Origin of the sequence: Rhodopseudomonas pentothenatexigens (genome assembly GCF_900218015.1) — a bacterium.
GTDB classification, from domain to species: domain Bacteria; phylum Pseudomonadota; class Alphaproteobacteria; order Rhizobiales; family Xanthobacteraceae; genus Rhodopseudomonas; species Rhodopseudomonas pentothenatexigens.
The window spans coordinates 1-112,637 of record NZ_UFQQ01000012.1; the positions used below are offsets into that span (position 1 = coordinate 1).

General features: G+C 66.3%; 106 protein-coding genes and 1 pseudogene (1 of these 107 running past the window's edge). 55 read left to right on the forward strand and 52 right to left on the reverse strand.

The genetic code is table 11. The features are described 5' to 3' along the window. Positions 1-355 precede the first annotated feature (355 nt). Positions 356-1,219 carry a bestrophin family protein gene (locus tag DWA33_RS12715; RefSeq protein ID WP_244601288.1) on the forward strand — a complete coding sequence of 288 codons (864 nt, stop codon included), beginning with the start codon at positions 356-358 and terminating at the stop codon, positions 1,217-1,219. Positions 1,220-1,458: 239 nt separating this feature from the next. Here DWA33_RS12715 and ppx read toward each other — a convergent pair whose 3' ends face one another. The 4 genes from ppx to DWA33_RS12740 all read right to left on the reverse strand — a co-directional run bounded on the left by ppx (position 1,459) and on the right by DWA33_RS12740 (position 6,586). Then, positions 1,459-2,964 carry an exopolyphosphatase gene (ppx, locus tag DWA33_RS12725; protein WP_114358466.1) on the reverse strand — a complete coding sequence of 502 codons (1,506 nt, stop codon included), beginning with the start codon at positions 2,962-2,964 and terminating at the stop codon, positions 1,459-1,461. A 12-nt stretch (positions 2,965-2,976) separates the two neighbouring features. Further along, entirely contained in the window at positions 2,977-5,187 is a 2,211-nt protein-coding gene (locus DWA33_RS12730) for an RNA degradosome polyphosphate kinase (RefSeq protein WP_114358467.1), read from the reverse strand. 132 nt (positions 5,188-5,319) lie between these two features. After that, entirely contained in the window at positions 5,320-5,997 is a 678-nt protein-coding gene (locus DWA33_RS12735) for a P-loop NTPase family protein (RefSeq protein ID WP_114358605.1), read from the reverse strand. A gap of 43 nt (positions 5,998-6,040) precedes the next feature. Beyond that, positions 6,041-6,586, reverse strand: coding sequence for a CDP-alcohol phosphatidyltransferase family protein (locus DWA33_RS12740; RefSeq protein WP_114358468.1), 546 nt, complete (start codon positions 6,584-6,586; stop codon positions 6,041-6,043). Between the two features lie 264 nt (positions 6,587-6,850). On the opposite strand from DWA33_RS12740, the gene purM reads away from it, so the two are divergent. Next, positions 6,851-7,924, forward strand: coding sequence for a phosphoribosylformylglycinamidine cyclo-ligase (purM, locus tag DWA33_RS12745; RefSeq protein WP_114358469.1), 1,074 nt, complete (start codon positions 6,851-6,853; stop codon positions 7,922-7,924). 4 nt (positions 7,925-7,928) lie between these two features. Further along, a complete protein-coding gene (gene purN / locus DWA33_RS12750; protein ID WP_114358606.1) occupies positions 7,929-8,582 on the forward strand; it encodes a phosphoribosylglycinamide formyltransferase in 654 nt (217 codons plus the stop codon). A 60-nt stretch (positions 8,583-8,642) separates the two neighbouring features. On the opposite strand, the gene DWA33_RS12755 is transcribed toward purN, so the two are convergent. Beyond that, complete coding sequence (locus DWA33_RS12755; RefSeq protein WP_013502093.1) at positions 8,643-8,846, reverse strand: cold-shock protein; 204 nt, start codon at positions 8,844-8,846, stop codon at positions 8,643-8,645. A gap of 536 nt (positions 8,847-9,382) precedes the next feature. Here DWA33_RS12755 and DWA33_RS12760 point away from each other — a divergent pair. Beyond that, entirely contained in the window at positions 9,383-10,108 is a 726-nt protein-coding gene (locus DWA33_RS12760; protein WP_244601289.1) for a Crp/Fnr family transcriptional regulator, read from the forward strand. A gap of 81 nt (positions 10,109-10,189) precedes the next feature. Here DWA33_RS12760 and DWA33_RS12765 read toward each other — a convergent pair whose 3' ends face one another. Together DWA33_RS12765 and ndk are read right to left on the reverse strand one after the other, a co-directional pair. Beyond that, positions 10,190-11,014 (reverse strand): YjbE family putative metal transport protein, encoded by an 825-nt coding sequence (locus tag DWA33_RS12765; protein ID WP_114358471.1) that lies wholly within the window; start codon positions 11,012-11,014, stop codon positions 10,190-10,192. Positions 11,015-11,087: 73 nt separating this feature from the next. After that, the gene (gene ndk, locus DWA33_RS12770) at positions 11,088-11,510 is read right to left on the reverse strand and encodes a nucleoside-diphosphate kinase (RefSeq protein WP_114358472.1); all 423 of its coding nucleotides are present in this window, start codon (positions 11,508-11,510) and stop codon (positions 11,088-11,090) included. A gap of 144 nt (positions 11,511-11,654) precedes the next feature. Here ndk and DWA33_RS12775 point away from each other — a divergent pair, with 144 nt between their 5' ends. Continuing rightward, positions 11,655-13,532 carry an ABC-F family ATP-binding cassette domain-containing protein gene (locus DWA33_RS12775; RefSeq protein ID WP_114358473.1) on the forward strand — a complete coding sequence of 626 codons (1,878 nt, stop codon included), beginning with the start codon at positions 11,655-11,657 and terminating at the stop codon, positions 13,530-13,532. Positions 13,533-14,032: 500 nt separating this feature from the next. Here the strand turns inward: DWA33_RS12775 and DWA33_RS12785 are convergent, their stop codons facing one another. The 3 genes from DWA33_RS12785 to DWA33_RS12795 form a co-directional block, all read right to left on the reverse strand. Continuing rightward, positions 14,033-14,569: a hypothetical protein gene (locus DWA33_RS12785; protein WP_114358474.1), complete on the reverse strand. Its 537-nt coding sequence runs from the start codon at positions 14,567-14,569 to the stop codon at positions 14,033-14,035. Between the two features lie 115 nt (positions 14,570-14,684). Continuing rightward, positions 14,685-15,137 (reverse strand): DNA polymerase III subunit chi, encoded by a 453-nt coding sequence (locus tag DWA33_RS12790; protein ID WP_114358475.1) that lies wholly within the window; start codon positions 15,135-15,137, stop codon positions 14,685-14,687. Positions 15,138-15,147: 10 nt separating this feature from the next. Continuing rightward, positions 15,148-16,650 carry a leucyl aminopeptidase gene (locus DWA33_RS12795; RefSeq protein ID WP_114358476.1) on the reverse strand — a complete coding sequence of 501 codons (1,503 nt, stop codon included), beginning with the start codon at positions 16,648-16,650 and terminating at the stop codon, positions 15,148-15,150. A gap of 414 nt (positions 16,651-17,064) precedes the next feature. Between DWA33_RS12795 and lptF the strand changes: the two genes are divergently transcribed. The 8 genes from lptF (at position 17,065) to DWA33_RS12835 (ending at position 27,155) form a co-directional block, all read left to right on the forward strand. Further along, positions 17,065-18,231 (forward strand): LPS export ABC transporter permease LptF, encoded by a 1,167-nt coding sequence (gene lptF / locus DWA33_RS12800; RefSeq protein WP_114358477.1) that lies wholly within the window; start codon positions 17,065-17,067, stop codon positions 18,229-18,231. A 13-nt stretch (positions 18,232-18,244) separates the two neighbouring features. Next, positions 18,245-19,330, forward strand: coding sequence for an LPS export ABC transporter permease LptG (gene lptG, locus DWA33_RS12805; protein WP_114358607.1), 1,086 nt, complete (start codon positions 18,245-18,247; stop codon positions 19,328-19,330). Beyond that, on the forward strand, positions 19,330-21,840 hold the full coding sequence (locus DWA33_RS12810; protein ID WP_114358478.1) for an LPS-assembly protein LptD: 2,511 nt from the start codon (positions 19,330-19,332) through the stop codon (positions 21,838-21,840). Before lptG ends, DWA33_RS12810 begins: the two co-directional genes overlap by 1 nt. A 76-nt stretch (positions 21,841-21,916) precedes the next feature. Further along, positions 21,917-22,837, forward strand: a complete 921-nt coding sequence (locus tag DWA33_RS12815; protein WP_114358479.1) for a SurA N-terminal domain-containing protein — start codon at positions 21,917-21,919, stop codon at positions 22,835-22,837. 58 nt (positions 22,838-22,895) lie between these two features. Continuing rightward, positions 22,896-23,909 (forward strand): 4-hydroxythreonine-4-phosphate dehydrogenase PdxA, encoded by a 1,014-nt coding sequence (gene pdxA, locus DWA33_RS12820; protein WP_114358608.1) that lies wholly within the window; start codon positions 22,896-22,898, stop codon positions 23,907-23,909. Then, positions 23,906-24,787: a 16S rRNA (adenine(1518)-N(6)/adenine(1519)-N(6))-dimethyltransferase RsmA gene (gene rsmA / locus DWA33_RS12825; protein ID WP_114358480.1), complete on the forward strand. Its 882-nt coding sequence runs from the start codon at positions 23,906-23,908 to the stop codon at positions 24,785-24,787. The genes pdxA and rsmA overlap by 4 nt, the downstream gene beginning before the upstream one ends. Next, complete coding sequence (locus DWA33_RS12830) at positions 24,784-25,842, forward strand: alcohol dehydrogenase (RefSeq protein WP_114358481.1); 1,059 nt, start codon at positions 24,784-24,786, stop codon at positions 25,840-25,842. The genes rsmA and DWA33_RS12830 overlap by 4 nt, the downstream gene beginning before the upstream one ends. Positions 25,843-26,009: 167 nt before the next feature. Further along, positions 26,010-27,155: a hypothetical protein gene (locus DWA33_RS12835; protein WP_114358482.1), complete on the forward strand. Its 1,146-nt coding sequence runs from the start codon at positions 26,010-26,012 to the stop codon at positions 27,153-27,155. A 3-nt stretch (positions 27,156-27,158) separates the two neighbouring features. Here DWA33_RS12835 and gmk read toward each other — a convergent pair whose 3' ends face one another. The 7 genes from gmk to fabD all read right to left on the reverse strand — a co-directional run bounded on the left by gmk (position 27,159) and on the right by fabD (position 33,869). Next, positions 27,159-27,821, reverse strand: coding sequence for a guanylate kinase (gmk, locus tag DWA33_RS12840; protein ID WP_114358483.1), 663 nt, complete (start codon positions 27,819-27,821; stop codon positions 27,159-27,161). 2 nt (positions 27,822-27,823) lie between these two features. Then, on the reverse strand, positions 27,824-28,711 hold the full coding sequence (locus DWA33_RS12845) for a YicC/YloC family endoribonuclease (protein ID WP_114358484.1): 888 nt from the start codon (positions 28,709-28,711) through the stop codon (positions 27,824-27,826). Positions 28,712-28,802: 91 nt separating this feature from the next. After that, complete coding sequence (gene mltG, locus DWA33_RS12850; RefSeq protein ID WP_114358485.1) at positions 28,803-30,044, reverse strand: endolytic transglycosylase MltG; 1,242 nt, start codon at positions 30,042-30,044, stop codon at positions 28,803-28,805. 202 nt (positions 30,045-30,246) lie between these two features. Further along, entirely contained in the window at positions 30,247-31,512 is a 1,266-nt protein-coding gene (gene fabF / locus DWA33_RS12855; protein WP_114358609.1) for a beta-ketoacyl-ACP synthase II, read from the reverse strand. A 96-nt stretch (positions 31,513-31,608) separates the two neighbouring features. Then, complete coding sequence (locus DWA33_RS12860) at positions 31,609-31,848, reverse strand: acyl carrier protein (RefSeq protein ID WP_002716125.1); 240 nt, start codon at positions 31,846-31,848, stop codon at positions 31,609-31,611. Positions 31,849-32,152: 304 nt separating this feature from the next. Further along, positions 32,153-32,890: a 3-oxoacyl-[acyl-carrier-protein] reductase gene (fabG, locus tag DWA33_RS12865; RefSeq protein WP_114358486.1), complete on the reverse strand. Its 738-nt coding sequence runs from the start codon at positions 32,888-32,890 to the stop codon at positions 32,153-32,155. Between the two features lie 19 nt (positions 32,891-32,909). Continuing rightward, positions 32,910-33,869, reverse strand: coding sequence for an ACP S-malonyltransferase (gene fabD, locus DWA33_RS12870; RefSeq protein ID WP_114358487.1), 960 nt, complete (start codon positions 33,867-33,869; stop codon positions 32,910-32,912). Positions 33,870-34,142: 273 nt separating this feature from the next. On the opposite strand from fabD, the gene DWA33_RS12875 reads away from it, so the two are divergent. The 6 genes from DWA33_RS12875 (at position 34,143) to DWA33_RS12900 (ending at position 38,973) form a co-directional block, all read left to right on the forward strand. Beyond that, positions 34,143-35,456: a GGDEF domain-containing protein gene (locus tag DWA33_RS12875; RefSeq protein ID WP_114358488.1), complete on the forward strand. Its 1,314-nt coding sequence runs from the start codon at positions 34,143-34,145 to the stop codon at positions 35,454-35,456. 200 nt (positions 35,457-35,656) lie between these two features. Beyond that, positions 35,657-36,133, forward strand: coding sequence for a 30S ribosomal protein S6 (gene rpsF / locus DWA33_RS12880; RefSeq protein WP_114358489.1), 477 nt, complete (start codon positions 35,657-35,659; stop codon positions 36,131-36,133). A 5-nt stretch (positions 36,134-36,138) separates the two neighbouring features. Beyond that, positions 36,139-36,378 carry a 30S ribosomal protein S18 gene (gene rpsR / locus DWA33_RS12885; RefSeq protein WP_011158623.1) on the forward strand — a complete coding sequence of 80 codons (240 nt, stop codon included), beginning with the start codon at positions 36,139-36,141 and terminating at the stop codon, positions 36,376-36,378. A gap of 125 nt (positions 36,379-36,503) precedes the next feature. Then, positions 36,504-37,454, forward strand: coding sequence for a hypothetical protein (locus DWA33_RS12890; RefSeq protein ID WP_114358490.1), 951 nt, complete (start codon positions 36,504-36,506; stop codon positions 37,452-37,454). A gap of 35 nt (positions 37,455-37,489) precedes the next feature. Then, positions 37,490-38,077: a 50S ribosomal protein L9 gene (rplI, locus tag DWA33_RS12895; RefSeq protein ID WP_114358491.1), complete on the forward strand. Its 588-nt coding sequence runs from the start codon at positions 37,490-37,492 to the stop codon at positions 38,075-38,077. A 389-nt stretch (positions 38,078-38,466) separates the two neighbouring features. After that, a complete protein-coding gene (locus DWA33_RS12900) occupies positions 38,467-38,973 on the forward strand; it encodes a DUF4760 domain-containing protein (RefSeq protein ID WP_147270244.1) in 507 nt (168 codons plus the stop codon). Positions 38,974-39,097: 124 nt separating this feature from the next. On the opposite strand, the pseudogene DWA33_RS12905 reads toward DWA33_RS12900, so the two are convergent. Both DWA33_RS12905 and DWA33_RS12910 read right to left on the reverse strand, forming a co-directional pair. Beyond that, a pseudogene (locus tag DWA33_RS12905) lies at positions 39,098-39,446 on the reverse strand (PaaI family thioesterase); the annotation flags it as partial. Between the two features lie 124 nt (positions 39,447-39,570). Then, positions 39,571-40,515, reverse strand: a complete 945-nt coding sequence (locus DWA33_RS12910; protein WP_114358493.1) for a cytochrome c family protein — start codon at positions 40,513-40,515, stop codon at positions 39,571-39,573. A gap of 269 nt (positions 40,516-40,784) precedes the next feature. On the opposite strand from DWA33_RS12910, the gene DWA33_RS12915 reads away from it, so the two are divergent. Continuing rightward, the gene (locus DWA33_RS12915; protein ID WP_114358494.1) at positions 40,785-42,035 is read left to right on the forward strand and encodes a cyclopropane fatty acid synthase; all 1,251 of its coding nucleotides are present in this window, start codon (positions 40,785-40,787) and stop codon (positions 42,033-42,035) included. Positions 42,036-42,058: 23 nt separating this feature from the next. Here the strand turns inward: DWA33_RS12915 and DWA33_RS12920 are convergent, their stop codons facing one another. Next, the gene (locus DWA33_RS12920) at positions 42,059-42,256 is read right to left on the reverse strand and encodes a hypothetical protein (RefSeq protein ID WP_114358495.1); all 198 of its coding nucleotides are present in this window, start codon (positions 42,254-42,256) and stop codon (positions 42,059-42,061) included. Positions 42,257-42,651: 395 nt separating this feature from the next. Between DWA33_RS12920 and DWA33_RS12925 the strand changes: the two genes are divergently transcribed. Together DWA33_RS12925 and alr are read left to right on the forward strand one after the other, a co-directional pair. Beyond that, positions 42,652-44,148, forward strand: a complete 1,497-nt coding sequence (locus tag DWA33_RS12925) for a replicative DNA helicase (RefSeq protein WP_114358496.1) — start codon at positions 42,652-42,654, stop codon at positions 44,146-44,148. A 67-nt stretch (positions 44,149-44,215) separates the two neighbouring features. Continuing rightward, entirely contained in the window at positions 44,216-45,460 is a 1,245-nt protein-coding gene (alr, locus tag DWA33_RS12930) for an alanine racemase (protein WP_114358497.1), read from the forward strand. Between the two features lie 63 nt (positions 45,461-45,523). Here alr and DWA33_RS12935 read toward each other — a convergent pair whose 3' ends face one another. Both DWA33_RS12935 and DWA33_RS12940 read right to left on the reverse strand, forming a co-directional pair. Further along, entirely contained in the window at positions 45,524-45,781 is a 258-nt protein-coding gene (locus DWA33_RS12935; protein WP_114358498.1) for a hypothetical protein, read from the reverse strand. Beyond that, a complete protein-coding gene (locus DWA33_RS12940; RefSeq protein ID WP_114358499.1) occupies positions 45,778-47,412 on the reverse strand; it encodes a hypothetical protein in 1,635 nt (544 codons plus the stop codon). The genes DWA33_RS12935 and DWA33_RS12940 overlap by 4 nt, the downstream gene beginning before the upstream one ends. A gap of 224 nt (positions 47,413-47,636) precedes the next feature. Here DWA33_RS12940 and radA point away from each other — a divergent pair, with 224 nt between their 5' ends. From radA to DWA33_RS12965, 5 genes are all read left to right on the forward strand, one after another. Continuing rightward, positions 47,637-49,094 (forward strand): DNA repair protein RadA, encoded by a 1,458-nt coding sequence (gene radA / locus DWA33_RS12945; protein ID WP_114358500.1) that lies wholly within the window; start codon positions 47,637-47,639, stop codon positions 49,092-49,094. A 213-nt stretch (positions 49,095-49,307) separates the two neighbouring features. Further along, on the forward strand, positions 49,308-49,943 hold the full coding sequence (locus DWA33_RS12950; protein ID WP_114358501.1) for a CvpA family protein: 636 nt from the start codon (positions 49,308-49,310) through the stop codon (positions 49,941-49,943). A gap of 23 nt (positions 49,944-49,966) precedes the next feature. Next, the gene (gene purF / locus DWA33_RS12955) at positions 49,967-51,496 is read left to right on the forward strand and encodes an amidophosphoribosyltransferase (protein ID WP_114358502.1); all 1,530 of its coding nucleotides are present in this window, start codon (positions 49,967-49,969) and stop codon (positions 51,494-51,496) included. A gap of 149 nt (positions 51,497-51,645) precedes the next feature. Further along, on the forward strand, positions 51,646-52,389 hold the full coding sequence (locus DWA33_RS12960; RefSeq protein ID WP_114358503.1) for an SDR family NAD(P)-dependent oxidoreductase: 744 nt from the start codon (positions 51,646-51,648) through the stop codon (positions 52,387-52,389). 122 nt (positions 52,390-52,511) lie between these two features. Next, on the forward strand, positions 52,512-53,699 hold the full coding sequence (locus DWA33_RS12965) for an ABC transporter substrate-binding protein (RefSeq protein WP_244601295.1): 1,188 nt from the start codon (positions 52,512-52,514) through the stop codon (positions 53,697-53,699). Positions 53,700-53,720: 21 nt separating this feature from the next. Here the strand turns inward: DWA33_RS12965 and DWA33_RS12970 are convergent, their stop codons facing one another. The 6 genes from DWA33_RS12970 to DWA33_RS12995 all read right to left on the reverse strand — a co-directional run bounded on the left by DWA33_RS12970 (position 53,721) and on the right by DWA33_RS12995 (position 59,282). Beyond that, complete coding sequence (locus DWA33_RS12970; RefSeq protein ID WP_114358504.1) at positions 53,721-55,007, reverse strand: TCR/Tet family MFS transporter; 1,287 nt, start codon at positions 55,005-55,007, stop codon at positions 53,721-53,723. Further along, positions 55,004-56,383: a ribosome biogenesis GTPase Der gene (gene der, locus DWA33_RS12975; protein WP_114358505.1), complete on the reverse strand. Its 1,380-nt coding sequence runs from the start codon at positions 56,381-56,383 to the stop codon at positions 55,004-55,006. The genes DWA33_RS12970 and der overlap by 4 nt, the downstream gene beginning before the upstream one ends. A 71-nt stretch (positions 56,384-56,454) precedes the next feature. Then, positions 56,455-57,003 carry a hypothetical protein gene (locus DWA33_RS12980; RefSeq protein WP_114358506.1) on the reverse strand — a complete coding sequence of 183 codons (549 nt, stop codon included), beginning with the start codon at positions 57,001-57,003 and terminating at the stop codon, positions 56,455-56,457. A gap of 45 nt (positions 57,004-57,048) precedes the next feature. Further along, on the reverse strand, positions 57,049-57,705 hold the full coding sequence (locus DWA33_RS12985; RefSeq protein ID WP_114358611.1) for a tetratricopeptide repeat protein: 657 nt from the start codon (positions 57,703-57,705) through the stop codon (positions 57,049-57,051). 163 nt (positions 57,706-57,868) lie between these two features. Next, positions 57,869-58,693 carry a 3-methyl-2-oxobutanoate hydroxymethyltransferase gene (panB, locus tag DWA33_RS12990; protein ID WP_114358507.1) on the reverse strand — a complete coding sequence of 275 codons (825 nt, stop codon included), beginning with the start codon at positions 58,691-58,693 and terminating at the stop codon, positions 57,869-57,871. A 4-nt stretch (positions 58,694-58,697) separates the two neighbouring features. Further along, entirely contained in the window at positions 58,698-59,282 is a 585-nt protein-coding gene (locus DWA33_RS12995; RefSeq protein ID WP_114358612.1) for an NnrU family protein, read from the reverse strand. Positions 59,283-59,419: 137 nt separating this feature from the next. Here DWA33_RS12995 and DWA33_RS13000 point away from each other — a divergent pair, with 137 nt between their 5' ends. After that, a complete protein-coding gene (locus DWA33_RS13000) occupies positions 59,420-60,418 on the forward strand; it encodes a Bug family tripartite tricarboxylate transporter substrate binding protein (RefSeq protein ID WP_114358508.1) in 999 nt (332 codons plus the stop codon). A 46-nt stretch (positions 60,419-60,464) separates the two neighbouring features. Here DWA33_RS13000 and DWA33_RS13005 read toward each other — a convergent pair whose 3' ends face one another. The 6 genes from DWA33_RS13005 to DWA33_RS13030 form a co-directional block, all read right to left on the reverse strand. Beyond that, positions 60,465-60,731: an SEL1-like repeat protein gene (locus DWA33_RS13005; RefSeq protein WP_114358509.1), complete on the reverse strand. Its 267-nt coding sequence runs from the start codon at positions 60,729-60,731 to the stop codon at positions 60,465-60,467. A gap of 675 nt (positions 60,732-61,406) precedes the next feature. Further along, positions 61,407-61,544 carry a hypothetical protein gene (locus DWA33_RS13010; protein ID WP_012496544.1) on the reverse strand — a complete coding sequence of 46 codons (138 nt, stop codon included), beginning with the start codon at positions 61,542-61,544 and terminating at the stop codon, positions 61,407-61,409. 520 nt (positions 61,545-62,064) lie between these two features. Then, a complete protein-coding gene (gatB, locus tag DWA33_RS13015; RefSeq protein WP_114358510.1) occupies positions 62,065-63,549 on the reverse strand; it encodes an Asp-tRNA(Asn)/Glu-tRNA(Gln) amidotransferase subunit GatB in 1,485 nt (494 codons plus the stop codon). Between the two features lie 27 nt (positions 63,550-63,576). Beyond that, positions 63,577-64,023, reverse strand: a complete 447-nt coding sequence (locus DWA33_RS13020; protein WP_114358511.1) for a type II toxin-antitoxin system VapC family toxin — start codon at positions 64,021-64,023, stop codon at positions 63,577-63,579. Further along, entirely contained in the window at positions 63,992-64,405 is a 414-nt protein-coding gene (locus DWA33_RS13025) for a DUF7662 domain-containing protein (protein WP_114358512.1), read from the reverse strand. The genes DWA33_RS13020 and DWA33_RS13025 overlap by 32 nt, the downstream gene beginning before the upstream one ends. Before the next feature lie 113 nt (positions 64,406-64,518). Further along, positions 64,519-65,022 (reverse strand): isochorismatase family protein, encoded by a 504-nt coding sequence (locus DWA33_RS13030; RefSeq protein ID WP_114358513.1) that lies wholly within the window; start codon positions 65,020-65,022, stop codon positions 64,519-64,521. 100 nt (positions 65,023-65,122) lie between these two features. Between DWA33_RS13030 and DWA33_RS13035 the strand changes: the two genes are divergently transcribed. Then, the gene (locus tag DWA33_RS13035; protein WP_114358514.1) at positions 65,123-66,058 is read left to right on the forward strand and encodes a GlxA family transcriptional regulator; all 936 of its coding nucleotides are present in this window, start codon (positions 65,123-65,125) and stop codon (positions 66,056-66,058) included. A 51-nt stretch (positions 66,059-66,109) separates the two neighbouring features. Here the strand turns inward: DWA33_RS13035 and DWA33_RS13040 are convergent, their stop codons facing one another. Together DWA33_RS13040 and gatA are read right to left on the reverse strand one after the other, a co-directional pair. Next, positions 66,110-67,216, reverse strand: a complete 1,107-nt coding sequence (locus DWA33_RS13040; RefSeq protein WP_114358515.1) for a sensor histidine kinase — start codon at positions 67,214-67,216, stop codon at positions 66,110-66,112. A 75-nt stretch (positions 67,217-67,291) separates the two neighbouring features. Next, positions 67,292-68,770, reverse strand: coding sequence for an Asp-tRNA(Asn)/Glu-tRNA(Gln) amidotransferase subunit GatA (gene gatA, locus DWA33_RS13045; protein ID WP_114358516.1), 1,479 nt, complete (start codon positions 68,768-68,770; stop codon positions 67,292-67,294). 181 nt (positions 68,771-68,951) lie between these two features. Between gatA and DWA33_RS13050 the strand changes: the two genes are divergently transcribed. Beyond that, complete coding sequence (locus DWA33_RS13050) at positions 68,952-69,239, forward strand: BrnT family toxin (protein ID WP_114358517.1); 288 nt, start codon at positions 68,952-68,954, stop codon at positions 69,237-69,239. After that, the gene (locus tag DWA33_RS13055) at positions 69,232-69,471 is read left to right on the forward strand and encodes a BrnA antitoxin family protein (protein ID WP_244601291.1); all 240 of its coding nucleotides are present in this window, start codon (positions 69,232-69,234) and stop codon (positions 69,469-69,471) included. Before DWA33_RS13050 ends, DWA33_RS13055 begins: the two co-directional genes overlap by 8 nt. Positions 69,472-69,475: 4 nt before the next feature. On the opposite strand, the gene DWA33_RS13060 is transcribed toward DWA33_RS13055, so the two are convergent. From DWA33_RS13060 to DWA33_RS13070, 3 genes are all read right to left on the reverse strand, one after another. After that, positions 69,476-69,682, reverse strand: a complete 207-nt coding sequence (locus DWA33_RS13060) for a hypothetical protein (protein WP_107344971.1) — start codon at positions 69,680-69,682, stop codon at positions 69,476-69,478. Between the two features lie 11 nt (positions 69,683-69,693). After that, on the reverse strand, positions 69,694-69,981 hold the full coding sequence (gatC, locus tag DWA33_RS13065; protein ID WP_114358519.1) for an Asp-tRNA(Asn)/Glu-tRNA(Gln) amidotransferase subunit GatC: 288 nt from the start codon (positions 69,979-69,981) through the stop codon (positions 69,694-69,696). Between the two features lie 89 nt (positions 69,982-70,070). Further along, positions 70,071-71,147 carry an NAD(P)H-dependent flavin oxidoreductase gene (locus DWA33_RS13070; RefSeq protein WP_114358520.1) on the reverse strand — a complete coding sequence of 359 codons (1,077 nt, stop codon included), beginning with the start codon at positions 71,145-71,147 and terminating at the stop codon, positions 70,071-70,073. Between the two features lie 312 nt (positions 71,148-71,459). On the opposite strand from DWA33_RS13070, the gene DWA33_RS13075 reads away from it, so the two are divergent. The 3 genes from DWA33_RS13075 (at position 71,460) to DWA33_RS13085 (ending at position 73,370) form a co-directional block, all read left to right on the forward strand. Then, positions 71,460-72,395 (forward strand): cyclase family protein, encoded by a 936-nt coding sequence (locus tag DWA33_RS13075; RefSeq protein WP_114358521.1) that lies wholly within the window; start codon positions 71,460-71,462, stop codon positions 72,393-72,395. 85 nt (positions 72,396-72,480) lie between these two features. Next, complete coding sequence (gene ruvX, locus DWA33_RS13080) at positions 72,481-72,963, forward strand: Holliday junction resolvase RuvX (protein ID WP_114358522.1); 483 nt, start codon at positions 72,481-72,483, stop codon at positions 72,961-72,963. A 20-nt stretch (positions 72,964-72,983) separates the two neighbouring features. Beyond that, positions 72,984-73,370 (forward strand): YchJ family protein, encoded by a 387-nt coding sequence (locus DWA33_RS13085; protein WP_114358523.1) that lies wholly within the window; start codon positions 72,984-72,986, stop codon positions 73,368-73,370. Positions 73,371-73,491: 121 nt separating this feature from the next. Here the strand turns inward: DWA33_RS13085 and DWA33_RS13090 are convergent, their stop codons facing one another. Both DWA33_RS13090 and ipdC read right to left on the reverse strand, forming a co-directional pair. After that, positions 73,492-75,141: an acyl-CoA dehydrogenase family protein gene (locus DWA33_RS13090; protein ID WP_114358613.1), complete on the reverse strand. Its 1,650-nt coding sequence runs from the start codon at positions 75,139-75,141 to the stop codon at positions 73,492-73,494. Positions 75,142-75,219: 78 nt separating this feature from the next. Beyond that, positions 75,220-76,851: an indolepyruvate/phenylpyruvate decarboxylase gene (gene ipdC / locus DWA33_RS13095; protein WP_114358524.1), complete on the reverse strand. Its 1,632-nt coding sequence runs from the start codon at positions 76,849-76,851 to the stop codon at positions 75,220-75,222. Between the two features lie 191 nt (positions 76,852-77,042). Here ipdC and DWA33_RS13100 point away from each other — a divergent pair, with 191 nt between their 5' ends. The 8 genes from DWA33_RS13100 to DWA33_RS13140 all read left to right on the forward strand — a co-directional run bounded on the left by DWA33_RS13100 (position 77,043) and on the right by DWA33_RS13140 (position 88,377). Next, a complete protein-coding gene (locus tag DWA33_RS13100) occupies positions 77,043-77,996 on the forward strand; it encodes an aspartate carbamoyltransferase catalytic subunit (protein ID WP_114358525.1) in 954 nt (317 codons plus the stop codon). A gap of 19 nt (positions 77,997-78,015) precedes the next feature. Further along, positions 78,016-79,317 (forward strand): dihydroorotase, encoded by a 1,302-nt coding sequence (locus DWA33_RS13105; protein ID WP_114358526.1) that lies wholly within the window; start codon positions 78,016-78,018, stop codon positions 79,315-79,317. 174 nt (positions 79,318-79,491) lie between these two features. Further along, the gene (gene plsY, locus DWA33_RS13110) at positions 79,492-80,103 is read left to right on the forward strand and encodes a glycerol-3-phosphate 1-O-acyltransferase PlsY (RefSeq protein WP_167443207.1); all 612 of its coding nucleotides are present in this window, start codon (positions 79,492-79,494) and stop codon (positions 80,101-80,103) included. An 80-nt stretch (positions 80,104-80,183) separates the two neighbouring features. Continuing rightward, the gene (dprA, locus tag DWA33_RS13115; protein ID WP_114358528.1) at positions 80,184-81,320 is read left to right on the forward strand and encodes a DNA-processing protein DprA; all 1,137 of its coding nucleotides are present in this window, start codon (positions 80,184-80,186) and stop codon (positions 81,318-81,320) included. 719 nt (positions 81,321-82,039) lie between these two features. Continuing rightward, a complete protein-coding gene (gene topA / locus DWA33_RS13125) occupies positions 82,040-84,778 on the forward strand; it encodes a type I DNA topoisomerase (protein WP_114358530.1) in 2,739 nt (912 codons plus the stop codon). Between the two features lie 2 nt (positions 84,779-84,780). Further along, the gene (gene rnr, locus DWA33_RS13130; protein ID WP_114358531.1) at positions 84,781-87,126 is read left to right on the forward strand and encodes a ribonuclease R; all 2,346 of its coding nucleotides are present in this window, start codon (positions 84,781-84,783) and stop codon (positions 87,124-87,126) included. Beyond that, positions 87,126-87,554 carry a DUF983 domain-containing protein gene (locus DWA33_RS13135; protein WP_114358532.1) on the forward strand — a complete coding sequence of 143 codons (429 nt, stop codon included), beginning with the start codon at positions 87,126-87,128 and terminating at the stop codon, positions 87,552-87,554. Before rnr ends, DWA33_RS13135 begins: the two co-directional genes overlap by 1 nt. A gap of 67 nt (positions 87,555-87,621) precedes the next feature. Then, positions 87,622-88,377, forward strand: a complete 756-nt coding sequence (locus tag DWA33_RS13140) for an NUDIX hydrolase (protein ID WP_114358533.1) — start codon at positions 87,622-87,624, stop codon at positions 88,375-88,377. 34 nt (positions 88,378-88,411) lie between these two features. Here DWA33_RS13140 and DWA33_RS13145 read toward each other — a convergent pair whose 3' ends face one another. Then, entirely contained in the window at positions 88,412-89,560 is a 1,149-nt protein-coding gene (locus tag DWA33_RS13145) for an MFS transporter (RefSeq protein ID WP_167443208.1), read from the reverse strand. A 400-nt stretch (positions 89,561-89,960) separates the two neighbouring features. On the opposite strand from DWA33_RS13145, the gene rpmG reads away from it, so the two are divergent. Continuing rightward, entirely contained in the window at positions 89,961-90,128 is a 168-nt protein-coding gene (gene rpmG / locus DWA33_RS13150; protein WP_011158674.1) for a 50S ribosomal protein L33, read from the forward strand. A 232-nt stretch (positions 90,129-90,360) separates the two neighbouring features. On the opposite strand, the gene DWA33_RS13160 is transcribed toward rpmG, so the two are convergent. Beyond that, positions 90,361-91,734 (reverse strand): PleD family two-component system response regulator, encoded by a 1,374-nt coding sequence (locus tag DWA33_RS13160; protein ID WP_114358535.1) that lies wholly within the window; start codon positions 91,732-91,734, stop codon positions 90,361-90,363. Positions 91,735-91,744: 10 nt separating this feature from the next. Continuing rightward, on the reverse strand, positions 91,745-92,110 hold the full coding sequence (locus tag DWA33_RS13165) for a response regulator (RefSeq protein WP_114358536.1): 366 nt from the start codon (positions 92,108-92,110) through the stop codon (positions 91,745-91,747). 126 nt (positions 92,111-92,236) lie between these two features. On the opposite strand from DWA33_RS13165, the gene DWA33_RS13170 reads away from it, so the two are divergent. Together DWA33_RS13170 and DWA33_RS13175 are read left to right on the forward strand one after the other, a co-directional pair. Next, a complete protein-coding gene (locus DWA33_RS13170) occupies positions 92,237-92,536 on the forward strand; it encodes a DUF3572 domain-containing protein (protein ID WP_114358537.1) in 300 nt (99 codons plus the stop codon). After that, positions 92,515-93,828, forward strand: a complete 1,314-nt coding sequence (locus tag DWA33_RS13175) for a DNA polymerase IV (protein ID WP_181902411.1) — start codon at positions 92,515-92,517, stop codon at positions 93,826-93,828. The genes DWA33_RS13170 and DWA33_RS13175 overlap by 22 nt, the downstream gene beginning before the upstream one ends. 120 nt (positions 93,829-93,948) lie before the next feature. Here DWA33_RS13175 and DWA33_RS13180 read toward each other — a convergent pair whose 3' ends face one another. After that, a complete protein-coding gene (locus DWA33_RS13180; protein ID WP_114358615.1) occupies positions 93,949-94,818 on the reverse strand; it encodes a cell envelope integrity EipB family protein in 870 nt (289 codons plus the stop codon). 252 nt (positions 94,819-95,070) lie between these two features. Between DWA33_RS13180 and DWA33_RS13185 the strand changes: the two genes are divergently transcribed. From DWA33_RS13185 to DWA33_RS13205, 5 genes are all read left to right on the forward strand, one after another. Beyond that, complete coding sequence (locus tag DWA33_RS13185) at positions 95,071-95,538, forward strand: RidA family protein (RefSeq protein ID WP_114358538.1); 468 nt, start codon at positions 95,071-95,073, stop codon at positions 95,536-95,538. A gap of 15 nt (positions 95,539-95,553) precedes the next feature. Further along, on the forward strand, positions 95,554-96,306 hold the full coding sequence (locus DWA33_RS13190) for a glycerophosphodiester phosphodiesterase (protein ID WP_114358539.1): 753 nt from the start codon (positions 95,554-95,556) through the stop codon (positions 96,304-96,306). 82 nt (positions 96,307-96,388) lie between these two features. After that, positions 96,389-97,627 carry a GNAT family N-acetyltransferase gene (locus tag DWA33_RS13195; protein ID WP_114358540.1) on the forward strand — a complete coding sequence of 413 codons (1,239 nt, stop codon included), beginning with the start codon at positions 96,389-96,391 and terminating at the stop codon, positions 97,625-97,627. A gap of 50 nt (positions 97,628-97,677) precedes the next feature. After that, entirely contained in the window at positions 97,678-98,106 is a 429-nt protein-coding gene (locus DWA33_RS13200) for an HIT family protein (protein WP_114358541.1), read from the forward strand. A gap of 211 nt (positions 98,107-98,317) precedes the next feature. Further along, positions 98,318-99,400, forward strand: a complete 1,083-nt coding sequence (locus tag DWA33_RS13205) for a calcium/sodium antiporter (RefSeq protein WP_114358542.1) — start codon at positions 98,318-98,320, stop codon at positions 99,398-99,400. 48 nt (positions 99,401-99,448) lie between these two features. On the opposite strand, the gene DWA33_RS13210 is transcribed toward DWA33_RS13205, so the two are convergent. From DWA33_RS13210 to DWA33_RS13220, 3 genes are read right to left on the reverse strand one after another with little or no spacing between them, the layout of a single operon-like run. After that, positions 99,449-99,910, reverse strand: coding sequence for an SAM-dependent methyltransferase (locus tag DWA33_RS13210; RefSeq protein ID WP_114358543.1), 462 nt, complete (start codon positions 99,908-99,910; stop codon positions 99,449-99,451). Positions 99,911-99,962: 52 nt separating this feature from the next. Continuing rightward, positions 99,963-100,307: an AzlD domain-containing protein gene (locus DWA33_RS13215; RefSeq protein ID WP_114358544.1), complete on the reverse strand. Its 345-nt coding sequence runs from the start codon at positions 100,305-100,307 to the stop codon at positions 99,963-99,965. Continuing rightward, positions 100,304-101,047: an AzlC family ABC transporter permease gene (locus DWA33_RS13220; protein ID WP_114358545.1), complete on the reverse strand. Its 744-nt coding sequence runs from the start codon at positions 101,045-101,047 to the stop codon at positions 100,304-100,306. Before DWA33_RS13220 ends, DWA33_RS13215 begins: the two co-directional genes overlap by 4 nt. 153 nt (positions 101,048-101,200) lie before the next feature. Here DWA33_RS13220 and DWA33_RS13225 point away from each other — a divergent pair, with 153 nt between their 5' ends. Then, positions 101,201-101,560 (forward strand): PilZ domain-containing protein, encoded by a 360-nt coding sequence (locus tag DWA33_RS13225; protein ID WP_114358546.1) that lies wholly within the window; start codon positions 101,201-101,203, stop codon positions 101,558-101,560. 16 nt (positions 101,561-101,576) lie between these two features. Here DWA33_RS13225 and DWA33_RS13230 read toward each other — a convergent pair whose 3' ends face one another. Continuing rightward, complete coding sequence (locus DWA33_RS13230; RefSeq protein ID WP_114358547.1) at positions 101,577-102,611, reverse strand: lytic transglycosylase domain-containing protein; 1,035 nt, start codon at positions 102,609-102,611, stop codon at positions 101,577-101,579. Between the two features lie 89 nt (positions 102,612-102,700). On the opposite strand from DWA33_RS13230, the gene DWA33_RS13235 reads away from it, so the two are divergent. Then, complete coding sequence (locus DWA33_RS13235) at positions 102,701-103,645, forward strand: glycine reductase (protein WP_114358548.1); 945 nt, start codon at positions 102,701-102,703, stop codon at positions 103,643-103,645. Positions 103,646-103,684: 39 nt separating this feature from the next. Here the strand turns inward: DWA33_RS13235 and DWA33_RS13240 are convergent, their stop codons facing one another. Beyond that, complete coding sequence (locus DWA33_RS13240; RefSeq protein ID WP_114358616.1) at positions 103,685-104,722, reverse strand: carbon-nitrogen hydrolase family protein; 1,038 nt, start codon at positions 104,720-104,722, stop codon at positions 103,685-103,687. Positions 104,723-104,868: 146 nt separating this feature from the next. Here DWA33_RS13240 and DWA33_RS13245 point away from each other — a divergent pair, with 146 nt between their 5' ends. Beyond that, positions 104,869-105,819: an AraC-like ligand-binding domain-containing protein gene (locus tag DWA33_RS13245; protein WP_114358549.1), complete on the forward strand. Its 951-nt coding sequence runs from the start codon at positions 104,869-104,871 to the stop codon at positions 105,817-105,819. Between the two features lie 553 nt (positions 105,820-106,372). After that, entirely contained in the window at positions 106,373-108,154 is a 1,782-nt protein-coding gene (locus DWA33_RS13250) for a glycosyltransferase family 39 protein (protein WP_244601292.1), read from the forward strand. A 79-nt stretch (positions 108,155-108,233) separates the two neighbouring features. On the opposite strand, the gene clpA is transcribed toward DWA33_RS13250, so the two are convergent. Beyond that, a complete protein-coding gene (gene clpA, locus DWA33_RS13255) occupies positions 108,234-110,621 on the reverse strand; it encodes an ATP-dependent Clp protease ATP-binding subunit ClpA (protein WP_114358551.1) in 2,388 nt (795 codons plus the stop codon). A gap of 194 nt (positions 110,622-110,815) precedes the next feature. Next, positions 110,816-111,214: an ATP-dependent Clp protease adapter ClpS gene (gene clpS / locus DWA33_RS13260; RefSeq protein ID WP_114358552.1), complete on the reverse strand. Its 399-nt coding sequence runs from the start codon at positions 111,212-111,214 to the stop codon at positions 110,816-110,818. Positions 111,215-111,611: 397 nt separating this feature from the next. On the opposite strand from clpS, the gene DWA33_RS13265 reads away from it, so the two are divergent. Then, positions 111,612-112,637: the 5' portion of a TadE/TadG family type IV pilus assembly protein gene (locus DWA33_RS13265; protein WP_114358553.1), read on the forward strand. It continues 342 nt past the right edge of the window; 1,026 of the gene's 1,368 nt are visible here — the first part of the coding sequence; it begins with the start codon at positions 111,612-111,614; its stop codon lies beyond the right edge, outside the window.

Below are 112,637 nucleotides of genomic sequence, written 5' to 3' on the forward strand. Positions count from 1 at the left end.
TGTGAATGTTCATCCGGTCCCTCCCTGGATACTGAAGCATCGCAACCTCAGCATCCCCGGTCCGGACCGGATGGACAACCTAATGAAAGCTCACACCTAGAGCGGTTCATCGTTTGATTGAAATGATCCGACCTTTCCGAAGGCACTGAGTCCTCATCCTGAGGAGCCCGGCGAAGCCGGGCGTCTCGAAGGATGGAACAACGCATTGCCTGCGTCACATGGTTCGAGACGGCGCTACGCGCCTCCTCACCATGAGGTTGCGCGCGTGGCAGGAGGTGCGGATCAGCTCTGATTCGATGAAAAACAGAACTGCTCTAATCTGTTTCAGCTGTTCTTTCTGGTTCAGGGATCGGTGGTGCAGCGGATCTTTCCGCAGGCCCTGCTGATCGCCGCCCTGTCGGTGGCCGTAGTGTGGGCGCATCACGCCTATCCGGGCCTCGTCTCCGACTTCAACAGCGCGCCGTTCACGGTGCTCGGCATCGCGCTGTCGATCTTCATGGGTTTCCGCAACAACGCCTGTTACGACCGCTGGTGGGAAGCTCGCCGGCATTGGGGCGAACTGATCTGCCTGAGCCGCAATCTGGCGCGGCAGACGCAGATCCTGCCCTGCTCCGGCGAAGATCCAGAGCGCAGCCGGCGCAAGCTGCTGAGGTTGGCGATGGCATTCGCCCAGGCACTGGTGCTGCATCTTCGCCCCGGAAGCGACACCACCAAGGTGACGCGCCACCTCACCGCCGGAACCCGCGCGCGCTACGAGGCCAGCCGCAACGCGCCCGAAGTGATCCTCTCGGCGATGCAGACCGAACTGGCGGCGCTTCATCGCAGCGGCGAGCTGCGCGACATCCCGTTCCAGATCATCGATCGCACCGTCGGCCAGATGGCGATGGTGCAGGCCGCGTGCGAACGCATCCGTTCGACGCCGGTGCCGTTCGGCTATTCTCTGCTGTTGCACCGAACCGCTTATGTGTTCTGCTTCCTGCTGCCGTTCGGCTTCGCCAACACCCTCGGCTGGCTGACGCCGTTCGCCACGGCGCTGGCGGCCTACACCTTCTTCGGCCTCGACGCGCTCGGCTCCGAGCTGGAAGAACCGTTCGGCCAGTTGCCCAACGATCTGCCGATCGCTGCGCTGGCCGACACGATTGAAATCAATCTGCGCGAAGCGCTCGGCGAAACCGATCTGCCGCCGTTGCCGAAGCCGATCGACCACATCCTGGTGTGAGCCGTCGCAAGCCAGAGCGGTTCATCGTTTGATTGAAACGATCCGACCTTTCCGAAGGCACTGAGTCCTCATCCAGAGGAGCCCGGCGAAGCCGGGCGTCTCGAAGGATGGGGCAACGCATTCCCTGCGTCACATGGTTCGAGACGGCGCTACGCGCCTCCTCACCATGAGGTTGTGCGTGTGTCACGCGGTGCAGATCAGCTCTGATTCTATAAAAAGCAGAACTGCTCTAAGCGCCTTCAGCGCAGCACGATCGTCCCTGAGCGCCCGACCATCTTGGCGAGCTGCTTGAACCGGCTGCCGACGCGGTCGGCGACCAGATCGACCAGGCTGTGCTCGAACACCAGCATCAGCTTGCGGCCCTCGGTGCGGAAATGCGTCGCCGGGAGCACGCCCGGCCGCGCCGCGCTGATCAGATGCGCCACCCGGAACGCCGCGCCGAGCAGCCGGGCACGTTCGTCGAGCGCTTCGGTCACCAATTCGCGCGCCGACATCGGCGGCTCGTTCTGTTCACTGAAGCCGGCGTAGCGGTAGTACACCGACAGCCCCATGAAGGCGCGGTCGCGATGGGTGACGTCGCCGAAATTGGCGTTGGCGATCAGCGACAATGTCTGCTCGCCGCGATGATCGGGATGCACCCGCCAGCCGACGTCCGACATCAGGCAGGCCGCACGGCGCAGCCGGCGATCCTCGTCGGTCTCGCGCACCTTGACCACCCGGAACAGCCGATCGGTCCATTCGATCAGCTCTTCGGCGTGACGCGCCGACCGCGACAGCAGCAGGTTCAGGTTCTGCGCGGCGCACAGCAGCCCGTCCTTGGCGCGCTCGGCCGGCGGAAGTTGTTCGTACAGCAGTCCCTCGCGCACGCCGTAGGTCGAGAACACGATCGTCTTCGGCTTGGCGATGCGGATGACGTATTCGAGCACGAGCGCCGCATAAGCCAGCAGCGGCCGCCGTGCATCGGCGACGACCTCGATGTCGGCGAGCTGATTGGCGGCCGCCAGGACGCGCAGCCGCTGCGCGAACCGCAACGCCTCCGCCGCAGAGATCGAGTAACCGTGCATCACCTTGAGCGAATGGCCGCTCTGGATGATGTGGATGCGCGCGAGCGCTCGCCAGGTTCCGCCGACTGCGTAGAACGTGCGGCCGCGGGCGGTCTTCAGCGGCCCCGCCTCGGACAGTAATTGCTGAGCGATCCGCTCGGCGCGTTTCAGCGATCTCTGCGAAGCGTCCTGCAGAGCCAGACTGCCCAGCGGCAGCGTCACGCCCTTCCGCACCGCATTGCCGCGGACGTCGATCAGTTCGAGCGAGCCGCCGCCGAGATCACCGACGACGCCGTTCGGCTTGTGCACGCCGGAGATCACTCCGAGCGCCGACAGCTTGGCTTCGCGCGGTCCCGACAGGATTTCGATGGTGACGCCGCAGATCCGCTCCGCCTCGGCGATGAAATCAGGGCCGTTCTTGGCGTCGCGGCACGCGGCGGTGGCGATCGCGAACACCTTGCCGACCTTCATCACCCGGATCAGCGCGCGAAACCGCTTGAGGGCCACCAGCGCCTTTGCGACGGCGTCTTCGGTCAGGAGCCCGGTGGTCTGGACCTCGCGTCCGAGCCCGCACAGCGCCTTCTCGTTGAACACCGTGACCAGGCTGCGCGCCAGCGCCTCGTACACCACGAGGCGCACGGAATTCGAACCGATGTCGATGACGGCGACGCTGGGTTCGCGCCTGCGCGGCTGCTTGCTCAACGTCGAGGTCCCTTAGGAAGACTGCTGGGACTGCTGGCGCTCGGCGCGCCGGGTGAGCCGGCGGGGCGAGGATTGCTGGAGCGACTTGCCACGGCCGGACAGACTCGGATTGGTCATGAAGTAGTTGTGGACGTTGAAGGGCTCCTCGCCCTTGGCGGCTTTCATACGCGTCGACGATCCGTCCGGCAACAACCGCCAGCTCTGCTCGGTATCCTTCAGGTTGGCGACCATGATCTGTTCCAGCACCTGCTGATGCACGGTCGGGTTCAGCATCGGGCACAGCACTTCGACCCGGCGGTCGAGATTGCGCGGCATCATGTCGGCCGAGGAGATGTACACCGCCGCCTTGGCGCTGGGCAGGCCGTAGCCGTTGCCGAAGCAGTAGATGCGGCCGTGCTCGAGGAACCGGCCGATGATCGATTTCACCCGGATGTTATCGGACAGGCCGGGCACCCCCGGCCGCAGGCAGCAGATGCCGCGTACCACGAGTTCGACCGTCACCCCGGCGCGCGAGGCCTCGTACAGCGCATCGATGATGTCCGGATCGACCAGCGCATTCATCTTCAGCCAGATCGCCGCCGGCTTGCCGTGCTTGGCGAACGTGGTCTCGCCGCGAATGTGCTCCAGCATGGTCTTGCGCAGCGTGATCGGCGACACCGCCATCTTTTCGATGTCGCTCGGCTCGGCGTAGCCGGTGATGTAATTGAACACCCGCGCGGCGTCGCGGCCGAGGATCGGATCCGAGGTGAAGTACGACAGGTCGGTATAAATACGTGCCGTCACCGGATGGTAGTTGCCAGTGCCGGTGTGGATGTAGGTGGTCAGGCTGCCGCCCTCGCGGCGGACCACCAGCGACAGCTTGGCGTGGGTCTTGAGCTGCAGGAAGCCGTACACCACCTGCACGCCGGCGCGCTCGAGGTCGCGGGCCCAGCGGATATTGGCCTCCTCGTCGAACCGCGCTTTCAGTTCGACCAGCGCGGTGACCGACTTGCCGGCCTCGGCGGCTTCGGCCAGCGCCCGCACGATCGGCGAGTTGTTCGAGGTGCGGTACAGCGTCTGCTTGATCGCGACCACGTCGGGATCGCGCGCCGCCTGCTGCAGGAACTGGACGACGACGTCGAACGATTCATAGGGGTGATGGACGATCAGGTCCTTCTGCCGGATCGCCGCGAAGATGTCGCCACCATGGTCGCGGACCCGCTCCGGATGCCGCGGCACGTAGGGCACGAATTCGAGGTCGGGACGATCGACCCGGGTGAGCTGGGACAGCTCGTTCATCGCCAGCACGCCGTCGACCAGGAACACTTCGTCGTCGGCAGCGCCGAGCGCGCGCTGCACGAACACCCGCAGCTCTTCGGGCATCGCGGAATCAACTTCCAGCCGGATCACCGAACCGCGGCGGCGCCGCTTCAGCGCGGTCTCGAACAGCCGGACCAGATCCTCGGCCTCTTCCTCGATTTCCAGTTCGCTGTCGCGGATGATCCGGAACGAGCCCTGCCCCTTGACGTGGTAGCCCGGGAACAGCCGCCCGATGAACAGCGAGGTCGCCTGCTCCAGCGTCATCACCCGGACGGTCTGGTCGCGCCCATTCCCGGGCAGACGGATGAAACGGTCGATCCGCGCCGGCATCCGGATCAACGCATTCATCGGCCGGCCGTCGGTGACGCGAGCGAGCTGCAGGCCGATGGTGAAGCCCAAACTCGGAATGAACGGAAACGGATGCGCCGGGTCGATCGCCAGCGGGGTCAGCAGCGGGAAGATGTTATGGAGGAAATGATCCTCGATCCAGGCGCGCTCGGCCTTGGTGGCGTCCTTGCCGTCCAATAGCACGATACCATCGTCCGCCAGCACCCCGCGCAGGTCGCGCCAGATCGCCTGCTGGTCGCTGGCGAGCTTCGAAACGGCCTCGTTGATCAGCGCAAGCTGCTCCGACGGCGTCAAACCATCCGGGCTGCGCTCGGTAATACCCTCGCGGATCTGCGCCTTGATGCCCGCGACGCGGACCATGAAAAATTCGTCGAGATTGTTCGCCGAGATCGACAGAAACCGCACCCGCTCCAGCACCGGATGGTGCGCATTGACCGATTCTTCGAGCACCCGACGGTTGAAGTGCAGCCACGACAGCTCGCGATTGATGAATCGCTCGGGGCCCGCGGCGATCATCGACGCCGGTTCGGCCTCGCCCTTTTTTTCTTCAATAGCAATCACTTGCTCGGAGTCCATGAGGAATCGATCCAGTCCGGGATGGGCGCGCTGCGGCCGCAGCGCGGCAAGACAATGCGGACGCTACACGACGTTTCCATGACATTGAGAAGCGAGCCGCCGCGGCCGTCAAGCCGCCCGCCGCGGCCGCGGTCAGTCGGCGCGCAGCACTTCTGATGCGAGTGCCCTGGTCACGGGGCGCCCCAGCCGCAGCGCCATGGTGTCGAGCTTCTCCACCGCCTGGCGGGCGGCGACGAACGAACGGTCGATCCGGTTGGCCAGATAGCCGACCAGCCCGGCGTCGATGCACATCTGCCGGTCGGCGCAGAACTTGACGATCAGCGCCCGAAACAGCGCGTCGTCCGGCGGCAGCAGCGACACCACGGGCACGGCCCGCAGCCGCGAGCGCAGGTCGCGCAATTCGACCGCAAACGCCGAGGGTGCCAGCCGTCCGGTGAACAGCACATAGGCATCGTCTTCCCGGGCCAGATTGATCAGGTGAAACAGCGCCCGCTCGTCGAAGCTGCCCGGCACCAGATCCTCGACCACCAGCGCCCCGGTCGCCAGCGCCCCGGGCACGGCGGACGCGCTCAACGCCTGCGCCGCCGTCGACCGCGCCCCCGCGAGCTCGGCCCAGATCGCCGCCAGATGGCTCTTGCCGCTGCCCTCCGGCCCCACCAGCATCATGATGCGGTTGGGCCAGTCCGGCCAGCTCTCGATCAGCGACAGCGCAGCGGTATTGGCCGAGCCTTCGAGGAAATCCTCGCGCGACAGGCTTTCGGCATGCGGCAGGTCGAGGGCCAATTGTCGGGGTTCAACGCGAACTGCCACGGGGCGCTCCATGCCGGCCCGAAAACGCGGCCGGCCGACGCGGTCAACGGCCGGGCTCGATCGTGCTCATGTGCCGCATCCACTCGACGAGATAGAAGGAGACCGAAAGCAAGGTCAAGACGGTCACCGCCCCCATCAGCAACAGGTCGTAAGGCGCCGGCTCGAAGCCGAACGCGAGCGCGCCGAGCACCAGCGCCGCAAACGACACCTGCGCCACCGTGTTCAATTTCGACACCATCAGCGGCTTCATCGGGATCGGCCGGCCGAACACCCAGGAGATCAGCACCGCGCCGACGATCATGATGTCGCGCGACACAACCAGGATGACCAGCCAGCGCGGGATCGCGCCCCAGATCCCGAGCGAAACGTAGATCGAGACCAGCAGCGCCTTGTCGGCGAGCGGATCGAGCAGCGCACCGAGTTCGCTCGCCATGTTGAACCGCTTGGCCAGAAAACCGTCGACCGCATCGCTGACACCGGCCACCACGAACACCGCGAAGGCGATCGCCATTTCGTTCGACGCAATCGCCCAGACCACGACCGGCACCAGCAGGATGCGGCAGAGCGTAATGATGTTCGGAATGCTCACGCGACGTTCCCGAGTTCCGGCCCAAATCCGCCGCATAATCTCGACTTTCGTCGGTGGCGCGGGCTGGTTTTCTACATAGACCATGCTGGGTCCCCTTGCGAGCCATTGCACGCTGGCGGAATCCGACGTAACCACCCCAAAACATCGGCCGGGCGCGGACAAGCGGGACTTAGGTCTAGCGTCGACGCCCCCGGTGGATCGAGGGCGGCTTCGCCAAGGCGACGTCGCTTGGGGTGCCGCACAGCATTGATTGGAAAACCGGGCATGACCGAGCGGAAGCACGGCCTCACCTACGCCGACTCCGGCGTCGACATCGACGCCGGCAACCGGCTCGTCGATCTGCTCAAGCCGATGGTGCGCGCCACCGCGCGCGCCGGCGCCGATTCCGAGATCGGCGGCTTCGGTGGTTTGTTCGATCTGAAGGCGGCTGGGTTCAAGGATCCGGTGCTGGTGGCGGCGACCGACGGCGTCGGCACCAAGATCAAGGTCGCGATCGACGCCGGCCTGCATGCGGGGATCGGCATCGACCTGGTGGCGATGTCGGTCAACGATCTCGTCGTGCAGGGCGCCGAGCCGCTGTTCTTTCTCGATTACTTCGCCTGCGGCAAGCTCGATCCGGACGCGGCCGCCGAAATCGTCGCCGGCGTGGCGGAAGCCTGCCGCGAGTCCGGGTGCGCATTGATCGGCGGCGAGACCGCCGAAATGCCCGGCCTGTACAAGGACGGCGACTACGACCTCGCCGGCTTCGCGGTCGGCGCCGCCGAGCGCGGCACGTTGCTGCCGTCGAAGGACATCGCCGAGGGCGATGCTGTGATCGGGCTGGCGTCGTCCGGCGTGCATTCCAACGGCTTCTCGCTGGTCCGCAAGATCGTCGAGAAGTCCGGCCTGCCCTATGACGCCCAGGCGCCGTTCTCGCCGGTGATGACGCTCGGCGGTGCGCTGCTGGCCCCGACCAAGCTCTATGTGAAGTCGTGCCTGCAGGCGATCCGCGACACCGGCGCGGTCAAGGGCCTCGCCCACATCACCGGCGGCGGCTTCACCGAGAACATCCCGCGCGTGCTGCCGAAGCATCTCGGCGTCGGCATCGACCTGCCGCGGATTCCGGTACTACCAGTGTTCAAATGGCTCGCCGAGCAAGGCGGGATCGCCGAACTCGAGCTGCTGCGCACTTTCAACTGCGGCATCGGCATGGTGGTCATCGTCAAGGCCGATGCGGTCGATCAGGTCACCGAGAGCCTGACCACGAGCGGCGAAAGCGTGCACCTGCTCGGCCAGGTGATCGCCGCCAAGGGCGACCAGCGCGTCGTCTATGACGGCCACCTCGACCTCACCCGGTGAGCCGATGAAACGGCGCGTTGCAATCCTGATTTCCGGGCGCGGCTCGAACATGGCCGCACTGATCGAAGCCGCCGCCGAGGACGGATTCCCGGCCGAGATCGCGGTGGTGATCTCCAACGTCGCGACCGCCGGGGGGCTGGCGATCGCCGAGCGCAGCGGCATCGCCACCGCGGTGATCGAAAGCAGGCCGTTCGGCAAGGACCGCGCCGGCTTCGAAGCCAAGCTGCAGGGCGAACTCGATGCGCACGGGGTCGAACTGATCTGCCTCGGCGGTTTCATGCGGCTGTTCACGGCCGAATTCGCACAACGCTGGTACGGCCGGATGCTGAACATCCATCCGTCGCTGCTACCGTCGTTTCCCGGGCTCGATCCGCACGGTCAGGCGCTACGCGCCGGCGTCAAGATTTCAGGCGCCACCGTGCATTTCGTGACGCCGGACACCGATGCAGGACCGATCGTGGTGCAGGGCGCGGTTCCTGTCGCGGACGACGACACGCCCGAAACCTTGGCTGCGCGTGTACTCGCCGTCGAGCACCGGATCTATCCCGAAGCGCTACGGATGCTGGCGGCCGGCCTGCTGCGGTTCGACGGCGATCTGTGCAGGTCGGTCACCTCGGCTGCGCCCGAGCGTTCACTCATCGTCCCCGCGGCGGAGTGACAGGCTGCACAGAGTTCCCCCGGCTTGCCGACCGGGGGTCGTAGGAAAAGCCCTGCGAACTCAGGAGATCTTCAGGTTCTCCGCCGACGTCCGGCCGCGGTTCTCGACCAGATCGTACTCGATCGCCTGGTTCTCATTGAGTGTGCTCAGCCCCGCACGCTCGACCGCAGAAATATGCACGAAGACGTCCTTGTCGCCGGTGGTCGGACGAATGAAGCCGTACCCCTTTGTGGGGTTGAACCACTTGACGGTGCCCTTTTGCATCGCCTGTCTCCCGATCTAGATACAAAAAAGACGCGGCACGCTGCCCGCGTGCCACGCCACAAACGGCGAACCCAATGCGTTATCGTTTTCCCAGTCGCGAAACATGAAGCCGAAGGGCCAGATCCGATTGCGCATCAATTGCAACACGATTTTTGTGGTATAGCAAGTCTTGCGCGATCTTCCCGACAGCTCGCCGCGTAGTACGTAGCTGCGCCGATCAGTCCGGCGTCGCACTCTCCGCCTCGCAGCGGACTTGCTAGTTACGGCCCGGCGTTCCGGAACCCGCTGCTGCTCGACGAGTCATCTGCTCACAATCTGCGCACCGACGGTCCTATGCTGCAGCGCCGAACCGCGCCACAAGTGCGGCGCGGATGCGACAATTTAGGACAAATTGAACCGTGGCCACCTCGACCAAGCTTCGCTAAGCTGCCGCCTGAATCGGCGGCGCCGGTTCCAATGCAGAAACCAATCACCAAGGAGCCGATCCGATTTTGGCGAACGATCTGCAAACAACCTCATCTCCGGTCCGCAATCGGGTGCTGTCTCAACTCGCGCCGGACGATTTCGAGGCGTTGAAACCGTTGTTGCGACCGATCGAGTTCCGCGGCCGCGCCGTGTTGCAGGAAGCCAATCGGCGCGTGGAGTACGTTCACTTCATCGAAGACGGTCTGGTGTCGCATCTGTCGGGCTCCCGCACCGATTTCGTCGAAACCGCCATGGTCGGCTATTTCGGCTATGTCGGCGTTCCGCTGGTGCTCGGTACCGACGTGTCGTCGCAGCGGTCGGTGGTGTGCATGCCCGGCACGGCTCTCCGGATCGACGCCGATGATCTGGCGCGGGTGCTCGCCGATCGGCCGAGAATTCGCGAAGAGATGCTGCGCTATGTGCCGGCCCTGATCGCGCAAAACACCCAGAGCGTGCTGTGCGCCGCCCGTCACGAGATCAATCAGCGCCTGGCGCGCTGGCTGCTGCTGGCGAATGACCGGATCCAGAGCGACGTTCTGTACGTCACGCACGAACTGCTGGCCGCCAGCATGGGCGTCCGCCGTGCCAGCATCACCAACGCGCTGCTGCAGCTCGAAGCCGACGGCGTCGTGGAAAAGCGACGCGGCGCGGTGCGTATCGTCGATCGGCCGGCTCTGGAGAACCGCACCTGCGATTGCTACCATATCGTGCGCGACGCCTATGATCGCACCCGCGTGCCGGAATGCGACGGTCATCACCACGATCCAGGCCACGGCATGATCGCCGGCACCGCCTGACGACCGCCCGCCGTCCAGAGTCCTCACGAAACCGGGCCGCGCCGCGGCCCGCGTGACTTGCGCAGGACGGGCCTTGACGCCTCACGCAACCCCCTGCCCTGCGGATCGGCGCTTGCGCCACAGCGATCCTGCAACCAGCACCACCGCGGCGCCGGCCAGCGCGAACAGATCTTCTCCGACCCTGACGCTCGTCGCCAGATCGGTGTACAGACCGATCAGGCCGAACAGAGCGTCGAGCTGGGCGCCGAGCGGCGCATCGAGCTGGTGAACGAATGGAAGCGTAGCCGGATCGGTCGCGATCACCTGCCCGGCGATCCAGCCGAGCAGCGCTGCGCCGGCCCATACCAGGATCGGCAACTTCTCCAGGACCATCAGGATCAGCGCGGCTCCCGCCACGATCAGTGGTACGCTCATCGCAAGTCCCAGGATCAGCAGCGGGACGTCGCCATCCGCGGCCGCGGCCACTGCGATGACGTTGTCGAGGCTCATGATGACGTCGGCGACGACGACGATCTGCACCGCGCGCAGGAGATGCGATGCGGCTTGGACGCTGTCTTCGTCTTCGGTCTCGGGCACCACCAGCTTCGCGGCGATCACCAGCAGCGCCAGTCCTCCGGCCAGCTTGAGATACGGCCATTCCATCAGGGTGGCGACGATGCCGGTGAAGACGATGCGCAGCAGAACGGCGGCGCCGGCGCCGAGCACCATGCCCCACAGCCGGTGCTGCGGCTTCAACCCGCGGCAAGCGAGCGCAATCACCAGCGCGTTGTCGCCCGACAACAGCACGTTGATCCAGATGATCTTTGCGACGGAGATCCAGAATTCGGGCTGCTGAACGTCGGCCTTGAACTGCGCGACGACCGACCAGAAGGTCGCGGGATCGAAGACGTGCAGCACCCAGTCCACTGTCTTTTCCCGATTTCGCCGAGGCCTCCCGACCGCCGAGTTCGGCGACCGGGAAGCTTCGACGCCGTAATGCTTATCCGACGATTTCGTTGCCGGAGAAGAACTGCGCGATCTCGATCTTGGCGGTTTCCGCAGCGTCCGAGCCGTGCACCGAGTTCTCGCCGATCGACTTGGCGTGCAGCTTACGGATCGTGCCGTCAGCCGCCTTCGACGGATCGGTGGCGCCCATCACGTCGCGATACTTGGCGATCGCGCCCTCGCCTTCGAGCACCTGAACCACCACCGGGCCGGAGGTCATGAAGTCGACCAGTTCGCCGAAGAACGGGCGCTCCTTGTGCACCGCATAGAAGGTCTCCGCCTGCTCGCGGGTCATGCGGATGCGCTTCTGGGCCACGATCCGCAGACCGGCCTGTTCGATCAGCGCGTTGATCGCGCCGGTGATGTTGCGCTCGGTCGCATCGGGCTTGAGAATCGAGAAAGTCCGTTCGATCGCCATGGAAGGTCCTTGACAGCTTAGGGTGGGAGAAGTTGCCGGGCTTATATCGACGCCGTCGCGCTCGGGCAAGCTGCGGCTCCAGATTCATCGGCCGCCCCTGCTCCGGCCGGTTGCCTTTGCGGCCCGACCCGGCCAAAACGCGCCATGCTCACGCTCACCGACATTTCGATCCGGCTCGCCGGACGGCTGTTGATCGACCAGAGTTCGGTCCAGATCGCCCCCGGCGCGCGCGTCGGCTTCATCGGCCGTAACGGCGCCGGCAAATCGACCCTGTTTCGCGCCATCCGCGGCGAACTCGCCACCGAGACCGGCCGCATCACCCTGCCCCCGCGCTGGCGGATCGGCAGCCTCGCCCAGGAGGCACCGAACGGGCCCGAGACGCTGCTGGAGGTGGTGCTGGCTGCAGACGTCGAACGCGCCGCGCTGCTGCAAGAGGCGGAGACCGCACAAGATCCGCACCGCATCGCCGATATCCAGACCCGTCTGGTGGATATCGATGCGCACTCGGCGCCGGCGCGTGCCAGCGCCATCCTCGGCGGCCTCGGCTTCTCGGCCGCCGACCAGGCCCGCTCCTGCTCGGAGTTCTCCGGCGGGTGGCGGATGCGGGTCGCGCTGGCGGCGACGCTGTTCGCCGCGCCCGACCTGCTGCTGCTCGACGAGCCGACCAACTACCTCGACCTCGAAGGGACGCTGTGGCTCGAGGATCATCTCGCCAACTATCCGCGGACCGTGATCGTGATCAGCCATGATCGCGACCTGCTCGACACCTCGGTCAACGAGATCCTGCATCTCGACCGCGGCCGGCTGGTGCATTTCCGCGGCACCTACTCGGCTTACGCCGAATTCCGCGCCAACAAGCTGGCGCTGGACGCCAAGAACGCCAAGCGCGATGAAGCGCGGCGCGCGCATCTGCAGGACTTCATCAACCGCTTCAAGGCGAAGGCGACCAAGGCGCGGCAGGCGCAATCGCGCGTCAAAATGCTGGAGAAGATGAAGCCGACCGCGCCGCTGGTCGCCGACGATACTCCCGAGATCAATTTCCCGGCTCCCGAGAGGACGTTGTCGCCGCCGATCATCGCAGCCGACAACGTGGCGGTCGGTTACGATCCGAAGCATCCGGTGCTCCGGCACGTCACCTTGCGTATCGATCCCGACGATCGGATTGCGCTGCTCGGCGCCAACGGCAACGGCAAATCGACGCTGGTCAAGCTGCTGGCGAACCGGCTGGCGCCGTTCTCGGGATCGGTGACCCGGGCGGACAAGCTGTCGATCGCTTACTTCGCACAGCATCAGCTCGACGAGCTGAACGAGGACGGCTCGACCTACGATCACGTCCGCAGGCTGATGCCGGATGCGCCGGAAAGCAAAATCAGAGCGCGCGCCGGCGCCATGGGCTTCTCCGGCAAGGCGGCCGACACCCTGGTCAAGAGCCTGTCCGGCGGCGAGAAGGCGCGACTGCTGCTCGGCCTCGCCACCTTCTTCGGCCCGAACATGATCATCCTCGACGAGCCGACCAACCACCTCGACATCGACAGCCGTGCTGCGCTGGCGGAAGCGATCAACGACTATCCCGGCGCGGTGATCATGGTGTCGCACGACCGCTACCTGATCGACGCCTGTGCCGACCGGTTGTGGGTGGTGGCCGATCACAAGGTGAAGCCGTTCGACGGCGACCTCGACGAGTATCGTCGAGCGGTGCTGTCGTCTCGCGGCGGCCGAAGTACGTCGGCGGAGCCGAAGGAACGCAAGGCCGATGATGGCGCCGCCAGGGCGTCGGCACCGCGCGCCAGGAAGACGATTTCGCTGAAGCAACAGATTGCAGATGCCGAAGCGGAGATCGATCGCATCACCGCGATCATCGAGAAAATCGATGCGGCGCTGGCGATTCCGGACCTCTTTACCCGCGATCCGAAACAGGCCGCTCAGCTCAGCACGGCCCGCGCCAACGCGCAGACTGCCCTGCAGGCGGCTGAAGAGAAGTGGCTGGAAGCGAGCGCGGCGCAGGACGCCGCGCAGAGTTGAACGCCGCTACAGCAGTTCTATTCTTATCTTAGAGCACTTCTGTTTTTCATCGAATCAGAGCTGATCCGCACCTCCCGCCACACGCACGGCCTCATGGTGAGGAGGCGCGTAGCGCCGTCTCGAACCATGTGACGCAGGCAATGCGTTGTTCCATCCTTCGAGACGCCCGGCTTCGCCGGGCTCCTCAGGATGAGGACGCAGTGCCTTCGGAAAGGTCGGATCGTTTCAATCAAACGATGAACCGCTCTAATAGAATCGCCAATGCGCTTCGGAGTGCTCACCACAGGCACAACCTCATGGTGAGGAGGCGCAAAGCGCCGTCTCGAACCATGTAACGCAGGCAACGCGTTGCCCCATCCTTCGAGACGCCCGGCTTCGCCGGGCTCCTCAGGATGAGGACTCAGCGCCTTCGGAAAGGTCGGGTCGTTTCAATCGAACGATGAACCGCTCTAGGACCCTTGGAAAAGGCCAAGTCCGCTTCAATCAATCGATGGAGCGCGCTAACCCGATTGAGCGCTGCGGCGCTTACCTCGCGCCGGCCTGCGCTCCGGCGCAGCCTCCTGGACGCGCTCGATCGAGGTCAACCGGCCTGCGGTGAAGGCGTAAATGCCGGGACGGGGGCCGCGATTGTAGGTCAGAACAGTCGACCGGTCGCCGCGTTCGTTGGTCGAGAGACTGACGTGATCCGGCGCCCCCAGGCCGCGCGCAACGTCGCATTCGGTGTGGCCGAGAGCGACCGTTCCGCCTTGGGAAAGAGGCGCTACCTGACCGTCCTGCGGTGCATTGGGGTCACCCGGCGCAGGCGCCATGCCGGGGCAGCGGCCGTCGGCACTGATGAGATCGTCCGGGGTGATCGGCTTGTCCGGCGTGAGAGGCGGCGTCTCGATCGAAATGTTCTTGATGAACACTCGGCCCGGCTTCGAGAACCATTCGGCATCGCGCGACAGGAATTCCGGTGTGCCGGAACAGCCTGCGAGCAGGGTCGTGGTGAGGGCCAGCGTGATGAACAGCGGCCGCACGGAAAACTTCTGATACACGATCGATCGCGCCCCGATAGAGATCTTAAGCACTTGTCCAATCATCGATTTACGGCGTCACCGTGACCGTCCAACCGCAACCTTCAGAGAGGCGCTGATAGCGGCCACGGCCGGGCTAGTCCCGCCGCTGCCAGCGGCCGTTCTCGTCGGCCTGCCAGTAGGTGACTTCGAACGCAAGAGCCCTGCACTGCTTCCAGGTTGCGCGGGCCATCGCCACCGCTTCGTCATCGTCTCCGTTGAACAGCAACACCATCCGTTCGTAGCTGTCGGCATCGTCCGGCAGTGCGGCATTGTCGACCAGGAACCTGACCTTGGCGCCGTTCGGATTGCCCTCGCCCGCGGTCAGCAGGATCGGCTGATGCGCCGCATCCGCCACACGCCAGGTGGCATGCGGCAGAAACGAATCGTCACGATACGTCCACAGATGCGAATCGAGCGCATCGGTTCGCTCCTCCGAAGTCGACTGCACCACCACCCGCCAGCCGCGCGCGAGTGATTTCTCGAGCAGCGGCGGCAGGACCTGCTCGATGGTCCTGCCCTGGAGGTGATAGAACAGCACTTCGGTCATCGCGAGCCGATCACTTCTTGGCTTCGTAGTACTCCGCCACGAGCTGATTGAGCAGCCGCACGCCGTAGCCCGAGCCCCAGCTCTGATTGATATCGTTCTTCGGCGCGCCCATCGCGGTGCCGGCGATATCGAGATGCGCCCAGGGCGTTCCATCGACAAAGCGCTGCAGGAACTGCGCCGCGGTGATCGAGCCGCCGTTGCGCGATCCGGTGTTCTTCATGTCGGCGAACTGGGAGTCGATCTGCTTGTCGTATTCCGGGCCGAGCGGCATTCGCCACACCTTCTCGCCGGTGGCCTCGCCGACGGTGGTCAGCCGCTCGGCGAGCTGATCGTTGTTGGAGAACAGCCCGGCATATTCGGTGCCGAGCGCCACCATGATGGCGCCGGTCAGCGTCGCCAGATCGACCATGAATTTCGGCTTGTGCTTCTGCGCCACGTACCAGAGCACATCGGCGAGCACCAGGCGGCCTTCGGCGTCGGTGTTGATGATCTCGATGGTCTGACCCGACATCGAGGTGACGATGTCGCCGGGGCGCTGCGCGTTCCCGTCCGGCATGTTCTCGACCAGACCGATCGCGCCGACCACGTTGACCTTGGCCTTGCGTGCGGCGAGCGCGTGCATCAGGCCGACGACGCAGGCCGCGCCGCCCATGTCGCCCTTCATGTCTTCCATGCTGGCCGACGGCTTGATCGAGATGCCGCCGGTGTCGAAGCAGACGCCCTTGCCGACGAAGGCGAGCGGCTGCTCGTTCTTCTTGCCGCCGTTCCAGCGCATGATCACGGTGCGGCCGGGATGCGCCGAGCCCTGCGACACGCCGAGCAGCGCGCCCATCTTGAGCTGGGTCATCGCCTTGACGTCGAGGATCTGCACTTCGACGCCGAGCTTTTTGAGCTGCGCCGCACGCTTGGCGAACTCCTCCGGGTACAAGACGTTCGGCGGCTCGTTGACGAGTTCGCGCGCCAGGATCACGCCGTCGACGACATGGCCGTCGGGGGTGAACGCCTTCTTCGCCGCCGCCGGATCGGCCACCGCGATCGAGACGCTGGCATTGACCGAACCCGCCTCGTCGTCCTTCTTCTTGGTCTTGTAGCGGTCGAACTTGTAGGCGCGCAGCCGGATTCCCGATGCGAGCGCAGCCGCCTGCTCCGGCTTCATCGCACCGCCGGGCAGTTCACCGATCACGGTCACGGTCTGATCGCCGGCGCCGATCTTGCCGGCCACCGCGCCCCCGAGCTTCAGCAGATCGTAGTCCTTGATCGCCGTGGCTTTGCCGGCGCCGACCACGATCAGCCGGTCGACCTTGAGCCCCTCCGGCGCCAGCAGATCGAGCGCGGAACCGGACTTGCCTTTGAACTGGCTGGCGGCGGCTGCCCGCTTCACGGTGGCGATCGCCACACCCAAGGCCTTGGTCGCCGTCGCGCCGAACTTCAGAGCGTCGTCGCAGAACACGATCAACGTGCCGCGCGCAGGCGCAGAAAACGGGACGAATCCGACCTTGACGGCGTCGGGCATTGGCATTCCTCCTCAAGCAGGCTGTCGGCGGCAGAACGATCCGGCAGGCGCGGGTCCAAAACCGTTGTTTTGGAGTGTTGAGGCGTCGAGTCAAGACAACATCTGAAGCCTTACTCCTTTCACGGGAAAGTGGATTGCGCCGGAGTCGCCCCTCGGATTGAAGCAGACCAACGGCGGCGCCCCGACCGCAACGCCCGCGACCGGGTCGTTCCGCGGCCTCTCGCTGTGGCCGCCGAGCGACAGTGGCGCATCATTAACCATATCCCCAGCGCGCCGCGGCCCGGCCATTTTGTTGACAGATCAGACAGATGGTAGTGGGAGTCTGGGACAGCGTCGGATGTTTTCGCCCTGGGGAGGATTCATCATGAATCCGGGCGGCGACCAGATCCGAACGTGAGGGGATCGTACTGAGCGATGGGCTCCATCGACCGATATATCTTCCGTACGACCCTGGTGTCGTTCGCGGTGGTGATGGGTAGCCTGACAGGTGTGATCTGGATCACCCAGGCGCTGCGCGGCATCGATTTGATGACCAGCCAGGGCCAGACCATCATCACCTTTCTCGGGCTGACCGGCCTCGCCGTTCCGGTGCTGGTGCTGGTGATCGCGCCGATCGCCTTGATGATCGCGGTGGCGCATACGCTGAACCGCCTCGCCACCGATTCCGAGATCATCGTGATGAACGCCGCCGGCCTGTCGCCGATTCGGCTGTTTCGGCCGTTCTTCTACGCGACCATGGTTGTGGCGGCGCTCGTGATCATCATCGGCGCCTATATCGCGCCGGACGGGCTGCGGCGGATCGCGCGCTGGGACAGCGAGATTACCGCCGACGTGCTCGCCAACGTGCTGCAGCCGGGGCGGTTCGCCCAGCTCGAGCCGGGGCTGACGATCCGGGTGCGGGAGCGCCAGCCCGGCGGTATGCTGGTCGGCGTGTTCATCGACGACGCCCGCGCGCCCAACGAGCGCATCAGCATCATCGCCGACCACGGCACCGTCCTCAAAAACGACAAAGGCTCGTTCCTGGTGCTGGAAGACGGTCACCTCGAACGCTTCCAGACCGGCAAGCAGGAGCCCGCGCTGGTGGCGTTCAGCCGCTATGCCTTCGACATGTCGAAATTCTCCCGTGCCCGCGACGTGTCCTACGGAATCCGCGAACGCTACCTGTGGGAGTTGCTGTGGCCGCCGGCGAACGATCCGTTGCTGGCGCGGCTGCCGACGGAATTCCGGTCGGAGATGCACGACCGCCTGCTGGCGCCGATCTATCCGTTCTTCTTCGCGACCGTGGCGTTCGCCTTCCTCGGGCTTGCCCGCACCACCCGGCAGAGCCGCAACTTCTCGATGTTCGGCGCGGTGCTGGTCGCGTTCGTAGTCCGGCTGGCCGGATTTGCACTGTCGGTGATCGCCAACAAGACGCCTTACGTCGCTGGGCTGCAATACCTGCTGCTGGCGGTGGCGATCGCGCTCTGCCTGTGGCTGATCAAGCGCAACGTGGTGCTCGAGCCGCCGGCGCGGCTGACCGAAGCGCTGAATGCCGTCAATGCCTCGCTGCTCCGGTTGATCCGGCGCCCGGCGACGGCCTGATGCGGGGCGCATGATGGTCGTCAACACGCTCGGACGCTATTTCGCCCGCCGGTTCGTGATCGCCTCGCTCGGGGTGTTCTTCGGGCTGTTCGTGCTGCTGGTGTTCGTCGACTACGTCGACCTGCTGCGGCGGGCCGGCGGCCTTGCCGTCTCGGCGTTCTACGTCGCACAGGCGTCGTTCTGCCGGGTGCCGCAACTGCTCGAACGATTGCTGCCGTTCTGCATCCTGATCGGCGGCATGACCTGCTACCTGGCGTTGTCGCGCAGCCTCGAGCTGGTGGTGGCGCGTGCCGCCGGGCTGTCGGCGTGGGAATTCATCTCTCCGGCGCTGTGGAGCGCGATTGCGATCGGCCTCTTCGCCACCACGGTGTTCAACCCCCTGTCCGCGCACATGCAGGAGCGCGCCAAGCAGATGGAAGCCGAAATGTTCGGCGAGAACACCGGCGGGCTGCAGGACGCCAATGGCTTCTGGATGAATCAGGTCAATGCCGACGGACAGGCGATCATCAACGCCGCGCGCAGCCAGCAGCAAGGCGCGGTCCTGACCGGCATCACCGTGTTCCGGTTCGAGCCCGATTTCCAGTTCAAGGACCGAATCGAAGCGCGCGAAGCGGTGCTGGAGCCAGGCCATTGGCTGCTGAAGAATGTGCGCCGGTATACGCTGGACGGTGCTCCGGTAGATCAAGACACCATGGAGCTGCCGACTTCGCTGACGCTGGCGCAGGTCCGCAACAGTTTTGCCACCCCCGAGAGTGTGTCTTTTTGGCAACTCCCGGCCTACATCAAATCCTCGGAGAACTCCGGATTTGCGACGGCGGGCTACCGGCTGCAGTACCACAAGCTGCTGGCAAAGCCGTTTTTGTTGGCCGCAATGGTCATGCTAGCTGCTTCTGTCAGCTTGCGATTCTTCCGTTTCGGCGGCGTGCAAAAGATGGTTTTGAGTGGCGTGGCGGCAGGCTTTCTGCTCTATATCCTGTCGAAAGTGACCGAGGATTTGAGTAAGGCTGAACTGATGCATCCGCTTGCTGCGGCATGGTTGCCCGTGTGCGTGGGCGGCCTCGCCGGATTTTTGGCCTTGCTCTATCAGGAGGACGGATAGTGGCTGCGATGGCCGCCCTCCGAGGAAAGCTGTCGACCCGGCGTCGGCGCATGAAGATGCGCCGGGAACGCGCGGTCGCGGCCGCCCTGCTGACGCCGTTCGCCGTGTTCGCGCTCGCGGGCGCGGTGCAGACGGCCGCGATCGATTCCGCCTCGGCCCAGGGCTACAACTACAATCCGCGCCCGGCGCGGCCGAAGCCGCCGCCGCCGGCGGCGAACAACGGCCAGATGCTGGTGCAGGCCACCGAGGTCAATTACGACTACAACAACAAGCGCGTCGCTGCGGTCGGCAACGTGCAGATGTACTACAACGGCACCACGGTCGAGGCCGATCGGCTGGTCTACGACCAGGACACCAAACGGCTGCGCGCCGAAGGCAACGTCCGCATGACCGATGCGGACGGCAAGATCACCTACGCCAATTTCCTGGACCTGTCGGACGACTATCGCGACGGCTTCGTCGACTCGCTGCGCGTCGACACCGCACAGGACACCCGAATCGCCGCGTCGCGGGCCGACCGCACCGGCGGCAACTACAACGTGTTTCAGAACGGCGTGTACACCGCCTGCGCGCCCTGCAAGGACGATCCGAAGAAGCCGCCGCTGTGGCAGGTCAAGGGCGCCCGGATCATCCACGACCAGACCGACAAGATGCTGTATTTCGAGGATGCCCGGATCGAGTTTTTCGGCGTCCCGCTGGCGTACATGCCGTATCTGTCGACTCCCGATCCGACGGTGAAGCGCAAGACCGGCTTCCTGATGCCGTTCTACACCAGCAACACCACGTTCGGTTCCGGCTTCGAGATTCCGTTCTACTGGGCTCTGGCGCCCGACTACGACCTGACGCTGACGCCGCGCATCACCACCAAGCAGGGCGTGCTGATGCAGGGCGAATTCCGACAGCGCCTGCTCGACGGCGCCTATCAGATCCGCGCCTACGGCATCAACCAGTCCGATCCCGCCGCGTTCGGCAGCGCTCCCGGCAACCGCGATCTCCGCGGCGCCGTCGACACCCAGGGCCAGTTCGCCCTCAACGACAAGTGGGTGTGGGGCTGGGAAGGCGTGCTGATGTCGGATCGCGCGTTCTTCCTCGACTATCGGCTGGCGCAGTATCGCGACAGTTGGGGCACCTTCCTCAACCAAAGCACCGAGGCGACGTCGCAGATCTATCTGACCGGCGTCGGCAACCGGTCGTATTTCGACATCCGGGCGATCCATTATCTCGGCTGGGCGGCGGCGGACATTCAGGGCCAGATCCCGGTGATCCACCCGGTGCTCGACTATTCGAAGACGCTCGATCAGAACATCTTCGGCGGTGAGTTCAGCTACAAGTTCAACCTGACCAGCCTGAGCCGGCAGACCGCGCAGTTCGATCCGGTCACGACGATCGCCAACACCACCGGGCTGTGCCTCAACACATCTGCCGATCCTGCGGCCCGACTGCCGTCGAGCTGCCTGCTGCGCGGCGTTCCCGGCACCTACACGCGGCTGACCGCGCAGGCCGACTGGCGGCGCTCCTTCACCGATCCCTACGGCCAGATCTGGACGCCGTTCGCGTCGCTGCGCGCCGATGCGATCGACGCCTCGATCTCGAACCAGCCGGGCGTGTCGAATTACTTGACCCCCGGCGACACCCAGACGATGCGGCTGATGCCGACCGTCGGTCTGGAATATCGCTATCCGTTCATCAACGTGCAGCCGTGGGGCACCACGACGATCGAGCCGATCGCGCAAGTGATCATTCGCCCCAACGAGTCTTACGCCGGCAAGCTGCCGAACGAAGACGCTCAGACCATGGTGTTCGACACCAGCAACCTGTTCAGCGTCGACAAGTTCTCCGGTTACGACCGGGTCGAAGGTGGCGGTCGCGCCAATGTCGGCATTCAGGCGACGACTCAGTTCGATCAGGGCGGCTCGGTCAATGTGCTGTTCGGCCAGTCCTATCAACTGTTCGGCCTGAACTCTTTCGCGGTGGCGGACATCACCAACACCGGCCTCGACTCCGGTCTGGCCAAGCCGAAGTCCGACTATGTCGGCCGGGTGTCGTACTCGCCGAACTCGACCTACAAGTTCACCACCCGCGCCCGCTTCAACGAAGCGACGTTCAACGTCGAGCGGTTCGAGGCCGAGGCGAGCGCCAGCTTCAATCGCTGGTCGGTGAGCATGATCTACGGCAACTACGCTGAGCAGCCGGATCTCGGGTTCCTGACGCGCCGTCAGGGCATTCTGGGAACCGGAACGCTGAAGCTCGCCTCCAACTGGGTGGTTTCCGGCGGCGCGCGCTGGGATCTTGAAGCGAACAAAATCAACCAATATATCGTCGGCGCCGGTTACGTGGACGATTGCTTCGTGTTGGCGGTGAACTACGTCACCGGCTATTCGTACACCAATTACGGTACGACGCCGACGCTCAACCACTCGGTCATGCTGCAGCTCGGGCTGCGGACGATCGGGATGACGTCGATGCAGCAGAGTGTGTCTGCAGCATCGAGCGGCGTGTTCGGCCAATAGCGCGCGCGGCGCGGGCCTGCCATTTTCCCGCTAGCCACGACCCGACATCCCAACGGCTGTGAGGCAAACGCGATCCATGACGAGCAAGCTCTCCCTTCGCATCCTCGGCCTGGTGCTGTGCTGTGCCGCGGCCATCCCGGGTCTCGGCACCGTTGCGGCGCGAGCCCAGTCGGTGGTCGTGATGGTGAATGGAGAGCCGATCACCAATTTCGACATCGAGCAGCGCTCCAAGCTGAACCGGATGTCGCACAAGAACGACAGCCGGCAGCAAGTGCTGGACGATCTGATCGACGAGAAGGTCAAGATCAAAGAAGGCAAGAAGTACGGCGTCAACCCGACCGATTCCGACATCGATTCGTCCTACGCCACGATGGCCTCGCGGATGCGGATGAACTCTGCCCAGATGACGAAAATGCTCGCAGCGCAAGGGATTCGCCCCGATACGCTGAAGTCGCGGATCAAGGCGGAGATGGTCTGGGGCAGCCTGGTGCGCGGGCGCTTCAAGGACAGCCTGCAGGTCAGCGAGCGGGAGATTCAGGCGCAGCTCAAGGGCGGCGACGACTCCAAGGCCGTCGAAAGCTACGAGTATCAGCTTCGTCCGATCGTGATGATCGTCGCGCGCGGTTCGGATTCGGTCGATGCTCGCCGTCGGGAGGCCGAGCAGCTGCGCGGCCGCGTCACGAGCTGTGCAGAGGCCGACCGGCTGTTCAAAGCGCTGCCGAATGCGGCGATCCGCGGCACCGTGGTCAAGACCTCCGCCGACCTTCCGCCGGCGCTCCGTGACATTCTCGACAAGACCCCGGTCGGTCATCTCACCGCCCCCGAAGTCACCAAGCAGGGGATCGAGATGGTGGCGCTGTGCGGGCGCAAGCAATCGACCGCGGATACGCCGCGCAAGCGCGAGATCCGCGAGAAGATGTTCGCCGACAAATTCCAGGCGAAGTCGAAGGAATACCTGCAGGAAGTCCGCAAGGCCGCGATGATCGAATATCGCTGACCGCCTGGCGGCCCCTCTCGCAGCGATCAGCGCCGACAGGCGGGCCGCGGAGCCGATGTTGACCGGAATGGCAAGACCCCTGGTTCTGACGCTCGGCGAACCCGCCGGAATCGGCCCCGACGTCACGCTCGCGGCCTGGCTGCAGCGCGCGCAGCACGACCTGCCCCCCTTCTACATCCGCGGCGATGCCGCTTGTCTGACCCGCCGCGCCAAGGTCCTCGGCCTCGACGTCAGGGTCGCCGAGGTCGGAGCCGACGAAGCCGCACCCGCGTTTGCGCACGCCCTTCCCGTCGTCCCGACCGGGCGGATCGCGACGGCCGCGCCGGGCCAGCCCGACGAGTCCAGCGCGGCGGCGGCGATCGCGTCGATCGAACACGCCGTCGCCGACGTCCGGGAGCATCGCGCGGCCGCCGTTGTCACCAATCCGATCGCCAAGAGCGTGCTGTACAAGGCCGGCTTCCATCATCCTGGCCATACCGAATTTCTCGCCGAGTTGGCGAAACGCGACGGCGTCGTGCCGCAGCCGGTGATGATGCTGTGGTGCCCGTCGCTCGCCGTGGTGCCGGTCACGATCCATGTGTCGCTGCGCGACGCGATCGCGCAGCTCAGCACCGAGCTGATCGTGTCCACCGCGCGGATCGTGGTACAGGACCTGCGCAGCCGGTTTGGAATCGCGCAGCCGCGGCTGGCGCTCGCCGGCCTTAATCCGCACGCCGGCGAGGACGGCTCGCTCGGCCGCGAGGACCGGGCCATCGTCGCGCCCGCGGTGGAGATCCTGCGCGGCGAAGGCGTCGATGCACGGGGACCTCTGCCCGCCGACACCATGTTTCACGCCGCCGCACGCAAGACTTACGACTGCGCGCTCGGCATGTATCACGACCAGGCGCTGATCCCGATCAAGACTATCGCCTTCGACGAAGGCGTCAACGTCACGCTCGGCCTGCCCTTCGTCCGCACCTCGCCGGATCACGGCACCGCATTCGACATCGCCGGGACCGGCCGCGCCGATCCGTCGAGCCTGATCGCGGCATTGAAGCTCGCTGCGCGAATGGCATCGGCCGCCCCCACATGAGCGCGATCGACGACCTGCCGCCGCTGCGCGAGGTGATCCGGCGACACGATCTCGCCGCGCGGAAATCGCTCGGTCAGAACTTCCTGCTCGATCTCAATCTCACCGCCCGCATCGCCCGCGCGGCCGGCCCGCTCGACGAAGTGACGGTGGTGGAAATCGGCCCCGGCCCCGGCGGTCTGACCCGGGCGCTGCTCGCGACCGGCGCCCGGCGCGTGATCGCGATCGAACGCGATGAACGCGCGCTCGGCGCGCTCGAGGAGATCGCGGCGCACTATCCCGGCCGACTCGACATCGTCAGCGGCGACGCCATGCAGTTCGATCCGCGCCCGATGCTCAACGGCGAACGCGCCCGGATCGTCGCCAACCTGCCCTACAACATCGCCACGCCGCTGCTGATCGGCTGGCTGTGCGCCGAGCCGTGGCCGCCGTGGTACGAGATGATGGTGCTGATGTTTCAGCGCGAGGTGGCGCAGCGCATCGTCGCGCGCGAGACCGACGACGCCTACGGCCGGCTCGCTGTGCTGTCGAACTGGCGTGCCGAGACTCAGATGCTGTTCGACATTTCGCCGTCCGCCTTCGTGCCGCCGCCGAAAGTGACCTCTTCGGTGGTTCGCTTGGTGCCCCGCGCGCACCCTGAGCCTTGTGATCGCGTAGCGCTCGAACAAGTCGCAGCCGCGGCGTTCGGCCAGCGCCGCAAGATGCTGCGGCAGAGTTTGAAGTCGCTCGGTGTCGATCCGGCTCGGCTCGCCGCTGCGGCCGGCATCGATCCCGCCCGCCGCGCCGAGACCGTGCCGCTATCGGGTTTTGTTGCCATGGCGAACGAATTGTCCAATAGTCGCGCCACAAAAAACACGCCTGAAGGGAGAGACCCGACATGACGCAGATGCGTCGCCAATCGCTGGTGAAATTCGACGCGCCGCTGTGCGAGACCATCATCGACGCGCCCAAGCCGCAGGGCCGCGAGGTGCTGGTGAAGATCGAGCGCTGCGGGCTGTGCCATTCCGACCTGCACATCCAGGACGGCTATGCCGATCTCGGCGGTGGCAAGAAGCTCGACACCACGCGCGGCATGACCTTGCCGTTCACCCTCGGTCACGAGATCGCCGGCGTGGTCGCCGAAGTCGGCCCCGACGCGCCGCAGGATCTTGTCGGCACCAAGAAGGCGGTATTTCCCTGGATCGGCTGCGGCAAATGCCGCGACTGCCTCGCCGGCGACGAGAACCTGTGCGCCAGGAATCGCTTCCTCGGCGTCTCGATCGACGGCGGCTTCGCGACCCACGTTCTGGTGCCGGACGCCAAGTATCTGCTCGACTACGATCCGCTGCCGACCAATGTCGCGGCGACGCTGATGTGCTCGGGTATCACCGCCTACGGCGCGCTGAAGCGCCTGGTCGATCGGCCGCGCCAGCGCAATCTGTTGCTGATCGGATTGGGCGGCGTCGGCATGATGGGACTGTCGCTCGCCCAGGCGATGTTCAAGCAGCCGATCGCGGTCGCCGATCTCAGCCCGGCGGCGCGCGAGACCGCGCTGAAGAACGGCGCGGCGGTCGCTTACGATCCGTCCGAGCCCGACGTCGCCAAGCGCATCTTCAAGGAAACCGACGGCGGCTTCGACGGCATTGTCGACTTCGCCGGCAACGACAAGTCGATGAACTTCGCAGTCAGCTCCGTCGCACGCGGCGGCAAGATCGTGGTGTCCGGCCTGATGGGCGGCCAGTTCTCGCTGCCGATGGTGCAGTGGATCTACAAGCGCATGACGGTCGAAGGCTTTATGACCGGCACACTCGAAGAGACCAAGGAGCTGATGGCGCTGGCACGCGCCGGCAAGGTCAAGGCGACTCCGATGAAGGAGGAGCCGATGCAGGACGTGCAGAAATGGATCGATCAGCTTCGTGCCGGTAAGGTCGTCGGCCGCATCATGCTGACGAACTAATCGGCCCGGCTGTTCTGAGAACCGCAGCATTTCGGGTTCCAGCACCCGCAATGCTGCGGTTTTGATTTGTCTCACCCTCACCGGATTGTCGGCATATTGCGACCCCATTTGTCGCGGAAAAAACGGACGAACAGAGGTTCGTTGTCCGCGTCAGAATGGGGAAAGCCATGCACAACCGATCCGCGAAGTTGCTGTCCGCTGCGGGCGCCGGCGTGATTGCAAGCCTGGCCGTCGTAGCGGTGGTGCCCGCCCCGGCGCGTGCAGACACCTGCCTGTCGGCTCCGAACGCGCCGACTCCGGCCGGCAGCCATTGGTTCTACCGGACTGATCACGCCAACAAGCGCAAGTGCTGGTACTTGCGCAAGGTCGACGCCACCCCCGCCGCCGCGCCGGCGGATGCAGATGCGGCGGACGGCGCTTCGGTGGAAGCAGCCCCCGCTCCGTCGGTCGCGAAGACGAAAACGGTGACTGCGACCGGCGCAGCGCAACCGGCGGCGGTCTCGCAGCCGACGCCGTCTCCGCTTTCGCCCTCGGTCGCCGATGCGCGGGCGGAATACGCGGCGCCGCCACAGCCGCGCAACGCCGCTCCCGCCGCAGCGAATTCACCGTTCCCCGATCCGGTTCTGGCGGCGCCCGCCGAAGCCCCTCAGCAGACCGCAGCACCGGCTCCGCAAACTGCGCCCGCGGCGCCGCCGGTGACGATGAAGGAACGATGGTCGGAACCAGCGGCAGCGAACATGCCGGGCGCGACGGACGCAACCGACAGATTGCGCAAGGCCGCCAAGGTGACGGCAAAGGCAGCCCCGACCTCCTCGACAGACGCAGCAATGAGCGCGGGTACGATCGCCACCCTGATCGGTGCGCTGCTGGCGGCTCTGGCTGTCGCCGGCGGCATCGTCGCTGCACTGGTGAAGTTCGGCCGCTCCGAGCCGGTCGTCCGACGCGATGCGAGCGAGCGGCCCGATCTGTGGGCGGGGCATTCCGAGCCGATCGACACCGGTATGTATGCCGATGATTTCCGCGCGAGCCCGATCGACCTCGACGCCCCTGCCGACGCGGCGATCGCGCCGGACCAGCGTCCGGTACCGGTGCAGGAGAGCGAGCCGCCGGCGTGGATCCGGGCGGCGCGCGAGCGCCACGTCGCCAACGACACCACGCGCCCGAGCGATGCGCCCGCACAGCGCCCGGCAGGCGACAACGCGCAGCCGTCGCGCGCCCCCGAAGCGTCGCGCGCGCCTGCGCGTGAACCGGCCCCGGTGACCGACGAAATCGAGCAGTTGCTGGCGCTGGCTCAGAAGCGCTCGGCGGCGTAACCGTCAGCCTTCGAGCTGCTGGCGCATATCGCGGACGAAGGCGTCGATGCCGATTTGGCGCTCACGCTTGAGCTGCTCGGCCCGCAGGATCGCCTTCACCGACTCGAATGCGATGCCGACATTGTCGTTGACGACGATGTAGTCGTAAGCGTCGTAGTGACTCATCTCGTCGCCGGCCTTCTTCATCCGGCCCTGGATGACGTCGTGGCTGTCCTGCGCGCGAGTATGCAGGCGGTGCTCCAGCGCCTGCACCGAGGGCGGCAGCACGAACACGCTGACCACGTCGTTGGGAGCATGGCTGCGCAGTTGCTGTGTACCCTGCCAATCGATGTCGAACAGCACGTCACGACCAGAGGCCAGCGCCGCTTCGACCGGCGCGCGCGGCGTGCCATAGCAATTGTCGAAGACGTTCGCCCATTCGAGGAACTCTCCTGCAGCGACCATCTGGTCGAATTTCGCACGATCGACAAAAAAGTAATCGCGCCCTTCGACTTCGCCCGGCCGCATCGGCCGCGTGGTGGCAGATACCGACATCTGCAGACCGGCCGCTTCCTTCACCAGCATCCGCGACAGAGTCGTCTTGCCGGCACCGGACGGCGACGACAGCACGAACATCACGCCGCGCCGCTCGACACCATTGTGTCCGCCCGCCGCTCCGTCGCTCATGGTTACTCCAGATTCTGAACCTGTTCGCGGAACTGCTCGACGACGTTCTTCATCGCCAGCCCGGCATTGGTGAGCTCCAGGTCGATCGACTTGGAGCAGCAGGTGTTGACCTCGCGGTTGAACTCCTGCGCGAGAAAATCGAGCCGCCGCCCGACGGCGCCGCCCTTGGCGAGAATCTCGCGGCTCTGCGCGATGTGCGAGGCGATGCGATCGAGTTCCTCGCGGATGTCGGCCTTGGTGGCCATCATGATCGCTTCCTGGTGCAGCCGATCGGCATCGAACCGATCCGAGGTGTCGAGCAGCGCCGCGATCTGTTCGGCGAGCCGGGCCTTGATCGCCTCGGGCTTTCTCCCCGGCGCCGCTTCGGCCTGCTTGGCGAGCCCCTCGAGTTCGCCGAGCCGCTGGGCCAGCACTGCGCCGAGGCTTGCGCCTTCGCGCTTGCGCATCTCGATCAGACTGTTCAAGGCCTCGGCGAAAGCGGTCTCGACAGCAGCGCGTGCGGCCTTGTCCTCGGCCTCGTCGGCCTCGGGCTCGACCACTTCGATCACGCCCTTGATGGCGAGAAGTCCGTCGATGCTCGGTGCGACGGCGTCAACCTTGCCCGCGACCTCCGCCGCGACCTTCAGCACCGAGTTGAGTACGTCCTCGTTGATCCGCACGGTGGACAGCGCGTTGGCGCGCTTCACGGTGAGATTGGCGTAGACGGTGCCGCGCGTGAGCAGTTCGGCGGCGCGCTTGCGCACCGGCGGCTCGATGTCGTCCCATCCGGGCGGGAGCCGCATCCGGAAGTCGAATCCCTTGGCATTGACCGACTTCAATTCCCATTCGAACACATAGGGCCCGCTGGCGCCGTGGCTGCGTGCAAATCCGGTCATGCTCGATAACGACATCGCGTCAGTGTCTCCGGATCGCGGGGTTGAGAATCGCGTCGAACGGCAGGCGGAACTTACCGCAAACGCCGCCGCAATGTGAACTGCCGGACTACTCGGCCGCGCCGTTGCGCGTGCGGCGCTTCTGGGCGCCGCTCTTGGCCTTGGGGGATCCGGTGGTCGTCGCGGTGGCGGCGGGATCGGCAGCGGTATCGGTCGCCGCGGCGGCCGACGGCGACGAGGCCTCCTCCGCCGGCTCGACGGTATCGTTCTGGATCTGCTTTTCCAGCGCCCGCAGCTTGGCCACGTTCTTCTGATGCGCCTCGTAGCTGTCACTGAACGCGTGACCGCCGCTGCCGTCGGCGACGAAATACAGGTCGCGGGTGCGTGCCGGATTGGCGGCGGCTTCCAGCGACGCCCGCCCCGGATTAGCGATCGGCCCGGGCGGCAGTCCGTCGATCACGTAGGTGTTGTAGGGCGACGGCTGGGTGATCTCGCTGCGCTTGATCGGACGGCCGAGCGTGCCCTTGCCGCCGACCAGACCATAGATGATCGTCGGGTCGGACTGCAGCCGCATCTTCTTCTGCAGGCGATTGACGAACACGGCAGCCACCCGGGTGCGCTCGTCGGGCTTGCCGGTCTCCTTTTCGACCAGCGACGCCAAGGTGACCAACTGCTCGGGCGTCCTGACCGGCACATCCGGGTTGCGTCGCTCCCAGATCTCGCTCAGCACCCGCTTCTGCGCCTGCTGCAGTCGATTCAATACCTGCTCACGGAGAGTACCGCGAGGAAACTTGTAGGTCTCCGGCAGCAACGTTCCTTCACGCGGAATTTCACGGATGCTGCCGGTGAAGATCGGGTTCTCCGACAGCCGCTCGACGATCTGCTCCGACGTCAGCCCCTCGGGAATCGTCACCGCATGCTGCACCACCTTGCCCTCGACGATGGTGCCGATCACGCTGCGCAGGCTGGCGTTCTTCTGGAACAGATACTCACCCGGCTTGAGCTCGGTGCGCGCGCGCAAGGCCATCACGCCTCCGGCGAACACCAACCAGCCGTCTTCGATCACGCCTTCGCGTTTCAGAATCTGCGCGATGTCGTCGAGACCGGCACGCTGCGGGATGTTGACGGTTTTGTCCTGCGCCAGCGGTCCCGGCGCTTCGAGCTTGTTCTTGCCGTACACATACAAGCCACCGGCACCGATCATCACCACCACGATGAACGTGATGATGGCATTGCCGACAATCACCAGCGGATTGCGCGCGTGGTCGGACCGCTTCGGCGGCGGCGGAAGCTGCTCCGGTTCGAGTGCCGCGCGTGGGCTCTTGGGCGAAATCGGCGGCCTTTCACTCATCGGTGCAACCTGAATCCTGTCGGCTCGCATTGGGGCCCGCGCAATCTGCGCCGGCGACATTCGGGATCACGACGTCGATGCAATGTCCGGTCCGGAGTCTATCCGGACCGATGAGGGCTGCAACCGATCATACTCCGAAACTGATGGACCGCGTAGCGTTTAGCAGCGATTGCGGCGAAACGGTGGATGACGAGGCGTGCGCCTAGTTCGGCACGCGCTGCAATAGCAGCGACGCGTTGGTGCCACCGAACCCGAAGGAGTTCGACAGCGCAACGTTGATCTCGCGGGACCGCGGCTTCCACGGCACCAGATCGATCGCGGTTTCCACCGACGGGTTGTCGAGATTGATCGTCGGCGGCGCGACGTTGTCGCGAATCGCCAGCACGCTGAAGATCGCTTCCACCGCACCGGCGGCGCCGAGCAGATGCCCGATCGACGACTTGGTCGACGACATCGAGACGCGCGAGGCGGCGTTACCGAGCAGCCGTTGCGCGGCGCCGAGTTCGATCTCGTCTCCGAGCGGAGTCGAGGTGCCGTGCGCGTTGATGTAATCGACGTCGGACACCGCGATGCCGCCGCGCTTGATCGCGGCGCTCATGCAGCGAAACGCGCCATCGCCGTCCGCACTCGGCGCGGTGATGTGATAAGCGTCGCCCGACAGACCGTAGCCGATCACTTCGGCGTAGATCCGCGCGCCGCGCGCCTTGGCGTGTTCGTACTCCTCGAGCACCACGATGCCGGCGCCCTCGCCCATCACGAAGCCGTCGCGATCCTTGTCGTAGGGCCGCGACGCCTTGGTCGGCGCGTCGTTGAAACCGGTCGACAGCGCCCGCGCGGCGGAGAACCCGGCCATCGCCAGCCGGCTGATCGGAGACTCGGTGCCGCCGGCCACCATCACGTCGGCGTCGCCGAGTGCGATCAGCCGCGACGCGTCACCGATCGCGTGCGCGCCGGTCGAACACGCCGTGACCACCGCATGGTTCGGACCCTTGAGGCCGAACTCGATCGAGACGTAGCCCGAAGCGAGATTGATCAGGCGGCCGGGAATGAAGAAGGGAGAGATCCGGCGCGGTCCGCGTTGCTCCAGCAGCAGCGCGGTCTCGGCGATCCCCTGCAGGCCGCCGATGCCGGAGCCGATCAGCACGCCGGACGCGCAGCGCTCTTCCTCGGTCGAAGGATGCCAGCCGGCGTCGTCGAGCGCCTGCCGCGCCGCGGCCATCGCATAGACGATGAAGTCGTCGACCTTGCGCTGGTCTTTCGGCTCCATCCACTGGTCGGGATTGAAAGTGCCTTCGGTGCCGTCGCCGCGCGGAATGATGCAGGCGATCTGGCTGGCGAGATCGGAGACCTCGAACGCCTCGATCTTGCGTGCGCCGCTCTCGCCGGCGAGAACACGCCTCCAGGTCGTTTCGACGCCGCAGCCCAGCGGCGAGACCATGCCAAGGCCCGTGACGACAACCCGTCTCATCTCCAGCACTCCGGCGTCCAATGCGCAATGCAAAGCAAGAAGCCGGTGGACCGCCGTGATGCGGTCCGGCCGGCTTCCATCACATCGCGCGGAGCGTCAGCTCTTCGCGTTCTTTTCGAGAAACTTGGTGGCGTCGCCGACGGTGAGAATCGTCTCGGCGGCATCGTCCGGAATTTCGCAGCCGAACTCTTCTTCGAACGCCATCACGAGTTCGACGGTGTCGAGGCTGTCGGCGCCGAGATCGTCGATGAAGCTGGCGCTATCGACCACTTTCTCGGGCTCGACACCAAGGTGTTCGACCACGATCTTCTTAACCCGCTCGCCAATCTCACTCATGTATTTAACCCCGTGCTGTTCCGTTTCGACCCGACCGACAGACGATACGAGCCATCGTGGTGCGTCAACTCGCTAAGTTCCCGTCGCATCGCGAAGTGTGTTGATTTTGCCCCCGTCCCCGGGTCGAAGCCGACCACAAGGGCGGCAGGCTCCCCATCGCCAATATACAGGGTTTGGACATCCTGCAATGGCCTTCTTTTGCCTGTCCGCCGGTGCTTCGGTTATCATACTTCCGATGCATTGACCACAAGTCCGGGACGGCGCGCGGTAGGCCGCGTGCGCCGCCACAGGCTCGCAGATCGTCTCAGATCATCGCCATCCCGCCATTGACGTGAATCGTCTGTCCGGTGACGTAGGCGGCCTCGTTCGAGCTGAGATAGACCGCCGCAGCGGCGATGTCCTCCGGCGTGCCGAGCCTGCCGGCCGGCACCTTGCCGAGAATCGCTTCGCGTTGCTTGTCGTTGAGAACATCGGTCATCGGCGTGGCGATGAAGCCCGGTGCGATGCAGTTCGCCGTGATGTTGCGCTTGGCGTATTCGGCGCCGAGGGTTTTGATCATGCCGATCAGTCCGGCCTTCGACGCCGTGTAGTTGCCCTGCCCCGGATTGCCGGTGACACCGACCACCGAAGTGATGGCGATGATACGGCCGAACTTCTTGCGCATCATCAGCTTGGTCGCGGCACGGGTCAGCCGGAAGGTCGCGGTGAGGTTGACCTTGATCACCTCGTCCCAATCCTCGTCGCGCAGCTGCACGAACAGATTGTCGCGGGTGATACCTGCGTTGCACACCAGGATGTCGAGCCCGCCCATCGCCTCGGCCGCAGCCGGCACCAGCGCCTCGACGTCCGCCGCATCCGACAGATTGCACGGCAGCACGTGAACGCGCTCGCCGAGCTTGCCGGCCAACGCATCCAGCGCCTCGCGGCGCGTGCCGGAGATCGCCACGGTGGCGCCCTGGCCGTGCAGCGCCTGCGCGATCGCGCCGCCGATGCCGCCGGTTGCGCCGGTGACCAGCGCGGTCCTGCCTGTCAGATCGAACATGTCGCCTCCTTGTGCCGGCTTACGCCGAGCGTCCGGCCGCCAGCGCGTCCTTCGCCGCGGCGATGTCGTTGGGGCCGCCTACTGAAATACCAATGGCGCCGTCGGCGATGCGCTTGACCAGACCACTCAGCACCTTGCCGGCGCCGATTTCCAGGAACTGGGTGACGCCCTGCGACGCCATGAAGGCGACCGACTCGCGCCAGCGCACGGTGCCGGTGACCTGCTCGACCAGCCGGCGGCGGATGTCGTCGGGGTCGGTGATCGGCGACGCCAGAACGTTGGCGACCAGCGGCGCCGCCGGCGCCTTGATGGTGACGCCTGCGAGCGCCTCGGCCATCGCTTCGGCGGCCGGCTGCATCAGCGAACAATGGAACGGCGCGGACACAGGCAGCAGCATCGCGCGCTTGGCGCCCTTGCCCTTGGCGATTTCGACCGCGCGCTCCACCGCATCCTTATGACCGGAGACGACGACCTGCCCGCCGCCATTATCATTGGCGGCCTGGCAGACCTGGCCCTGCGCGGCTTCGGCTGCCACCGCGACGGCGGTGTCGTAATCGAGCCCGAGCAGTGCCGCCATCGCGCCGATGCCGACCGGCACCGCCTTCTGCATCGCCTGGCCGCGGATTCGCAGCAGCCGCGCCGTGTCGCTCACGGTCAGGCTGCCGGCCGCCGCCAGCGCGGAATATTCGCCGAGCGAATGGCCGGCCACGAACGCGGCATCCCTGCCGACCGAGACCCCGGCCTCCGCTTCCAGCACCCGGATCGTCGCCAGCGACACCGCCATCAGCGCCGGCTGCGCGTTCTCGGTGAGCTGAAGCTTCTCGGCCGGCCCTTCCCAGATGATCGCGGTCAGCTTTTCGCCGAGCGCGGCGTCGACCTCGTCGAACACCGCCTGCGCCGCCGGAAAGGCGTCGGCCAGTGTCTTGCCCATGCCCACGGCCTGGGATCCCTGCCCCGGAAAGGTAAATGCTGTGGTCATCTGGATTCCTGAAGCTGCATCTGAAGTCGGGGCCGTAAGACACCGCCGGAGCGGGTCATGTCAAGGCGACTGCCATCCGACTTCATGCCCATGAAGCGCGCCGCGGAGCGGCCGCTTTCCCGCCGACCGACGCGTTTCGGCGGCACTGGCGGGGGGCCGGTCGTCCCGGCTCGTCAGAACAATTTTTACCGTGCTGGAAACCCGCGGGAAACTTTAAGCGTCCCGTCAACGGTTGCGGCCGTAAAGCCGGTCTGAGCAAGGCAGTGTCGTGTAATGCAGTCATCTCCCTCCCGCAGCATCGTCCGGGCCGACGGCACCGAATGCCGTTCGCCGATCTGGTCGGTGCGAATGATGGATTGGTTGATCAGCGGTCCCCAGCCGCAGCCGGCGCCGATCGTGCGCAGGCTGCTGCTGCACACCCAAACCAAGAAGCGGACCCTGCTCCTTGCGATCCTGTCGACCACGCTGATGACCGCGGTCGCGGCGGCGATCACCGGCGCGGCGTGGGCGTATATCTGGCTCGCCGTCGAAATCGCGTTCGGGGTGGCGCGCTATGCGGCGCTCGCCTCGCTGCGGCGGGACGAGGCTGCGGGGCGCCGCGGCAATGCGATCCGCCCGCTCTATATCGGGCTGTGCTGGGGATGCAGCTACGCCATCGGCTGCGGAATCTGCGTGTTGTCGGGCGAAGCGCCGTTGATCCTGCTGGCCGGCATCGTCATCGCCGGCCTCTCGGGCGGAATCTCGTCGCGCAACGCCGGCACGCCGCGCTACGGCATCACCCTGATCTACATTCTCGGGACTCCCTATACCTGGGCGATGATCTTCTCGCCGATCCCGCACATGTATCTGATCGGCCTGCTGGTGCCGATCTGGGGGTTCGGCGTCGCCTACATCCTGATCGAGAACTACGAGGTGCTGCTCAATCTGTTTTTGTCCGAACGCGAGAACAGATGGCTGGCGAACCACGATCCGCTGACCGGTCTGCCCAACCGCGTCATGAAGCGGCGGCAGTTCGAGCAATTGCTGCGCGGTTCGACCGATGACGCCGATGCCGGATATCGGCCGCTGACCACGCTGTGCCTGGATCTCGACGGCTTCAAGGACGCCAACGACCGCTACGGCCACGCGGCCGGAGACGCAGTGCTCGTCCAGGTCGCGGCCCGCCTGCGCAACAGCGTGCGCGAGCAGGACCTGATTTTTCGGACCGGGGGCGACGAATTCGTGATCCTGCTGCCCGGCACGTCGGTGAGCGAGGCCGACGCGGTGGCGGGGCGGATCATCGCCGCGATCGATCGGCCGTTCGACCTGGAGCAGCACGGCCGTCTGCGAATCGGCGTCAGCATCGGCAGCGCCACCTTCCCCCGAGACGGGCTCACCGTGGACGACCTGCTGCGCTCCGCCGACAGCGCGATGTACGAGGCCAAACGCCGTGGTAAGGGAGTGTTCGTGGCGCGCGACGAGGTCGAATCGGTTCCGCTGGTTCCCGGTGCGGCCCCCGACCAGCAGGTCGTCCCGCCGCCGGCGTTGAATTGCAACCTGCCCGAACAGTCGGTCGGCGACTTGCCAAGGCAGGCGAAATCCGTATAAGGGCGCATCCGCAGATCCCGGCCGGGAGCTGAACGGACGGTCTCACCATGATCTCCCCTGGGCCATTCCCTCGGCGATTTTGATGCGGCAGGGCCAGTCGGCCCGTCGTCCCGTGCTTCCGCCTTCTGAGCAGTCGAGTCCTTTCCGAAGGGTTCGAAGGGCTTGCCGCCGGTTCTGCGCCAACATGAGAAAGGACAGCCATGCCTCTTTATGAGCATGTATTTTTGGCGCGCCAGGATGCCAGCGCCCAGCAGGTCGAAGAGCTCACCACCCAGATCACCGGCGTGATCGAAAGTCTCGGCGGCAAGGTCGCCAAGACCGAGTCGTGGGGCCTGCGCTCCCTGACCTACCGCATGAACAAGAATCGCAAGGCGCATTTCGTGCTGCTGAACATCGACGGCCCGGCCGCGGTGGTCGCCGAGATCGAGCGCCAGGAGCGGATCAACGAAGACGTCATCCGTTATCTGACGGTACGCGTCGATGAACACGAGGAAGGCCCCTCGGCGATGATGCGCAAGGCCGATCGCGACCGCGAACGCGACGACCGTGGCCCCCGCGAAGGCGGCTTCCGTGGTGACCGCGAAGGCCGTGGCGACCGCGACGGCTTCCGCGGCGATCGTGGTCCGCGCCGTCCGCGTGAAGACGCCGACGCCCCCGCAGCAGCAGTCGAGGAGTAAGCATCATGGCTGAAGCAGGTGCACGCCGTCCGTTCTTCCGCCGCCGCAAGACCTGCCCGTTCACGGGAGCGAATGCGCCGAAGATCGACTACAAGGATTCCAAGCTGCTGATGCGTTACGTCTCGGAGCGCGGCAAGATCGTGCCGAGCCGCATCACCGCGGTGTCCGCCAAGAAGCAGCGCGAGCTCGCGCGCGCCATCAAGCGCGCCCGCTTCCTCGGTCTGCTGCCCTACGTGATCCGCTGATCGAAGCAGCCCCGCGGCGTTCGCGCCGCGGGACGCTCTTCTTTTTCTCATAAGGCTTCCGGGTCGTCCGGTCGCCGATGGTTGGGGCGAACGCTCCTAACCGCTCGAAGGGAGCGGGACAGCTGATGATGATGCCAGTTCTGATCGCGCTCGCCGCCGGCTGTGCCTCGGCGGTCATGTTCGCCTCGATCGTTTCGGGCGCACTGATTGCGTTGCTGCTGTTCTATCTTGCGCCGCTGCCGCTGATGGTGGCCGCTCTGGGCTGGGGCGTGCTCGCCGCCGCTATCGGCGGCCTGATCGCCGCCGTCGGCCTCGCCGCGCTGGTCAGCCTCCCTTACGCGATCGCCTTCGTCGTCACTATCGCCGTTCCGGCGTGCTGGCTCGGCCATCTCGCGCTGCTGGCGCGGGCCGCGGATGCACCGCAGGGCGAGGCCCCGACGCTGGAATGGTATCCGGTCGGCCGTCTGGTCGTCTGGATGGCCGGCTTCGCGGCAACCACGACGATGGCCGCCTTGTTCACGCTCGGCACCGACAGCGCCGCCATCGCCGACGGCCTGCGCAGCGGCCTGCAGCGCGCGCTTGGCCCGCGCAGCACGCCCGGCAGCGACGCCGCGTTGGTCGATGCCTTGGTCTCGATCGCCCCGCCGGCGGCCGCCACGGTGGCCATGCTGACCCTGACGCTCAATATCTGGCTCGCTGCGCGAATTACCTCCGCGTCGAGCCGGTTGAGCCGGCCATGGCCCGATCTGCGCACGGTCACGCTGCCGCCGATGACGCTGGCGGTGTTGTCACTGGCCCTGGCGCTGAGCTTCGTCGGCGGCCTGACCTCGATGGTCGGCAAGACCGTGAGCGCGGCGCTGTTCGTCGCCTACGGGCTGACCGGCGCCGCGACCCTGCACACCCTGACGATGGCATCGCGCAACCGCCTGTTCCTGCTCAGCTCGGCCTACGCGCTGGTGCTGATCTTCCTGTGGCCCGCCGTCGGCCTGATCGCGCTCGGCCTCGGCGACGCCTTTCTCAATCTTCGGCAGCGCTACTTCCAGCGCCGCTCGATGCCGCCTCCGCCTTCTCACTGACACGACATTCACCAACACACGACAAGGAGATCATCATGGAAGTCATTCTGCTGGAACGCGTCGCCAAGCTCGGACAGATGGGCGAGCTGGTGCGCGTCAAGGACGGTTATGCGCGCAACTTCCTGCTGCCGCGCGGCAAGGCGCTGCGGGCCACCGCCGCCAACCGCGAGAAGTACGAGCACATGAAGGCCGACCTCGAGGCGCGCAACATCGCCGCCAAGGCCGAAGCCGCCAAGGTCGCCGAGAAGATCGACGGTCAGAACGTGGTGGTGATCCGCCAGGCGTCGGAAGGCGGCCAGTTGTTCGGCTCGGTGTCGGTGCGCGACATCGTCGTGAGCTTCGATGCCGAAGGCGTCAAGATCAACCGCAGCCAGGTGCTGCTCGACGCGCCGATCAAGACCATCGGTAAGCACGCGATCCAGGTCGCGGTGCATCCGGAAGTCGAGGTCGAGGTCTCCGTCACCGTGGCGCGCAGCGCCGAGGAAGCCGAGCGGATCAATCGCGGTGAAGACATCTCCACGCGCCGCGAAGACGAAGACGCCGCCGCCGAGGCGCTCGCCGCCGCCGGCGAATTCTTCGATCCGGACGCGCAGTTCGGCGAAGAGCAGCCGGCCGAGCAGTAAGCCCGATCCGTTCCAATCCGTGAGACGGCCCGGCCTGAGCGATCAGGCCGGGCCGTTCTTGCGTTGGTGCAATGAGCGCGCGGTTCTCATGATCGGGTTGGCGATCAACGTAGACACAGAGTGCACTGGCTGATTCAGGGGGCAACGCGGGCTGCCTCTCTGCGTCGCCACCGATCCGAAATGTGCCGTTCTCTTCGAGATGAAATACCGCCAAGTGCTGGCCGTTTCGTTGATCCCCGCGTTTGCGTCCAGCAGATTTAAGAAAGATCGCAGAACAGGCTCACAGGTACGATAGCGCTACTCGAAGAAACAACCCTGGGTTATCCTGCAACAACCTACTCTTGCAGGGGGCAACCATGGAAACCTGGGGATTGACGGAGGTCCAGTGGGTGGCACTGACCGCAATAGGCACCAACGTACTGGTGATCGCGACCCTCATTTTGGCGTTCGTTGCAGGATATCAGATCAGCGAAGCAAGACGGGAGACCCGCACCAACCGGACGATGGAAATCATCGCCCGCTATGAAGAGTGCCCAGTCTTAGAACGATGCCTGCGGCGGATGGCCCGAGCCAGAGACAAGGGAGATCTGGCAACCAATGTTAAAGCGTACCGCCTTGATATCGTAGCGCTACTAAACTACCTTGAATCCATGGCTATGGGCATGGAACAAGGTCTATATATCAAGGCGTTAATCGAAGACTACATGGAACCGATCATTTCGTTCCACGTTGAGGAAACGATAACGCTGAAGCTGTTGGATGGGCTGGAGGCGAAGCCTGAGGACTTTCAGCATCTTTTCGAGTTAAAAAAACGCTGGGATGATGCTAAACTTCGCAAAGAGGAGGAAGCCAAGCGGCAGGCCTCTAGGCTCAAATTCAATGGGAGAGCTTCATGAACAAAGGTGGTCCCCGCGTCTGACCCCAGCAGCCCGGCTCATTGGCCGGGCTTTTTGTTGACCGGCGAGTATCAGTATCTTGATTCCGCCGACTCTTTGAGGCGCCCGGCTCGGGTTCAGGGAGTCAGGAATAGGCTTGGGCCGCTAAGAAGCGCCCGTTGATGACGGACTTTTCGCTCCGCTGGTGTGCCTTGAGCATCATCGCGATCGACGCCAGCACCGCGGCGGTGTGAGTCTCGACACCGTCGCTGACGTAAAACACGTCGGCGGCGACGCTGGTGATCCGGCGGCCGGGTTTGAGCACCCCAGGCGCGGCAGATCAGCCTGTCGCCTACCGCCGGCGCCAGATCGTTCAGCTTGAACTCGGCGGTCAGCGCCGCCTGCCCGTACGGCGTCGCGGCGGCGATGGGGATGGCGTTGTCGACCCGGACGGCGCTGACGCCACCGCCAAAGAAGCCTGGCCGCTGCAACAGTCGCATGGGGACCAGGTTCGGCCCGCGACTGCTGTCCCGCCGGCCCACCAGGGCTCCAAAACGCAAGATGCGCGGCCGAGGCGGCCGCGCATTTGTCAGGTCGGGATGAGAGACGTCGTGGGCGCTATCGCGAGACCGGCACGTCGGCGGAGCCGGACGGCGGCTTCGGCGGAGGCGGCACCACGTCGGTCGACGGCGCAGTCGGCGGCGTCTCGGCCGGCCTCTTGACCGGCGGGCCGGCCGGCGACGGCGGCGGCGTGGGCTTCGGCTCCGCCGCGACCGCTGGTGTGGCCGGCTCAGGCGATTTGGCCTCCGGCGGCGGAGCGGCCGGCTTCGGGGCTTCTGGCTCTGCCGCTTTGGGCGCCGGGGTCACTGCCGGCACCGGATCGGACCGTACCGGAGTGTCGGCGGCAGGGGCGGTCGCAGCCGGTTTGCCGGCCGCCGGCTGAGCCGGAGCGCCGCCATCCTGTTTGCCCGGTTCGGCGACCGGAGCATCCGGTTTGGTCGCAGCAGGCTCGGCCGGCTTCTCGCGGGTGCGCTTGGTGCGACGCTTCTTCTGCGGCTTGGCTTCCGGCTCGGGAGCCACCGCCGGTTCGGCCTCTGTGGCCGGAGCGGCAGCCTGCGAAGGCTTTTCGGATTCGATCGGCGCCGCGCGGCGCTTGCTCTTCCGGCCACGCGGCAGATTGTCTTCCACGGCCTGGGGAGAAGGAGCCCCCTCCTCCGGCGTGGCGGCTTCCTCGGCACCGCGCCGTTGGCGGCGGGACTTGGCTTCCGGGCGGGCGTCCTGCCTGCTGCGTGCATCCGCGCCGCCGTTTGCGACCAAGTAGCCGGCAAGCATGCCGGCCATATCGCTGCTGGTGGTGTAGTGCTGCCTCAGAAACGACGCGACCGCATTAGGCGGCACCGACCGCAGCAGGCCGCGCGGGCTCTTGTGGCAGACCGAGCAGGTGCTCGAGAAGATCTGCGCCGCGCTCTTGCCAGCTTCCAAATTCTGGGCTCGGGCGGGCTGTGCGACGGCAGCGCCGAGCACGAGCAACACCGCTACCGAACTGAGCAATCGGCCTACCATCTAGCCCTCCGATGCAAAAAATCACCGCAGCTGCGGCGGGTGACCTTTTAGCGAATTGTGAGATGATTGGAAGCGGAGAGATGGAACATCACCGCGCATGATCGAGGCAGCATACCAGCCTCACGCTCCTGTCAGTGATGGTATCTCAAATCTTGACTATACTTTTGGTCGTTGCCATGCGGCGATGCTCTAAGAACCAAGCCGCAAGGCCGGTGTTGTAGCGGTCGAGGCGCTGCCGAATGGTCGGCGCCCGATGCCGAGGCTTACCGATGGACGGATTATTTCGTCTGCTGCTGAGCCGCTTCATCAGACGCGGCACCATCGTCTTCACCACCGCGAGCGGCACCACGTTCGCCTGCGGGGACGGTACCGGCGAGCCGGTGCGCGCACATTTCACCAGCGCCCAAGCCCAACGCCGTCTGCTGCGCGACCCTGAGCTCGCCTTGGGCGAGCTCTATATGGACGGCGGCCTGGTGATGCAGCGCGGCTCGATCGCGGACCTGCTGGCGGTCGCGATGGACCAACCGGATTGGACCCCGCGCTGGGCCAAACTGCACGGGCTGATCCGCTACTGGATCCGGACGCTGCACCAGTTCAACCCGCGCCGCCGCTCACGTCACAACGTCGCCCACCACTACGATCTCGACGGCCGGCTGTACGCGTTGTTTCTGGACTCAGATCGGCAATACAGCTGTGCCTATTTCGAGACGCCCGACACCAGCCTCGACGACGCCCAGCTCGCAAAGAAGCGGCACATCGCCGCCAAGCTGCTCATCGCCCCGGGGCAACGGGTGCTCGACATCGGCTCGGGCTGGGGCGGTCTCGGCCTGTATCTGGCCGGGACCTGCGGCGCCGACGTCACCGGCGTGACGCTGTCGCAGGAGCAGCTTGAACAGTCGAACGCGCGCGCCTCCGAGCACGGTCTATCCGAACGGGCGCGCTTCCTGCTGCAGGACTATCGCGACGTGCCCGGCCCGTTCGACCGCATCGTCTCAGTCGGCATGTTCGAGCACGTCGGCGTCGCACATTACGACACTTACTTCCGGCGCTGTGCCGAACTGCTCAAACACGACGGCGTGATGCTGCTGCATTCGATCGGCCGCTCCGAAGGGCCCGGCTTCACAAATCCGTGGATCGCCAAGTACATCTTTCCCGGCGGCTATCTGCCGGCGCTGTCCGAGGTGCTGCCGGCGATCGAACGCGCCGGACTCCTGGTCTGCGACATCGAAATCCTGCGGCTGCACTACGCCGAGACGCTGAAAGCCTGGCGCGAGCGCTTCCTTGCGCACAGCGAACAAGCCGAACGGCTGTACGACGCTCGCTTCGTCCGGATGTGGGAGTTCTATCTGGCGGCGTCGGAGATGTCCTTCCGCAAGCAGAACACGATGGTGTTCCAGATCCAGCTCACCCGCCGCCAAGGGGTGGTGCCAATTGTCCGCGACTATATCGCGGCCGAGGACCGAAGGCTGCGCGACCTCGAAACCCGCCATCGTCCGCGGATGCAACTCGCCGGCGAGTGATCAGCCGGCGGCCACCGCAATTCTCAGCCGACGAGACGGATCGCCAGTTCCTGATCCGCTGCCGGCTCCAGCGGTCGCGCCAGATGGGCTTGGGCGGCGCATAGCAGTTCGCGATCGCACGGCCGATGCTCGGCCTCTTCGACCGCGGCGCGCTCGAACGAGTCGATCAGCGCATTCAGCCAATCGCGGTCGGAATGATCGTGGCAAAATTGCTGTGCCATCTGCTTTATCCATCATCCGAGACACCTCGCGAACCACCGCGAAGTCTCCCGACGCTCATGCCCTGTGCGCGTCACCTTGTTCGAGTGCATCCCGCCAGGGAGCCTCGGTGATCGCGTTTGCCGCCATCTTGGCCGGAAATCCTTACGAATCCCCGACTGCAGCGGATCGATCTGTCTCGACCGTCCATTTTGAACTGTCGTCCGACCGCGACCGGAGGTTCAATGCGCCTCGGGTCACGCCGGAACGCGTCAAGCACGCGTTACGGCGGCTTCAGCCGTCATCCACATCCTTGTCGCGCTGGTGCATAACGCGCGATTGCGACTTTCGCTCCCGAGAAAATCGGCGCTTTAGTCGCGCCCCGCATCCGACAAATTCGATCCGATATTCGAGAGCTATGGCCGCCACCGATTCGAACGTTCTGAAGCTCGCGCCGGAGCCGGGCGCGCCGGCGTACCGGACCGCCCCGCACAACATCGAGGCCGAACAGGCCCTGCTGGGCGCGGTCCTGGTCAACAACGATGCGTTCTACCGGGTGTCGGACTTTCTCGAATCCAAGCACTTCTTCGAACCGATCCACCAGACCATCTTCGAAACCGCGGCCAGCATCATCCGCGCCGGCAAGATCGCGACCCCGGTCACGCTCAAGACGTTTCTGGCGGCCGACCTCGATCTCGGCGGCCTGACCGTGGCGCAATATCTGGCCCGCCTCGCCGCCGAAGCCACCACCATCATCAACGCTCAGGACTATGGGCGGACGATCTACGAGCTGTCGCTGCGCCGCGATCTGATCGGCATCGGCACCGACATGGTCAACGTCGCATACGATGCCCCGGTCGATTTCGCACCGAAGAACCAGATCGAAGACGCCGAGCGACGGCTGTATGAACTGGCCGAATCCGGCCGCTACGAAGGCGGCTTCCAGAAATTCTCCCAGGCGCTGACCACCGCCGTCGACATGGCGGCCAAGGCGTTCCAGCGCGACGGAAAGCTGTCGGGCATCGCCACCGGGCTGCGCGATCTCGACACCCGGATGGGCGGGCTGCAGCACTCCGACTTGATCGTGCTCGCCGGCCGTCCCGGCATGGGCAAGACTGCGCTCGCCACCAACATCGCCTACAATGTCGCCAAGGCCTATCGCGGCGAAGTGCAGCCGGACGGTTCGACCAAGACCGTCAACGGCGGCATCGTCGGGTTCTTCAGTTGCGAAATGTCGGCCGAACAGCTCGCCACACGTATTCTCGCCGAGCAGGCCGAGATCGCGTCGAGCAAGATCCGCCGCGGCGGCATCTCGGATGCCGACTTCGACAAGATCCGCGACGTCTCGATCGAGCTGCAGTCGCTGCCGCTGTTCGTCGACGAAACCGGCGGCCTGTCGATCGCCCAGCTCACCGCCCGCGCCCGCCGCCTGAAGCGGCAGAAGGGCCTCGACATGCTGGTGGTCGACTATATCCAGCTGCTGCAGGGCTCCAGCAAGAAGGGCGACAACCGCGTCCAGGAAGTCACCGAGATCACCACCAGCCTGAAGGCGCTGGCGAAGGAACTGAACATCCCGATCATCGCGCTGTCGCAGCTGTCGCGTCAGGTGGAATCCCGCGACGACAAGCGGCCGCAGCTCGCCGACTTGCGTGAATCCGGTTCGATCGAGCAGGACGCCGACGTGGTGATGTTCGTGTTCCGCGAAGAATACTATCTGCAGAACAAGGAGCCGCGTCCGGGCACGCCCGAGCACGAGAAATGGGCGACAGACATGGAGCTGGTCCACGGCAAGGCCGAAGTGATCATCGCCAAGCAGCGCCACGGTCCGACCGGCACCGTCGATCTGCAGTTCGAGGGCCAGTTCACCCGCTTCAGCGACCTCACCGACGACAGCCATCTGCCGGAGCGGATTTGAGGCCGGAGCGGATCTGAGCCGCGCCGGCCGCCGTTGAACGGCCCGCAGGCAATGCATAAGGTGCGCCATGCACATCCTTCCCGATCCGAACGCCACCGTCGCCGACCTGTTGACCCCGGAGGCCGCCAAAGCCGCCGAGTTCGCCGCTGCGACCGCAACGTCGTCCGGTGTGCTGACGATCGATCTCGACGCCGTCGTCGCCAACTGGCGCAAGCTGGAGAAGACCGCGGTGCCGGCGGAATGCGCCGGCGTGGTCAAGGGCGACGGCTATGGCTGCGGAGCCGGCCAGATCGCCAAGGCGCTGCTCGGCGCCGGATGCAAGACCTTCTTCGTCGCCACGCTGGGAGAGGCACGCGCGTTGCGCGAGACCGTCACCGAGGCCACGATCTACGTGCTCGACGGGTTCTTTCCGAACACCGGCGACGAATTCGCCAAGCTGAACTGCCAGCCGGTGATCGGGGATCTGTACGAGCTGGCCGAATGGGACGTGTTCTGCCGCCGCACCGGCTGGCGCGGCGGCGCCGCACTGCACATCGACACCGGGATGAGCCGACTCGGCCTGACCGTGGTCGAGGCGCAAGGCATCGTGCCGCGGATCGTCGCCGGCGACCACGGCATCACCCTGGTGATGAGCCATCTCGCCTGCTCCGATCTCGTCAACCATCCGCTGAACGCCAAGCAGGTGACCGCATTTCGCGAGATCGCCAGTCAGTTCTCCGGAGTGCCGGCGTCGCTGTCGGCATCGTCGGGCATCTTCCTCGGGCCACAATTCGGCTTCGACATGGTCCGTCCGGGCGCGGCGCTGTACGGCATCAATCCCACCCCGGAAGCCGACAATCCGATGCAGCCGGTGGTCGAGCTGAAAGCCCGGATCGTGCAGGTCCGCGGCGTCGAGCGCGGCGACACCGTCGGCTACGGCGCGACCTGGAGCGCTCGGCGGCCGAGCAAGATCGCGGTGCTGTCGGCGGGCTATGCCGACGGTTACTTCCGCGCCGCCGGCTCGAGCGACGGCACCCGCGGCGCCGATGTGATCATCGCCGGCCAGCGCTGTCCGATCGCCGGCCGCATCTCGATGGACCTGCTCGCGGTCGACGTCACCGACCTGCCCGCCAACGCCGCGCGCCGCGGCATGCTGGCGACGCTGATCGGCGACGGCATCACCGTCGACGAGGCCGGGCATCATTTCGGCACGATCGGCTACGAGGTGCTGACCAGCCTCGGCCGACGCTACACCCGGATCTACAAAGGCGGCAACGCCGAGCCGGTGGCGGAGCCGGCCGCCACGGCGGAGCCCGTCGCCCCGGCGAGCTGATCGCTCACTACCCGAGCCCAACCTTCCCACGCTGTCGCGCGCGAATGCGGCTCCGCGAAACGCTCAATCCTCGTGGACCAAAAACAGAAATCCGGTGATCGCCGCCATGAAGGCGAACGACCCGGACACGCCGACCACGAAGATGATCCGCACCAAGGTCGGCGCTTCGCTGGTGGCGATCACGCCCGACAGTCCGAAGTAATTGTTGTACAGCACGATCGCGGCAAACAGCGCCCCGAACGCCGCCCCCATGCCGAAATGAGCGGCGACCTGACGCCATTTCCGCCGTTCGTAGTCGTTGCCGTGACGATGCGGGGTCATTGTGCCGGCGAGGTTACCTCACCGGCGTGGACGCGGCCAGCGGAACCGGGCGCCGGTTTCGGCGGGACCACGCGATACAGCGCCACGTAGTCGCCCTGATAGGCCGGCGCGAGTTCCGGCAAGGGCGGCGTTGCCGGCGGCTCGAGCATCAGCACCGCGTCGAAGCGGTGCGGCCAATCGGCCAGATAGCTCTTGCAGCGGGGTACGGCCCCAGCCTGCGCCGACGCCATGCGCAGCAGCAGCGCCGGTTCGACCGGCTCGCACAGCGGTCCGGCATAGGGCGCGAACGCCGGCTTGAGCACCAGCGGCTGCTGCGATGCGTCGGCGAACATCAACGGCCAGAACGCCCGGCGCTCGATCGTCAACAAGGCGCCAAGATGATTGTCGAGCGGAAAGTAGCCGGCGAGCGCCCGCCCCGCCTGCGCCGACGCGACGATATCGATGTTGCGGCCGCGGGCCATCAGCACCCGCTCGCCGGGCTCGACCTGCGCGATCGCCGCGCGCAGCTCGGCGAGATCGCGCCGATGGTCGTACCAGCCGTGGGCGACGAACGCGGAGCGGCCGACGATCACCGCGATCACCAGCGCCGCGACGGCGATCGCGCGGCGCGGCGACAGCCGCGGCAGCAGGCCGGCGAACAGCAGCACCGCCGCCATCACCGCCAGGCGGATATCGAGAAAGCTGCCGCCTTTGTACATCGCCGGCACGGCGACGAAGACGACTGCCAGCACCGCCAGGGTCCACGGCAGCGCCGGCGCCAACTGGACGCCGCGTGCCGCCAGCACCAGCACGACAAACAGCGCGCCGCCGCTGAGCGCGGTGACCGCATCGCTGGTGGTCATCACCGGCGCCAGCAGATCCCACAATTTGGCAAAGCCGCGCCAGATCCCGGTCTCGGCATTGGCGTCCGACAAGGGACTCGCCAGATACAGCGCGACCGCGGGAGCGAGCGCCAATGCCAGCAGCAAGGCCGACACCGCAAGCTCACGGATCAGCGACGCGCCTTCGCGGCGGGCGCGCACGATGCGCGCCAGCTCCTCGCTGCCGATCAGCAGCGCGAACAGCGCCACGCCGAAGATGTGAGCGAAGAACACCAGTGCGGCGAACGCCGCACCGACCACGACGGCCGCGAGGTTTCGATCGCGCCGGCGCAGGGCGATCCACGCCGCGGCGCCGATCAGCGCCAGGCCGAGCGACAGCAGGAAGTTCATGAAGCCGAGAAAGAACACCGCGTTGAAGGCGATCGCGCCGGCGGCCAGCGGCCAATACGAGAACCGGCCGAACACCACGCGGTGATAGGTCACCGCGCCGATCACCGGCATCAGCAGGCTCAACGCGAGCAGGATGCGGCCGCCGACATGGACGCTGGTGACTTTCAGCAGCGCGGCGCCGAGCACGTCCATGCCGAGATTGGGCAGGATCCGCCAATGCGGCGCATAGATCTGCGACAGCATCGGATCGTCCGGATGCGCCAGCACGAAATAGCGCGCCAGATGGTTCGGATAGTCGAGCACCGGCGGAACGTCGATGGTCAGGAACGGCGCCAGCAGGACGATCAGCAGCGCAGCCGCAGCCGCCCACCAGCCGAGCGTCGGTGCGCCGCTTGGGGCGGCATCGGCAGCCTTGATCATCGCGCGATGTCCCCTCGCCGGCATGAATTCGCGGCGGGATCATCGCCACCGCGGGTTAGCACCAGGTCAACGCGATCCGCGAACATCGCTCGGATCCGCCGCGACGGCGTTCGGCTCCGCTTGCATTCAGAACAAAGAGCGAACATATTGGGTGCCCGCCGGGTGCCCCCGGCGGCTCGATTCACGCACCACGCGATCGAGACTTTCAGCGCCCCGTGGACCTCATGGCCAAAGCCTCCTCCTCTTTCGTCTGTCAAAACTGCGGCGCCGCGTTCAACCGCTGGCAGGGCAAGTGCGAGGCTTGCGGCGAGTGGAACACGCTGGTCGAGGAAGCCGGCGACAACGCCGTGCCGGTGTCGATCCGCGCCAAGCGGCGCGGCCGGACGTTCAAGCTGGAGTCGCTGGCCGGCAAGAGCAACGACGCGCCGCGCCTGCCCTCCGGCATGGCCGAACTCGACCGCGTCACCGGCGGCGGCTTCGTGCGCGGCTCGGTGCTGCTGGTCGGCGGTGATCCCGGCATCGGCAAATCGACGCTGCTAACCCAGGCCACCAGCCTGATGGCCAAAGCCGGCCACCGCACCGTCTACATCTCCGGCGAAGAAGCCATCGCCCAGGTGCGGCTGCGCGCCGAACGGCTCGGCCTCGCCGCGGCGCCGGTCGAACTCGCCGCCGAGACTTCGGTCGAAGATATCATCGCGACGCTGTCCGAAGGCGCGACGCCGAAGCTGATCGTGATCGACTCGATCCAGACGATGTGGACCGACACCGTCGAGTCCGCGCCCGGCACGGTGACGCAGGTCCGGGCCTCGGCGCAGGCGCTGATCCGCTTCGCCAAGAAGACCGGGGCGGCGATCATCCTGGTCGGCCACGTCACCAAGGACGGCCAGATCGCCGGCCCGCGCGTGGTCGAGCACATGGTCGACGCGGTGCTGTCGTTCGAAGGCGAAGGCTCGCAGCAGTTCCGCATCCTGCGCTCGGTCAAGAACCGGTTCGGCCCGACCGACGAGATCGGCGTGTTCGAGATGACTGGGCTGGGCCTGCGCGAAGTCGGCAATCCGTCGGAGCTGTTCCTGTCGGAGCGCGACCTCGGCTCGCCGGGCACCGCGGTGTTCGCCGGCATCGAAGGCACCCGTCCGGTACTGGTCGAACTGCAGGCGCTGGTGGCGCCATCGACGCTCGGCACCCCGCGGCGCGCGGTGGTCGGCTGGGACTCGGCGCGGCTGTCGATGGTGCTGGCGGTGCTGGAGGCGCATTGCGGCGTCAAGCTGAGCGGCTACGACGTGTATTTCAACGTGGCTGGCGGCCTGCGCATCAACGAGCCCGCCGCCGACCTCGCCGCCGCCGCGGCGCTGGTGTCGTCGCTGGCGAACGCGCCGCTGCCGACCGATGCGGTGTATTTCGGCGAGATCTCGCTGTCGGGTGCGGTGCGGCCGGTGGCTCAGACCCCGGCGCGGCTGAAGGAGGCCGCCAAGCTCGGCTTCGCCCGCGCGGTGCTGCCGGAACAGACCCGTGGTGACGCGCCCGCCGATGCCGGCCTGGCGCTGCAATCGGTCGGCGGGCTGTCCAGCCTGGTGGCGGACATTGCCGCGCGCGGCACCCGGCGGGGCGACGATGACGGTGCGCCGCGGGCGAAAGCTGCCTCAAATGCAACACCGGCGCGATTCCGGCGCCAGGAGGGTTGAAGCGGCGTGACGTTTGCAGGGCGCGCCGCTATACAACGCCCGCGCAAGCTGAACATATCCGGCCACCAAGCCTTAACCCAGCGGAACATTGCTGTGGCGAGGCGGACGCGGGTGGTTTTCTCGCCTTGCGCCGCGTGCCATACCACCGTCACCTGTGCCGAGCCCGTGCACGCCGATTCGCCGTTGTGCTGACCGAGCGGACCTGACCTGCCGATGCCGATTACCATCCTCGATCTCATTGTTCTCGCGGTGATGTTGGTTTCGGGCCTGCTGGCGATGGTGCGCGGCTTCATGCGCGAAGTGCTGTCGATCGCGGCGTGGGGCGCGGCTGCGCTGGTGACGCTGTACGCGTTTCAGAAACTGATGCCGATGGCTCGGACCTACTTCTCGTCCGAGACCGTCGCCGCCGTCGTGGTGATCGCGGGCGTGTTCCTGGGCACGCTGATCATCGTGTCGATCATCACCGTGCGGATCTCGGACATGATCCTGGATTCGCGCATCGGTGCGCTGGATCGGACCCTCGGCTTTCTGTTCGGCCTCGCCCGCGGGCTGCTGATCGTGGTGGTGGCGTATCTGTTCTTCAACTGGCTGGTGCCGGACAAGCAGCGCCCCGACTGGGTCACCAACGCGAAATCACGCACCGTGCTGCAGGGAACCGGCGATTGGCTGATGACGCTCTTGCCGGACGACCCTGAAAATACCATTTTGAAGCGGTTCAAGAAGAACAAGCCTGAGGACGACCAGCAGCAGACCGACGATTCGGCTGCTCCCGGGACAAATGACGGCTACAGCAAACCCGCCCGTGACGGCCTGAAAAACCTGATAGAGGGCAAACCGGCCACGCGCTGAGCGTGTCCCACAGGAAAGGCGCGATGGACGCGATGCCCAGCTCTTCCGACGACGCCGCAACGCCCGCTTCGGACGCTCGCGACCAACACATCCTCGACGATACCGTTTTCGATACCGATGGTGACACGCTGCGCGAAGAGTGCGGCGTGTTCGGCATTTTCGGGCACCCCGATGCGGCGGCGATCACCGCGCTCGGCCTGCATGCGCTGCAGCACCGCGGCCAGGAAGCCGCCGGTATCGTGTCGTTCGACAACGGCCGGTTTCATTCCGAGCGCCGGCTCGGTCTGGTCGGCGACACCTTCTCCCGCGCCGACGTGATCGCGCGGCTGCCGGGCAATTCGGCGATCGGCCACGTCCGCTACTCGACCACCGGCGAGACCATCTTGCGCAACGTCCAGCCGCTGTTCGCCGAGCTCAACGCCGGCGGCTTCGCGGTCGGCCACAACGGCAATCTCACCAACGGCCTGACGCTGCGCCGGGAGCTGATCCGCAGCGGCGCGATCATGCAGTCGACCACCGATACCGAGGTGATCCTGCATCTGGTCGCACACTCCAAGAAGACGCGCTTCATCGAACGCTTCATCGAGTCGCTGCGCGCGCTGGAAGGCGCCTACTCGCTGGTGTCGCTGACCAACAAGAAGCTGGTCGGCGCCCGCGATCCGCTCGGCATCCGCCCGTTGGTGCTCGGCGAACTCGACGGCTGTCCGATCCTCGCCTCCGAGACCTGTGCGCTCGACATCATCGGCGCGCGCTACGTCCGCGACGTCGAGCCCGGCGAGGTCATCGTGTTCGACCGCCACGGCGTCACCAGCCATAAGCCGTTCCCGCCGCAGCCGGCCCGCCCCTGCATCTTCGAGTACATCTACTTCGCGCGTCCGGATTCCATCGTCGGCGGCCGCTCGGTGTACGACGTTCGCAAGGCGTTCGGCGCGCAGCTCGCGCTCGAGAGTCACGTCGAATCCGACGTGGTGGTGCCGGTGCCGGATTCCGGCGTGCCGGCGGCGATCGGCTACTCGCGCCAGTCCGGCGTGCCGTTCGAGCTCGGCATCATCCGCAACCACTATGTCGGTCGCACCTTCATCCAGCCGACCCAGAGCGTGCGCGAGCTCGGCGTGCGGATGAAGCATTCGGCCAATCGTGCCGCGATCGAAGGCAAGCGGATCGTGCTGATCGACGACAGCCTGGTCCGCGGCACCACCTCGAAGAAGATCGTGAAGATGATGCGCGATGCCGGCGCCCGCGAGGTGCACTTCCGCATCGCCTCGCCGCCGATCACCCACCCGGACTATTACGGCATCGACACCCCGGATCGCGCCGGCCTGCTCGCCGCGACGCATTCGCTCGACGAGATGCGCGACCTGATCGGCGCCGACACGCTCGCCTTCCTGTCGGTCGACGGCATCTATCGCGCGATGGGCGAACCGGGCCGTGATCCGGCGCTGCCGAAGTTCACCGATCACTGCTTTACCGGCGACTATCCGACCGGCCTCACCGATCTCAACCAGACCGAAGCGACGCCACGGCAATTGTCACTGCTGGCCGAAGCGAGCTGAGCTGCGATCTTCCCAAGCGCCGTCACCGGCTTCGCCGGTGGCGGCGTTTGCTTTGCAGCCAGCATTTGAAGATACCTCTTTTAGAGGATGGATACGCCGGTCTCATCCGCGTATGAGAATGCGCGATATATCTTGAGCCGGACCTCTCCATGACCCAACCTCTCGCTTCCCGCATTGCTCTCGTCACCGGCGCCTCGCGCGGCATCGGCTACGCCACCGCCAAGGCACTTGCCAGGGCCGGTGCGCACGTGATCGCCGTCGCCCGCACCCAGGGCGGGCTCGAAGAGCTCGACGACGAGGTTCGCAAGGACGGCGGGCACCCGCTGACGCTGGTCCCGCTCGACCTCACCGACTATCAGGCGATCGGCCGGCTCGGCGGCACGATCTACGAACGCCATGGCAAGCTCGACGTGCTGGTCGGCAATGCCGGCATCGCCGGACCGTCCTCGCCGCTGGGCCATATCGATCTCAAGCCGTGGCTCGACGTCATCGGCATCAACCTGAACGTGAACTTCCAGCTCGTCCGCTGCATGGAGCCGCTGCTGCGGGTCTCCGACGCCGGCCGGGCGGTATTCCTGACTTCCCGCGCCGGCGGCCGCGCTCCGGCCTATCGCGGCCCCTACGCAGCTTCGAAAGCCGCGCTGGAGACGCTGGTCCAAGTGTGGGCCAAGGAAGTGGCCAACACCACGCCGATCCGGATCAACCTGTTCGATCCAGGCCCCACCCGCACCAAGCTGCGCGCCAACATCATGCCGGGCGAAGATCCGGAAACCTTGCCGACGCCCGACCAGGTCGCAGAGCTGCTGCTGCCGCTGTGCCTGCCGTCCTTTTCCGAGACCGGCAAGCTGTTCGACGGCCCCTCCCGCACCGTGAAAGACCCCTCCGCCGATTGACTTCGGCCCGGCAGCGCGATTGACTGACTGCAAGCGGGGACAACATCCGCAGTCAATCAGCTATCCACACAAAGGGGGAAATGATGAGAGCAGTGTTCACGCACGCCATTTCGGCTGCGCTGATGAGTGCAGCGCTGGCCGCGCCGGCCTGGGCGCAGTCGGGCGACAAGACCGCCAAGATCGGCGTGCTCAACGACATGTCGAGCCTGTACGCCGACATCGGCGGGCCGAATTCGGTGGTCGCCGCCAAATTGGCGATCGCCGATTCCGGTCTCGAGAAGAAGGGCTGGAAGATCGAACTGGTCTCCGGCGATCACCAGAACAAGCCGGACATTGGTGTCAACGTCGCGCGGCAGTGGGTCGACGTCGACAAGGTCGACATGATCACCGATACGCCGAACTCCGGCGTCGCGCTGGCGATCAGCAATCTCGCCAAGGAAAAGAACATCATCCTGATGAATTCGGGCGGCGCCAGCGCCGACCTGACCGGCAAGGCGTGCAACCCCAACACCATCTCGATCACCTACGACACCTACATGCTGGCGCACGGCACCGGTCAGGCGCTGACCAAGGCGGGCGGCAAGACATGGTTCTTTCTGACGTCTGACTACGCGTTCGGCCACGCGCTGGAACGCGACACGTCCGCGGTGGTGACCGCCAGCGGCGGCAAGGTGCTGGGCAGCGTCAAGCATCCGCTGAACACTCCCGACTTCTCCTCGTTCCTGCTGCAGGCGCAAGCCTCCAAGGCCAACGTCATCGGTCTCGCCAACGCCGGCGGCGACACCACCAACGCGATCAAGCAGGCCGCCGAATTCGGCATCGTCCAGGGTGGCCAGAAGCTCGCCGCGCTGCTGCTGTTCATCAACGACGTGCACTCGCTCGGGCTGAAGACCGCGCAGGGCCTGACCTTCACCGAGTCGTTCTACTGGGATCTCAACGACGACACCCGCGCCTGGTCGAAGCGTTTCCAGGAGCAGGCCAAGAACAACGCCAAGCCGTCGATGACTCAGGCCGGCGTCTACGCGGCGGTGCTGCACTATCTGAAGACGCTGGAAGCGATGGGCGGCAATCCGCACGACGGCAAGGCGGTGGTCGCCAAGATGAAGGAGATGCCCGCCGACGACACGCTGTTCGGCAAGTCGGTCATTCGCGCCGACGGACGGCGGATGGTCCCCGCCTATCTGTTCGAGGTGAAGACCCCGGCCGAGTCGAAGGGGCCGTGGGACTACTACAAGAAGATCTCGATGATCTCCGCCGAGGACGCGGCCCGCCCGCTGTCCGAGAGCGAGTGCCCGCTGGTCAAGAAGTAAGCCGGCGAACCATCGGTCCGTTCAGCATTCAGGCGCCGCTTGCGGCGCCTGTTTGCTGTCGGCTTTCCGCGAGGCGATCGCCACGATCATCACCGACACCAGCAGCAGCGCGCCGGCGACCAGGAACGGCGCGCCCGGCAGATGCAGCGGCGCGCCGACGTCGATGAAGTACGCGAAGATCATTGTGAACATGAACGGGCCGATCAGTTCGGCAACGCTCTTGACGCTGGTGGTGGCGCCCTGCAACTGGCCCTGCTGAGCCGGCGAGACCAGTCGCGTCATCATCCCGGACGTCGCCGGCCCGGCGATGCCCCACAGCGTCATCACCGGAATCCCGATCCAGAACAGCGCGCCGCTCGGCGCCAGCGCATAGATCAGGAAGCCGAGCGCGCCGCCGCCATAGCCGATGATCTGCGCGTTGCGCTCGCCGAGCAGCTTCACCGCGGGGCCGACCAGGCCGCCCTGCACGATGGTGGTGCAGACGCCGACGAACGCCAGCGCCAGACCGATCGTGGTCTGGTCCCAACCGTAGCGATAGCCGGTGTAGAGCACGAAGGTCGCCGGCAGCGCGACATGCGCCACCTCGGCGCAGAACTCGACCACTGCCAGCGCGGCGAGCGTGGCGTTCGAGCCGAGCAGCCGCACGGCGCCGATCGGATTGGCGGACTTCCAGCGGAACGGCGACCGCCGGTCGCGCGGCAGCGACTCCGGCAGCACGAACAGTCCGTACAGCGCATTGGCCAGGCTGAGCGCCGCCGCCACCCAGAACGGCAGCCGCGGATCGACGCCGCCGAGCAGGCCGCCGATCGCCGGCCCGAAGGTGAAGCCCAGTCCGAATGCCGCGCCGACCATGCCGAACACCGCGGCCCGCTTCTCCGCCGGCGTGACGTCGGCAATATAAGCGAACGAGGTCGAGATGCTGGCCGAAGTGATGCCCGACAGCACCCGGCCGACGAACAGCCACCACAATGACGGCGCCAGCGCCATCAGGATGTAGTCGAGACCGAGGCCGACATTCGACAGCAGGATCACCGGCCGGCGGCCGAACCGATCCGACAGCCCGCCGAGAATCGGCGAGGCGAACAACTGCATCAGCGCCCAGGCGGTGCCGAACAGCCCGTAGATCCGCGCCGCGTCCGCGGTGTTGTCGTTGGAGAAACTCTCGATCAGCTTCGGCAGGATCGGCAGGATCATGCCGAGGCTGAGCATGTCGAGCGCGATGGTGATGAAGATGAAGCCGACGGCGGCCCGGCGCGGCCCGGTCATGCCGGGCACCGGCGGGTGTTGCGCGGCGGCCTGCTCGGTCATGACTTCCGCTTGCGCTTGTGGGCGAACGGATTGGCCTTTTCACGCAGCGTGATCCGCACCGGCGTGCCGGGCAGTTCGAATGCGCCGCGCAGGCTGTTGACCAGATAGCGCAGGTACGATTCCGGCACCGCGTCGGCACGCGAACAGAACACCACGAAGCTCGGCGGACGCGCCTTGGCCTGGGTGACGTAGTTGAGCTTCAGGCGGCGGCCGGACACCGCCGGCGGCGGGTTCTGCGAAATCGCCTGTTCGAACCAGCGGTTCAGCGCCGCGGTCGGCACCCGCCGGTTCCAGACCTTGTAGGCATCCTGGATCGCCTGCATCAGGCGGTCGACGCCCTCGCCGAGCATGCCGGAGGTGGCGACGATCGGCACGCCCTTGATCTGCGGCAGCCAGTGGTCGGCATCGGCGCGAAGCTGCGCGATCTGGCCGCCCTGGCGCTCGATCAGATCCCATTTGTTGACCGCGATCACCAGCGCCCGGCCCTCGCGCTCGACCAGGTCGGCGATCCGCAGATCCTGCTCTTCGAAGCGATGCTGCGCGTCCATCATCAGCACCACGACTTCGGCGAACCGCACCGCGCGCAGCGCGTCCGCGACCGACAGCTTCTCCAGCTTTTCTTCGATCCGCGACCGGCGCCGCAGCCCGGCGGTATCGAACACCCGGAAGTCGCGGCCCTTCCATTCGACCTCGACGGCGATCGAGTCGCGGGTGGTGCCCGCCTCGGGGCTGGTCAGCAGCCGCTCTTCGCCGAGCAGGCGATTGATGAAGGTCGACTTGCCGGCGTTCGGGCGGCCGACGATCGCCACCCGGATCGGGCGCGTCGCGATCGCTTCGTCGCTGTCGTCGAACGGCTGATCGTCGTCCTCTTCTTCGACCGGCTCGGGCAACAGCGGTCGCAGCGCGTCGTAGAGTTCGCCCATCCCCTCGCCGTGTTCGGCGGAAATCTGCACCGGATCGCCGAGTCCGAGGGCGTAGGATTCCATTGCGCCGATCTCGCCGTGCTTGCCCTCGCTCTTGTTGGCGACCAGCACCACCGGCTTGTTGGCCCGGCGGGCGAAATCGGCGAAGGCGCGGTCGTTCGGCGTCAGACCGGCGCGGGCGTCGATGACGAACAGCAGCGCGTCGGCGAGTTCGATCGCCGTCTCGGTCTGCTCCTGCATCCGCGCGGTCAGCGAGCCCTTCGGCCCCTCGTCGAGGCCGGCGGTGTCGATCAGCGTGAAGCTGAGATCGCCGAGCCGGCCCTCGCCCTCACGACGATCGCGGGTGACGCCCGGCGCATCGTCGACCAGCGCCAGCTTCTGGCCGACCAGGCGGTTGAACAGCGTCGATTTGCCGACATTGGGTCGGCCGATGATTGCGAGGGTGAAAGACATGCTGATCCGTCGCCGAGAAGCGGCGGCCTGTCAATGTCGCCCGGCTCAGACCTTCGAGGTCGCGCGCCCCGTCAGCGCTGGAAGCTGCCGCTCGGCAGCGGTGCCGGGAAGGCAGGCGCCGTTCCGGAGGACTGCGACTGGGCCGGCGCAGGTGCGGAGGACTGATCTTCCGCCGGTGGCGCGGTGATGCGACGGCGGGACTGCTTGGCCGGTTTCGGCGCCGGCGGTACCGCGGCGGCCCCGCCCTCTTCCTCGGCGGCCGGGTCGGCGGCGGGCTCAGCGGCCGGCGCAGCCGGACGTCGGGCTGCCGAATTATGCCGAGTCCGCGTCCGCGCGGCCGGCTTCGGCTTGTCTTCGATCGGCGCAGGGGCCACGGCGGCGGCCTGCTCGCGCTGCTGCTGCTCGACTTCGTCCTTATACAGGCTCCTCGGAACGCCCTGTTCGAGGCCCGGCACGCCCTCTGGAAAGACCGGCTTCCGCTCGCCGGCCAGCTTCTTCTTCTGATCGAGGAAGTCGAACATGTCGGTCGGATCGAACCCGCTCATGCTGCCGCAACCGGCCAAGGCGCTGGACAGAGCGACCAGCACGGCGAGGGGAATCAGGCGGTGCGACAGGCGCATGGATTATCTCTCACAGTCTTCGGTGTCGCGGTCGCTCGAACAGCTTCAGCTCTTGGTGGCAGCCGGCGGCAGCAGCGCCTGCAGCACGTCGGCACGGCTGCGCAGGCTGCCCGGCGTTTCCGCATCGGTAGTGATCTTGTCGATCCATTGCCGGGTCGCGGCGACGTTGTTGGCGCGCCAAGCCGACAGCGCCAGCAGCTCCCGCGCGGTGTGCCGGAACGCACTGTCGGCGGTGGCGATCGGCTCGAGCCGCTGGACCAGATCGTTGTAGTTCGCTGTGTCCATCACCAACCCCGCAGCGCGGATGCTGGCGAGATCACGATACGGCGCCGGCAGCCGGCGATCCGCGGCAATCTCGTCGTAACGCTTCACCGCCAGCCCCGGATCGCGCGTGGCGACTTCGGCTGCGGCGCGCAGCCGCGCCAGCATCCGGTAGCCGGACGGCGCAGACGCGGCGATCTTGTCGAAGGCGGCCTCCGCTTCGGCATGCTTGTTCTGCTCGGCGAGTTCTGCGGCGGCGGCAAACGCGGCGCCGGCCTCGGCCGCCTGCTTGGCCGCGTAATACTCATAGCCGCGCCATGCACCGACCCCGACGATGACCAACACCGCAGCGGCAATGATGTAGAGCGAGTATTTGTCCCACAGCTTCTTGAGCCGTTCGCGACGCAGCTCCTCGTCGACTTCATTAAATAATTCAGACACTTGGAGATACTTCCTGTCCCGACAGCGCAGCATCCTGATCGATGCCGCCGCTCGCCCGTCCCTCGCGGTCGCGGGGCGATACCCTAGCGTTATGGCGCTGGCAAGGCAAAGCGAGCCTGATCAAGGGGATACCTCGAGCGCCCGGCGCGCTTCGCCGCCGACCTCACACCTTCGACTTCATGCCGTAAACGTGCTCGGGCCCGGGGAAGGCGCGCGAGCGCACCTCTTCGGCATAGCCCTTGATTGCCTCTTCAATCCCCGGCCCGAGATTGCCGAAGCGCTTGACGAATTTCGGCACGCGCGGCGACAGCCCGAGCATGTCTTCGAGCACCAGAACCTGGCCGTCGCAAGCGGCGCTGGCGCCGATGCCGATGGTCGGGATCGGGATCGCCTCGGTAATCTTGCGTCCGAGCGGTTCGGCAACCGCTTCGACCACCACCGAAAAGGCCCCGGCATCCGCGACGGCGCGCGCATCGGCCTCGATCGGCTCCCAGCTCCCCTCCTCGCGGCCCTGGGCCCTGAAGGTGCCGAGCGTGTTGATCGACTGCGGCGTCAGACCAATGTGGCCCATCACCGGGATGCCGCGCTCGGTCAGGAAGGCGATGGTCTCGGCCATCCGGACCCCACCCTCGAGCTTGACCGCACCGCAATGCGTCTCCTTGAGGATACGCGCGGCGGAATGGAACGCCTGCTCCTTCGACGCCTCGTAGGAGCCGAACGGCATGTCGACCACCACCAGCGCATGCTGCGAGCCGCGCATCACCGCGTGGCCTTGCAGGATCATCATCTCCAGCGTCACCGGCACCGTGGTCTCGAAGCCGTGCATGACGTTGCCGAGCGAGTCGCCGACCAGAATGACATCGCAATAGCGATCGACCAGCGACGCGGTATGCGCGTGGTACGAGGTCAGCATCACGATCGGATCGCCGCCCTTGCGGGCACGGATCTCCGGGGCGGTCTTCCGCCGGATTTGCGACTGGACAGACATAGGGTCAGGCTCCGAAGACCGGGACGCCGATCACGTAAGGGTGGAACAGGAAGGCGAGCGCCGCATACAGCACGATGCCGACGCCGACCGCGATCGCATCGTTCTTCGCACCACCGACGGGGATCGGCGGACCGCCGGGATCGCGGCGATGCTTGAGCGAGATGCGGTCGTACACCGCCCAGGCCAGCAGCGAGCCGAACAGGATGATCGAACCGAGGTCACCGTTGCTGATCAGATGCGCGACCGCCCAGAGCTTGACCGCCGTGATCATCGGATGCTTGACGGCGCGATAGATGCGCCCGCGGGCGTAGGCGGCGACCAGCAGGATCGCCATCGGCAGCATCAGCAGCGCGGTGACGTGCTTGGTCCAATGCGGCGGATACCAGATGTCGATCATGCCCGCCGAGCGGTAGGCACCGAAGCCGTAGGCGATCAGGCCGATGCCGACGATCGCCAGGACCGCGTAGGCCAGCTTGTAGACCGCCTCTCCGCCGATGCCGATCAATCGTGTGCGCAGATCACGTCGGGTGGTGACCACGTGAGTGCCGACGAACAGCACCAGGCCGACGATCATCAACGCAAGTCCCATCACGCCCCCCTCGCCCGCACGCATGCGGCGGTATCCGCAGCCTTTGGATCCCACTATGGTCCGCCCGGTCGCGCCGAGCCAACATCGCCGGCACCGCGGGACTTGTTCGGGTATCATTGTTTTTAGGATCGATGCAAATGACGCGAACGACATTCCGGCGCCCCTGGCTGGCCGCACTCGCGGTGCTGGCGCTGGCGGGATCCACCGGGTCCGGCGGCGCCGAACCGGCTGCCGTGACGTGGCCGCCGAAGACGGTGCGGATCATCGTCCCGTTCGCGGCGGGATCGACGCCCGACCTGGTCGGCCGTGTGCTGGCCGACCAACTCCATGTGCGACATCCCGGCTCGACGTTCGTGATCGAGAACAAGCCCGGCGCCTCCGGCAACATCGGGACGGACGCGGTCGCCAAGGCGTCCCCCGACGGCGCCACGCTCGGGATTTCGATCCCGGGACCGCTCGCCATCAACACGTTGCTGTTTCCGAAACTGCCTTACGATCCCGCACGCGACCTCGCGCCGGTGACGCTGCTGACCAGGATGCCGAGCGTTCTGGCGGTGCCGACGAATTCCGGCGTCGGCAGCGTGGCGGAGTTTGTCGCCAGAGCGAAGGCCGATGCCAATGGGCTGGCCTATGCGTCGATCGGAGCGGGATCGCTGTCGCAGCTGTGCATGGAGGCGATTGCCCGGAAGGCGGGCAGCAGGATGGTACACATCCCCTATGCAGGCTCGCCCAACGCGGTGACCGCGCTGATCCGCGGCGACGTACAGGCGGCCTGCCTGCCGGCGATCTCGGTCGCGCCGCAGCAGGCGGCGGGGTCGGTGAAGATCCTGGCGGTGACGACGCCAGAGCGCTCGCCGTTCCTGGCCGACGTGCCGACGCTGAAGGAGAGCGGCATCGACGTGCAGTCGGACGCCTGGAATGCGCTGGTCGCGCCGGGCGGCACCTCGGACGCGCTGATCGCCGCAATCAACCACGAGGTCGCGGCCGCACTCGCCGATCCGGCGGTGATCGCGAAACTGAAAGCTCAGATGATGCTGCCCGAACCGTCGACGCCCGAGGCGCTGCGGCAGAAGATCACCGACGAGAAACGGACATGGGCGGACGTGATCCGGGAGGCCGGCATCGAGATTCGCTGAATCCCAGCGCGGTCGCCTGCGACCGCGCGAAGCCGAAGCGGTGAGCTTAGTGTGAGGCGATCCAGGCGCGGGCTTCGCGCTGGGCGACCGCGATCTCGTCGGCCGACATCAGTTCGGCGAGCTCACGGCGATAGGCGATCGCGTCGGTCCGGCCCTTCAACGCCGCCAGATTGAACCACTTGTGCGCCGCCACCAGATCGACCGGCGCACCGCGGCCCGACGCGAACAGCAGGCCGAGGTCGAACAGCGCATCGGGGTTCTCCCCGGCTTCGATCGGCATCGCGGTTTCGATATTCAGATGTCCCTGCAGCATGTTTGCTCTCCATCTTTGGCCGCCGAACCGGAGGGCGGCTCCTGTCCTCTGTCTGTCGTCCCCACCGCCGTGACCCGGCGCGTTATGGGGTGATGATGACCGATCAAATTTGAAGAGCAGTTTAAGCGATGCGCTGAACGATTTCTGAACGCAGCGCCGCGCTCGGTCCCGGCCGATTCGAGAAACGCCTGCGCCGCAGTCACTTTTTGAATTCGGTGAGAGACGGTTTACCGTCCGGTTTGGCGAACCGATAACCATCGCCGCAACCGCCCGGGGAAACCGGCGCGTGGACGGCGGCGGTCGCGCTGCCGGGAGGCGGCGCGGGAACTCGTGTCGATGTCGGAATGAAGCAGGGATGCCGGATCGCGCCGGCGTGGGACGAGGCGCCCCACAAACAACGAGGGCGTCGGCGAACACGTCAGGCTCAGATCTCACATGCGGCTCGCCGCTCGTGAAACTGCGGACCTTGCGTCCGCACCGTTCGAAGAAAAACCGTTTCTTCTACCGGTCCGCCTCTGGTCGGGTGATCCCCTGCCATGGTCGGATCCGGTCGTCTGACCTGATGTCTCGCCGACACCCTCTCGTCGACTAGGCCCTGGCTCGTGTCGCGGTGCGAGGAGCCCGTCCAGTGACGCGGCCGGCAGTGATGCTGCCGGCACTCGCTCGTAAGCGAGCTTACTTCTTCTTGGCGGCCTTCTTGGCGACCTTCTTGGTGGTCTTCTTCGCGGTCTTCTTCACCGCGCTCTTCGCGGTCTTCGCCTTCTTCGGCGCCGCTTTCTTGGTCGCCGCCTTCTTCGCTGCTTTCTTGGCCATGTTGCCCTCCGATAAGTGAGATGGCTGATTGCTGCTGCGTGCACTCGGGAATCGAGATGCACTAATTCCCGAATACACCAACGCTTTGAAAAAAACAGTGTCCCGCTTAAGGAAGAGTTGATGGGAGTTGTCCCTCGCGCACAGGCGGTCTCGGCGAACGAGGCGCCGCCGGATCGATCGAGCGAACCGACTTATGCGCGAAAAACCTGCATCGACATTTGTCAAGATCGCAAGAAATGCCTGTGCCGCAGCGTCTTTTACAAATCGAAAATCGAACTAACTAACTACTTCGGCCGAGCGCGCGAAGCGCCGAGTCGGGCGATCTCGACGCGCCGAGGACTCTGAGTCGCAATGTTTGGCAATGAAAAAATTTTCGCGTGCGACGCCGCTCCGGCGCGCTCAGACCCACCGGCACAAGGGTTTCCTGCACCACGGGCTGCGGCTGATTCGCGAATGCCGAGGGCGCGGCGGCGCCGCGCATGTCGCCGCGGCGACCGCGCGCGACGACGACAGCGGCGCCTCAGAGGCCGAGCTTGCGCTTCAGCAGGTCGTTGACGGCTTGCGGATTGGCCTTGCCGCCCGAGGATTTCATCACCTGGCCGACGAACCAGCCGAGCATCGCCGGCTTGGCGACGACCTGCGCCGCCTTGTCGGGATTGGCGGCGACGATGTCGTCGACCACCTTCTCGATCGCCGACAGATCGGTGACCTGCTTCATGCCGCGCTGTTCGACCAGCACGCGCGGATCGCCGCCTTCAGTCCAGACGATCTCGAACAGCTCCTTGGCGATCTTGCCGGAGATGGTGCCGTCGCCGATCAGCGCGACGATCGCGGCGAGCTGCGCCGCCGACACCGGCGAGGACTCGATCGACTGACCGTCCTTGTTGAGGCGGCCGAACAGTTCGTTGATCACCCAATTGGCGGCGAGCTTGCCGTCGCGGCCCTGATCCTTCAGCTCCGCCAGCACCGCCTCGTAGAATTCGGCGCTCTCGCGCTCGCTGACCAGCACGCCGGCGTCTTCGGCCGACAGGCCGAAGTCGCGGATGAACCGGGCCTTTTTGGCATCGGGCAGTTCCGGCAGCTGCGCCTTCAGTTCGTCGACATAGGCTTGGGTGAATTCCAGCGGCAGCAGGTCGGGATCGGGGAAGTAGCGATAATCGTGCGCCTCCTCCTTCGACCGCATCGACCGGGTCTCGCCCTTGTTGGCGTCGAACAGCCGGGTTTCCTGGTCGATCGTTCCACCGTCTTCCAGGATGCCGATCTGGCGGCGCGCTTCGTAGTCGATCGCCTGACCGATGAAGCGGATCGAGTTCACGTTCTTGATCTCGCAGCGGGTGCCGTAAGGCTCGCCGGGACGGCGGACCGAGACGTTGACGTCGGCGCGCAAGCTGCCCTTCTCCATGTCGCCGTCGCAGGTGCCGAGATAGCGCAGGATGGTGCGCAGCTTCGACACATAGGCCTTGGCCTGTTCGGACGAGCGCAGATCCGGCTTGGAGACGATCTCCATCAGCGCGACGCCGGAGCGGTTGAGGTCGACGAAGGTCGATGTCGGATGCTGGTCGTGCAGCAGCTTGCCAGCGTCCTGTTCGAGGTGCAGCCGCTCGATGCCGACGGTGACGCTGCCGCCGTCCGGCAGATCGACCACGACCTCGCCCTCACCGACGATCGGCGACTTGTACTGGCTGATCTGGTAGCCCTGCGGCAGGTCCGGATAGAAATAGTTCTTGCGGTCGAACACCGAGCGCAGATGGATCCTGGCGTTCAGCCCGAGCCCGGAGCGGATCGCCTGACGCACGCACTCCTCGTTGATCACCGGCAGCATCCCCGGCATCGCGGCATCGACCAGCGAGACATGGCTGTTCGGCGCGCCGCCGAATTCGGTCGCCGCGCCCGAGAACAGCTTGGCGCTCGACGAGACCTGGGCATGGATCTCCAGCCCGATCACGACTTCCCAATCGCCGGTGGCGCCCTTGATGAGCTGGGACGGTTTGACGGGTGCGTTCATGGGAGAAGCCTTTCGACGGGCGCAGTTTCAACAAGCCAGCGCCTGAATATGCCCTTCCCGGGCATATGCCAACAACGACCGATCGCGCGTGATCAGCCGATAGCCGTATTCGCGGGCAGTCGCGGCGATGATCCGGTCCGCCGGATCGCGGTGCGGGAAGCCCGGCAGGAATGAGGAGGCGACCAGCACGTCCGGCGTTAGCGCCGCCAGCGACAGCCCAGAGCGCTCCATCACCTGATCGAACCAGCGCAGCGGCGACATGAGCAGATTGAGCCGGCCACGCGCTACCAGCATGCCGATTTCCCATGCTGAGATCGGCGAGACCACCACCGCTTGGCCGCTCTCGTGGGCCTGCTGGACGGCGGCTCCCGCCTCGCCTGCCTCATCATCGCTCGTCGCAAAAAATATCAACGCGCAGGTATCGAGAAGAAGCGGCGGCACGTTATCGCAATCGCTCCGGCAGATCGCTGCCATAAGCGAGCTTGCCCCATTCGGGATCCGCCGGCGCCGTCAGGTCGACGCCTTCCGGAATGAGAACTGTGCCTTTCATACATCCAAACAGCGGATGCTGGCCCGGCTTTGCGCCGACGACTGCACGAGGCCGTCCAGTTTGCTCATCGCGACGAAACACCAGCCGACCGTTTTCCATATCGACCTGCTCGCTGCGGAATCCGGCTTCGATCCAGGCCTTGGTCATCACATTGTTGGTCGGCGAGTTGCTCCACCACGCACGATGGCGCTGCGCGACCGGCGGCAGCTTGCTGCCGATCACGCGCTCGATCTGCGCAAAGCTCATCCGCACTTCACTGCCGGCCTGTTGCTTGAGGAACTCGGTCAGCGGCTCATATTTACCCATGAGTGACCTCCGCCGTCGCAATAATTACATAGTAACTATTGGAGCGGCGAAAGTCTAGATTTTGGCAGCGGAAACGGCGCAAGCCACACCTCCGAAGCAACCTTACCCGGACGCTACGTCCACACCTCGGCGGCCGTCGCAACGTCGATCTTCGAGGCCAAGGCGTTCAGCGTGATCTGATGCACAACCGCGGTCGGTGCGGTGCAGAGGTCACTGACGACCTTGATGCGGAGACCATCGGCGCTCCGCGACATCGCGGTGAAGACGACGCAGTTCTGCGTCATCATGCCGGCGACCAGGAGTTGATCGATCCCGGTCAGATGCTGCGCGAGGTCGGTATCCTGAAAGGCATCCGCGACGCGCTTGGTGATGATCGGCGCATCACCGGCGGCGACGACAATGGCCGGGCGGATCGCGACCCCGGCGTTCCCTGCAACGAACGGTCCGGTTGCCGCGGTCGAGACGTGCTGGACCAGAATGATGCGATCACCGGCGGTCCGCGCTTTGCCGATCGCCGCAACCAGGCGTGCCTCGGTCTCCTCGGCCTGCCACAGCGGCAACGCGCCGCCAGCGAAATACTCGTTCTGAATGTCGATCACGAGGAAAGCGCGTGCCATCGATATCTCCCTGTTGGCCGTGGAAGTGCCCGTTTCCTCTAGGCCGCCATGCCACCAGGGATCAGTGGCCCGATAGACATTTTTCGGTTAAATTGGGCCAATGCGATTGGCCATCCTCGCCTACGATCAGATCAGCCCGTTCATGCTGTCGACGCCGCTTGCGGTGTTCGGCGAGCCGTTCCTCGCCAGCGGCCATCGGGTCGATGTCTGCGCCGCTCAGCCGCGATTTTCAGCGACCGGCGGCCTCACGATCGAAGCACCGATGCCACTCGCCGCTGCGCGCAACGCCGACGTCGTCATTCTGCCCGGCTGGCGCGCCGCGGAGGAGCCGGTACCGGCAATGATCACCTCCGAACTACGCGCCGCAGAGGAGCGCGGCGCGATCGTGGTCGGGCTTTGTCTCGGCGCGTTCGGCCTCGCCGAAGCGGGGCTGCTCGACGGGCGCCGCGCGACCACGCACTGGGCCTGCGTCGAGAGTTTCGCGACACGCTACCCGGAAGTCGCCGTCGATCCAGGCGCCCTGTTCGTCGACGAGGGACGCATCCTGACTTCGGCGGGTGTCGCCTCCGGTCTCGATTGCTGCCTGCACCTGCTCGGCCGACTCTCAGGCGCGGCCGAAGCCAATCGCATCGCCCGCCATCTCGTCGTCGCGCCGCAGCGCGCCGGTGAGCAGCCGCAGCTGATCGAGCGCCCGGCGATCGGTTCGTCTGCCGATCGCAGGATCACCGATATTCTGGAGCGGCTGCGCGCCGATCCGGCGTCCACACCCTCGCTCGATGAACTGGCGCTGCGCGCCGGCATGAGCCGCCGCAGCCTCACCCGCCACATCCGGGCACGAACCGGTGGCAGTCTCGGCGATTGGCTGCGCCGCGTTCGCCTGGCGCGAGCACAGGATCTGCTCGCCGGCGGCGCGCGTGGGCTCGATGACGTCGCCGCGCGATGCGGATTTCCCGATGCCGCCGCGCTACGCACGGCGTTCCGCGCCGAGCTCCGGATCACGCCGCGGCAATGGCTCGCGCGGCAGAGGCTGGACTGACCGACCGCGCTGCGGCGGCTCGAGCGAACGAAAGACGGCGACGAGAAAGCCCTAGTTCGGTGCGGGCGACTGCGCGACCTCGAAAGTCAGTGTGAACCAAGTGCCTTGGCCTCGGATGGTCTTCACCTCGAAGGCGACGTTGCGCGCGTTCTCTTTGAGAGTCTGCAGGATCAGCGCCCCGAGCTTACGCGGCGACGGCCACTGCTGCCCTTCCGCCAGTCCGACGCCGTCGTCCGAAACAATCACCGACACGCGTCCGGATTCGACGCTGCAGATCACCTTGATCCGTCCGCCGTCGCGCCCGATGAAGGCGTATTTCAGCGCGTTGGTGAGCATCTCGTTGACCAGCAGCCCCGCCGGCATCGCCACGTTCACCGACAACGGACAATAGCTGGCATTGACCTCGCAATTGACGCCGGTCGCGGCATTCGCGCGGATCACCGCGTTGGCAATGTCGGACAGATACTGTCCGAGATCGATCTGCCCGCCATCCACTTTCGGGGTGTCGTCGGACAATACCCGGTACAGTGCAGTCAGCGCATCAATCCGGCTCGCGAGCCGCGCCAGCGCCACCGTCTCGCCCTCCGCGGCGGAGCGCGCCTCCAGCCGCACCAGCGCGGTGATCAATTGCAGATTGTTCTTCACCCGGTGCTGCAGCTCACGCATCAGGGTGTCGCGCTCGCGAATCTGACTTTCGAACCGCTCGATCTGCGCCCGCTCCCGGCCGCCGACGTCGACCAGCGCCGCGATCCTGTAGTTCTCAACGCCGTCGTCGCTCTCGATCACGGACGCATAGGCCTGGACGATCAGCAGACGGTCGGACGGCGCGGCTTTGCGGAAGACGCCGAGGAAATCCTCGCCATCCCGGATCGCCGCGCCGAGCGGGCGGTCGGCATGGTCCTGCTCGGTGAAGCCGTCGAGGCAAACCCAACCCCGTCCGTCCACGCCTGACTGCGACAGCGAGGTGAGCGCCTCGAAGGCCTGATTGACATAGACGATTTGCTGATCTTCGCCCCAGCCCTGCGAGACCGCGATCGCGACCGGGACATTGTCGAGCAGGTGCTTGTAGCGGTCGCTCTCGATCGCCGCGACCAGCTTCCTCGATCCGAGGATCTGATCGACCCCTTGTGGTGGAAGTTCGCCGTCGTCAGCACTCATCCCACACCCCTGCCCCTGACGACAATGGCTAACGAGGTCGACAAACGCAATCTGGAACCCGCTCGGTGACGGCGCTTACGCCCACCACTTCGTCGGAACGAACCGTCCGGCCGACTGCTCGATCACCTCGCCGAGCGAGAACAGGGTCTCCTCGTCGAATGGCCGGCCGATCAGTTGCAGGCCGAGCGGCAATCCTTGCGAGTCCCGCCCCGCCGGAACCGCGATGCCCGGCAGGCCTGCCATGTTCACCGTCACGGTGAAGATGTCGTTCAGATACATCTCGACCGGATCGGCGCCGCCCTTCTCACCGACGCCGAACGCAGCCGACGGCGTCGCCGGTGTCAGAATCGCGGAGACGCCCTGATCGAAGCACTGTTCGAAATCGCGTTTGATCAAGGTGCGAACCTTCTGGGCGCGCAGATAGTAAGCATCGTAATAGCCGGCCGACAGCACGTAGGTGCCGATCATGATGCGGCGCTTGACCTCGGCGCCGAAGCCGGCCGCACGGGTGTTTTCGTACATCTCGACGATGTTGCGACCGCTGACGCGCGCACCGTAGCGAACGCCGTCATAGCGCGCGAGGTTCGACGACGCTTCCGCGGGCGCCACAATGTAATAGGCCGGCAGCGCGTATTTGGTGTGCGGCAGCGACACCTCGACCAGTTCGGCGCCCGCGGCCTTCAGCCACTCGGCGCCCTGGCTCCACAGCTTCTCGATTTCGGCCGGCATGCCGTCGAGCCGGTACTCCTTCGGGATGCCGATCTTCATGCCCTTCACCGAGCCGCCGATCGCGGACTCGTAGTTCGGCACCGGGCGATCGACCGAGGTGGTGTCTTTCGGATCATGGCCGGCCATCGAGCGCAGCAGGATCGCGCTGTCGCGCACGGTGCGGGCGATCGGACCGGCCTGATCCAGCGAGGACGCGAACGCGACGATGCCCCAGCGCGAGCAGCGGCCATAGGTCGGCTTGATGCCGACCGTGCCGGTGAAGGCTGCCGGCTGGCGGATCGAGCCGCCGGTGTCGGTCGCGGTGGCGCCGAGGCACAAGCCCGCCGCGACCGCTGCCGCCGAGCCGCCGGACGAGCCGCCCGGCACCAGCTTGGCATCCGAGCCGGCGCGGCGCCACGGATTGACCACCGGGCCGAAGCACGAAGTCTCGTTCGAGGAGCCCATGGCGAATTCATCGTTGTTGAGCTTGCCGAGCAACACCGCGCCGTCGCGCCAGAGCTGCGTCGTCACCGTCGACTCATAGGTCGGCGTGAAGTCGCCGAGGATCTTGGAACACGCTGTGGTGCGTTCGCCCTTGGTGGCGAATAGGTCCTTTATGCCGAGCGGGATGCCGGCCAGCGGGCCGCCCCCGCCCTTGGCGATCTGCGCATCCGCCGCCTGCGCCATCTGCCGCGCCTGATCCGGCGTCTCCAGCACATAGGCGTTGAGCACGCGGGCCGCCTCGATCGCGTTCAAATGCGCGTCGGTCAGTTCGACCGCGGTGAAGGACTTGTTTGCGAGGCCATCGCGGGCCTCGGCCAGCGTCAGCGAAGTCAGATCGGTCATGGTTCAGGGCACGCCTGGATAAAAGCCGGCGACAGGCCGGTGACGGGCGCCGCGGATCGTGCGGCTCTGTTGCAGCGCTGGCTAGCACAGCGCCTCCGGGAAATGAAGCGATTGCACCGCTCTACCCGCCGTAGCTACAGTCGGGCCATTGACGGCAAGATTATTGTAGTTACATAATTCAATGGCGATCACGTTTGATCCGGCGAAACGCGATTGGACCCGGCGGCATCGCGGTCTCGATTTTGCCACTGATGCTGCAACGGCTTTTGCCGGACGCATCGTGACGAAGCTCGACGATCGGTTCGACTACGGCGAGAGCCGTTATATCACGGCCGGATATGTCGGTTCACGCATGGTCGTGATCGTCTGGACGCCTCGCAACGGCGGCCGTCATGTGATTTCGATGAGGTACTGTCATGCCAAGGAAGAAGTCCGCTGGGCCGCGCTCTTTCGGGGAGCCTTTGACTGACGATCCTGACGATGCCCCGGAACTGCTCGACGAGTTTTTCCGGACCGGTGAAATCCGCGTCGACGGCAAGATCGTCCGCCGGGGCCGCCCGCCGCTGGGAGCGCAGCCGAAAAGCTCGGTGACGCTGCGGCTGGATGCCGACGTGCTGGACGCCTATCGTGCTCTCGGCCGCGGCTGGCAGTCGCAGATCAACGCCGACCTGCGGCGGGTGCGGAAGCTCAAGAAGGCCTGAGCCTTTACTTGTTGACTGGGCTGCAGAAGAACGGCGACAGCGTCTTGTCGTTCTCGGGCGCGTCCCGGCGGGCCTTGTCGGCGGCCTGCAACTGGTCGAGCACCGCATCCATCGCCTTGTCGGCGTCGACGACCTTGCCCTGCCGCCCCATCGCGTCGAGGTAGTCCAGATAGGCCTGGTAGGCCTTCTCGTCGTCGCACAACAGGCACATCGGCGCGTCCTTTATTCGACCACCTTCGGCACCAGGAAGAAGTGATCCTCGGTCGACGGGGCATTCGCCACCACCTGATCGGCGATCTCGCCGTCATTGACCATGTCGGCGCGCTTCTTCATCTGCATCGGCGTCACCGAGGTCATCGGCTCGACGCCGTCGACGTCGACCTCCGAGAGCTGCTCGACGAAGGCCAGCATCGCGTTGAGCTCGCCCTGCAGATGCGGCACCTCGTCGTCGGTCACGGCGATCCGCGCCAGGTGCGCGATGCGGCGGACGGTGGCGGCATCGACCGACATAATATAGGGCCTTTCTGCGAGATATCGACCCGCGCCGTATAGCAGAGCCAGGTTTCGCGCCGCAACCTCGGTACGCCGACCGCCCTGCCTCAGCCGGCGAGCTGGCTGAGCCGCGCCACGGCCGCACCGGCCAGCGCCCGGGTGAGTTCGGCCGCCGGCATGTCGCGGCCGAGCCGCACCGCCTGCCCGGCCCACAGATTGGTGAAGTCGGTTTTGCCGTGCTGCTCCGCGGCCGCCTTCAGCGGACCGAGCGCGGAGGACGCGTGCGGAAACGCCGGCGCGTCCGGCGACACCGGACCGACCTCGCGCATCAGCCGGTTGGCGACGCCCCGCGCCGGCCGCCCGGTCATCACATTGGTGATCACCGTCGCCTCATCGGTGGCTTGCGCCAATTGCGCCCGAACCAACGCGCTGGTCCGGGCTTCCGGGCAGCGCAGATACGCGGTGCCGATCTGCACACCGGCCGCGCCGAGCGCGAACGCCGCCGTGATGCCGCGGCCATCGGCGATCCCGCCGGCCGCGATCACCGGCACCCGTACCGCATCGACCACCTGCGGCAGCAGCGCGAACAATCCCGGCTGCTGCGCAATGGCGTCGGTCATGAACATGCCGCGGTGGCCGCCGGCCTCGGCGCCCTGCACGATCACCGCATCGACGCCGTGCTCCTCCAGCCAGATCGCCTCGCGCACGATCGTCGCCGATGCGATCACCTTGGCCCCGCTGGCCTTGACCCGGTCGAGCAGGGCTTTCTCCGGCAGGCCGAAATGGAAGCTGACCACCTCCGGTTTCAGCTCCTCGACCAGCGTGCACATCGCCGGGTCGAACGGCGCCCGGCTCGCCGCCGGCGCCGGCATCGCCGGGTCGAGCCCGAGCTCGGCGAAGTAAGGCGTCAAGCGCTGGCGCCAGACCTGCTCGCGCGCCGCATCAGGGGTCACCGGCCGATGGCAGAAGAAATTCAGATTGATCGGGGCGGAAATCTGCTGCCGGAAAGTTCCGACCTGCTCACGTGTCTTCTCCGGCGTCAGCATCGCGCACGGCAGCGACGCCAGCGCTCCGCCCCGCGCCGCCGCGACGGCGAGCTCCGCATCCATCGCGCCGGCCATCGGGGCGAGCAGAATCGGACATTCGATAGCGAACAGGTCGAGGAGACGGCGATCCGGCCACATGATCAGGCTCTCGCGATGGAAGGGAGTTGGCGCAGCCTCGTTGCCCGCCAGCGGCCCTTTAACATGCAGTCGGGCCCGCTTCCATGTCTGTTGCGCCGTCCCGCCGCGCTCCCAGGGCCGCAATCCGCCGGCCCGGACGCCCCGGCGGCCGGATCTGCGCTGCGGCGTTTTGTAGCGCCGCCGTTCTCGCCCGCGCCTCGCCGAGGCAATGGCGCCGACCCGGTTTCAGACCGATGATCGCGTCGGTCGCGGGCGCTCGAAACATCCGCGGTCGCACCAACACGATACAAAAAAACATAGGGAGTACTCGCCATGCTGAAGGCCATGCTGCTCAGCTGCGCGGTCGCAGCCGCTACTGCTGCGTCGCCCGCTGTCGCCCAGGACTGGACCAAATCGAAATGGGGGCCGGACGACGAGATCGGCGCCGCCAACTATCTGACACCCGAATTGGCGCTGAAAGCCGCACAGCTGGTGAAGAACGGAAAGGTCTACGCTCTCGGCATTCCGGTCGACACCAAGACCCCCGCTTATCCGCCGCGCGGCTTCAAGATCACCGTGGTGCAGCCCGGTCAGGCCGGCAATTCCGGCATGGGCCCGAGCAAGACCACCTACAATGACGACATCATCGAGGGTTGGGTCGGCGTCGGCAGCCAGATCGACGGGCTCGGACATATCGGCGTCGAGCACGTCTATTACAACGGCAACAAGATCGCCGATTTCGGCGATCCCACCGGCCTGAAGAAGCTCGGCATCGACAAGGTGCCGCCGATGGTGACGCGCGGCGTGCTGCTCGACATGGCGGCGCATTTCGGCACCGACGTGGTCAAGGAGGGCACCGCCTTCAACGTCAAGGAGATCGAGGAGGTCGCCAAGAAGCAGGGCGTCGAAATCCGCCAGGGCGACGTCGTGCTGTTTCACACCGGCTGGGTCAGCCTGATCGGCAAGGACGACAAGCGCTACAACAGCGGCGAGCCCGGTCTCGGGGTCGAGGGCGCGAAGTATCTGACCTCGAAGGGCGTGGTCGCGGTCGGTGCCGACACCTGGGGCCTCGAGGTGATTCCGTTCGAGAGCAAGAACGTGTTCGAGGTTCACCAGATCCTGCTGCCGATGAACGGCACCTACATCCTGGAAAACATGAACACCGCCGATCTCGCCAAGGACAAGGTCTACGAGTTCATGTTCGTGCTCGGCCAGCCCCGCTTCAAGGGCGCCGTGCAGAGCATGATCAACCCGGTCGCGATCCGGTGAACTGAAGAGAGCGGCGCGGCCTTAGACCAAAGCCGCGCCGCACCCGGCTTTGCGCCGGCTCGATCCCGCATGCTATGCGGGCCTCATGCCAGCCCTGATCCTTCCCCTGATCGAAGCCGCCGCGCATTGGCCGGCGCGCGGCGCCCTGCTCGGTCTCGACCTCGGCACCAAGACCATCGGCGTCGCGGCGTCCGATCCCGACCGCAGGCTCGCCACCGGCGTCGAGACCATCGCCCGCAAGGCGTTCACCGCCGATGCGGCCCGGCTGCTGACGCTCGCGGCCGAACGCACCGCCTGCGGCTTCGTGCTCGGCCTGCCGCTCAACATGGACGGCAGCGAAGGCCCGCGGGCGCAGTCGACCCGCGCCTTCGCCCGCAACCTCGCCAAGCTCACCGAGCTACCGATCGGACTATGGGACGAACGACTGTCGACCGCCGCGGTCGAGCGCGAGCTGATCGCCAACGACGTCAGCCGCGCGAAACGAGCCAAGGTCATTGACGAGCACGCGGCGATCTTCATCCTGCAGGGCGCGCTCGACCGTCTCGCGGCGCTGCGCCGCACCGAGTGACCAGCGACGGGAACGATCCGATGAATTGCGTGTGCGGCTCGGGAAAGACTTACGACGACTGCTGCGGTCCCCTGCTCGCCCGTACCCGGCCTGCTACCTCGCCGGAAGCGCTGATGCGCTCGCGCTACGCGGCCTATGCGCTGAAGGATTTCGACTACATCGTCGAGACCACCGATCCGGATCGGCGCGATCTGATCGACCACGACGTCAACCGCGCCTGGATGGAGGAGTCGAGCTTCCTCGAATTGCGGGTGCTCGGCAGCAGCGAGAAAGGCAGCCGCGGCACCGTCGAGTTCATCGCCCGCTTCCGCCGCGGCGGCGCCCCGGAGCAGAGCCATCATGAACGCTCGCAATTCCGCAAGGTTCGGGGCCGCTGGTACTTCTCGGAAGGCGAAGCGGTCGGCTGAGTGAGCGTCGAACTCCGTCATCGGGACGAGCGAAGCGACGAAGCGATTCAGAAACTCAGTGCACGGTGTCTCTGGATTGCTTCGCTTTGCTCGCAATGACGTGATTGATGCACCAGCCGCCTCACATCTCCGGCAGTACGCGCCCCAACAATCCCTTGGCAATCTCGGTCGGGATATCGGCGGCGCCGTAAAGGCTCGCCGGCTCCGGCACCAGGCGGGTCCGGGCGAACAGTTCGGCGTGCGGCGGGTGGATTTCGTTGAGCGCTGCCGCGGCGGCGAGCTTGGCCAGCATTTCCACGGCGAGCCGTGCGGTCCGCTCGTTGTCGACCTGCAGCAGCGCACGGGCGATCAGGCCGGCGGCGGCCGGACCGCCGGTCAGCCCCGAGGTATCCTGGATCAGCGCCTGCAACACCTCGGTGCCGGCGTCGCTCTCGCGCGACATCGCCCGCAGCACGTCGAGGCACATCACGTTGCCGGAGCCTTCCCAGATCGCATTGACCGGCGCCTCGCGATAGTGCCGCGCCAGGATGCCGTCTTCGACATAGCCGTTGCCGCCGAGGCACTCCATCGCTTCGTAGACGAACGGCGGCGCCGACTTGCAGATCCAGTATTTCACCGCCGGCGTCAGCAGCCGCATATAGGCGGCTTCGAGCGGATCGTTCGGCGCCTCGTCGAAAGCGCGGCACAGCCGCATCACCAGCGCCACCGAAGCCTCGACCTGCAGCGCCATGTCGGCGAGCACCGACACCATCAGCGAATGATCTGCGAGACGCTTCTGGAACACGGTGCGATGGCGGGTGTGATGCAACGCATGCGCCAAGGACGACCGCATCAGTCCGGCGGAGGCGATGGCGCAATCCTGGCGCGTGAGCTGCACCATCTGGATGATGGTGCGCACGCCACGGCCGGGATCGCCGACCGGCAGCGCATAGGCGCCGGTGAACTCGACTTCCGACGACGCGTTGGAGCGGTTGCCGAGCTTGTCCTTGAGCCGTTGGAAGCGGATCTCGTTGACCGAACCGTCGGGCGCAAAGCGCGGCATGAAGAAACAGCTCAGGCCCTCGTCTGCCTGTGCCAGCACCAGAAACGCGTCGCACATCGGCGCCGACATGAACCATTTGTGGCCGACGATGCGATAGGCGTCGCCGTCGCGGAACGCGCGCGTGGCGTTGGTACGCACGTCAGTGCCGCCCTGCTTCTCGGTCATGCCCATGCCGATGCTCATGCCGCGCTTGGCGTTCCATGGCGCGAAGCTCGGATCGTACTGACGGGTGCCGAGCACCGGCATCACCCGCGCCAGCAGGTCCGGCTGGGCGCCGAGCGCTGCGACCGAAGCGCGGGTCATCGTCACCGGGCAGAGATGGCCGGTCTCCACCTGAGCAGCCATGTAAAACTTCGCCGCGCGCACCACTTCCGAGGCGTTGCCGGCGGACTTGCCGTGCGCGTCCCAGGTGGAGTTGTGCAGGCCGGCCTTGAAGCTCTCGGCCATCAGTTCGTGATACGACGGATGGAATTCGACCTGATCGCGGCGGACGCCCTTGGCGTCGAAGGTCTTCAGCCTCGGGGTGTATTCGTTGGCGAGGCGGCCGCGCTCGGCCATCTCGGTGGTGCCCCATGCCTTGCCGAAGGCTTCGAGTTCGACATGGGCGTTGGCGCCCTGATTGAAGGTCACCGCCTCGAGCAGCGGCCGGTCGGCGCCAAACAGGTCGAGATCCGGGAGCGGCGGCGACTGGTTGAACACCTCGTGGGTGGCGAAGGAAGGCTGCGTCATGTCGGTCCTGGAGCGATGCGGATTCGCGCGCATGTTACGCAGAAAACCGCCCCGAGGACACGCCGGATCGCCGCCGCCTCACTTCATCCGTTCGCGCGCCGCCTTGAAGCCGGTGACGAACCGCGCCAGCGTCTGCGAGGTGGCGCCGCGCGGCAGCATCACTTCGATCAACGAAAATACCCCTCGCCGCTCGACCGCGCGCTGCAGCGCGGCGGCGAGTTCGGCGCGCGTCGTGACCCGCTCGCCGACGCCGCCGATCGACTTGGCGATATCGGCGAAATGCCAGTCGTCGAGATCGTTGAACTTCGACTCCGGCTGGAACACCCGCAGCATTTCCCAGCTGCAATTGTTGAACAGCACCACGATCGGATCGAGCCCGTAGCGCTTGCAATTGCCGAGTTCCCAGCCGGTCATCTGGAACGCGCCGTCGCCGACCAGCACCAGCGGCCGCAGCCCGGTCGCGGCGACGCCGATGCCGGCGGGCACGCCGAACCCCATGCCTGCGTAGTATCCCGGGGCCGCCAACGCGGTGTTGTCGATCTCCATCGCGGTGAACAGGCAATCGCCGATGTCGGCCGTCATCGGCATCTTGCCGTGGCGGTCGAACAGATCGTTGATCGCGGTGGCGATATCGGACGGCGCGATCGGCGAGGCATCGGCCGCGAGCCCGCGCGGATAGGCCATGCCCTTGCCGGCGTTGCGCGGCCGCGGCGGATGCTGATCGGCGTGGGCGTCGAGCCCTGAGATCAGATCGGCCAGCGGCAGGTCGCGATAGACGTGGTGGCCGATCTGCACCTCGCGCCCGGTCGCCAGCACGGTCCGGCGCGGATCGGTCATGTTCGAAGACAGCGCGAAATTGGTATCGGACAGGATGACGCCGAACATCAGCACCAGGTCGGCGCCCTCGACCAGCGCCGACAAGTCGGGATCGCCGGCGGCGCCGAGATAGGTGCCGGCCACCACGTCGTCGTCGCCTTCGAGCAGGCCGCGGCCCATGAATGTCGTCACCACCGGCAGGCCGAGCTTCCGGGCGAGCGCCCCCACCTGCTGCTCGACGCCGTAGCGGCGGATCTCGACGTCGACCACCATCACCGGCGACTTCGCCTTGGCGATCCGCGCCAGAATCTCCTCGGCGCATTCGTCGCGCGCGCCGGCATCGGCCTCGCGCCGCGGCAGCTTCGGCACCGGGTCGACCTTGGCGTCGACCATGTCGCGGGGAAACTCGATGTACACCGGCAGCGACAGTTCCAGCGCGCTGCGCAGCACCCGGGCGATCTCGGCCGGCGCGGTCGCCGGGTCGGTCAGCACCGCCTGATCGCAGGTGACCTCCTTGAATACCGCAAGCTGGGTGTCGACGGTCCGCACCTGATGATGCAGCAGATAGCCGCTGGTGCGCTCGCGCGCCCCCGGCGCGCCGGCGATCACCACCACCGGCGAGCGCTCCGCATAGGCGCCGGCGATCGAGTTGACGAGATTGAAGGCGCCGGCGCCGTAGGTCACCACCGCGACGCCGATGCTGCCGCGATAGCGTGAGGCCGCATCCGCCGCGAACCCGACCGCCGGCTCGTGGCTCAGCGTGAAATACGGCAGGGTGCCGCTTTCCTCGATCACCTTGAAGAACGGCAGCACGAAGTCGCCGGGGATCCCGAAAATCTCCCGGGCACCATGATCCTCGAGGGCGTCGAGCAGCGCGGTCGCAAGCGTCGGCATGGCAGCTCCTGGATGGGCACAAAGGGGCCGGACCGATTTACCAGAGCTTGCGACTTTCGACCAACCGCACGCCATGATCACGCCCGGCACAGCGGAAATGCCGGCGGTTCGATAACGCCGGGGGATTATTCCAGGCCCAGCCCCGTTGTCGCTTGCCCGGCTATCCAACTCTCCCTATAGCTCTTGCTTTAATGACCCCCGCCCCAAAATCGACTTTCGTCCTCGGTCACCGGCATCTGCTGGGAATCGAAGGGCTTTCCGCCGCCGACATCACCGGCCTGCTCGACCTCTCCGAGGAGTATGTCGAGCTCAACCGGCAGGTCGACAAGAAGCGCACCAGTTTGCGCGGCCGTACCCAGGTCAACCTGTTCTTCGAGGCCTCGACCCGGACGCAATCGTCGTTCGAGATCGCCGGCAAGCGGCTCGGCGCCGACGTGATGAACATGAGCGTGTCGTCATCGTCGATGCGCAAGGGCGAGACCCTGATGGACACCGCGGTGACGCTGAACGCGATGCACCCGGACATCCTGGTGGTCCGGCATCACGCCTCCGGCGCGGTGGAACTGCTGGCCCGCAAGGTCGACGGCTCGGTGATCAACGCCGGCGACGGCGCCCACGAGCATCCGACCCAGGCGCTGCTCGACGCGCTGACGATCCGCCGCAACAAGGGCCGGCTCGACGGTCTGGTGATCGCGATCTGCGGCGACGTGATGCATTCGCGCGTTGCCCGCTCCAACATCCTGCTGCTGAACACGATGGGCGCCCGCGTCCGCGTCGTCGCCCCCTCCACGCTGCTGCCGGCCGGGATCGAGCGGATGGGCGTCGAGGTCGCGCGCGACATGCGCGAAGGGCTCGACGGCGCCGACATCGTGATGATGCTGCGGCTGCAGCGCGAGCGCATGAACGGCTCGTTCGTGCCGTCCTCGGCCGAGTATTTCAACTATTTTGGGCTCGACCAGAAAAAGCTGTCCTACGCCAAGCCGGACGCGCTGGTGATGCATCCGGGCCCGATGAACCGCGGCGTCGAGATCGACTCGATCGTCGCCGACGGCGCCCAGTCGGTGATCCGCGAACAAGTCGAAATGGGCGTGGCGGTGCGGATGGCGGTGCTCGAAGCGCTCGCCCGCAACCTGCCGAACGCCTGATGCCGGAACGGGAAACACCATGCTGACCGACCCCCGCCCGATCCTGCTCGCCAATGCCCGCCTGATCGACCCCTCGCGCGACTTCGACGGGATCGGCGACGTGCTGATCGCCGATGGCGTGATCCGCGATGCCCGCCGCGGCATCGGCGCCGCCGGCGTCCCCGAAGGCACCGACATCGTCAATTGCGCCGGCATGGTCGTCGCCCCCGGCCTGGTCGACATGCGCGCCTTCGTCGGCGAGCCCGGTGCCAGCCACCGCGAGACCTTTGCATCGGCCAGCCAGGCCGCGGCCGCCGGCGGCATCACCACCATCGTCTGCCAGCCCAACACCAGCCCGGTGATCGACAATTCGGCGACGGTCGACTTCGTGATGCGCCGCGCCCGCGACACCGCGATCGTCAACATCCAGCCGATGGCGGCGATCACCAAGGGACTGGGCGGCGCCGAAATGACCGAGATCGGCCTGCTCAAGGCCGCCGGCGCGGTGGCGTTCAGCGACGGCGACCTCAGCATCACCAACGCCCAGGTGATGCGCCGGGCGCTGACCTACGCCCGCGACTTCGACGCGCTGATCGTGCATCACACCGAGGACCCCGATCTGGTCGGCGAAGGCGTGATGAACGAGGGCGAATTCGCCACCCGGCTCGGCCTCGCCGGGATTCCCAACGCCGCCGAAACGGTGATGCTGGAGCGCGACATCCGCCTGGTGATGCTGACCGGCGGCCGCTACCACGCCGCGTCACTGACCTGCATCGAGTCGCTGGAGATCATGCGGCGCGCCCGCGATCTCGGCCTGCCGGTGTCGGCGTCGGTGTCGATCAACCACGTCGCGCTGAACGAGAACGACATCGGGCCGTATCGCACCTTCCTGAAGCTGGCGCCGCCGCTGCGCACCGAGGACGACCGCAAGGCGCTGATCGCGGCGCTGGCCTCAGGGCTGATCGACGTGGTGATGTCGGACCACAATCCGCAGGACGTCGAGGTCAAGCGACTGCCGTTCGCCGAGGCTGCCGCCGGCGCGATCGGGCTGGAGACGATGCTGCCGGCCGGCCTGCGGCTGGTGCACGCCGGCGAGCTCGATCTGCTGACGCTGATCCGCGCGATGTCGACCCGTCCGGCCGAACTGCTCGGCCTGCCCGGTGGCACGCTGCGCGCCGGCAGCCCGGCCGACCTGATCGTGATCGATCCCGAGGTACCGTGGCTGGTCGATCCGGACGAATTGAAATCGAAGTGCAAGAACACCCCGTTCGACGAGGCGCGGTTCTCCGGCCGGGTGACCCGCACCATCGTCGGCGGTCGGACGGTCTATGAGCATGTGTGAGATTTGAAGGCTGGTTGAGTCAGCCGCTTGAACTAGGCCTTTCGATCCGTCATTGCGAGCGCAGCGAAGCAATCCAGAGATGCCGAGCACGGAATTGGATTGCTTCGTCGCTTCGCTCCTCGCAATGACGGGGAGAGTCTGACTTTATTGCCGCGCTAGAGTGTTTGGAGAGTTGTGATGATCGGGATCTACATCGCCGCGCTGGTGATCGGTTATCTGTTCGGCTCGATTCCGTTCGGCCTGATCCTCACCAGGCTCGCCGGCACCCAGGATCTGCGCTCGATCGGCTCCGGCAATATCGGCGCCACCAACGTGCTGCGCACCGGCCGCAAGGGCCTCGCCGCGGCGACGCTGCTGCTCGACGCGCTGAAGGGCACCGCCGCGGTGATCCTCGCCGCCTATCTCGCCGCCGGCACCGACGCGATCGCCGCCAATGCCGCGATGCTGGCGGCGCTCGGCGCCTTCGTCGGCCACCTGTTTCCGGTGTGGCTGAAGTTCAAGGGCGGCAAGGGCGTCGCCGTCTATATCGGCGTGCTGATCGGCCTGTTCTGGCCGGCCGCGATCGTGTTCTGCCTGATGTGGCTGGCGACCGCCTTCACCTCGCGCTATTCGTCGCTGTCGGCGCTGGTGGCGAGCTTCGTCACCCCGATCTTCCTGTGGTGGTTCGGCCATGCCGCCCTCGCCTCGCTGTTCGCGGTGCTCACCCTGCTGCTGTTCTGGATGCACCGCGAGAACATCAAGCGGCTGCAGGCCGGCACCGAGAGCAAGATCGGGCAGAAGAAGTAAGGCTGGATCGCCAGCTTCCGCCTTCGTCGACCTTGTCCACACGTTAAAGTTGCGCAACACTCCCGCTCGCGGGGGTGGATGTGGGTGAGCGTGGCAGCGATCAGGGGACGACCGTCCTCACCGAGGCGCAGCGGATCGACTGGCTGCGGCTGATCCGCGCCGACAATGTCGGCCCTCGCACCTTTCGGTCGCTGATCAATCATTTCGGCTCGGCGCGTGTGGCGCTGGAGCGGTTGCCGGAGCTGGCGCGGCGGGGTGGTGCGGCGCGGGCCGGACGCATCCCATCCGAGGACGAAGCGCGGCGCGAGATCGAGGGCGGCCGCCGGATCGGCGTCGAGCTGGTGGCACCGGGCGAGGCCGGATATCCGCTTCGACTTGCGACCATCGACGATGCACCGCCGCTGCTCGGAGTCCACGCCCTGCCTGATGCGCTCGCCGTGATGGCACGGCCGATGATCGGAATCGTCGGCTCGCGCAACGCCTCTGGCGCCGGACTGAAATTCGCCGGCCAGCTCGCCGCCGATCTCGGCGCGGCCGGCTTCGTGGTGATCTCCGGCCTCGCCCGCGGCATCGACCAGGCGGCGCATCGCGCCAGCCTGCAAAGCGGCACCGTTGCGGTGCTGGCCGGCGGCCACGACAAGATCTATCCGGCCGAGCACGAGGACCTGCTGCTCGACATCATCCAGGCCCGCGGCGCCGCGATCTCCGAGATGCCGCTCGGCCATATACCGCGCGGCAAGGATTTTCCCCGCCGCAACCGGCTGATCTCGGGCGCTGCGGTCGGGGTCGCGGTCATCGAGGCCGCCTATCGCTCCGGCTCGCTGATCACCGCCCGCCGCGCCGCCGACCAGGGCCGCGAGGTGTTCGCCGTGCCCGGCTCGCCGCTCGACCCGCGCGCCGCCGGCACCAACGACCTGATCAAGCAGGGCGCTACCCTGATCACCTCGGCGGCCGACATCGTGCAGGCGGTTGCGCCGATCCTGGATCGGCCGATCGAGATCCCGAGCCGGGAGCCGGATCACGCCCCGATCGCTGGCGAGCCCGATACCGGTGATCGCACCCAAATCCTCGCGCTGCTGGGACCGAGCCCAATCGGAATCGACGACCTGATCCGCCTCTCCGGCATTGCGCCGGCTGTGGTCCGGACGGTGCTGCTGGAGCTCGAACTCGCCGGGCGGCTGGAGCGCCATGGCGGATCGCTGGTATCGCTGAGCTAGGCGCGAACGGCTCCCAAAAAGCCAACGGCCCGAAGCGGTGAGCTTCGAGCCATTGTCCAGGAGCAGACGTACATCCGGCCCGCCCCGACGTTCGAATCGTGAACTGGTTCGGTTAATTAAACGTAAATCGCAACCGCTTCGTGACAGCAGGGCCCCGTTGGGACGCCGGGGACCTTGCCGCTTGCCTGCAGGCTCACCCGAAACTTGAAGGTCGTCATAAACATCCTTTTTGAATCAACCGGATGAAGGAATCAGCTCATTCGGCACTGGAATTGCGCCGGCGACGGACGATCTCCCTGGCCTCCATCCGCGCCATGTCCAGCAGGTAACAGAGCATGTCGAGGCGGTGCGCTCGGGCGACCTGGATCAGCTCTCCGGTCGCTTCCGACAGGTATTGGGCTGCTTCGACTGGCCCGCCATCTCTGGGGCGGGAATAGTGGGAGTCGCGGTGGCTCTCGGAGGGTGGCGACATCAGGCACCAATCTGCGGCAGATGCGAACCGCTCCACAATGGAGCGTATTCCGATTATATACACGTATAAGTTGTACAGCTCCAGGTTAATGTTTTGCGAACTTCGATCGTAAGTAGGTCTGGTTTCGCTCGATCGCCCTGGCCGGCGATTTGACAGCGCCCCCGTCACCACCCATGTTCCGGGCAATCCGGCCGGCGCGAGTCTCGCAGTCCGGCCTTTTTCTCTTCATTCTGACGCCTGGAATGCGATGAACCTCGTCATTGTCGAGTCGCCGGCGAAGGCCAAGACGATCAACAAATATCTCGGCTCGTCCTACGAGGTGCTGGCCTCGTTCGGGCACGTGCGCGACTTGCCGGCCAAGAACGGATCGGTCGACCCGGATGCCGACTTTCAGATGATCTGGGAGGTCGACCCAAAAGCCGCGAGCCGGCTCAACGACATCGCCAAAGCTCTGAAGAATGCAGACAAGCTGATCCTCGCCACCGACCCTGACCGCGAGGGCGAGGCGATCTCCTGGCACGTGCTGGAGGTGATGAAGCAGAAGCGTGCGCTGAAGGACCAACAGGTCGAGCGCGTGGTGTTCAATGCCATCACCAAGCAGTCGGTCACCGACGCGATGAAGCATCCGCGCCAGATCGACGGTGCGCTGGTCGACGCCTATATGGCGCGCCGGGCGCTCGACTATCTGGTCGGCTTCACCCTCTCCCCGGTGCTGTGGCGCAAGCTGCCCGGCGCCCGCTCCGCCGGCCGGGTGCAGTCGGTGGCGCTGCGGCTGGTGTGCGACCGCGAAACCGAGATCGAGAAATTCGTCCCGCGCGAGTATTGGTCGCTGATCGCCACTTTGGCGACGCCGCGCGGCGATACCTTCGAGGCGCGGCTGGTCGGCGCCGACGGCAAGAAGATCCAGCGGCTCGATATCGGCACCGGCGCCGAAGCCGAGGACTTCAAGAAGGCAATCGAAGCGGCGAACTTCCGGGTCGCCACCGTCGAAGCCAAGCCGGCACGCCGAAACCCCTACGCCCCGTTCACCACCTCGACGCTGCAGCAGGAAGCCAGCCGCAAGCTCGGCTTCGCCCCGGCGCACACCATGCGGGTGGCGCAGCGGCTGTATGAAGGCGTCGACATCGGCGGCGAGACCGTCGGTCTCATTACTTATATGCGAACAGACGGCGTGCAGATCGACCCGTCCGCCATCACTCAGGCGCGCAAGGTGATCGCCGAGGATTTCGGCAATGCCTATGTGCCGGATGCGCCGCGGCAATACACCGCCAAGGCCAAGAACGCGCAGGAAGCCCACGAAGCGATCCGCCCGACCGACCTGTCGCGCCGCCCGGCCGACGTCAGTCGCCGGCTCGAATCCGACCAGGCCCGGCTGTACGAGTTGATCTGGATCCGCACCGTCGCCAGCCAGATGGAATCCGCCGAGCTCGAGCGCACCACGGTCGACATCGAGGCGAAGGCCGGGTCACGCCTGCTGGAACTGCGCGCCACCGGCCAGGTGGTGAAGTTCGACGGCTTCCTCGCCGCCTATCAGGAAGGCCGCGACGACGATTCCGAGGACGAAGACAGCCGCCGCCTCCCCGCGATGAGCGAGAACGAGGCGCTGAAGCGCGAGGCGCTCGCCGTCACCCAGCACTTCACCGAGCCGCCGCCGCGGTTTTCCGAAGCCTCGCTGGTGAAGCGGATGGAAGAGCTCGGCATCGGCCGGCCCTCGACCTACGCCTCCATTCTGCAGGTGCTGAAGGATCGCGGCTACGTCCGGCTGGAGAAGAAGCGGCTGCACGGCGAGGACAAGGGTCGCGTCGTGGTCGCGTTCCTGGAGAGCTTCTTCACCCGCTACGTCGAATACGACTTCACCGCCGGGCTCGAGGAAGATCTCGACCGGATCTCCAATAACGAAGTGTCCTGGAAACAGGTGCTGAGCGACTTCTGGCGCGACTTCATCGGCGCGGTCGACGAGATCAAGGATCTGCGCGTCGCCCAGGTGCTCGACGTACTCGACGAGATGCTCGGACCGCACATCTATCCGGCGCGCGAGGACGGCGGCGATCCGAGGCAGTGCCCGAGCTGCGGCACCGGCAAGCTCAACCTGAAAGCCGGCAAGTTCGGCGCCTTCGTCGGCTGCTCGAACTATCCGGAATGCCGCTACACCCGGCCGCTCGCCTCCGACAGCGCCGGCGATGCCGACCGCGTGCTCGGCACCGATCCCGACAGCGGCCTCGAGGTCGCGGTGAAGTCCGGCCGGTTCGGCCCCTACATCCAGCTCGGCGAGGCCAAGGATTACGGCGAAGGCGAAAAGCCGAAGAGGGCCGGCATTCCGAAGGGTACCTCGCCGTCCGATGTCGATCTCGAAATGGCGCTGAAGCTGCTGGCGCTGCCGCGCGAAGTCGGCAAGCACCCGGAGACCGGGCAGCCGATCAAGGCGGGCATCGGCCGGTTCGGACCTTACGTGCAGCACGAAAAGACCTATGCCAGCCTCGAAGCCGGCGACGACGTCCACACCATCGGCCTGAACCGCGCGGTGACGCTGATTGCCGAGAAGGTCGCCAAGGGCCCGAGCAAGGGCCGCTTCGGTTCCGATCCCGGCAAGGCGCTGGGCGACCATCCGAGCCTCGGCGCGGTCGCGGTGAAGAAGGGTCGCTACGGCGCCTACGTCACCGCCGGCGGCGTCAACGCCACGATTCCGAACGACAAGACCGAAGACACCATCACCCTGCCCGAAGCGATCGCGCTGCTCGACGAGCGCGCCGCCAAGGGCGGCGGCAAGGCCAAGAAGGCACCGGCCAAAAAGGCCGCTGCCAAGAAGGCGTCCGCCGGTGGTGAGGCCAAGCCGGTGAAGAAGGCCGCCGCCAAGAAGGCCAAGCCGAAGGCCGAAAGCGCCGCCGCCAGCAAGGCGCGCGCGCCGGTGGCGGCGAAGACGGCGGTGCCGAAGAAGGCCGCCAAGCCCAAAGACGCGGCCAAGAGCAGCGCCGCCAAGAACGGATAGATGTGAGCAAGACGCGCGACGCGAAGTTTCCGGACAAGGCCACTCTCCTCGCCTTCATCCGCGCCCACCCCGGCAAGGTCGGCACCCGGGAGATCGCGCGCGAATACGGCCTGAAGAACGCCGATCGCGCCGAACTGAAGCGAATGCTGCGTGAGCTCGCCGACGGCGGCAGCATCCGCAAGAGCGGCCGCCGCAAGGTATCTGAGCCAGCCACGCTGCCGCCGACGCTGCTGGCCGACATCGTCTCGCGCGATGCCGACGGCGAACTGATCGCCACCCCGTCCGAATGGGACGAGCAGGACGGCGACGCGCCGAAGATCCGCATCCACACCCCACGCCGGATCAAGCCCGGCACCGCAGCCGGCGTCGGTGACCGCGCGCTGCTGCATGTCGAGACCGCCGATCCGCGCGACGCCGGCCCCGCTTATGTCGGCCGCGTCATTCGTGTGCTGGAACGCGGCAAGGCCCGCATCCTCGGCATCTTCCGCGCGCTGCCGCAAGGCGGCGGCCGGATGGTCCCGGTCGACAAGAAGCAGGCCGGGCGCGAACTCAACATCGCGGCGCACGATGCCGGCGGTGCGGAGGATGGCGATCTCGTCAGCGTCGATCTGATCCGCACCCGCGGCTTCGGCCTCGCCTCCGGCCGGGTCAAGGAACGGCTCGGCTCGCTCGCCAGCGAAAAGGCGGTCAGCCTGATCGCGATCCACACCCACGACATCCCGCAGGACTTTTCCTCGGCCGCGATCCGCGAGTCCGAAGCCGCGCAGCCGGCCACGCTCAAAGGGCGCGAAGATTGGCGCGACCTGCCGCTGGTGACGATCGATCCGCCCGACGCGAAAGACCACGACGACGCGGTCTACGCCGAGCCGGACTCCGATCCTGCGAACAAAGGCGGCGTCATCGTCTATGTGGCGATCGCCGATGTCGCCTACTACGTGCGGCCGGGCTCGGCGCTGGATCGCGACGCGCTGCGCCGCGGTAATTCGGTGTACTTCCCCGACCGCGTCGTGCCGATGCTGCCGGAGCGGATCTCCAACGATCTGTGTTCGCTCAAACCGGGCGAGCCGCGCGGCGCCCTCGCGGTCCGCATGGTGATCGACGCGCAGGGCCGCAAGCGCTCGCATTCGTTCCACCGCGTGCTGATGCGCTCGGCGGCGAAACTGAACTACGCCCAGGCCCAGGCGGCGATCGACGGCCGGCCCGACGACGTCACCGGCCCGCTGCTCGAGACGATCCTGAAGCCGCTGTACGACGCCTATGCGGTGGTCAAGCGCGGCCGCGACGAGCGCGACCCGCTCGACCTCGATCTGCCCGAGCGCAAGATCATCCTGAAGCCGGACGGCACCGTCGACCGCGTCATCGTGCCGGAGCGGCTCGATGCGCACCGGCTGATCGAAGAATTCATGATCCTCGCCAATGTCGCCGCCGCCGAGATGCTGGAGAAGAAGGCGCTGCCGCTGATCTACCGGGTGCACGACGAACCCAGCGTCGAGAAGGTCCATAACCTCGTCGACTTCCTCAAGACGCTCGATCTGTCGTTCGCCAAGCAGGGCGCGCTGCGGCCGGCGCAGTTCAACCGCATCCTGGCGATGGTCAAAGGCGAAGACTCCGAGCCGCTGGTCAACGAGGTGGTGCTGCGCTCGCAGGCGCAGGCGGAATACAGCTCCGAGAACTATGGCCATTTCGGCCTGAACCTGCGCCGCTATGCGCATTTCACTTCGCCGATCCGGCGCTACGCCGATCTCGTCGTGCATCGCGCGTTGATCCGCGCGCTCGATCTCGGCGACGGTGCGCTGCCGCCGTCCGAGACGGTCGAGACGCTGGCGGAGGTTGCGGCGCAGATCTCGCTCACCGAACGCCGCGCGATGAAGGCCGAGCGCGAGACCGTCGACCGCCTGATCGCGCACCATCTCGCGGACCGGATCGGCGCCACCTTCCAGGGACGCGTCTCCGGCGTCACCAAGGCCGGACTGTTCGTCAAGCTGAGCGACACCGGCGCCGACGGGCTGATCCCGATCCGCTCGCTCGGTGACGAGTATTACAACTACGACGAAACCCGCCACGCGCTCATCGGCTCGCGCAGCGGGGCCATGCACCGGCTGGGGGATGTGGTCGACGTCAAGCTGGTGGAAGCTGCTCCGGTGGCCGGTGCGCTGCGGTTCGAGCTGGTGAGCAATGCCAGCGTCGAATTCACGCACCGCAAGACTGCACGCAAGACCAAGGGAACGAGCAAGGCCAAGCTGAAGACCGAAAGCGGCAAGTCGGCGCGCGCCAAGCCCGGACGGGCGAAAGCACGGAAAGCGGCCAAGCCGAAACAGAAAACCAAGTCCGGGAGAGGAAAACGCTGATGACCACGCTGTCACGCGAGCCGATCGTCTGGCCGCCGCAATCCGCTCCGTCGCAGCAGCGCAACGTCTGGCAGGCGATGTGGCGCGGTTTCCGCGGCCGCTGCCCGAACTGCGGCGAAGGCCGGATGTTCCGCGCGTTCCTCAAGACCGCCGACTGCTGCGACCAATGCGGCCAGGATTTCACCGGCCACCGCGCCGACGATCTGCCGGCGTATCTGGTGATCGTCATCGTCGGCCATATCGTAGTGCCGATCGCGCTGTCGATCGAGACGCATTTTTCGCCGCCGGTGATGCTACAGCTCGCGATCTACCTGCCTTTCACCCTGCTGGCTTCGCTGCTATTGCTGCAGCCGGTCAAGGGTGCCGTGGTCGGATTGCAATGGGCATTCCGGATGCACGGCTTCGACGAGACCAACCCCGACCGCTGACGGCACGCCCACGCACGCGGCGGCACAACGACGACAAACACCAACAAGAAACGACAATGGGAGCGACATGACCGAAACTGCGACGCAGGCCGAGCCGAAGGTCGAGCAGGATCACCAGGAACCCAGCCACCACCCGTATTTCCGCCCGAAGGACGCCGCGACGCTGATCCTGGTCGATCGCAGCGCCTCGACGCCGAAGGTGCTGGTCGGCAAGCGCCACGACAACGTGGTGTTCATGCCCGGCAAGTTCGTGTTTCCCGGCGGCCGCGTCGACAAGAGCGACGTCCGCGTCCCGGTGGCGGCCCCGATCCCGCCGGAGCTCGAAGCCAATCTGCTCAAGGGCAGCCCGAAGACCACGCCGTCCCGCGCCCGCGCGCTGGCGATCGCGGCGATCCGCGAAGCCTGCGAGGAAACCGGGCTGTGCCTCGGCTGCAGGACCAGTACACCGGCGAAACTGAACGGCCCGTGGCAGCCGTTCACCGAGGCCGGCCTGCTGCCGGATCCCTCCGGCCTGTTCCTGATCGCGCGCGCCATCACCCCGCCCGGCCGGATCAAGCGGTTCGACACCCGTTTCTTCACCGCCGATGCCTCGGCGATCGCGCACCGCGTCGACGGCGTGGTGCATGCCGATGCCGAGCTGGTCGAACTGGTGTGGGTCGAGCTCGGCTCCAAGCCGCTCGCCGACCTGCATCCGATGACCAAGAACGTGCTCGGCGAGCTCGACCGCCGGCTCGCCACCGGCCCGCTGCGCCACGACGCACCGGTGCCGTTCTTCCATTTCTATGGCGGTAAGATGCAGAAGGACATGCTGCCGGGGGCCTGAGCCCCCGACCAGCATCGGCACGAGCGACCTCGACCTAACGGCGTGACCACCGCGCCGTCAGTTCGAGCAGCAAAGCGGTTGCAGCCAGCGCGCCGCCATAGAGGCTCACCACCGTCCAGCCGCCATGCGCCCAGGCGAATGCGGCACCGGCCGAGCCGATCGATCCGCCGATGAACATCCCGGTCATGAACAGGGTGTTGAGCCGGCTGCGCGCCTCCGGCACCAGCGCGTAGACGATGTGCTGGTTGGAGATCAGCGCACTCTGCAGACCGAAATCCAGCACCACCACGCCGATCAGCAGTCCGGCCACGCTGCCCCACAGACCGAACACGACCCACGATGCCAGCACCAGCGCGGCGCCGATCGCGATCACCGGCCCCGGCCCGCTTCGATCCGCAATCCGGCCGGAGATCGGCGCCGCCAGCACGCCGACCACACCGACGAGGCCGAACAAGCCTGCGGCTTGGGCTCCGAGGCCGAACTGCGGCTCCTGCAGATGCAGCGCCAGCACCGTCCAGAACACGCTGAAGGAGGCGAACAGCGCCGCCTGCACCGCGGTTGCGCGCCGCAGGGCCGGCTGGTGGCGCCACAGCGACGCCAGCGACTTCAGCGCGGCGCCGTAGCCGATGTCGAGGTGGCCGTGATGCCGCGGCAGCAGCCACGCCATCAGCGCCGCCGCCGCGAGCGCCGCCGGCACGGATAGCCAAAACATCTCGCGCCAGCCGAGATGCCCGGCGACGAAGCCCGCCACCGTCCGGCTGAGCAGGATGCCGCAGAGCAGCCCGGACATCACCAGACCGATGGTCTTGCCGCGCCGCTCCGGCGCCGACAGCGCGGCAGCGAACGGCACCACCTGTTGCGCCACCGTGGCGCAGGCGCCGAGCGCGAGCGACGCGGCAATGATCAGCCAGGCCGACGGCGCCAACGCCACCAACGCGGCCGCGACGGCCAGCAGCACGAACTGGCCGGCGATCAGCCGCCGCCGGTCGGTCAGATCACCGAGCGGCACCAGCAAGAAGAGGCCGACCGCATAGCCGAGCTGGGTCGCCGTCGGGATCATTCCGGTCAGCGCCGGGCTGCCGAGATCGCGCTCGATCACCCCGAGCATCGGCTGGTTGTAGTAGATGTTGGCGACGCCGATGCCGGCGGCCGCGGCCATCGCCAGCGTCAGCCCGGCACTCATTGCCGGCCCCGGCGCCGCCGCCCCACGGCCGGGGCCGGGCTTGGGCGAAGGTTCGGGTCGAGGATCCTCCGCAACGCGCAGGGCCGGCTCGCTGGCGGTCATCTGGGGCCTTCCTAAGACAAGAATCGGGGTCGGGTTTCCGAACATGGGCCGCCATGGCCCGAAATCGAGGTCGCGCTCGGGAAGATCAGCGATGCGCAGATTGCCGTCTTGTCGGATTGGCGTGGATTTTGGCTGGTTTGGGTGCCAATTTCCGCGCTCGACAGCGATTTCGCCTCTCCCGCGCGGCAATACCCGCCGAGAACCTTGACTTTCGGGCATTCGCGGCTAGTTTGCCGGCCAAACGCGGGTCCTGACGTTCGACCTCGCCTGTTTATTCCCAAATTCGAGGTTTGAGATCATGGCCAAGGCGGTCACCATCAAGATCAAGCTCGTGTCGACGGCCGACACCGGGTTCTATTACGTGACGAAGAAGAACTCGCGCACCATGACCGACAAGATGGTCAAGAAGAAGTACGACCCGGTCGCGCGCAAGCACGTCGAGTTCAAGGAAGCCAAGATCAAGTAAGCCGCTTCGGCCTACTGACGGCATTCCTTCCGCGGGGCCTTCGGGCCCCGTTTCTATTTTGGGCGATGATCGGCAGCCTTCGCCCCGCCCACAGACGTCATCGCCCGCGCAGGCGGGCGACCCAGTATTCCAGAGCGCCGAACATAGATTGCACGCGCCGCGGCGTACTGGATCCCCGCCTGCGCGGGGATGACGACCGTACGTGATCGTGAAGTCGTGCAGATTGCCTCGGCTACGCCGCCGCCGCGACCACCCGGTTCCGGCCGTCGTGCTTGGCGCGGTACAGCGCGGTGTCGGCGCGTTTCAAGAGGTCCGGGATCGGCTCGCCCTTGCGCTCCAGCGTCGACAGCCCGATCGAGATCGTGACTTCGATGCGCCGGGTGCCCTTCTCGATCGCGAACGGTTCGCCGGCGATGGCGCGGCGCAGCCGCTCCGCCACCATCTGGGCGACGTGCAGATCGGTCTCCGGCATCACGATCACGAATTCCTCGCCGCCGTAGCGGCAGGCGAGATCGATGCCGCGGATCGACTTCTTGATCCGCACCGCGAACTCGCGCAGCACGTCGTCGCCGGCATCGTGGCCGTAGCTGTCGTTGATCGATTTGAAGAAGTCGATGTCGAGGATCATCAGCGCCAGCGGCTTGCCGCGCGCCCCGGCCTGCTCCGCCAGCGTCGCCAGATGGCTCTCCATGTAGCGACGATTGTGCAGCCCGGTGAGGCCATCGGTGATCGCCATCTCGATCGAATGCTGCACGTTGTCGCGCAGATGATCGGTGTAGCGGCGGCGGCGGATCTGGGTCCGCGCCCGCGCCATCAATTCGTTCTTGTCGACCGGCCGCAGCAGATAGTCGTTCACGCCGATCTCGAGCCCGCGCAGCAGCCGCGCGTTGTTCTCGGCATCGGCGATCGCCAGGATCGGCACGTGCCGGGTGCGCTCCAGCGAACGCGCCTGGCTGCACAGCCGCAGCCCGTCGAAATTCTCCAGTCCCAGCGACACGATCAGCAGGTCGTAATTGCCCTCGGCGGCGTGGAACAGCGCCTCCGATGGATTGGTTTCGACGTCGACATCGTGTTCAGCGCTGAGCAGCGGCGCCAGCCGTTCGTAGGACGACGGCCGGTCGTCGACCAGCAGAATCCGGCCGCCCTTACCCTGATCCGACACCGCCTCGCGCTCGGGCGCCTGCATGCCGATTTCGAGCGAAGTGATCGCCCGCATCCGCAGCTCGTCGGTCATCATCTTCAGCCGGGTCAGCGATCGCACCCGCGCGATCAGCACCACGTCCGACACCGGCTTGGTGAGGAAATCGTCGGCGCCGGCTTCCAGCCCGCGCACCCGATCGGCCGGGCTGTCGAGCGCCGTCACCATCACCACCGGGATGAAATGCGTCTTCGGGTTCGACTTCAGCCGGCGGCAGACTTCGAAGCCGTCCATGTCCGGCATCATCACGTCGAGCAGCACGATGTCGCATTCGGCGCGCTGGCAGATCTCCAGCGCCTGAAAGCCGTTCGACGCGGTGACCACGTCGAAATATTCCGCCGACAGCCGGTCTTCGAGCAGCTTGACGTTCGCCGGGATATCGTCGACCACCAAGATACGCGCTGACACGATGCTACTCCTAGCCGATGAACCGCCGGACGGTCTCGATGAACTTGCCGACCGAAATCGGCTTCGACAAATACGCTTCGCAACCGCCTTCGCGGATTCGCTCCTCGTCACCCTTCATCGCGAACGCGGTGACGGCTACCACCGGAATGTGACGGAGTTCGGGATCGTCCTTGATCCAGCGCGTCACTTCGAGCCCGGACACCTGCGGCAATTGGATGTCCATCAGGATCAGATCGGGGCGCAGCTTGCGAACCAGGTCGAGCGCTTCGTATCCGTTGCTCGTTCCGGCCGTCTGGTAGCCATGGGCCTCCAGCAAGTCGCGAAAGAGCTTCATATTGAGCTCGTTGTCTTCGACGATCAGGACGGTTTTCGCCATCCCGCCCCTCCACTACTCGCACTAAAATGCCCGGGCCGGCGGCCCGCGATCGTTCGACAAGCCGCAAGACTCGGGCATGATTGAATAAAATACAGACGAGAAGTTACGGAAAGGCAAACACAACCGATGCGAAAGCGGCTTCAAGACCCCCGCCAAGCGGCTGAAATCGTGGCGATTCAGGCGCTTTCCTTCATCGCCGGAGATCCCGAGCGGCTCGGCCTGTTCCTGGCCGAGACCGGAATCGGCCCGGAGACGCTGCGAAGCTCGGCCGCCGATCCGCAGTTCCTAATCAGCGTGTTGAGCTTCGTGCTGCGCGACGACGCCACCGCCAAGGCCTTCGCCGACTCGGTCGAACTCCACCCCACCAACGTCGCAGCAGCGCTTCAGGTCCTCGAAGACAAGCCATGGGAGCGCGACACGCCGTGAGTGGCGACGACCCGGGCCCGCGGAATGCACCCGGCTTCTGCCGGGACTGCCTCGCCGACCAGCGCGCCGAGGCACGGCGCTGCATGGCCTGCGGGTCGCCGCGTCTGGTCCGGCACCGGTCGCTCGGGTCGCTGTCGCTCGCTCATGTCGATTGCGACGCGTTCTACGCGACCGTGGAAAAGCGCGACGATCCCGACCTCGCCGACAAGCCGGTGATCGTCGGCGGCGGCAAGCGCGGCGTGGTGTCGGCGGCCTGCTACATCGCCCGCACCTTCGGGGTGCGCTCGGCGATGCCGATGTTCAAGGCGCTGGCGCTGTGCCCATCGGCGACCGTGGTGCGGCCCGACATGGCGAAGTACGTCCGGGTCGGCCGCGAGGTGCGGCAGGCGATGCGGGCGCTGACGCCGCTGGTCGAGCCGCTGTCGATCGACGAGGCGTTTCTCGATCTGGCCGGCACCGAGCGGATGCACGGCATGATCCCCGCCAAGGTGCTGGCGAAATTCGCCCGCGAGGTCGAGCGCGACATCGGCGTCACCGTGTCGGTCGGGCTGTCGTGCAACAAGTTCCTCGCCAAGATAGCGTCGGATCTCGATAAGCCGCGGGGCTTCGCCGCGCTCGATCAGGACGAAGCCCGCGACATGCTGGCGCCGCGGCCGGTCGGCTTCATCTTCGGCGTCGGGCCGGCGACGGCATCGCGGCTGGCGGGCCGCGGCTTCCGGACCATCGCCGATCTGCAGCGCGCCGACGAAATCGAGCTGATGCGGCAGTTCGGCGACGAAGGCCGGCGGCTGTGGCGTCTGGCGCGCGGCATCGACCACCGCAAGGTGGTGCCGGATCGCGGCGCCAAATCGATTTCGAACGAGACCACCTTCGAGGACGACATCCGCGACCTCGCGACGCTGGAGAAGATCCTGTGGCGGCTGTCGGAGAAAGTGTCGTCGCGGCTGAAGAGCGCCGCCCTCTCCGGCTCGACTATCACCTTGAAGCTGAAAACCGCCGACTTCCGCCAGCGCACCAGGGCGCAGACGATCCATGCGCCGACCCAGATGGCGAGCCGGATCTTCGCGGTGTCGCGCGAGATGCTGAGCAAGGAAGTCGACGGCACCGCGTTCCGGCTGATCGGAACCGGGGTCAGCGCCCTCACCGAACAGACCGGGCCGATTGAGGACGACATGCTCGATCGCCGCTCCGCTCACGCCGAACGCGCGATCGACGACCTGCGCAAGAAATTCGGCGACGCCGCCGTCATCCGCGGCATCGCGTTCGATCGGGTGCAGAAGCCGCCGCGCTAGTGATCGGATATCGTCCCGCCGTCATGGCGAGCGAAGCGAAGCAATCCAAATAGCGCCAAGCGTTGACGCTGGACTGTTTCGTCGCGCGACGCCTCGCAATGACGAAATGCAAGGCCTCTGTTACTTACACGGCTTGCCGGCGGTCTTGACCTCGAGCTTGCCCATCGCGCCGGCGAGAACGAAGTCGTTGTAGTCGAGCACCAGCGAGCGCGACACACCGTTCTCGTAAAGCTCGAACGACATCGCATACACCGGCGTCTGTTCGCCGGCATTGGCCTTGGCGTCGCGATCGTAATAGCTCACCGTCACCGGCCAGCGCGTCAGCGACTTCATTGCGTCGTCGCTTGTGGACGGATCGGGCGACGCGACCGCGCCGCTGCCCTTGATCGGCTGTCCGATCACCGTCAGCGTGTTGTAGACCTTCTCGCCATTGTCCGAACCGTCATAGACCGACAGGTTGAGCAGCGATTTGCCGGCGCGCGCGGCTTCGATGATGCGTTCGATCTGCTCGGTCGGGAACACCGTGGCGCCGTCGAGCTGGAAGGTCTTCTGCACCGGCTGCTTCAGCTTCACCGTGATATGATCGCCGGTGCGCTCGGCCATGCCGTCGACGTCGCTCTCTTTGGAGTCGTCCATCCGGGTGCCGATCTTGAAGCGATAGCTCTTGCCGGCCGCGTCCTCCCAGCTCGACGAGCGCAGATCGCTCAGCGTGTTCTTGCCTTCGCCGCTCTCGATTTCCGACACCTGGCGAAAGTCCGACGTGTAGCCTTCGCAGGCATTGCCAGAAAAGTTGTACAGGATGCGGCCGCGCACTGTGCTGATCGAGGCGTTGTTGCGGGTTTTCAGCAGGCTGAGATCGTACAGCGCCTGGTGCGGCAGGAAGTTGATCGCGGGCCCGGCGACCGCCGCCGATCCGGTCGACACGGCGAAGGCCGCCACGATTGCCAGCAGCCCCCGGCTCGGTCGCGTCGTCTGTCGTGACACGGGCATGTCGTCTCCCTGATAGCGGTGACCGCTAGAATAGGTGGTGGCCGGATTCACCGCAACGGCCGGAGCCTTCTGGACCACCGGATTGCGGTGAAATCACGGAGCGCCCGCCTCGGACCCGCGCGAACGGAACCGGCCCGCCCTCCTCCCCCTGCCTGCAGCTTGGCGGCTTGCTTGCAACGGCCGGCGCAATCGGCCAAACAGAACCGCCCGGCGCGGCGCGCCGGCAAAACGGCAAAAGCAATGGGGATCGGCATGACTGGGGTGATCGAGCAGAAACTGACCGCGCAGGGCATCGTGTTGCACGAGCCGGCGAGCCCGGTCGCCAATTATGTCGGCTTCGTCCGCACCGGCAATCTGTTGGTAGTCTCCGGCCAAGTCTGCTTCGATGCCGAGGGCAAGCTGGTCGCCAAGGGCAAGCTCGGGGCCGACGTGTCGATCGAACAGGGCAACGCCGCCGCGCGCGCCTGTGCGATCAACCTGCTGGCGCAGCTCAAGGCGGCGCTCGGTGATCTCGACAAGGTGGTGCGCGTGGTGCGGCTCGGCGGCTTCATCAACTCGACGCCGGATTTCCTCGACGGGCCGAAGGTGATGAACGGCGCCTCCGACCTGATGGTCGCCGTGTTCGGCGACAAGGGCCGCCACGCCCGCACCACCGTCGGCGTCGCCTCGCTGCCCGCCGACGCCGCGGTCGAGGTCGAGGGCCTGTTCGAAGTCGCCTGATCAGGAAGCATTGCGATGCGCGCGCCCGACTGGCTGACCGCCCGACCGGTCGCGCATCGCGGCCTGCACGATCGCGCCCGCGGCATTGTCGAGAACATGCCCGGCGCGATCAACGCCGCGATCGCCGGCCGGTTCAGCATCGAGGTCGACATCCAGCTCACCGCCGACGGCGAGGCGATGGTCCACCACGACGACGATCTCGGCAGGCTGACCGATGGCGACGGCGCCCTGCTCCGGATGACCGCCGCGCAGCTCCGGCAGGTGCCGTTCAAGGACACGCCAGAGCGGATGATGTCGGTCGGCGAGCTGTGCGATCTCGTCGCCGGTCGCGTGGCGCTGGTGATCGAGCTGAAGAGCCATTTCGACGGCGACCGCAAGCTCGCACGGCGCTTGCTTCAGGTGTTGGAGAGCTATCAGGGACCGGTCGCCGCGATGTCGTTCGATCCCGACCAGGTGCTGGCGCTGCGCCAGCTCGCGCCGAAGCTGACGCGCGGCATCACCGCCGAGCGCCGCTACGACGACTCCTATTGGGCCAAGCTCGACGAGGCGCAGCGCGAGCCGATGGTCGCGCTGAAGCACGGGCTCAGGACCCAGCCGCATTTCGTCGCTTATCGGGTCGACGACCTTCCGGCACCGGCGCCATGGATCGCCCGCAACCTGTTCGGCTGCGCGCTGCTGGGCTGGACGGTGCGGACGCCGGAACAACGGGCGCACGCGGCCCGCTATGCCGACCAGGTGATCTTCGAGGGCTTTGTTCCACAAACGTGACCGCGGCCGGTCTTGAAGCGCGATCGGGAAATGCCCAATCTGTGGCCATGATCGCCTGCGCTTGCATTGCTGGTTCAGCCGTTTGAAGAGCTCGTCGGACATCACGCTCGAAGCGGTGTCGTCGGTGGAAGCCGTCGCGGCCGCCGATTGGGACGCCTGCGCGCGTTCAGGAACGATCGTTCCTCCTCCTGATGCAACCGGCGCCTCCGGCAGCGCCTGCACCGCAGCGCAAGCCGCGTACAATCCCTTTCTCAGCCATGCGTTCTTCACCGCGCTCGAACAATCGCGGTCGGCCAGTGCCCGCACCGGCTGGGGACCGCGGCATCTGATCGCGCGGCAGGATGGTGCGATCGTCGGCGTCGTGCCGTGCTATCTGAAAGCGCACTCGCAAGGCGAATACGTGTTCGACCGCGGCTGGGCCGACGCCTATGAGCGCGCCGGCGGCAGCTACTATCCGAAGCTACAGGTGTCGGTGCCGTTCACCCCCGCGACCGGGCCGCGGCTGCTGATCCGCGGCGGTACCGATCCGGCGCGCGTCGGCGGCGCGTTGGCGAACGGCCTGATGGCGCTGTGCGACCTCAGCAAGGCGTCGTCGGTACACGTCACCTTCGCGCGCGAAAGCGAGTGGCGTTTCCTCGCCGAACGCGGTTTCCTGCAACGCACCGATCAGCAATTTCACTGGCACAATGCCGGCTACGCCAGCTTCGACGATTTCCTCGCGACGCTGAACTCTCGCCATCGAAAGGGCATCAAGCGCGAGCGACGCGACGCGGTGGGAAACGGCATCACCATCCACCACCTCACCGGCCCCGACATCACCGAAGACGCCTGGGACGCCTTCTTCGACTTCTACATGGAGACCGGCTCGCGCAAATGGGGGCGGCCGTACCTGAATAGGGAGTTCTATTCCCTGATCGGCCAGAGCATGAGCCAGGACGTGCTGCTGGTGATGGCCAAGCGCAACGGCCGCTGGATCGCCGGCGCGATCAACTTCATCGGCGGCGACACGCTGTTCGGCCGGCACTGGGGCGCGATCGAGCATCACCCGTTTCTGCATTTCGAGGTCTGCTATTATCAGGCGATCGATTTCGCGATCACGCGCGGCCTCAAGGTCGTCGAAGCCGGCGCACAGGGCGAACACAAGATCGCGCGTGGCTATCTGCCGCAGACCACCTACTCGGCGCATTTCATCGCCGATCCGGCGCTGCGCCGCGCGATCGCCGATTATCTCAAGCGCGAACGAATGTATGTCGACGAGATGGGCCGCGAATTGAGCGAAGCCGCCCCGTTCAGAAAAGGTAACCCTGCCGATCCGGCTTGACCGGCCCGTGCACGGCGGACGACAATCGCGCCGCCAAGCCCGGAGCCCCCATGACCGCTTACGATCCCGAGAATATTTTCGCCAAGATCCTGCGCGGCGAAATCCCGTGTCACAAAATCTATGAAGACGATCACGTCTTCGCCTTCCTCGACATCATGCCGCGTTCGACCGGCCACACGCTGGTGATCCCGAAAGCACCGGCGCGCAACATCCTCGACATCACGCCGGAGGACTTCGCCCATGTGGCGCGCGGCGCGCACAAGATCGCGCATGCGGCGATGAAGGCGTTCAAGGCCGACGGCATCGTGGTGCAGCAGTTCAGCGAACCGGCCGCCGGACAGGTGGTCTACCATCTGCACATGCACGTGATGCCGCGGCACGACGGCGTGCCGCTGCTGCCGCCGGCCTCGCGCAAGGAGGAGCCCGCCGTCCTCGAACAGCATGCCGCACAACTGAAGGCGGCGCTGACGCAGGGCTAGGCGTCCGTCCTATCGCTGCGCCGACCGCGACGGCGCAGCGACATCAGGCCGGACGACACGGCGACCGGGATGCCCGGCCTCTGCCCGCCTCCGCGGCAGTCCGCCGCGACCAGCACAGGTTGCCTCCGCAACCGCGCCGCCCGATCTCCGTTGCAGGTGATGGTTGAGATCGGCCGCCGCGATGGCGCCATCCGCAAACGAGGCAACAGAGATGATCGCGCTGGTCAGTTTTGTGTCGGGACTGGTCGCCCTCGTCGTCGGAGCTGAACTCCTGGTCCGGGGCGCCTCGAAACTGGCGCTGTCGTTCGGGATCTCGCCACTGGTGGTCGGGCTGACGGTGGTGGCGTTCGGCACCGGATCGCCGGAACTGGCGGTCGCGATTCAAGCGGCGATCTCCGGCCAGGCCGACATCACCGTCGGCAACGTGGTCGGCAGCAACATCTTCAATGTACTGTTCATCCTCGGCCTGTCGGCACTGATCACTCCCCTGATCATCAACCGGCAGCTGATCCGCCAGGAGGTCCCGATCATGGTCGGGACGTCCCTGCTGGTGGCCGCGCTGGCCTGGGACGGCAGCCTGTCGCTTCTCGACGGATTGCTGCTGATCTGCCTGCTGGCGGCCTATACCGTCTTTCTGATCGTGCAGAGCCGGCGTCAGGAGGCCGCCTCGGATGCGGACGAACCGACCGCGGCGGAGTCCGCATCGCGCTGGGACTCCAAGCTGCCGGTGCAGATCGCGCTGATCCTCGTCGGCCTGGTGATGCTGGTGTTCGGCGCTACCTGGCTGGTCGAGGCGGCGATCACGTTCGCACGGCTGTTCGGCGTCAGTGAGATGGTGATCGGCCTGACCATCGTCGCGGCAGGCACCTCGCTACCGGAGGTCGCGACCTCGATCATGGCGGCGATCCGCGGCCAGCGCGACATCGCCGTCGGCAATGTGGTCGGCAGCAACACCTTCAATCTGCTCGGCGTGCTCGGCGTGTCCGCCGCGGTGGTGCCGGGCGGGCTGTCGATCGCTCCGGCACTGACGGCGTTCGACATCCCGGTGATGGTCGCGGTGGCGATCGCCTGTCTGCCGATCTTCTTCACCGGCAACCTGATCGCCCGGTGGGAGGGCGCCCTGTTTCTGGCGCTGTATGTCGTCTACACGATCTATCTGGTGATGGCCGCCCAACAGCACGACGCCTTGTCGACCTACGGCTTCGTGCTCGGAACCGTCGTTCTTCCGCTGTGCGCGCTGACCATCGCGGTCATCACCTGGCGCGAGTGGCGCGCAAGGCGACGAATGCATTGACCATCGCCGGGGGCGACGTCGCAGCGTTCACGCCGCGCGCCCGTCCTGCTACTTCACCATCGAGTGCACGCAGCGGTCCGGCTTCAGGTCGATCAGCGGCGTGCCGTCGAGGCAGTCGAGCCCGCGCACCAGCACGGTCGCGCCCTCGATCCCGACCACCGCCACCGATGAAATTCCGATCGGGTTCGGCCGCAGCGGCGAGCGCAGCGCGAAGGTGCCGCGCGGCCCGTCGATACCGTGGCCGCGCTGGATCACCAGATCGCGGCGCGACAGATGCAGCCAGTACACCACCTGCGCCTGGGCGAACCTGTCGAGTCCCTGCAGCGCCCGGGTCCACGGCTCGTAGATCTCGAGCCGGCACACCGGTCCATCGGGGCTGCCCTGCCGCGGCGTCTCGCCGCGCGAGGTCCAGGGCGTGCGGATGCGGCCGATGAAGATCAGGCCGGCGTCGGTGGGCGGCGGCGCCTCGACCACGACTTCGCCCTCGCGGATCTCGCCTCTGTCGGTCATCTTGGTTCGCCTTCTGCCTGACGGCCCGGTGTAGCGCGAAACCGCTTCGGTTTCACCGCCACCAAAGTTGGCCGAGCAGCAGCACCACCTCGCCTGCGACCACGCCGGCGAAGATCGAGCGGCGCGCCACCAAAAACACCGCGAAGCCGGCCGCAACAGATCCGTAGCGCAACAGCGGAGACACGCTGGCCAATGCGCCGGGCGGCAGGAACAGAATCTGGGCGATCACGCCGGCGAGGATCGCGGTGGCGACCGCGCGGACCCAGATCAGCAGCTCGGAGCCTTCGTCGATGCCGCCGCCAAGCCACAGTCCGAGCATCCGCCAGACTTCGTTCGGCAGCACGCCGGCCAGCACCAGCACCAGCAGTGCCTGCCAGTCGCCGATGAAATCGCTCATGCCCGCCTCCGCCGCCGCAGCCGGTGGACGCCGTAGGCGATGGTGCCGGCGGAGACGCCGCTGATCAGCACGTCGACGCCGGTGTGCAGCAGCGCCACCAGCGGAAACAGCGCCAGCCCGAGCATCAGTGCGACGACGTCGGACAGTTCACGGCAATTGCGCGCGGTGGACAGCAGAAACGCCAGCGGCGTCAGCAGCAGGATCGCGGCGCCGAACGACCGCGGCAGGTTGGCCGCCAGCAGATAGCCGATCACATTGGCGATCAGGCACACCGCAATCAGGCCGGTGCCGAGCCCGTTGGCGAAGGCGATCCGACGCTCGCGCGGCACCTGCGGCAACAGCCGGAAACACTCGACCCACATCGTCACCGCGATGAAATGCGCCGGAAGCACGAGCTGCCGCAGCTTGGTGGTCGGCGTCTTCAGCATCGGCAGCACCGACACCACCATCGGAAACAGCCGGATCGCGCTGACCGTCACCGCGATCGCCGCCTGCACCGGCGTCGCCCCGGAGCCGAGCGAGGAGATCAGGATGATCTGCGCCGGACCGGCCCACACCAGGACCGTGCTCAGCAGCACCCAGCCGAGGCTGAATTGGCTGTCGTGCGCGAGCGCGCCGATCCCGATGAAGGTGGCGAACAGCACCAGCGTCAGCACCGTGGTGCCGGCGGCGATCAGGCCGCGCAGGAAGGCGCGTCCGGCGCTGCGCCAATGCGGTGAGGTCGAAGGGGGAATGGGCATGCGGTCTCTGCGAGCTTTGCGACCATACGCGCCATCGCTGGGCCGCGGTCAAGGCGCGACGTTTACGTTAACGACCGGTTTATGCCCCAGTCGAATTCAGGCGACGCCACCACCTCTGATAGAACAACACAACCATCGCGATAGGAGGCTGGGATGGTCGATCGACGGAGCACATGCCGCCAGCGTGTCTACTACGGCGGCCGCCTGGCCTTTCACGAGCGAACCTCGACCTTCGACTGCATCGTCCGCAATTTCTCCGCGGGCGGCGCCAAGATCGAGATCGGCAATCCAGCGGCCGTCCCGGACACGGTCGAGCTGCTGATCGCGCGCCAGGGCGTCGCCTATTTCGGGCGGATCGTCTGGCGGCTCGAGAACCTGGCGGGCCTCGCTTTGAACGGGCCGCGGCGTCACGTGGCGTCGCTGCCGCTGGACATCGCCCTGCGGCTGCGAGCGACCGAGCGCATCAATCGGCAACTCCGCGCCGAACTGATCCGGCTCCGATCCGTGTTCTGACACAAGCGTCGCGCCGTCAGCCTCTGTTGCGCAGCACCAGACAGGCCTGCCCTGCCCGGCGGATCTGCCTGCACAGATCGTCGGCCTCGCCGCGCGTGTCGGCACCGATCCGTACCTGGTAGAACGGCCGCGTGCCACGGCTGCGGAATACCGCCCTCAGCAGCGTCGGGTCACGTTCGCCGATCACCCCGCTCAAGCGTGTCATCGCCCGTGCATAGCTCGCCAGCGCGCGATCGCGATTGAAGCCGGCGGCGAGCTGCACGCCCCACGGCCGGTCGGCGCCGAGTTTGACGCGCTGTTCGAGTTCGCGGACGAACGGATTCGGTGCGCGCTTCAGCAGCGCCATCAAGGTGCGGCAGTCGGTGTCGGCCCTGGTCTCCGGCAGCTTCGCGGCTCGGCCCGCTGCCGACCATTCCTCGACCGTGCTGCCGGTGATCGCCAGCACATAGTCGCGGGTCTGCGCCGGCATGCCGCCGGTGCCGGCGAGCCATTCCTGCACCCGCCGCGGCCCGGCATTGTAGGCCGCCGCGGCAAGCCCGAGATTGCCGAACTGGCCGCGCAGCTCCTTCAAGAACTCCGCCGACTTCGGCAAGGCCTGCACCGGATCGAACGGATCGAGCAACCGGCGCTCATCCGCAGTGCCGGGCATGAATTGCGCAATGCCTTGCGCGCGCTTGCCGCTCCGCGTCACCGGCCCAACCGCGTCGGGCTGGAATCGGCTCTCCTGCCAGATCACCCGGGCGAAAAACTCGAGCGGCAGATCGTGGGCCTTGGCCGCCGACTCGATCATCAGGCAGATCGAATCCCTGGTGCCGGCGTCGGTGGGCTTGTCCGCCGCATCCTTCGGCTGGCCGGTCGGCGCAGCCGGGTCGGCTTGGACGGCGGGCTTCGCAACCTCTGCCGCCGGTCGGGACTCGGCCGGCTCGGAGGTTGCCGGAGCCCCGGTATCCGGCTCAGCCGTCGATGTCTCCGCGGCTCGCGCCGCCGGAAGCGCGAGCAGCGCAACGGCGACGACGGCAGCGACACCGATGCGCCATCGCCACTTCGTCATGCGCGGCTTCCCCATCACATGCGCGCTCCTTGACTCACCCGGTCAACCGGCTAGCAATTCGAAAACACTTGCACAAACGGGAACGCAGGATGGCGGAAACCGATCCCCTCGCCGGCTTCGCGGCCGACGACGACGTGCCGATCCAATATATGGCTCGCACCCGCGCTTACTATCAGGCGATCGGCTACGACGTGCCGTATCGCTGGGCGCACTATACCGGCTCGCCGTTCGCTCCATTGTCCAAGCCGCTGGCGCAATCCCGCGTCGCGCTGATCACCACCGCTGCGCCTTACGATCCCGATAAAGGCGATCAGGGGCCCGGCGCGGCCTATAACGGCGGCGCCAAGTTCTATCAGGTCTATGACGGCGACACTTCGCGCGATCACGACCTGCGCATCTCTCACATCGCCTATGACCGCACCCACACCACCGCCACCGACAGCGGCACCTGGTTTCCGCTGCCGCAGCTTCGCCGGCTGGCGAACGAAGGCCGGCTGGTCCTGGCACCGCGCTTCTTCGGTGCGCCGACCAACCGCAGCCATCGCGTCACCATCGAAACCGACGCGCCGGAGATCCTGGCGCGCTGCAAGGCCGACGGCGTCGAGGCCGCGGTGCTGGTGCCGAATTGTCCGGTCTGCCATCAGACCGTGTCTCTGGTGGCGCGGCATCTCGAGGCGGGCGGCATCGCCACCGTGGTGATGGGCTGCGCCAAGGACATCGTCGAGCACGCCGCCGCGCCGCGGTTTCTGTTCAGCGATTTCCCGCTCGGCAATTCGGCCGGCAAGCCACACGACGACGCATCGCAGGCGTTCACGCTGGATCTGGCGCTGCGCCTTCTCGAGTCCGCGCCGGCGGCGCAGACGACGGTGCAGTCGCCGCTGCGCTGGCGCGACGATCCGTCGTGGAAGCGCGACTACAACAACGTCGCCAATCTCGGCGCCGAGGAACTGGCGCGGCGACGCGCCGAATTCGACGCCCAAAAACAACGCGCCCGCGCGCTGCGCGAGGGCGTCGATTCATCAGCCTCGGACTGACGGGGAAATCGTCTCAGCCCGGCCGTCCGTGTGGACTGATCAGGATGTTTGGGCTGTCACGACGCCGGAGCCGGCTCGGTGGTCGACTTCCACCTCGCCGTCCACCGGCAGCGCGAAGTGCTCGACGCGACGGGCCGGCTTGCGATTGAGCAGCAACCGCGTCACGTCCGGCCGCGAGTAGTGGCCGGCGGGATCGGCGGCATTCTTGGCGACCCCGATCGCCGCAAGATCGATGTCGGCATACAGCAGCCCTTCCTGATCCGGCGGCAGCTTCGCCGCCAACATGCTGCCGTCCGGCCCGAAGATCGTGGCATGGCCACCGCCGGCGTGCAGCAATCCGTGCTTGGCTTCGCGATCGCACATGTCCTCGATCATCGCCGGCGAGACGGTGGCGCACGGCGCCAGCACGAAGCACGAGCCTTCCACCGCATAGACCCGCGACGCGGCGTTGTTCACTTCCCAGCCGAGAGCCGGCGCGAACGGATCGTACAGCGAGAAGCTCGGCCACGACGCGACATGGACCTGTTCGTTCTGGGCGTACATCGCGTATTTCGACAGCGGCTGCAGATGCTCCCAGCAGCACAGCGCCCCGAGCCGGCCGATGTCCGGGCGATCGAACACCGCCAGATCGCTGCCGTCGCCCTCGCCATACACCGTGCGCTCGGCATGGGTGGGGCGCAGCTTGCGGCGCTTGGCGACGGTCTCGCCGTCGGGCCCGATGATCCATTGCGCGATGTAGAGGCTGCCGCCGTCGCGCTCCGACAGGCCGAGCACCGCGGTCAGTCCGGCGCGCTCGACCGCGGCGCGCAGCTTGTCGGCCTGCGGCGAGTCGTAGCTCAGCGAGTTGTCGAAGTAGCGCTGGACGAAGCCGCGGCCGATCGCCCAGGCCGGCGAGTCCAGCCAGATGTACCAGGGATAGCCCGGGATGAAGACTTCGGGAAACGCGATCAGTTTCGCGCCATTGGCTGCCGCTTCTTCGATCAACGCGATGGTCTTGTCGACCGTCGCATCGAGGTCGAGCCACACCGGCGCCGCCTGGACGACTGCTACTTTGTATTTCGGATGCTGAAGTCCCACTGCAACCTCCTCGTCATGCACTGCACGGTTGATCATCGAATTCGATCCGTGCATCCTATCGAGGCTCGGGCGGCGATACTCGTTCGAGACGGAAGGAAAACTCGACTCGTTCCGGTAGCAGGCGAGCCAGCTCAGGGAGAACGACGATGCCGACCCTGTTCTCGGCGGACGATGCGGCGCCCCACAGGCGGCTCGCGCTGTGGCAGGACATCATCTGCGACGTCTATGTTCAGCTCGACTGCTCGTCGAATCTCGGGAGTTCGTTTCACGGCTCGGTGTCGAGCGGCGCGCTCGGCCGCGCTCTGTGCTCGACCGTGTCGTCCTGCGCGCAGCGCGTCGCCCGTACGCCGGCGCGGATCGCCTGCGCCCGGGAAGAGTCAGTGCTGTTCGCGCTCGGCACGACGGGACACGGCGGCGTCGTTCAGGACGGACGCGAAGCCGTGATCCGTCCAGGCGAGTTCGCGTTCTACGATACGACGCGCCCCTACGAGCTGCAGTTCGACGGCGACTTTTCGCAGCGCATCCTGCAGGTGCCGCGCGAGATGATCGCTCGCCGGATCCGCACCGAGGAACTGACCGCGACGACCTTCAGCTCCGCGCGTCCGCTCGACAAGCTCGCTTACGACTTCATCGCCTCGATCTGCGCGCTCGCCGACCGGGTCGATCACGACACCGCCGACCGGCTCACCGAACAGGCCGTCGACCTGGTGGCGATGGTGATCGCCGACCGTCTCGACGGGAGGCGGCCCGCGACGTCGCACCGTGCCGCAATGCTGTATCGCCTCAAGGCACATATCCACAGCCGGCTGCACGATCCGGAATTGTCGGCGGCCGGGGTGGCAGCGGCGCTCGGCATGTCACCCCGCTACGTCAGCGATCTGTTCGCCGGCGACGCCACCTCGTTCCAGCGCTACGTGCTGGCGCAGCGGCTGGAGCGATGCGCGCGCGACCTTGTCGCGCCGCGTCTGGCCGGCCGCCGGATCGGCGAGATCGCGTTCGCCTGGGGCTTCAATGACCTGTCGCATTTCGGCCGAGTGTTCCGCGAGCGCTACGGTGTTTCACCCCGCGACTACCGGCACGGCAGGCCGACATATTAGTCGGCACGCGCCGCAGTATCCCATTCTCCGCAAGTCACCTTTCCGGCAATTGCCACATCGCTTGGATGCACTAAAACGTCGGGCCTGACACCACGATCCGGCCCGCGCCTGCGGCTGCGTCGCCGATCTGCAGAGGACGACGACCATCAAGCGCAAGCAACCCAAACAGCGTCGGCCGAAGAAAAAGCACCACGGCGGCCAAAGCGCGCCGCGCCCGTCTGCCGCCGCGCGCGCGCAGGAGCCAGGCGAGGACGCTGCCGCCTCTCCGGGCACCGATACTGCACCGGCGCCGGCAGCAGCGACACCGGCCAAGCCTGCGCCGGCACCCGCTGACGCGCGTCCGGCGTCGCCTGCCGCCAAACCGCCGGTCGCATCCAGACCGCAGCCGGGCCCTAGACCGGTCCAACCGGCGAGTAAGGCAGTAAAGCCGGTTCGGGGTACCGGACAAGCAGCACCGGCCGCTGCCGCCGCTGCTCCCGCAGCTTCGCGACTGGGGGCGGCACGCGCCGGTTTCCTGCCGCTGACGCTGCTGCTGGGAGCCTGCGACAGTCTGATGGAGATGCTGCGCAACCGGCCGCAGCGACTGCTGCTGTGGGTGCTCGGCCTGTACGGCACATTGTGGTTCGTCAGTGCCGTCAGCTTCACCGGCCTGCCGGCGGTCGGCTACGAGATGGCGCTGTTCGGCAACGAGTTGCAGGGCGGCTACTGGAAGTATCCGCCGCTCGCGCCATGGCTGACAGAGCTCGCCTCGCTCGCGACCGGGCGATGGAACGGCGCGCAGCTTCTGCTCGCGCTCGGCTCGGCGCTGATGACGCTGGCGCTGCTGTGGCGCCTCGGCGCCGCGATCGTCGGCGGCACCGGAGCCACCCTCGCGGTGGCGCTGACGATCCTGATCGGCTGTTTCGGGCCGCAGGTCACCGCCTACGATCCTGCGATCGCCAGCCTGCCGTTCGGAGTGGCGGTGGTCTTACTCTACCGCAAGGCCATTTTCCAGGAAGCCCGATCGAACTGGATCGCGCTCGGCGTCACCTCCGCGCTGTTGATCGCCGCCAATCATGCCGGCGCGGCGCTGATCCTGGTGCTCGCCGGACATCTTTTGCTGACCGCCGATGGCCGCCGCAGGCTGCTGTCGGCCGGACCAGGCATCGCCGCAGCCGCCTGCTTCGTCGTTCTGCTGCCGCATCTGATGTGGCTGGCGCAGGCCAACACCGCCTCAGCTGTTCCCGGCGACGCCGCTGGTCCGCTGTGGCCACGGGTTGGAACCGCCTTTGCGTTCGTGTTCGGACAGGTTGGCCTCAATCTCGGACTGATCGTGATCGCGGGGCTGGCGTTGATCCCGCGCTTGCCGCTGCAGGGCGAACCGGCGGGCCTCGACCTCACGGCGCCGAGCCGCTTCGACCGGTCGCTGTTGCTGTCGGTGGCGGTGCTGCCGTCGTTGCTGGTCGCGATCGGCAGCGTGTTCGGCTGGTTCAGCATCGGCGCCTATACCGGCAGCGCGCTGATTGCATTCTCCGGCCTGGCGCTGGTCGCGCTGTTGCCGGCGCATCTGACCATCCGGGCGCCACGGCTGGCGGTCGCGGCGTGGCTGCTGGTGCTGTTCGGGGTACCGATCGGCTACGCGACCTCGACCTACTCGCGTGCTTATGGCAGCGGCCCGGTGCCGACCGAGCTGTACCCGGCGCGGGCGCTGTCCACCGCGATGCAATCGGTCTGGAAGAGCCGGACCACACGTCCGCTCGACATCGTGACCGGCAGCACCCGTGAGGCCGGGTTCGTCGCCGCCTACGCGTCACCGCGCCCCTCGGTGTTCATCGACGCCGATTTCGCCAAGAGCCCCTGGATCACGCCGCAGCGTCTGAAACAGTCCGGAACGCTGGTGGTGTGGACCACCGACGAGTTCAGCCGAACCGACGTGCTGCCCCCACCGTATCGCGCCGCGCTCGGCGACACCCCGCCGCTGATTGGCACCATGGTGCTGCCGCTCGGCGGTGGAAAGCTGAAGGCCTATGGCTGGGCGATGATCGCGCCGGAAGGCGTGGTGGTGCCGGCCCCGGCGTCGCCGACACCGCCTGCGCAGGCCGCACCACCGCCGCCGGCTCCGCCGACACCTGTTCCAGCGCTGCCTCCGCCGCCCGCTGCCGCACCGTCGGCTGCTGCGCCGGCGCCAGCAGCGCCGCAGCCTGCAGCGCCGACATCGGCCTCGCCGATTCCGGCCGCCGAGCCGTCCCCCGCTCCGGCCGCCCCGACGACGCCGGCCCCAACGACTCCAGCCCCCATGCCGGCGGACGAGCGGCCGTCGCCGGCGGGCCCCCCACCCGCACGGCCGTCGCAGTGAAGGCGAGCAAGCAGCTCCACAAACGACGAGGCCGGCGATCGCTCGCCGGCCTCGCTGATTTTGATCGTCTGGCTTCCGGTCAGGCCTTCTCGACCTGATCCTTGATCTTGGCCTTACGCGACGAGCCGCGCTTCTTGGCGCCGCCGGGCAGGTTCTCCGGCTTCGGCGTGACCGGGCCGTCGAGGAATTCGAAGCCGATCTTCTCCAGCTCGACGCCGGCGACGCCTTCGTCCTTGACCAGCACCACCTTGACGTGGCCGCCGCCCTTCAGCTTGCCGAACAGCACCTCGTCGGCCAGCGGCTTCTTGATGTGCTCCTGGATCACGCGGGCCATCGGCCGCGCGCCCATCTGCTCGTCGTAGCCGTGCTGCACCAGCCAGGCCTTGGCGGGCTCGCTCAGCTCGATGGTGACGTCGCGGTCCGCAAGCTGAGCTTCGAGCTGGAGGACGAACTTCTCCACCACCATGCCGATGACGTCGGCCTGCAGATGCGCGAACGACACGATCGCGTCGAGACGGTTGCGGAATTCCGGCGCGAACTGCCGGTTGATCGCCTCGTGGTCGTCGCCTTCCCGCTTGCTGCGGGTGAAGCCGAACGCCTGGCGCGCCAGATCCGCGGCGCCCGCGTTGGTGGTCATGATCAGGATCACGTTGCGGAAGTTGACCTGCTTGCCGTTGTGGTCGGTGAGACGGCCGTGATCCATGATCTGCAGCAGCACGTTGTACAGATCCGGATGCGCCTTCTCGATTTCGTCGAGCAGTACCACGCAGTGGGGATGCTGGTCGACGCCGTCGGTGAGCAGACCGCCCTGGTCGAAGCCGACATAGCCGGGAGGCGCGCCGATCAGACGCGACACGGTGTGGCGCTCCATGTACTCCGACATGTCGAAGCGCAGCAGTTCGACGCCGAGCGACGACGCGAGCTGCTTGGCCACCTCGGTCTTGCCGACGCCGGTCGGGCCGGAGAACAGGTAGCAGCCGATCGGCTTCTCCGGTTCGCGCAGGCCGGCGCGCGCCAGCTTGATCGACGCCGACAGCGCCTCGATCGCCTTGTCCTGACCGAACACCACGCGCTTCAGGGTCTGCTCGAGGTGCTTCAGCACCTCGGCGTCGTCCTTCGACACGCTCTTCGGCGGGATCCGCGCCATGGTCGCGACGGTGGCTTCGATCTCCTTGATGCCGATCGTCTTCTTGCGCTTGTTCTCGGACAGCAGCATCTGCGCCGCGCCGGATTCGTCGATCACGTCGATCGCCTTGTCCGGCAGCTTCCGGTCATGGATGTAGCGCGACGACAGCTGCACCGCGGATTCGATCGCCTCGTTGGTGTACTTCAGCTTGTGATAGTCCTCGAAGTACGGCTTCAGCCCCTTGAGGATCGCGATCGCGTCTTCGACCGTCGGCTCGTTGACGTCGATCTTCTGGAAGCGACGCACCAGCGCACGGTCCTTCTCGAAGTGCTGACGGTATTCCTTGTAGGTGGTCGAGCCCATGCAGCGAATGGTGCCCGACGCCAAGGCAGGCTTGAGCAAATTCGAGGCATCCATCGCCCCGCCGGAAGTGGCACCGGCGCCGATCACGGTGTGGATCTCGTCGATGAACAGGATCGCGTTCGGGTGCGCCTCGAGCTCCTTCAAGACCTGCTTGAGGCGCTCCTCGAAGTCGCCGCGATAGCGCGTTCCGGCGAGCAGCGTGCCCATGTCGAGCGAGAACACGGTGGCGGCGGACAGCACCTCCGGCACATCGCCGTCGACGATCCGCTTGGCGAGACCTTCGGCGATCGCGGTCTTGCCGACGCCGGCTTCGCCGACGAACAGCGGATTATTCTTCTGCCGGCGGCACAGCACCTGGATCGCCCGGCTGATCTCGGCATTGCGGCCGATCACCGGATCGATCTTGCCGTCCCGCGCCTTCTTGTTGAGGTTGACGCAATAGGTCTCGAGCGCATCGCCCTTCTTCTTGGCGTCGTCGCCGCTCTTGGCCTCGGTTTCTTCATCGACGCCGCGCACAGGCCGCGCTTCGGACACGCCGGGCCGCTTGGCGATGCCGTGGCTGATGTAGTTCACCGCGTCGTAGCGCGTCATATCCTGCTCCTGCAGGAAATACGCGGCGTGACTCTCGCGCTCGGCGAAGATCGCCACCAGCACGTTGGCGCCGGTCACTTCTTCGCGGCCTGAGGATTGTACGTGGATCACGGCGCGCTGAATCACGCGCTGGAAGCCGGCGGTCGGCTTGGCGTCTTCGGAGCCGTCAGTGACCAGGTTCTCGAATTCGGTTTCGAGATAGTTGACCAGACTGGTGCGCAGCTTGTCGAGATCGACGCTGCAGGCGCGCATCACCGCGGCGGCGTCGGAATCGTCGACCAGGGACAGCAGCAGATGTTCGAGGGTTGCGTATTGGTGATGACGCTCGTTGGCGATGGCGAGCGCGCGGTGGAGGGATTGCTCAAGGCTTTGGGAAAATGTCGGCATTGCGTCCTCTGTGTCCCCCGCTGATCATGATCGCCGCTGCACCGTGACGCAACAACAACCTTTCCAGATATAGTGTCCAAACCTGATCGCGAAAGACTGGTTCCTCGTATCAGTCCGTCCACCAGCAAGTCCGGGAAAACCCGCCAGCTTGGACCGATGCAAAACCCGTTCCGAGTCCGGCCGCACGCGCCGCGCTATTTCTTCTCCATCACGCATTGCAGGGGATGCTGGTGCTTGCGCGCGAAATCCATCACCTGCGTCACTTTGGTTTCGGCGATTTCATAGGTGAACACCCCGCATTCGCCGATGCCGTGGTGATGCACGTGCAGCATCACCTTGGTGGCGGCTTCGACGTCCATCTGGAAGAACTTCTCCAGCACATGGACCACGAACTCCATCGGCGTGTAGTCGTCGTTCAGGATCAGCACGCGATACAGGTTCGGCCGCTTGGTCCGCGGCTTGGTCTTGGTGATGACGGAGGTTGATGGCGGGTTCGGGCCGGAGCGGCCGCCGTCGCCGGCCAGGCGGACGGGTGCGGTCGTCGGATCGCCGGCAGCGCCGGAAATGTCGTGGCTCTCAGACGGTTGCAGCATGGCTTTCGGTATTTAGACCCCAGGGAACTTCCCAGACACCGGAACCGCGACGTGCGGTCAACGCGCAAAGGCCGACGACGCCCGCAGCGCAACGGCTCCCGGCACGACGCGGCGGCGGAATACGGTAAATATGGGTCGAGTGCGGATTGGCTGCAAGCGCCGAAATTCCTTAAGCGATCCAACGGACACCATGACGGGCGTCGCGCCGACCCCAGCCAGGGTTAACCACAGCTTGCCCGGTCGAGACGGAATCCGATGACGCCGTTGACCCGCCGGCAAGCATCCGCAGCGCTCGTGGGCATTTGTGCCGCAGTTTAGCGAGTTTCGGAGGTTCATTTTACGCGCCGTTTATCCATACCGCCCGATCCTGCCCGCAGAATCAGGATCGGTAATCGCCATGTCCCTTGCCCCCCTCGCCGCTCAAACGATGCGCAGCGCCCGTCGCTTCCGGACGGCGACCGACGGGAACATCGCCGTGATCTTCGCCCTCGCCCTGGTGCCGCTGCTCGGGTTCGTGGGCGTCGCGGTGGATTATTCCCGCGCCAACAGCGCGCGCACCGCGATGCAGTCCGCCCTCGATTCGGCCGCACTGATGGTGTCGAGAGACCTCTCCTCCGGGGCGATCACGGCCGATCAGGTGGCCAGCAAATCGCAGAGCTATTTCGACAGCCTCTACACCGGCACGGAGTCGGGCGCGATCAAGGTCACGGCGACCTACACGGCGAAGGACAGTTCCGGCTCGTCCACCATCGTCCTGAAGGGCCAGGGCACGGTCGCCACCGATTTCATGAAGATTGTCGGCCAGGACACAGTGGCGATCGGTTCGACCACCACCACCACGTGGGGCGGCACCCGCCTGCGCGTCGCGATGGCGCTCGACGTCACCGGATCGATGGCCTCGGCCGGCAAGATGTCGGCGATGAAGACCGCCGCCAAGGGGCTGGTCGATACGCTGCGCGCCAGCGCTCAGAGTGCGGACGACGTGTATATCTCGGTCGTGCCGTTCGCTCAGATGGTCAATGTCGGCAGCAGCAACAGGAACGCCAGCTGGATCAAATGGGATGTCTGGGAGGAAACCACGGGCAGCTGCAGCTGGTGGTGGCTTACCAGCAAGGCGAGCTGCGAGAATGCCGGCAGGACCTGGAGCTCGGCCAACCGAAATCAGTGGACCGGTTGTGTGACCGACCGTGACCAACCGGCCGATACGACAAAGGACGCTCCGACGTCCAACGCGACCAAGTTTCCCGCGGCTGATTACGACGCCTGCCCCGCGCAGATCCTGGGGATGACGTCGGCCTACTCATCGTCCAATGCCACCACGATCAAGAACAAGATCGACGCGCTGTCGCCCAACGGAGGTACCAACCAGGCGATCGGCATGCATTGGGCGTGGATGTCGCTGCTCACCGGCGATCCCCTCAAC

What these genes read in the sequence shown, in the direction of transcription:
- DWA33_RS12730 (WP_114358467.1), bottom strand. Translation starts at nt 5,187, where the DNA reads ATGGACTCCGAGCAAGTGATTGCTATTGAAGAAAAAAAGGGCGAGGCC.
- purM (WP_114358469.1), top strand. Translation starts at nt 6,851, where the DNA reads ATGACCGAGCGGAAGCACGGCCTCACCTACGCCGACTCCGGCGTCGAC.
- purN (WP_114358606.1), top strand. Translation starts at nt 7,929, where the DNA reads ATGAAACGGCGCGTTGCAATCCTGATTTCCGGGCGCGGCTCGAACATG.
- DWA33_RS12755 (WP_013502093.1), bottom strand. Translation starts at nt 8,846, where the DNA reads ATGCAAAAGGGCACCGTCAAGTGGTTCAACCCCACAAAGGGGTACGGC.
- ndk (WP_114358472.1), bottom strand. Translation starts at nt 11,510, where the DNA reads ATGGCGATCGAACGGACTTTCTCGATTCTCAAGCCCGATGCGACCGAG.
- DWA33_RS12775 (WP_114358473.1), top strand. Translation starts at nt 11,655, where the DNA reads ATGCTCACGCTCACCGACATTTCGATCCGGCTCGCCGGACGGCTGTTG.
- DWA33_RS12790 (WP_114358475.1), bottom strand. Translation starts at nt 15,137, where the DNA reads ATGACCGAAGTGCTGTTCTATCACCTCCAGGGCAGGACCATCGAGCAG.
- DWA33_RS12795 (WP_114358476.1), bottom strand. Translation starts at nt 16,650, where the DNA reads ATGCCCGACGCCGTCAAGGTCGGATTCGTCCCGTTTTCTGCGCCTGCG.
- lptF (WP_114358477.1), top strand. Translation starts at nt 17,065, where the DNA reads ATGGGCTCCATCGACCGATATATCTTCCGTACGACCCTGGTGTCGTTC.
- lptG (WP_114358607.1), top strand. Translation starts at nt 18,245, where the DNA reads ATGGTCGTCAACACGCTCGGACGCTATTTCGCCCGCCGGTTCGTGATC.
- DWA33_RS12815 (WP_114358479.1), top strand. Translation starts at nt 21,917, where the DNA reads ATGACGAGCAAGCTCTCCCTTCGCATCCTCGGCCTGGTGCTGTGCTGT.
- rsmA (WP_114358480.1), top strand. Translation starts at nt 23,906, where the DNA reads ATGAGCGCGATCGACGACCTGCCGCCGCTGCGCGAGGTGATCCGGCGA.
- DWA33_RS12830 (WP_114358481.1), top strand. Translation starts at nt 24,784, where the DNA reads ATGACGCAGATGCGTCGCCAATCGCTGGTGAAATTCGACGCGCCGCTG.
- DWA33_RS12835 (WP_114358482.1), top strand. Translation starts at nt 26,010, where the DNA reads ATGCACAACCGATCCGCGAAGTTGCTGTCCGCTGCGGGCGCCGGCGTG.
- gmk (WP_114358483.1), bottom strand. Translation starts at nt 27,821, where the DNA reads ATGAGCGACGGAGCGGCGGGCGGACACAATGGTGTCGAGCGGCGCGGC.
- DWA33_RS12845 (WP_114358484.1), bottom strand. Translation starts at nt 28,711, where the DNA reads ATGTCGTTATCGAGCATGACCGGATTTGCACGCAGCCACGGCGCCAGC.
- mltG (WP_114358485.1), bottom strand. Translation starts at nt 30,044, where the DNA reads ATGAGTGAAAGGCCGCCGATTTCGCCCAAGAGCCCACGCGCGGCACTC.
- fabF (WP_114358609.1), bottom strand. Translation starts at nt 31,512, where the DNA reads ATGAGACGGGTTGTCGTCACGGGCCTTGGCATGGTCTCGCCGCTGGGC.
- DWA33_RS12860 (WP_002716125.1), bottom strand. Translation starts at nt 31,848, where the DNA reads ATGAGTGAGATTGGCGAGCGGGTTAAGAAGATCGTGGTCGAACACCTT.
- fabG (WP_114358486.1), bottom strand. Translation starts at nt 32,890, where the DNA reads ATGTTCGATCTGACAGGCAGGACCGCGCTGGTCACCGGCGCAACCGGC.
- fabD (WP_114358487.1), bottom strand. Translation starts at nt 33,869, where the DNA reads ATGACCACAGCATTTACCTTTCCGGGGCAGGGATCCCAGGCCGTGGGC.
- DWA33_RS12875 (WP_114358488.1), top strand. Translation starts at nt 34,143, where the DNA reads ATGCAGTCATCTCCCTCCCGCAGCATCGTCCGGGCCGACGGCACCGAA.
- rpsF (WP_114358489.1), top strand. Translation starts at nt 35,657, where the DNA reads ATGCCTCTTTATGAGCATGTATTTTTGGCGCGCCAGGATGCCAGCGCC.
- rpsR (WP_011158623.1), top strand. Translation starts at nt 36,139, where the DNA reads ATGGCTGAAGCAGGTGCACGCCGTCCGTTCTTCCGCCGCCGCAAGACC.
- DWA33_RS12890 (WP_114358490.1), top strand. Translation starts at nt 36,504, where the DNA reads ATGATGATGCCAGTTCTGATCGCGCTCGCCGCCGGCTGTGCCTCGGCG.
- rplI (WP_114358491.1), top strand. Translation starts at nt 37,490, where the DNA reads ATGGAAGTCATTCTGCTGGAACGCGTCGCCAAGCTCGGACAGATGGGC.
- DWA33_RS12910 (WP_114358493.1), bottom strand. Translation starts at nt 40,515, where the DNA reads ATGGTAGGCCGATTGCTCAGTTCGGTAGCGGTGTTGCTCGTGCTCGGC.
- DWA33_RS12915 (WP_114358494.1), top strand. Translation starts at nt 40,785, where the DNA reads ATGGACGGATTATTTCGTCTGCTGCTGAGCCGCTTCATCAGACGCGGC.
- DWA33_RS12920 (WP_114358495.1), bottom strand. Translation starts at nt 42,256, where the DNA reads ATGGCACAGCAATTTTGCCACGATCATTCCGACCGCGATTGGCTGAAT.
- DWA33_RS12925 (WP_114358496.1), top strand. Translation starts at nt 42,652, where the DNA reads ATGGCCGCCACCGATTCGAACGTTCTGAAGCTCGCGCCGGAGCCGGGC.
- alr (WP_114358497.1), top strand. Translation starts at nt 44,216, where the DNA reads ATGCACATCCTTCCCGATCCGAACGCCACCGTCGCCGACCTGTTGACC.
- DWA33_RS12935 (WP_114358498.1), bottom strand. Translation starts at nt 45,781, where the DNA reads ATGACCCCGCATCGTCACGGCAACGACTACGAACGGCGGAAATGGCGT.
- DWA33_RS12940 (WP_114358499.1), bottom strand. Translation starts at nt 47,412, where the DNA reads ATGATCAAGGCTGCCGATGCCGCCCCAAGCGGCGCACCGACGCTCGGC.
- radA (WP_114358500.1), top strand. Translation starts at nt 47,637, where the DNA reads ATGGCCAAAGCCTCCTCCTCTTTCGTCTGTCAAAACTGCGGCGCCGCG.
- DWA33_RS12950 (WP_114358501.1), top strand. Translation starts at nt 49,308, where the DNA reads ATGCCGATTACCATCCTCGATCTCATTGTTCTCGCGGTGATGTTGGTT.
- purF (WP_114358502.1), top strand. Translation starts at nt 49,967, where the DNA reads ATGGACGCGATGCCCAGCTCTTCCGACGACGCCGCAACGCCCGCTTCG.
- DWA33_RS12960 (WP_114358503.1), top strand. Translation starts at nt 51,646, where the DNA reads ATGACCCAACCTCTCGCTTCCCGCATTGCTCTCGTCACCGGCGCCTCG.
- DWA33_RS12965 (WP_244601295.1), top strand. Translation starts at nt 52,512, where the DNA reads ATGAGTGCAGCGCTGGCCGCGCCGGCCTGGGCGCAGTCGGGCGACAAG.
- DWA33_RS12970 (WP_114358504.1), bottom strand. Translation starts at nt 55,007, where the DNA reads ATGACCGAGCAGGCCGCCGCGCAACACCCGCCGGTGCCCGGCATGACC.
- der (WP_114358505.1), bottom strand. Translation starts at nt 56,383, where the DNA reads ATGTCTTTCACCCTCGCAATCATCGGCCGACCCAATGTCGGCAAATCG.
- DWA33_RS12980 (WP_114358506.1), bottom strand. Translation starts at nt 57,003, where the DNA reads ATGCGCCTGTCGCACCGCCTGATTCCCCTCGCCGTGCTGGTCGCTCTG.
- panB (WP_114358507.1), bottom strand. Translation starts at nt 58,693, where the DNA reads ATGTCTGTCCAGTCGCAAATCCGGCGGAAGACCGCCCCGGAGATCCGT.
- DWA33_RS12995 (WP_114358612.1), bottom strand. Translation starts at nt 59,282, where the DNA reads ATGGGACTTGCGTTGATGATCGTCGGCCTGGTGCTGTTCGTCGGCACT.
- DWA33_RS13000 (WP_114358508.1), top strand. Translation starts at nt 59,420, where the DNA reads ATGACGCGAACGACATTCCGGCGCCCCTGGCTGGCCGCACTCGCGGTG.
- DWA33_RS13005 (WP_114358509.1), bottom strand. Translation starts at nt 60,731, where the DNA reads ATGCTGCAGGGACATCTGAATATCGAAACCGCGATGCCGATCGAAGCC.
- DWA33_RS13010 (WP_012496544.1), bottom strand. Translation starts at nt 61,544, where the DNA reads ATGGCCAAGAAAGCAGCGAAGAAGGCGGCGACCAAGAAAGCGGCGCCG.
- gatB (WP_114358510.1), bottom strand. Translation starts at nt 63,549, where the DNA reads ATGAACGCACCCGTCAAACCGTCCCAGCTCATCAAGGGCGCCACCGGC.
- DWA33_RS13020 (WP_114358511.1), bottom strand. Translation starts at nt 64,023, where the DNA reads ATGGCAGCGATCTGCCGGAGCGATTGCGATAACGTGCCGCCGCTTCTT.
- DWA33_RS13025 (WP_114358512.1), bottom strand. Translation starts at nt 64,405, where the DNA reads ATGGGTAAATATGAGCCGCTGACCGAGTTCCTCAAGCAACAGGCCGGC.
- DWA33_RS13030 (WP_114358513.1), bottom strand. Translation starts at nt 65,022, where the DNA reads ATGGCACGCGCTTTCCTCGTGATCGACATTCAGAACGAGTATTTCGCT.
- DWA33_RS13035 (WP_114358514.1), top strand. Translation starts at nt 65,123, where the DNA reads ATGCGATTGGCCATCCTCGCCTACGATCAGATCAGCCCGTTCATGCTG.
- DWA33_RS13040 (WP_114358515.1), bottom strand. Translation starts at nt 67,216, where the DNA reads ATGAGTGCTGACGACGGCGAACTTCCACCACAAGGGGTCGATCAGATC.
- gatA (WP_114358516.1), bottom strand. Translation starts at nt 68,770, where the DNA reads ATGACCGATCTGACTTCGCTGACGCTGGCCGAGGCCCGCGATGGCCTC.
- DWA33_RS13050 (WP_114358517.1), top strand. Translation starts at nt 68,952, where the DNA reads ATGGCGATCACGTTTGATCCGGCGAAACGCGATTGGACCCGGCGGCAT.
- DWA33_RS13060 (WP_107344971.1), bottom strand. Translation starts at nt 69,682, where the DNA reads ATGTGCCTGTTGTGCGACGACGAGAAGGCCTACCAGGCCTATCTGGAC.
- gatC (WP_114358519.1), bottom strand. Translation starts at nt 69,981, where the DNA reads ATGTCGGTCGATGCCGCCACCGTCCGCCGCATCGCGCACCTGGCGCGG.
- DWA33_RS13070 (WP_114358520.1), bottom strand. Translation starts at nt 71,147, where the DNA reads ATGTGGCCGGATCGCCGTCTCCTCGACCTGTTCGCTATCGAATGTCCG.
- DWA33_RS13075 (WP_114358521.1), top strand. Translation starts at nt 71,460, where the DNA reads ATGCTGAAGGCCATGCTGCTCAGCTGCGCGGTCGCAGCCGCTACTGCT.
- ruvX (WP_114358522.1), top strand. Translation starts at nt 72,481, where the DNA reads ATGCCAGCCCTGATCCTTCCCCTGATCGAAGCCGCCGCGCATTGGCCG.
- DWA33_RS13085 (WP_114358523.1), top strand. Translation starts at nt 72,984, where the DNA reads ATGAATTGCGTGTGCGGCTCGGGAAAGACTTACGACGACTGCTGCGGT.
- DWA33_RS13090 (WP_114358613.1), bottom strand. Translation starts at nt 75,141, where the DNA reads ATGACGCAGCCTTCCTTCGCCACCCACGAGGTGTTCAACCAGTCGCCG.
- ipdC (WP_114358524.1), bottom strand. Translation starts at nt 76,851, where the DNA reads ATGCCGACGCTTGCGACCGCGCTGCTCGACGCCCTCGAGGATCATGGT.
- DWA33_RS13100 (WP_114358525.1), top strand. Translation starts at nt 77,043, where the DNA reads ATGACCCCCGCCCCAAAATCGACTTTCGTCCTCGGTCACCGGCATCTG.
- DWA33_RS13105 (WP_114358526.1), top strand. Translation starts at nt 78,016, where the DNA reads ATGCTGACCGACCCCCGCCCGATCCTGCTCGCCAATGCCCGCCTGATC.
- topA (WP_114358530.1), top strand. Translation starts at nt 82,040, where the DNA reads ATGAACCTCGTCATTGTCGAGTCGCCGGCGAAGGCCAAGACGATCAAC.
- DWA33_RS13135 (WP_114358532.1), top strand. Translation starts at nt 87,126, where the DNA reads ATGACCACGCTGTCACGCGAGCCGATCGTCTGGCCGCCGCAATCCGCT.
- DWA33_RS13140 (WP_114358533.1), top strand. Translation starts at nt 87,622, where the DNA reads ATGACCGAAACTGCGACGCAGGCCGAGCCGAAGGTCGAGCAGGATCAC.
- DWA33_RS13145 (WP_167443208.1), bottom strand. Translation starts at nt 89,560, where the DNA reads ATGAGTGCCGGGCTGACGCTGGCGATGGCCGCGGCCGCCGGCATCGGC.
- rpmG (WP_011158674.1), top strand. Translation starts at nt 89,961, where the DNA reads ATGGCCAAGGCGGTCACCATCAAGATCAAGCTCGTGTCGACGGCCGAC.
- DWA33_RS13165 (WP_114358536.1), bottom strand. Translation starts at nt 92,110, where the DNA reads ATGGCGAAAACCGTCCTGATCGTCGAAGACAACGAGCTCAATATGAAG.
- DWA33_RS13170 (WP_114358537.1), top strand. Translation starts at nt 92,237, where the DNA reads ATGCGAAAGCGGCTTCAAGACCCCCGCCAAGCGGCTGAAATCGTGGCG.
- DWA33_RS13175 (WP_181902411.1), top strand. Translation starts at nt 92,515, where the DNA reads ATGGGAGCGCGACACGCCGTGAGTGGCGACGACCCGGGCCCGCGGAAT.
- DWA33_RS13180 (WP_114358615.1), bottom strand. Translation starts at nt 94,818, where the DNA reads ATGCCCGTGTCACGACAGACGACGCGACCGAGCCGGGGGCTGCTGGCA.
- DWA33_RS13185 (WP_114358538.1), top strand. Translation starts at nt 95,071, where the DNA reads ATGACTGGGGTGATCGAGCAGAAACTGACCGCGCAGGGCATCGTGTTG.
- DWA33_RS13190 (WP_114358539.1), top strand. Translation starts at nt 95,554, where the DNA reads ATGCGCGCGCCCGACTGGCTGACCGCCCGACCGGTCGCGCATCGCGGC.
- DWA33_RS13200 (WP_114358541.1), top strand. Translation starts at nt 97,678, where the DNA reads ATGACCGCTTACGATCCCGAGAATATTTTCGCCAAGATCCTGCGCGGC.
- DWA33_RS13205 (WP_114358542.1), top strand. Translation starts at nt 98,318, where the DNA reads ATGATCGCGCTGGTCAGTTTTGTGTCGGGACTGGTCGCCCTCGTCGTC.
- DWA33_RS13210 (WP_114358543.1), bottom strand. Translation starts at nt 99,910, where the DNA reads ATGACCGACAGAGGCGAGATCCGCGAGGGCGAAGTCGTGGTCGAGGCG.
- DWA33_RS13215 (WP_114358544.1), bottom strand. Translation starts at nt 100,307, where the DNA reads ATGAGCGATTTCATCGGCGACTGGCAGGCACTGCTGGTGCTGGTGCTG.
- DWA33_RS13220 (WP_114358545.1), bottom strand. Translation starts at nt 101,047, where the DNA reads ATGCCCATTCCCCCTTCGACCTCACCGCATTGGCGCAGCGCCGGACGC.
- DWA33_RS13225 (WP_114358546.1), top strand. Translation starts at nt 101,201, where the DNA reads ATGGTCGATCGACGGAGCACATGCCGCCAGCGTGTCTACTACGGCGGC.
- DWA33_RS13230 (WP_114358547.1), bottom strand. Translation starts at nt 102,611, where the DNA reads ATGACGAAGTGGCGATGGCGCATCGGTGTCGCTGCCGTCGTCGCCGTT.
- DWA33_RS13235 (WP_114358548.1), top strand. Translation starts at nt 102,701, where the DNA reads ATGGCGGAAACCGATCCCCTCGCCGGCTTCGCGGCCGACGACGACGTG.
- DWA33_RS13245 (WP_114358549.1), top strand. Translation starts at nt 104,869, where the DNA reads ATGCCGACCCTGTTCTCGGCGGACGATGCGGCGCCCCACAGGCGGCTC.
- DWA33_RS13250 (WP_244601292.1), top strand. Translation starts at nt 106,373, where the DNA reads ATGGAGATGCTGCGCAACCGGCCGCAGCGACTGCTGCTGTGGGTGCTC.
- clpA (WP_114358551.1), bottom strand. Translation starts at nt 110,621, where the DNA reads ATGCCGACATTTTCCCAAAGCCTTGAGCAATCCCTCCACCGCGCGCTC.
- clpS (WP_114358552.1), bottom strand. Translation starts at nt 111,214, where the DNA reads ATGCTGCAACCGTCTGAGAGCCACGACATTTCCGGCGCTGCCGGCGAT.